Genomic DNA, 115,343 nt, shown 5'->3' with positions numbered 1-115,343 from the left:
GTAAAAATCTTTGTTGCCTTTTCCAACTCGTCGTTGTTTAAAGATCACAGGTCCACGATTGGAAGGACTGATTTTATACATTAACCACACAACAAGAAATACCGGGCTAAGCACTATCAAAGCGAGCGCCGATAACAAAATATCCAATAGCCTTTTAGTAAATCGATAAGTTCTCGATTTGACTGTTTTCTTTGTATTGATTGAAAAAATCCCCTTTTGCTAAGATCAACATCTTATGACTAAGTTAGATTATCATTTATTGACGAAGGTGACAATGTCAGCATAACATTTTGAATCAATGAAACCGTGCACGAACCAAGCGTCTTACCTCATCGACAATATGTGCCCTAGTTAACATGACACCTACCGTATAAACTATTATGCCAATAAACACTTCCACTCCAAGATGAATAAACGTCATGGATATTCTGCTACTGATGAAATTAACAATAACGAACATTACCAACCCACTGACGAAATACTTCCACTGGCCCGTAAACATTTTTCTGATTTGTAGGGAATCCCTTACCGCAAAAACTTGATAGGCAGTAACTAACGCCTCGGAAATGACTGTTGCAATGGCAGCGCCACTCGCACCAACCGCTAAAATTAAAGGTACGTTAACAATAATGTTCGCAACCGCACCAATAGTGACAGAAATCGTATAATCTCGAATCCTCTTGACTGGCATTAAATACTGCCTGCCGACTACCGTACTCCATGCTATTAATACGATAATTGGCGTTTCAAAAAAGATTAATTCTCCAACTTCATTATATTTATGACCGAAAAACCACGGCGCAAATTTCATACTTAATGCTGCTAAGCCAAACATCAACGGAACAGAAATTGCGGAAACAAAATTCATGCTTCTATATAGGCTGTTATTAACACCTCGCATGTCCCCTTGAGAAAACTTATTAGCTATATGCGGAAGCATAACAGTTCCAGTAGCTGTGACAATTGACAGAATCGTCTTTACCAGAGAATCAGAGAAGTTAAAATATCCTGCTGAAACAGTGGAGTCAAACTGCTTTAACATTGTTCTATTTACTACCGCATAGACCTGTATGGCAATATTAGGAATAAACAAGACAAATGCCGGATACAGATGCTTAATAATCCCGTTGACTGATACAGAAACGCGTTCAACTGATCCGCGCAAATATGGCCATAAGGACAGTCCTCCGAGCAATTGTGCTCCGCCTTGAATCAAAATATATTTCCACAAATCGGCTGGTGTTTTGACAACGACAAAAATCAAAATAACCGAAACGGCCTTTACCAAAGTATTTCGTAAAACAGTTTTTTTAAAATCCTCCAAGCCCATGAAATACCATGAGATGTCAATTCCTTGAGCAATGAGCCAAACAATTTGTAAAAGTTGGAAGGTAAAATACTGATGATCAAAATGTAGAAAAATAAAAAAAGCTAGCACAGAAATCGTTGTTGTACAGAGCTGCAATATTTCAATTTCCCAAAAAATCCGTGATCGTTCTTTTTTATCATCTCTGTGATAAGCGATCTCCCGATTACCATATAATGTAATACCCAAGTCACCGATTAATACAAAATACTGAATGATTGACCACGTATATGTATAAATCCCGTTTCCTTTCGGAAGCAATACCCTCGAAATGTACGGCTGCGTCAACAAGGGAATCAACGTAATCAGCAATTGATATGATGCATTATAAAACAAATTACGAATTGTTTTCATTACGACCCCTTTTTGCCATTTTTACTAAGTCAAATCGACCATTAATGTAAAGCATACCAGAAAAAAGACTCCAATTAACTGATTTATTTAATACCAGAAGCTGTTTTAATGGATGTTTAATTAACATCTCAATTGATTTATGTTACGCTTCAGGTGTTCTTTTTTGTGAACACCTGGAGGAAAGTTATGAATGATACGTTAAAAATACTGTTATTAATACAATCAGCGCAAAATGCGCAATCTTTTTCACAGCGTCGTCTTGCTGAAGTCTCGGAGTTCTCGCTAACCAAGGTTCAATCGATACTATCAAAATTAGAGTCGCTTGACAATGTTAAAAATTTGGGGTCTCGCCAAAAACCACAGTATCGTCTGACAAGCGCTGGAAAACAATCTATTCTTGACAGTCTATCCAAGCATACGCGAATACAATTACCTATGTCGCTACGGAAGAGTACTTTCACCACGGCTGTCATTTTGGCTGCTGGTCATTCAACCGCTTCAGATCAGCCTGTTGCTCTATCAAAAATTGACGAAAATACAATACTCTTACTGCGTAACATTCAAAAACTCGTAGATCGTGGAATTAAACATATCGTTATCGTTTGTGGGTACCAAAGTGAATTGATAGAAACAGCGCTTCAAGATACACCAGACGTCACCCTAGTTAAAGTTAAAGACTATGAACATGCGGGGACGATGTCTTCACTCTCACAAGCAGGCACACAAATTAACGATTCATTTTTGCTACTTGAAGGCGACCTCTTGTTCGACGATGCGATGCTAGATGTTTTGCTACAAGATACAACAGAAAATACAATTCTTGTATCCCCTCTTAGTGGATCACATGACGAAGCCTTTGTTGATTTTAATAGTCAAAATCAACTCATTCAAATTTCAAAAGATATTCGTCAAATGAACCGTTTATCCGCTGAAATGATCGGAATTAGCAAGGTATCCTTTGCCTTTTATCAACTGATGTTGTCCGCCTATATGAGAAATAAAAACCCTTGGCTTAATTATGAATACCTGATTGCACAACTCTCAAATATTACCCCAGTAAATTGTCTAGTTACAGATGATTTACATTGGATTGATATTGATACCCCTAAAGATTTAGTGAAAGCGATTCAAGATGTATTTCCATTAATCAAAGCAAATGAATCAGATAATAAAATTGATCAGGCTAAACAGACAATCGTCAACGCTCTAAATATCCCTTCGCAAAACGTTAAAAATGTTGTATACGCTGGTGGGATGACTAATACAAACTACTCTGCTGAAATCATTCAAGGTGAAAATAAAGGTTGGCGCGAATGTTTCGTTCGCATTCCTGGAAAGGGAACCAGCAAATTGATTAATCGGATGACTGAAAAACCGAATGCAGAACAAGCAAGCAAGCTCGGCTTTAACGTACCCACTCTCTTTATGGATCCTACTTCCGGCATAAAAATTACGGAAACCATTCCTGGAGCGGTCACTTTTTCTGCACGGTCCATGAGGATACCATCAAATTATCATCAAGTTGCCCGCTTACTTTATCAGGTGCATCATTCAAAGATGAACTTCAGCAACAATTTTTCGTTTGAATCCGAATGGTCACATTACGAGTCTGCAGCAAATGACTTGTCAATTAATTATTATGACTACTACTCAGATGTTAAAGAAGAAGTCAGAAAAGCTAATCAATATTTAAAAAACACTTTAGGCGTAAAAAGCCTGCCGTGTCACAACGATTTAGTGCCGGAAAATTTCATCAAGGGTATCTCAAGTAGTCGTTCAGAAGACTCCTTGTACTTAATTGACTGGGAGTATTCCGGCAACAACGATCCAGCATGGGATTTAGCAGCGCTAATTAACGAGAGTGAGCTCTCACGGGCTGAAGAAGACGACTTCTTAGCGCATTATTCAAATGTATCTGACAATTTATTACTTAAACGAAAAGTTTTAGTTTACAAAGCCTTCCAGGACGTTTTGTGGAGCACATGGTCTCTTGTCAAAACAGCGAGTGGCGTCGATTTCAGCGAATACGGAAAGAAACGCTTTGAACGCGCAAGAAAAGAACTTAGTCAGGTGCTAGCTTATGTATGATCAACGACAATATTTTCGGCAACGGTTAAATGGATTATCCGGCGGTGCATTGTGGGGATTAGACACCGTACTGATAGGTCTTATTTTAGCCCATGGACCCTTTCAATATTTTGCTGGCACAGCGCCTTTGATTGCTACGTTTCTTCATGACAGTTTTTCTGCTATGGTTTTGCTGATTTTAAATATTATTAGCAATCCTAAAAATTATTTTTTCAATTTTTTAAGAATTTTAAAAAAGAGTCCAAGTGCACATTGGGTAATGTTTGCTGCCGTTTTTGGCGGACCGGTTGGAATGACAGGTTATGCGCTGTCTATTCATTATATAGGCCCAACATACACTGCAATTATTTCTGCTATGTACCCAGCCTTTGGCGCGCTACTTAATTTTATTGTTTTCAGACAACGGCCCAATCTCTCTACCATTGTTGGATTATCCCTAGCCATCGGCGGCACAATATTTACAGGAATGAGTGCGACTATCACCACAAATATTCGCCCCATCGGATTCATCTTCGCCGCACTATGCGTAATTGGATGGGGGTCAGAATCTGTTATCTCTGCATATGGTATGAAGAATGACCTTTCGTCAGATGACGCGTTGCAGATTCGCCAACTGATTTCTGGAATCGTCTTCGCAGTCGGCATTATTCCAATAGTTCCTTCTGGTTATCATCACGTTTTTGAAATCTTTCGCTCCCCAATTATTTTTTTACTCCTTCTTACTGCTATTGCTGGTAGTTTTTCATATAAATTCTACTATGGCTCTATTAATGTATTGGGAGCCGTCCAAGCAATGGGACTTAACATTAGCTACTCAGCTTGGGCTATTGTTATTGGTATAGTGGCAGGAAACAAAGCCTCCTTGACTTCACTGTTATTAGCATCAATAATCATTTTAGGTTCCGTATTAACTGCGGATTCCAAACAACTTATTCTTCGTAAAATTCCTATTGTTGCGAGAATGATTCCTAAGGAGCACAAATAATGAACGCAATTATCATGGCGGCTGGACTAGGAAGCCGCTTTAAAGAGATGACCAAGAATCGTCCAAAATCCTTGCTTGAAATCAATGGAACACCAAACCTAGTTAGAACATTAAGGATGCTTCATGATGCAAATATCAACGATATTTACATCGTAGTCGGTTATCTGCATGAACAGTTTGAAATTCTTCAAAATCAGTATCCAGACTTAAAAGAACTCAATCTTCATTTTCTTTATAATGATCACTTCAGCGATTATAATAACGTCTATTCTTTTGCATGTGCTTCAAAGTACTTCGGCGACTCTTTTGTTATTGATGCCGATACGGTCCTTCGTGACAACGTTTTTCTCTATCATCCCCAAAAGAGCACATACTATACCATTCTCCGAACAATTCATGGTGTGGAATGGTGCCCACTAACAGATAGTAATGGAGAGGTCGTTAAAATGTCTGTTACAGATGATCACGTTCCGTCTATGTCTGGTATTTCATACTGGGACAAAGTAACCGCTCAAACGATTCTTAAAGCGTTACCTAAATTTTCGCAAACGTCACAACTTCTCGAGAAAAAAGGTTATTGGGATGATATACCAGTCGCATTACTAAACCAGATTTCCGTTACAACCCATCAGGTCAAAGATACTTCAATGTATGAAATGGACACTCAGGAAAACTATCGTACTATTCAAAAATTATTGAAGGAGCAAGTTTGATGAAAGCACGCGTTGTTTACGCAACAATCACTGGAAATAACGAGGATGTTGCCGACATTATTGTAGAAGCTTTGGAAGATTTAAACGTTGTCGTGACCGAGGAGGAAATCTCGCAGGCAAATGTTCAAGATTTAAATGACACAGACATTGTCGTGATTGTTCCGTATACTTATGACGAAGGGGCACTTCCTGAGGAAGGTATTGATTACTATGATGACCTCGCGGACATTACGTTAAATGGTAAAGTGTTTGGAGTTGCGGGGTCCGGTGATGTCTTTTATGGCGATGATTATGGTGTGGCCGTTGACCGCTTTGATTCTCGGTTAGCTGACAGCGGAGCCACCCGAGGTGCACAAAAAATCAAAATAAACCTTTCCCCTGACGCTGACGATATTAAACAGCTTGATGAATTTGCTAACGAACTTGTATCTGCTGCGCAACAGTCAACTAAATAAATTCCAAAAAAGATCCTCAGTTCACGGGCTTAACCGTCACTGAGGATCTTCTTAATTTCTGATTTTAAAATGTAAGATAACCATTAAAGCTGCCATCACCAATTTGAACCCAACGCGTGTGATAAGCTAAACCGTTGTAATTTGCTTCTGAAACAAATACCCAAGAACCGGAAACAGCTTCCACATATGCAACGTGACCATAATAACCGGCTGTTGACCAAGCAATCATACCAACTGCTGGATTATTATAGGTTACATCTGCGGCAGAATATACCCAGTCCGCAGCGTTGCCTTTACCATATGGGTTAACACCTTCAGCGGCCAGTTTCTTAGCAGCATACGCTGTACACTGTCCAGCATAATAGCCGTAATCGTTGCCCCAGTCTACATAGTTATCCTGCAATTGACCTGCACCGTTGAAATAATAAAGTTTATTGCCAATTCTTTGTCTACCGGTATTGAGATATCCACTATTACCGAGATAGTACCAGTTATAACCATCACCATACCAGCCAGTATTCATACCGCCCCAGCCGTTAAAATGGAACCAAGATCCGTTGAGCCACTGCCAACCAGTATCCATACCCCAACTAGTTAGATAGTACCAGTTACCATCAACGACCTGCCAGCCAGTTTGCAACGCACCGTTGCCACCCATGTGATACCAGCTACCATTCATCTGTTCCCAACCGGTTTGCATGCGACCGCTGTTAGCCATTAAGTACCATTGACCATCAATACTCTGCCAATTGTACAAAGTTTCACCATTAGTACGATCATTCATGTACCAACTGTTACCATCCCAAAGCCAACCACGGTGCATACCACCCCAGTTTTCGAGATAGTACCAATTATTGTTACTCCATTGCCAACCTTTGCTCATACCACCCCAATTACTGAAATAGTACCAATTATTGTCAATGTTTTGCCAATTACCGGCCATACCACCCCAGTTTTCAAGATAGTACCAGTTCCCATCCTGTTGATACCAACCGGTTTGCATTTGACCTGAGTTGTCAAAATGGTACCAGGCACCATTAATGGCCTGCCAACCCGTAACTGCATTACCATTTTGATAATAGCTCCAAGTATTACCTTGCTTCCAGCCATCACTGGCAGCGACAGAAGCAGCCACTTTTACTGTCTGCTCAGCACTGCCGCTTGCTTCCGAGTTAGAAGTGCTTGTTGTGTTATTTTGTTCGTCAGTTGTACTTGCAGAAGACTTTACTGACTCGGAATTGGCTGACGTTTCACTTTGCACCGAAGTTAGATTCTGTGACGAAACACTTTTAGAGTTCTCTAGGTTAGCACTTGTAGCACTTGTAGCACTTGTAGGCTGCTCTGAACTAGCTTCCGTTACAGAAGCGTTGTGGGAGCTCTCAGATCCAGCCGAATAAATACTTGAAGCAGCATTTTGACTGCTAGTACTATTTTGCTTTTCTTCAGAAACCGTAGAACCCTTTGCAATTGCGCTCTCAGGCACAACAGAACTACTTTCACCAGACTGGCTAGCAGCGTCATCTAACGAACTCGACTGTGTGTTATCAGAATTCTGCGAGGCTTGATTCAAAATAGACCCAGTTTTTAGAGAAACCGAGTTAGAACTCCCGTTATTTTGGGTCAGAGTTGATACACTTGCGTTGCTAACTCCACTCTGTACATCATCATTTGCATAAACAGTTTTGCTATTCATAACAGATAATGTAAGCAACGTTGAAACGGTCACCAAGCTCATTGTCGCAATGTTTTTCAGACGACTGTTATTAGTCTCTCTCTTTATCTTCAAAAATTTTATCCCCGCAATTCATTAAGAATGTTGTACGCAGAATACAACATTTTTTAAACATTTCAAAATTGTTCCATAATAGGCGAAACAGCTGTCAACGTTTAAACATCAACGTTCTAAAGCCTTTATGACTTGGCTTAACGTTTGTTTTACAGGTTTGTGACAGCACATTGCAAAAAAGGCAACACTTGTAATTTTGTTCTCAATATGAAACATAGTGTTAAATTCATTTGAAGGTCTTTCCTGTTATACTTAGAGACGATATGAACAAGCAAAGGGGTTAAATATTTTGAATCGATATAAAATGTATAAGTCTGGCAAGCTTTGGTTAGTTGCCGCAACAGCATTAGCGCTAACAATTTCTATGGGGGCTGTTGCATCAGCTGATGATGCGACTGTAACTAATAACTCATCTTCATTGAATATAAGTAAAACTATTTCGTCGTCTTCTGGTGAAGGTGATGCAAACAAACAGGCTCAATTAGACACAAGTGTGTCACAAGAAAAGACGTCAATAAGTGCATCCAGTTCAAGTGATGTTACTAAGTCAACTGAAGCTTTTACTGCACCAGTGTCTTCAATGGAATCTTCACAGAATAGCACATCGGCACAATTAGATAGTCAAACAAGTACACAAGATTCAGTACCGTCGGCTGAATCAATTTCCTCTGCCGCAAAGAAAGCAAAGACTTCTTCACCTAAGCAACAGACAAATGCTGATTCTTCCTCCGTCGTAAGTAATAAGGATGCCAGCGTAGAACAGAACTTTGCTAATTCACAGCAACCTAATGTTGCATCTATTTCTACTGATCAAAAGTCACTTGTTTCTTCATCAGTCAATAGAAAGTCCGAATCGAATTCAATTACTTCCGACTTTTCTGAAACTGTTCAGACAACAGCGGTCGAGAATAGCGACAGTCAGGAAGTGTCTTCACAGGCTAACTCCATGCTAGTGAACAATGACATCTTACCAACCATTCGTATGCAAGCGACAGTTGCTGCTTCTGTAGCGACTGCCTCTAATTATTGGCAAAATAACAATGGTGCTTGGTCTTATCAAATTGGTGGTAACAAAGCAACTGGCTGGAACTCCATCGATGATGCTTGGTACTTTTTTAACAGCGATGGCAAAATGCAAACTGGCTGGTTAAACAATAATGCCTGGTTCTATTTGCAAAACAGTGGTCGAATGCAAACTGGTTGGGGAAACATTAACAACAACTGGTACCTATTTAACAACAGTGGTCAAATGCAAACTGGCTGGCAACGTCCCGGTAATAGTTGGTACCTGCTTAGCGCATCAGGGGCTATGACAACCGGCTGGCAACTTCAAAACAATAACTGGTATCACCTAGAAAACAATGGTCAACTTGACACTGACTGGTTCTCAACCCCATCCGGATGGTATCTTGCAAATGATAGTGGTCAAATGCAAACTGGCTGGCAAGCCAAAAATGGTAAATGGTACCATTTTGATGATTCTGGCCTAATGAAAACTGGTTGGGAACCGACTGGTAATTCTTATTATCATTTGAGCGATAGTGGTGCCTTGGACACCAGCTGGTTCAATACACCCTATGGTTGGTACTTTGCAAACGGTAGCGGTGTGATGCAAACCGGCTGGCAGGTTATTAACGGCAAATGGTATGATCTCGGCGATTCCGGCTTAATGAAAACCGGCTGGGAACCGACTGGTAATTCCTACTATCATTTAAGTGACAGTGGTGCTCTAGATACCGGCTGGTTTAATACACCGTATGGCTGGTACTTTGCAAATGGTAGTGGCGTGATGCAAACTGGCTGGCAAGTCATCAACGGTAAGTGGTACGACCTCGGAGATTCTGGGTTAATGAAAACCGGCTGGGAACAAAATGGTGATAAATATTATCATCTGAACAACAGCGGTGCGTTAGACACTAATTGGTTTGCCACTCCTTACGGCTGGTACTTTGCTGATAATAGTGGCGTTATGCAAACTGGTTGGCAAAACATCAACAGCAAATGGTATCTATTAGGTTCAGACGGCTCAATGAAGACAGACTGGCAATTTGATAATAACAACTGGTATCACTTTGATCAGTCAGGTGCTATGCAAACTTGGTGGTTTGAAGCAAATAATGCTTGGTACTTCGCCAACGGTAGCGGTGTGATGCAAAAAGGTCTACTCGATTCCAATGGTCATCAGTTTTATCTAGATGACAACTCAGGTGCCATGCACACATCTTCTTGGACTTACGTAAACAACCAGCCTTATTATTTTGATGAAAATGGCTACATGGTCAAAAACAATGTCAAAAACATTAACAATTCTCTTTATGGTTTTGATAACGATGGTCACTTATTACATGGTTGGCAAACGGTTAATAACTCACCCTATTTCTTCAACGACAACGGTGCTGCTCAGATGGGTTGGATAAATTATAACGGCAATCAATATTACATGACCAACGCAGGTGTGATGAAAAACTGGTTCCAGGAAAATGGTTCTTGGTACTACGGTAACCCTAATGATGGCGCACTTCGATATGGATGGATTAATTACAATAAAGGTGTTTTCTACACCAATTCGAATGGTGTCATGCTGACTGGGATCCAGTCGATTGACGATAAACGGTACCGGTTCAATGAAGCCGGACAAATGTGGCAAGGCTGGTATCAATTAAACGGCAACTTATATGACTGGTATTACTCCGACCCAAACAGTGGTGTAATTCAGCCATCAGGTCCCGCACATATTGACGGCTTTGACTATAACTTTGGGCAAGATGGTCTGGCTATTCGTGACATGTCCCCTTACTTCGATGAATTCATTCAACAAGTCAAAAAGAGTCAAACACAGACTTCATTCATAATGAGTTTGATTACGGATGTTCATTTTCAAACAAATTCTCGTTCTTGGGAAAATCAAAATAATGGTGACCCAGACACTAGAACACAACTGACACTTTCTAATCTTGATAATCAGACTAAACTGGCGGATGCACTTAAAGTAGCATATAAAATCAGTCTTGGAGACGCAGTAAATGGGACGGCCACTTCAAAAGCGAACCAGTTTGCTGATTTGGATGAGTTTGCTTCTAAATTTATGCAGGTTCAAAATGAAACCAAAGCCTTTATGATCCCTGGAAATCATGATTTAAATCATCAAAGTGATGATAAATATAACAACACAAATGAAGGCCTAACTGCTAATGATGAGTATGAACACATTCTTAAGCCTAGCGATCAATACGGTGTGAATGATCCAAACACAACACCAGCGCTGGACACCTTAAGAAAAAATATTGAAACAGAGCACGGCAGTCGTATTTACTACGACCAGTCAAGGAAAGTTGTTTCCCTCTTCATTAACGATTTTGACGACACTAGGGCTTTAAAAGATGGTAAATTGGCTGTTGATATACAAAGTTATGGTGGCGTATCGGCTGCTCAAATTAATTGGATAGTTCAAGAACTTCAGCATGTTCCAGATGATTATCATGTCATGTTTTTTATGCACAGTTCGTTGCCGGGTGTCTTTAATGGCGAAGTAAATACGGCCCCATCTAACGATGATATGTGGGGAATCTACAATGGTACTCTTCTAAGAAGTGTTATTGAAGCATTCCAAAATGGAACACTTCAAAAACAAAAAGATGGCACTACTAAAGACGTTCCGTTACATCTTGACAGTAAACAAGACACAGCATTAAACTTTTCGCTCTCAAATCCTAATGTAACGAATTCCTACCCGTATACGGACCCGGCCTTTTATACGGTTAACCCAACCGACGTCAGCTTTTCTGGCGCGACGGGTCGTGTTGTTGCAGTTATGAACGGTCATTGGCACAAAGATAACGAAAGTACACAAAATAACGTACTGTACGTTGAGACCAATTCAGCCCTTCGTGATACCAGTAATGGTTATGGTGATCGTCCCGTCGATTCACTGCAAGAAGGTGCACAAGACTTCATCACGGTTGATATCCCTAATCACAAGATTACTTTTTCACGATTCGGTGAAGGCGATGGTAAAACACGCTTCATGACTCGCGCATACAACTTTGGTATTGGTGCAACAAACAATCCAAGCAATTAATTAACTGAATTCGCTTGTTTTATGGTGGTGTGAACATGGTGCGACATTGTTCACACCACTTTTCTTACTCAAACTATTTGGTTATAATATAGTAATCAAGCTGCAGGTTGAAACAAAACATCGTTTAAGAATTGGAAGGATACGCACATGTTCATAAAAACGTGGTGTCAAAAACACCAATCCATAATTGAATATGTCGTTTGGGGAACGTGCGCTTTCCTTATAAACCTGTCAGTCTTTACGATTTTAGATGTCTGGACGCCAATGAACTATCAAGTTGCTAACGCAATTGGCTGGTTCTTAGCAACAACCTTTGCATTTTGTACAAACAAGCTATGGGTGTTCGCAACCCATGCCTCAACACTCAAAGATCTTATGAAGGAAATGTGGTCATTTTATTTCTTTCGAGTTGTAACACTTTTGATGGACATTATCATTCTTTTCATCGGTATTAGTTTGCTAAAAGGTAATGACGTATTAGTTAAGCTCGTCGATCAATGTATAACGAATATTGCAAACTACGCATTTTCACGTTGGTATATTTTTAAAACTGTAAATTAAAAACAAGCGTTCCGTTGATTACTCATCATCGGAACGCTTGTTGTTTTTACGCCAAATTTTAGTTATCCAGTGCAGCGACTGACGGCTTTCAATAATCTTGCCACTAAAGAACTCTTGAATTGAAGCATTTAGGACTGATCCTGTTAATATAACGATGCCCGAAAAGTCTAACCACATCATAATGACAATAACAGAACCCACTGTCTTATACGTAGTGACTGACTTTGCAAAGTAGTCCACATACAACGAGAATAACTGTGATAAAGACAACCAGGCAACTGTCGAAAGTAGTGCACCAACCCAAACGTATCGCCATTTTAATCTTGCGTTTGGCAAAAAGTAGTACAGAAGTAACAATAGAACAAAAAGTAGGCTTAACGTAACTGGCCATTTCAATGAACTAACTACACTCGTAATATTGTGACTTAAATGTAGTAACGGTGTTAACTGCTTAACAACAACCTGTCCTAGAGTGAAGAACAGAATAATTATCGCCATGATTACGATAACTAAGATCATCCACATAAAGGAAAACAATCTGTTAGCAATCGCATTCTGGTTTTCACCGACGCCGTAGGCCTGATTGACCGTTCGCTGAAAAGCGGCCACCACCTGACTCGTAGACCACAAAGCAACAACCGCCCCAATTGACAGCAAACTGCCGCTTCCTCGTTGGAGAAAAGATAAAATTGCTGGTGCCAAAGTTCTATAGACATCTGCTGGGACAGCAGTCTGTAAATAATCCAAAACTGTTCGCGCATTGATACCAAAGATAGGCAATAAGTTTCCAATTACAATCACGGCAGGAAAGATTGATAATAGTGAATACCACGCCAATATTACCGCTGAGTTGCTAACTTCTGCATTGCTAAATCGGCGCATAAAAATTTTAAAGAAACGTTTCATTGTTAACCCCTGTTCACACTTTAAGTCGATTTTGCCTTATCTAATTAAACCACACTGTTCTTCAAAACAAAAAAAGCATGTCCGACGAGGGCACGCTTTAAAAACTATACTAGTCAAAATCATTTGTTTTAAAAATGTACCACTTACTAAAGAAGTAGTTCGAAACAATAACGATAACTTGATCAATAATTTTCACCAAAATATTATTGCCGTGTAGTAATGTAATCCCTACGAACAGAATGACCACTTCAAAAAGCAGTGTTAATATTCGAAAACCAAAAAAGGAAGTTATTTCCCTCATGTTTTCACGAAAACCTTTTGCATGTGATGAGAAAACCCATAGCTTATTTGTAATGTAAGCAACGAGAACTGACAGCAACCAAGCCAAAATGTTTGCCACCTGATAATTCCAATGCCACCAACTATTAGCAACTGCGAAAACAACTATGTTTACTACCGTTGTAACGCCACCAAAAAAAAGATAGGCAATCTGAGACTGATACTTTTTAAATAACTTTACTAAAGTTGCCATTTAGAGAATTCCAACTTCCTTATTTAATCAACTAATATAACAATTTACGACTTTGACAGCAACGTGTCGACCCTTCATAAGTAAAACTTAGGTATTTATTATTTTAGATGTCGTTATCGCAACCAACTAGTCATTCGTCCAACCGTGATTATCCCAATCCATTTCTTTCTTCTTCATCCCCGAGACATAAGGATTTCCTTCGACATAAAACCGAAGCTGTCGGTCGTGCCATTCCCCTTCACTGACACCAACCCGAGCAGCACTCACAATTTGCTGCGGTTGATACTGGCCACTAATGCTCAGGCTGAAGGGAGACAGACTCAGTAACATGTCATTGTACTTCAACGTGCCTATCCCCATCGCTGCTGTTAGTTTAGCCGGCCCATTTGCAATATCAACGCCTGTTCTATGACGATTTTGTTCCATCATTCTTGTACCGACAGTTGGTTCGAGCGCCCGCAGTAAAACTCCTTGTGGTGTACCCGACGGCTGACAGATAAGATTCATAAGGATTAGCCCACGCATTGTATAAAAATACAGCGTACCAGGATCTGAAAACAAGGCTGCATTAGCCTTGCTCTTTCGATGACCGAAAGCATGTGCAGCTGTATCTTGATCGCCCAAATAAGCCTCGGTCTCGACGATAACACCACCAACTACACCATCGTCCATTTTTCGCGTCAATGTGACACCCAGTAAATCCTTGGCAATTTGTTCTGTTGGCCGTCCTGAAAAGAAATCCGCTGTTAATTCTTTCATTAAATTGTTTGCTCCATTATAAAATCATTTATTCTCTAAGAAATGAAACCGTTTTTTCTTAGAATTCCGTTTTCTATTCGTTAATATGATACAACATAGGTGGGTTCAGTGTTTGTCACACTATGTCATCATTATACAAGGGGGATTTATCATGCAACGCGATGATTCACTTATTGTTTGGATTTCTGGCAGTGTTTTACCACTTATCATTTTGATTGGCCTACTGTATGGACTGATTGCTGGGCAAGTCGTCACGGGGTTGGTTGTTGGCATTATTGCCGGTCTTCTCTTGGCGGGCGTCTCATTCATTTCATTTGCAATGCTGGAGGACGTTTTTGCGCCGAAAGCATAGGATCTGCAATTATATATGTAAAAAGAGTGGTTACTGAAAAATAATATCAGTAACCACTCTTTTGCGTTTGTTAAACTAACGCCAGAAACCGTTCATCATGCCCATGTCTGAGTTATCGTGATGTTGACGATTGAACCCCTGACCACGAGGATCAAAACCATTGCGGTCATTAAATGAACGACGGCCAAAGTGGCCTGCAGGACCAGCGAATGAGCCAAATTCAGGCTCCGGTGCGTCATCCATATCTGCCAACTTATCTTTTAGCGAACCGTCAAGTTTGGCCAACAACTGTTGTAACTGTTGTGTCTCCTCATCAGTCAAACCATCGAACAAGCCTGTCAGATACTCATCCGTTGTTTGCTTGCGTTCCGCTAAACGTTTACGTCCTGTCTCAGTGAGAACGACGTGCGTAATTCGTTTGTCGTTTTCGTCAGCATGTCGTTCAATCAATCCCCCATCAGAAAGCTTACTCAGCATTTCTGATAAAGAAGATGGACGAATGTCCAGCAACTCAGCTAGTTCACTCTGTGTGACATTATCATGATCCGAGATCAGTTGTAACAATCGGCCTCGACTAAATCCATGGTGACGGCCGTGCTGTTGTCCACGAGTCGCAAACCCATACCGCTGCATCTGTTTTGTTAAATCCATAAATGTTCTAAACAATTCATCGTTTTTTTCAGTATTCATAATTTTCCTCCAAAGATTGTTAGTTAGGTACCTAACATCGGCTATTATATAGGTGCCTAAATATTTGTCAACACTTTCGATCTAATTAGGCAAACATAGACAAAAATGAAAATTTGTCCACCTCACACAAAAACTGATTAAAAAGACTGTCGCAGTTGATTTGGATTGTGCTACGCTATCACCAACACCAATTGAAAAGCGAGGTTTTATGAAATGGCAAATGAATTTCCACAAGTTGTCACCATTGCCGGTTCTGATTCCGATGGCAGTGCAGGTTTACAGGCAGACTTAAACACATTCTTCACCCGCAACGTTTACGGCATGTCCATCGTCACAGCATGTGTCGCTGGCAACTCGTATGGCATTCAGGCATCCACATCAATGCCGACCGACTTCATTAACCAACAATTTACATCCTTAGCAGATGATTTTGATTTAAAGGCCGCCAAAACAGGCATGTTGGCCGATGCCGAATTGATCAATAACGTTGTGGCCAATTACAAACGTGTCGATTTTGGACCGCTAGTCGTGGATCCCGTTATCGTCACTAAACACGGCGCAATGTTGCTAGAAACGGCTGCGTTCGAAACGTTACGCGAACAGCTAGTTCCCTTAGCAGCAGTGATTACACCAAACTTTTTTGAGGCGCAAAAGTTGGTTGATATGGTCATTGAAACAGATGAAGACATGTTAACCGCGGCTAAAAAATTGCACACGATGGGTGCTAAGAACGTCATGATCAAGGGACAACATAGTGATGCCGATCAAACAGAAGTCCGTGATCTAGTCCTTCTTGAGAATGGCGAACACTTCTGGCTCAGCGCACCTTACATTCATACAGACCGTGTTAACGGCACGGGTGACTCGTTATCTGCATGCATTACTGCCGAATTGGCTAAGGATAAATCCGTTAAGGAAGCCATTACGATTGCCAAACAATATGTTAACGTCTCGATTGCTAACCAAATTGAAGTTGGTCACAAATATGGCCCAATCAACCACTGGGCTTACATGGATTAATGTTTGAGTCCTAGCAGTCAAAAGACGAGCATCCTGAAATCTTCAATGATTTCAGAATGCTCGTCTTTTATATCATAAAAGCTTAACGAACGCGTCTTTGGCCTTTGAACTAGCCATTAATAATACAGGAAAATCCGTCTCATTCCACTCGAAGCGGGGCTCTGACCGAACAAATTCGATGATGCCAGCCTGCATCCCCTTCAGCATTAAGCTTACTAACTCTTTACTGCTGAAGTTTGGCTCGCCCATTTTTGCCACATAGGCGATGGACCGTGCTTTATCGTTCTTAAGCACCTTTTTGGCCTTACCATTGCGCTCAATTGCATCAACTAAGTAGTCCACAATCGTATCATTATCTGCCATTTTCTCATTACTCCAATAAGATAAGATAAATGTCCCCACCCAGACTCGAACTGGGAGCAGCCGCTTAGGAGGCGGCGGTTTTATCCAGTTAAACTATAGGGACAGACGAAACGATTCACCTTAATGGATGAACCGTTTTTTAGTATACACTAATTTAAAAACTGTGCGGCACCATTTCCGAATGACCAGTCAGGACTGCCATTTTCTGAGATGACCACCATTACATCGTTTGGCTCGATACCAGCACTGCTTTGAAGTTCTTTAACGAGGTCTTCATAGAATGTTCGTTTCTGCGTTTCAGTCCGGCCACCACGCATGGTGATTTGAATCATCACGAACTTGTCTGTTCTGTCGATGCCAAACCCGGTATCCTCAATTTCCATTTCTTCTGGATCATGTTGCGTCACAATTTGGTAACGATCCCTCAAAGGAACACCAAAATCTTGGACTAAGATTTTATGCTCTGAATCTAAAATGGCCTTCAATTCTGATTTACTACGGCCTCGTTGGAGGTCAACTCGTACTAATGGCATAACGTTATTTTCCTTCCTGATTCTTCAGTTGATGTTTGTGCCGCATTCCTTTGTTCTTCGAATGCTTTTTATGCGTATGTGATTTCTTCGAAGCTGCCTGTACTTTAGCCGAATCATTCTTCTTAGATGAATGATTCATAGCCTTGGCACGTTGAGGATTTGGTTTTGCCGTAGCGCTAACGGCACCGCTAGTGCTACCAGGCTTTTCACCACTACGCACTTTAGCCTTATTGCCTTGCTCAGGACGGGCTGTCTTTTTTGCAACACTACCAACAGATTCTACACGTTGTGGTCGTTCATCGACAAACGCATTATGAGCAAAGTACAGTGGCTGAAGTTGGTAATCACTTCCCCGCAACACTTGCTTTAGGCTACGAATATCATGATCATTCCCAAAGTTAATGACAAGACCACTAGCACCCATTCGCCCAGTCCGGCCAACACGGTGCGTATACGTTACCAGTGAGCCGGGCAGATCGTAATTGATGACTGCTGGCAAATTTGGAATATCCAGTCCCCTAGCTGCAACATCGGTCGTCAACAGAAACTTAACTTTGCCATTACGAAAATCACGCATCGCATCAGCACGCTGCACTTGCCGTTGCTTACCTGCTAAAGAAACCGCTGCTACATGTTCATGGCGCATTGAAGCAGCTGCCCGTTCCAATTCACCTAACTGATTGAAAAACACCAGTGCCTGAAATCCTGGAATGCGAGAAAAACGGCGTAACATCACCGCCCGTTGGTTGGCTGGTAAAGTCATCAGACCGTGCTTAACTTGTCCCTGGGTTTCATCAATATCACGCACATCAACGGTGGTCACTTCAATACCGAATTCACTGGTTAGCTGATCGAGTGCTTCTGATTTCGTTGCAGAGAAAAAACTCAGTTGAACATCGCCAGGCGCTTCACGAATAATGTCTTCCACGTCAGTCCGTGTTTCACCAGCTAACAACTCATCGGCCTCATCAATGACGATACTTGTCAGCAAGTGCGCCTTCAAACGATGATCGTCAAGTAAGTTGAGCACCCGACCAGGCGTACCAACAACGACTTCCGGATTCTTTTTCAAACGTTCAATCTGCCGTTTGACATTGGCACCACCAGTCAACGCAGCAACATTCACGCCAATAATAGCAGCCCAATCACGCATCACACGCGTTGTTTGCTGTGCCAGTTCTTGACTTGGCGCGAGGATTAGCAATTGTGTGCCATCACCAGGCAAAATCTTAGCCAATAACGGCAACGCAAAAGCAACTGTTTTACCAGAGCCGGTAGGTGCTAACCCAACAATGTTTTCACCGTTTGTGAGCGGTGCTTCAACGCCCGTTTGAATTGCAGTGGGTTGAGTATAGCCCAACTCACTAAAATGTGCTTCAAATTCTTTGTTCATCTATAATACTCGTTTCTATTTATTGTCGGCTGGAAAGACGATGCTAGCCTTGCGACGCAGGTCAAACAACACGCTGTTAACAATTTCACTCAAATGAAGCCATGTCTGATAATGACGGACATTGTCTGGATTCTTAGGATCGTTAATCACGGTCGCAAAATCTTTTGCTTCAGCGATCATCGGATTATCGTCAGGTTCTTCAGAAATCCGCTTCGTCGAACCATCAGCTGCATGGTAAATAACAGAAGTCAATTCGGCCGCATTATCCATCACAATCGTATCTTTAACGCCATAGATCTCTGATGGTAGGTACGAATTCGTATTTTTACCAATGTTCAGGGTGACGTCAAAGCCATCATAACCTAATACAGCGACTCCTTTACCATCTGCACCAGTTCGTAATGGCGTGGCGTAGTAGTGAACCCGATTAGGCTTGCCAAACCAAGTAACAGCGTCATACACAACGTAGACCCCGAGATCCTGTAGGGCACCACCACTAAATGTTGTCGTGAAGACATTTGGATCCTTGCCCGCCAGATATTCATCGTAACGTGATGAATACTTCATATAGGTCAAGGTTGCCCCACTAATAGTCTCCATGCTAGCTAACTGTTTGCGAATTGCACGGAAATTGTGTTCATGAATGTGACGTGCTGCTTCAAACACGTGAATTTCAGGATGCTTGGCTAAAGCAGCCTTCATCTGTGCAAATTCATCTGGGTTGGAAACAATCGGTTTTTCTACAATAATCTGTTTGCCCGCATCAATTGCCTTCAACGTTTGGGCAAAATGCAAACTGTTCGGTGACGCAATGTAAACAACGTCAAAATCACCATCGTTAAAAAACTTGTCTAAATCTGTGTAAACTTGACCACCGTTCTTGTCGGCAAACGTCTTACCGCTTTCTTTGTGGCGTGAGTAAACACTTGTCAGTTCATATTCTTTGCTGGCCGCAGCGGCCTCAACAAATTGCTGCGTAATCCAGTTCGTGCCAATGATTCCTAGTTTTAACATGCTATAGAACCTCCGTCGAAATGAATTTTTTAATCCGTTACCAGACGATTCAAGAAAATTTTCCATCACCTGTTAATACATCTAGTTTACCAATTTTATGACGAAGTTTCAGTAATCAAGTCAGATTGGTTGCAGGAATATTTTAATTCCGTTACGCCAATGGTTTGGATAAGGAAACAGCGTAAAATCGTGCTATATTAATACTTGTAAGTTAACTGGCAAAAGAGAGAAAGCGAGGATGCATTTGTGTCGTTAAAGCGGAATATTTTATTATTTGGCGTGTCACTGGCCGCCGGATTATCAAGCACATTTACCCGTTCAGGTAAAAAGCATACTGATAATCAATCATCATTACCAATGTTGTTTTCTGGTACCTGGAAATATTCCGACCATAACGACCATCGCATCCACAGAATTCAAATCAATCCAGATTTAACGCTGCACATCGATGGCCGTAAGGAAAATGCGACGGTTGAAAGTATTACAGCACAAGAGTTAGTCTATCTTGATGGCTTTGGCTATCATTTAAGAATTCATGCTAATGAACAACAACCTGTTTCCTTGTATGACGAGGCCGATAACGCTACCTATACATTGGTTAGCGTACATACGGCGAAACCTGCCACTACTGAAAAAACGATAGCGGAATAATAGAACTCAAAAATAGAGTCCAACTATGCATAAAGCGTAGCGGGACTCTATTTACTTTATCTAAACATAATTAATTGCCACTTACATAGTTGCCTAATGTCGGAGTGAAGTTTAACTGTGGTTGAGTCAAAATTGCGTGACCATTTCTACTAAACGCAAACTCCATATGCAAATTGACTGTCCCTTTCGGAATTTGAATACCTTCTGCCTTCAAGAACTGTGGATGTTCAAGCTGTGAGTGATCACTATCGAGGTTTACACCACCAAGTCTTTGCTGATTAGCATCTAAGAAGAGCACAGAAATAAGAATCTCATCGTCACCTGAAAGAGGGATATTACTTGAGAGCATAATTTTGCCACCAAACGAAATCACTGGCGGATTGTCTGGGTCACTGATTGGAATCGGCGTGCTTTCAATTCGATCCCACATCACTTTATTGTAGCCTGAATGCGAATATGCGGCCCCGGCACTACCACTATTCATTGAACCGGGATAAGTTGTTCGATAGAAATTGCCGACAACTGTCCAGTCTCTCAAATCGTACTTAAAATCAGAGTTCCTGATAAAGTTCGGAGTAACCTGTGTCTTGCCACCGCCAAAGTGTCGTTCAATCTGATCGTCAATCATATTCAATCGCCGATGCATGTCGTACTGCAGCTGTGACATCCCCGTCAGCTTTTCACTTGGCAAATCAGGCCATGTCTTCAAATCATTCTCATAATTTGGTTCGCCAACAGATTGCATAAACTGCTTAATGTGATTAATAACATTATCTCCACGCAATACCGTTTGACGCAGCTCACGATAACGTTTGTACACAAGGTCTTGGTTAGCCGCAAACGCCTTATATAACAGCTGATTGCCTTGGAAGTCGAATAGATTTTGATCAATCGGTTGCAATGACTTACCATCCCATTGTAATTGCCAACTCGTGTCCAAATCATATGGGACCATAGTCCAGTGCGCGCCATCGTAAGTGACGTACATCGCATTCTTAACTTCCATATCTGTGTCATCGATGACATTGGCAAAGATCCCGAAGTCAATAACCGATTCAATGTTAATATACTCATCCTGATGGGCACGGAAATCGAAAATTGAAGAATTATGGGCAAATTTCATCAGGTTTTCAAAACTAGTTTTCAATGGATCAGATAGCGCGTCAGGAAATTCCACACTGAAATCACTGTTATCAAACTTGGCGGTGTCAGCTTTAAAGGCTGTTGTGTCATTAAATTGAGCCGCTTCTACGGCCGCATGATTCTTATTGTCTTTTGACATGTTTAACAGGGTGCCGTTTTTCCCCGTGTTAAATGTATATACACCGTTAAATTTGTCATTGACCCACAAACGAATTGGGAATCCCTGAATCTCGCCAAAGTTAATCGCCTGTGCTAGTTCATCATTAACGTGCTGACGTGTCGCAGTCATATCCGCAAACAATGCGGCATTCGTAATGTTACGAGCATGCGTGATGTCCATATAATTGGCCTTTAAGTTAAAGTCGCTGTTTTCGGCCCAATCTGCTAACGGTTTAAACTTAAGCTTTGTCTTGCATGCCTCATCCTCGTATGCCTTAAACTTGTAACTCTTTTTATCCCAACGTAACGAACCATCCCCTTGCCACTTAATCTTGGCAAAGCCACTAATATCACGACCATCGTTCAATTTAAAATCAAACGACAAGTTCTTGTATACGTCGTGACTCATTCCGGTCAAATCACCGGTAAGATGTAATTCAGGTAACGTCTTTACCGACGTTGCCAACTGACTTGTATCAACTGTGTTATCCATAAGATAATCACTCCTTCATTTATTTTTTGGTACAAGTCTATTCAAACATATGTTCGCATTTTGGGAGTCCGGAGCTTTTATCATTTAAATCCCAGTTTGCTCTCGCAAAAGTCGCATGCAAGGACTCCTCCATTAGTTCAGCTAGTTCGCCAATACACCAAGCAGATAAGCGAACTCATACTCGGCTGTGCGTTTAACACGGAAGTATTGCGAACGACTATAGTATGTGTTTAGTTCTGCATAAACATCCGTTTTCTGCGATAAATAACGATAATAAATAATCCGTCGTTCCATCACCGTTAATTGATTAAACATTTGTGCATAGTGATCCCAATGGGAAGTTTCTGGCGACATTGCCGTTAAATTCACTCCCATGATCGAATACTCTTCGTTAACATTAATTCTCCGTGTTCCAGAACGTTTAATATTCTCAAGAATAAACTGCTCACTTTGTTGTTTAATTCGTTGTCGTGTCAAACTAAAATCGACATTTATTTCAATAAGTCGTTTCATTTCATCCAGCCTTTCTTACTCAATAGAATAAAATAATCGCGTTTAAATTACACAATCGGATAATTATTCAACAACATTTTAATTCAATCGGATAATTTTTACAAGATCGTTTATTTTTTAGTGTAAAATGGAAGCTAAGGAAAAGAGGATGTAACATGTCAATCTACGAACAAGTGAAAGCCCTCGCCCAGGAACGGGGACTCAGCCTCCAAACGTTGGCTATCAAGGCAGGTATGGGCATCAACAGTATTTATAGCTGGCAAAAAAAAGATCCAAGCATTTCTCGATTAACAAAAGTTGCGGAAATTCTTAATGTATCCGTTGATTCTTTAATTGGTGCTGACACGGCGGCTGCAACCAAAAAATCACAACAAGTTGATCTTAACGACGATGATGTCATCATGACCTTTGAAGGCCGCCCTATTCCACCGGAAGACCTTGCCTACATCAAACGTATTCTTGGAAGCAGTGATGATAATGCAAAATCTAATTGATCGCTTACTCGCATTTGCAAAACAACATCAAATCAACGTTATTTTATCGACCACCATGTCGCCTAATACACCGCCCGCCGCAAATCCGGCTTTGAATAAAGTCCTCATTAACTTGAACTGGCCCAATCAAAACCAGATTGCATTTCAGTTGGCACATGAGCTCGGCCATGTCTTAAATAACGACGCCGGCATTCTATACGGCTGTACGCAGGCATCACACAACAGCATTGAATTTGCGGCTAGCAAACGCGGCATTCAATTACTGATTGATTTATACTTTGCTGACATCGCTGTTAGTGATGCAAATTCTGCCCGTTTTATTCATCAGTTATGTATTCCTAGTTACCTGGTCAACTTTACTGAAACCCAAATCAGGCAACATTATGAAACGCAACTTAAACAAGTTGATTAATACAACCGTTATTGTAACTGATATCAATCGATCACTAATCTTGCTTTATTAAATTCAAAACACCACAACTCATTTTCGCTGAGTTGTGGTGTTTTTCTATCAAGCATGAACTTTATTAATTCTAATCTTGCGTCAAACCAAATTTTGCCCGTTGTTCTGGCGTTAAACGCCAAGCAAGATAGTGTTGTAACAACTTTAGATCAGCACGCAAATTTTCTGGCGTGTATTGTCGTTTGTACTGACTGCGTAAATCCGTCTCCAAAAGGTCGTACAACGAGACAAACCGCGGGCCAACTGCGACCAAACATTTCAAACGTTTCTGATCACGGGGATTTTCCGGAGTGACCCCCACTTTGATTTGAATATCAAAACTGCGGAAGGCAATAAAATCAGCACTAGCCCACCCTGCAACAACTGAGAAATCCGGCAATGCCGTTTGCGAATCGCCAAATTGACTGGTGACGGCATCAAGAATACCGGTTTGTGCCTGATCGATTGTCAAACGCGGTGCACTTTGCTTTGCATCGTCACTTTCTTTTTTACTAAAAAAAGCCATTTTATCACCCATCTTTACTCGTTGCTTAATGCATCAAACGATTGCTTACTGCCATTGTATACCATTAGAGACATAGATTGTCGTTCACCAGCCACAATTAGCGAACCATTATCGTCATAGCTGATAAATTGAACGTCCTGAGGACTACGTTTGGCTAATTTGCTATCATCAAGTGAAAACATTGTATGACTCAATTTGCCTTTTAACGCCTGATAGCCATCTGTTGACGTCCACAATAATACTGGTTGCTGATAATCCGTTCTTAATGTCGCTATCATCGCTGTCAAACGTGCCACAGTTCGTTCAATGGCCTTGGCAGACCCAAAACTAGACCCGGTGTCTGGAACAGAAATCATAATTGGCAACGTTCCCGTATCTGACCCAACCTGTTTTTCAAAATAAGTCGTTTGACTGAGCACGGGACTATTGGGGCTGTACACCATGTACACCCCAACTTTCAGTGTATTGCCACTACCGCCACTGCGACTGTAATTACCTGCAAAATCGTCATCCGTATAACGATTGCCGACCGTCGTTTTCAAGTAGACAAATTTAACACCTGTTTTGGACAAGGCCTGGAAGTCTAAAAACCCCGCATCCTGATCAATGGCGGCTCCAGTGACAGGATACTTGGCCATCATTGTCTGATGTCGTAATTGCCACCAGTGAAATACACCATAACCAGCACCGCCAATCAAGCCAACGATAATCAGCACCAATAGCCAACGCCATCGCCGCATACGTCGCTGTTTTAACCGTTGATATATTGAGGCCGACTGCCGCCGACTTCGCACAAATCCCACCACCCTCATGACAAAAGATTAAGCCCTATTCTATCACGTTTACAGGTGGGCGACATTACGAGTTGACTATGATTCATTTTTATTCTGCTATATAAATTCTATAATTACTCGCGAGTCGTTGCCATTGCGTGACGCACATCTTTTAATAAGCCTTCCCCAGACTGAGTACGCGCCCCTTGAGCACCAACCAAAGTAAACAAACTGTCCATAATCGTCAACTGGGCAATCAAAGAACTCATTGACTCACTCCGATAGTTAACTTCTTCCGCAACGGATTGGAACACAATGTTACATTTTTTTGCCAGTGACGAAGCCGGATAACTGGTGATGGCAATCATTGGCACGTGATTAGCTCGCAATTGATCCGCAATCATTAATGTGTCATGGTTACGTCCAGAGTGGGACACGATAATTGCAACATCATCCTTAGTCATCTTAACTGCCTGCATCAACTGAATGTCGACATCAGGGTGAAACTGCGGTTGAACCGTTGTCCGTAAGAACTTATGATACCCATCTAGCGCAACAATTGAAGAGCCACCAAAGCCAAAAAATGACAGAGTATGTGCATTCTTGATCAATTTAATAGCATCCGCTAAATCTTGATCTTTCAATAACGCACGGGTTGCATCCAACGCGTTATCAGCGCCCTGAAATACCTTATCGACGACAACTGACGGCGCATCATCTTCTTCAATTTCACTGAAAAAACTGTCCGTTTGTGCCGCAATGCCACCAAATCCTAGGCTAAACTCACGAAACGAGCGCCACCCAATTCGTTTGACAAACCGACTAACTGTTGCCGTCGATACTTTGACATTCTCCGCTAAATCTTGAATCGTCATTTCACTGGCGGCTGCTGGATTACCGAGAATAAATGAGGCAATCTTCTTATCAGCCCCCGTTAAGTGTTGATAGTTTGCTTTAATCGTACTTACACTAGTTCGTGCGATGATAAACACCGTCCTTTATGAAAATATTCATCCACTTTTATGTAAAAAGTTTTCTAAGAACATTATGCCGCAAACGCTTTCAGATTGCATCAACTTTCACAAATTAAGTGATCGAAACAGTTGTGAACGCTGTCAATTTCGCCTATACTAGCAGGCGTAGATTTAACTAAAAAAGTTTACAAAGGAGTTTATTCATATGGACTATATGGTCGGAATGGACATTGGTACCACGAGTACCAAAGCCGTATTATACGACTTAGACGGTAACGTCTTAGCTTACACGAACAAGCTTTACCCGTTATATCGTGACGCAACGGGGATGGCTGAAGAAGATCCAGAAGAAATTCTTGAAGCTGTTGTGAATGGTTTACAAGAAATTCTACGCAAGGCCGACCTTAAGAATGGCAAGCTTCATGGTGTTTCTTTCTCAAGTGCCAACCAAAGTTTGATTGCACTAGATAAAAACCATAAGCCACTGACGCGTGTCATCACTTGGGCTGATACCCGGGCAACAAAATACGCTGATCAGTTGAAGGCAGACGGCACCGGTAAAACCCTGTATGAGCACACAGGAACACCGATCCACCCAATGTCATTATTATGTAAATTGTTGTGGTTGAAGAATGATCACGCTGACATTTACAAGAAGGCAGCCTACTACTGTGGGATTAAAGAATACATCTTCTACCGTTTATTAAACGTTTGGCAGATGGATATTTCCGTTGCCAGTGGGACTGGGATTTTCAACATCTTCGATCTCGACTGGGATAAAGATGCTTTGGCCTTAACTGGTGTCACTACTGATCAATTGCCTAAGATCGTCGACGGCTATGCCCAATCAACAGGCATGCGCGACGAATATGCAAAAGTTATTGGCTATCCTATGGATGTTCCATTCATCCAAGGTGCCTTTGACGGTGCATTATCCAACTTGGGTGTTAATGCAATTGACGAAGGTGTCGTTGCAGTAACGATTGGTACTTCCGGTGCCGTTCGTGTCGTTACGGACCACCCTGTTATCGATCCAAAGGGTCGCGTTTTCTGTTACGCTTTGACCAAAGATCTATGGGTTGTCGGCGGACCAGTTAATAATGGTGGTGTCGTCTTCCGTTGGGCCCGGGACAATCTGTTTGATGCTGAAAAGAGTACTGCTGCCCTATTGCAAGAAGACTCTTACGACTTGTTAACAGAAATTGCCAAACGTGTACCAGCTGGCTCAGATGGTCTGTTGTTCCACCCATTCCTTGGTGGCGAACGGGCACCAATCTGGGATGCTGACGCCCGTGGTTCCTTCTTCGGTTTGACACAAATGCACACTCGGGCTCACATGATTCGCGCCGTTTTGGAAGGTATCGTTTACAACTTGTACACGGTGCTGTTGGCACTTGAAGAAGTTGTCGGTGAACCTAAGTCCATCATGGCAACTGGTGGGTTTGCCCGTTCTGAACTGTGGCGTCAAATGTTGTCCGATATCTTCGAACAACCTGTCACCATTCCAGAATCATTTGAATCTTCATGTTTAGGTGCTGCTGTCATCGGCATGAAGTCACTGGGCTTAATTGACAACTTAAGCGATGTTAAGAAATTCGTTGGTGAAACTAACACTTATCAACCAAACCCAGAAAACTTCGACGTTTACCGTAAATTAGTACCAATTTACATTCGCCTTAGCCGTCAGCTCCAAACTGAATACACCAACATTGCCAACTTCCAAAAGAAGCATGCGCAACATGGTGAAACACAAGAATAATTGTGTCAACAGAGCAACCTCATTTTGGGGTTGCTTTTTTTGATTCTTTTTGCTTTTGCACAACTAAATTTAAAAGTGTGAAAAATTTTATCGTTCAATTAATATATTAATGTCAGCATTTGCATTACCTTCTTTAAATTTATTTGAAGCGGATTTTTACCGATATTGTAAAGAAATTGCAGAAAATAAATGTAATCGCTTTCCTATTTGGCGAATATCTGGTATTGTTTTTTCAGTTCTTATTTTTTCACTTTGAAAGGAGACATTAATCATGTCTGCAGCTTTACCTTTTATAGTGTTGTTCTTGGGAATTGCCCTTTTATTAGTTCTCATTATTCGCTTTAAGATCAACACTTTCTTAGCCCTAGTTATCACTGCTGTATTGGTTGCACTTGGTCTTGGGATGCCAATGGATAAAATTGCCACGTCCATTCAAACCGGTATCGGCAGTCAGTTAGGTGAACTCTCCATCGTCTTCGGTTTTGGGGCCATGCTTGGCCGCTTAGTCGCCGATGCTGGTGGTGCTTACCGAATCGCAACGACTTTAATCAAACGCTTTGGTAAAAAACGTTTGCAACTCGCCGTTGTGTTGGCTTCCTTTATTATCGGGATTGCCCTCTTCTTCGAAGTTGGTTTAGTCCTCTTGATTCCTATCGTCTTCGCCATCGCGGTTGAAGCCGAAGTGCCAATTCTTTACTTAGGAATCTCCATGGCAACAGCATTGTCTGTTACCCACGGATTCTTACCACCTCACCCAGCCCCAGTTGCCATTTCTGCAGCTTTGCACGCCAACGTTGGTCGGGTTCTGTTATTCGGGATTATCTTAGCGATTCCAACGGTTTACATTGCTGGTCCATTATTCACTAAGTTAGCTCAACGTTACGCACCCTCTGCGTTTGAACAAAAAGGTAACCTTTCCTCACTTGGTGAAATCAAAGAATTCAAGTTGGAAGAAACTCCTAGCTTTGGTTTAGCCGTATTGACATCCCTGTTCCCAGTTATCTTCATGGCCATCACCACGCTGTACCAATTGATCTTCACCGGTGGTGAATTGCCAAAGAACCCAAGTGCAATGGACCAGTTCATTGCGTTCATTGGTAGTCCAAGTATCGCCATGATTTTGTCACTATGTTTCGCAATGTGGTCCATGGGTTGGCATCGTAACCGTGCTACCAAAGACATCATGACTTCCATGGAAAACGCCGTTAAGTCCATCGCTATGTTGCTGTTAGTTATTGGTGGTGGTGGTGCCTTCAAGCAAGTGCTGATCGACGGTGGCGTTGGTAAAGCCGTTGCCACAATGTTCCTTCACACAAACTTCAGTCCACTGTTACTTGGTTGGTTAGTTGCCGTTATCTTACGGATCGCTTTAGGTTCAGCCACGGTTGCTGCTTTAACAGCCGCTGGGATTGTTGCCCCATTGATGGCACAATCTGGTGTGGATCCTGCCCTGATGGTTATCGCCATTGGTTCTGGTTCATTGGCTGCATCTCATGTTAACGACGCTGGTTTCTGGATGTTCCGTGAATACTTCGACTTAACTGTTAAGCAAACGTTGAGTATATGGACGGTACTGGAGTCAATCATTGCCGTCTGTGGGATTATCGGGGTTATGATTCTAAACGTCATTTTCCACTAAACGCTCGATTTAAAATTTATTAGTCATTATTTCAAACGATACTCATCAAATTTGAGTGTCGTTTTTTTGCGTGAAAGAAAGATGGAATAGACATTTCGTTACGCCAGTCAGGAACGCCGTTTCATGGGACCAACTAAAGCCCCAGGACCGGTCTTGAGTTTCGATTCTGAGCCCAAGTTCGGTCTCAGAAGTCGTCCTGCATGACTAAGTGGCCCAATACCGTCCACTAAGTCATGCCTTCACGAAACTCTGTTCCTAACTGGCTTCACTAACTGTTGATGTTAAAAAAATGACTACCTAATTCAAATTAAATACTTGCGATTGAAGAATTGGTCTAAATTCATTACAAATTTTTCGTCTATTAGATGCCTCAATGTAGCTGAAGGGCGTCAGCATAGAAACCAAGTCGTGAAAATGTTGTTAATCAGGCGCTTCCTGCCGGATTTACAACATGGACGGACAACGAGACTCGGGTTCTCACGAGGCTTGTTGACGAGGTGAAAGACTCCTGGGGCTTTAGGAGGCTTAAACCGGTCCCACGATGAGCGTTTCTATGCTGACAACCGTAAGCGGCAGAAAACTACAAACCACCAGTTAAATTTCACAATGAAATAATCGTTTGATAACCCTGAAAACTATTTACATTTTTTGCCATTATCCTGTTTAAGAATGAGTTTCGGACGAGTACAATGGTTGGAGTTGGTTTTTTTACTTACCAAAAGTCTTTACATTTGAGAGGAAAGTTTTGATTATGACGCCATTTATTGTTCTAATTCTTGGTATCGCCTTGTTACTGGTATTGATTATCCAGTTCAAGCTCAACACGTTCGTTTCCTTGATTGTGACGTCGATTTTGGTGGCCCTGGGTCTTGGCATGAACCCAGCAGCCATCGCGACGTCCATCAAGAACGGGATTGGTAGCTCACTTGGTGAGTTAGCCATCGTGTTCGGGTTTGGGGCGATGATTGGTCGGCTTGTGTCCGACTCTGGTGGTTCTTACCGAATTGCCAAAACGTTGATTAACGCGTTTGGTAAAAAACGGTTGCAACTTGCAATCGTGGTTGCCTCCTTCATTATTGGGATGTCCTTATTCTTTGAAGTTGGCCTTGTCCTACTAACACCAATCGTGTTCGCTGTTGCGCTAGAAGCCGAAGTCCCATTCGTCTACTTGGGTATTTCAATGGCTGCTGCTTTGTCAGCAACGCAAGGCTTCTTGCCACCGCAACCTGCTCCAACGGCTGTCTCAACAGCTTTGGGTGCTAATACTGGTAACGTGCTGTTACTCGGTATTATCGTGGCGATTCCCTGTGTGATCATTGCCGGTCCTGTATTTACGCGGATCATGCAACGTTTGGAACCAGGCGTATTCGTTATTAAAAAAGAATTACCGGCCTTTGGTGAGGTTAAGGAATACAACTTGGATGAAACACCTAGTTTCGGCTTGGCCGCCCTTACCTCATTGTTCCCCGTTATTTTCATGGCTATTTCGACCATTTATACGATGACGGCTTTGCATGGGATTAAACCCGCTCATCCGCATGGTCTTGCTTCGATCATGATTATGCTCGGTGACCCCGTCATTGCGATGGTCATCTCGCTATTATTCGCAATCTGGTCAATGGGTTTCTCCCGTGGTCGGACAATGAAACAGATTAGTGGCACGATTGAAGATGCCATCAAGTCGATTGCCATGTTGTTAATGGTTATCGGTGGTGGTGCCGCCTTCAAGCAAGTTTTGATTGATGGTGGTGTTGGTAAAGCCGTTCAACAAATGATGTCACATTCTAGCCTATCACCGCTAATTCTGGGTTGGCTAATAGCGGTCATTCTGCGTGTTGCCCTTGGCTCTGCCACGGTTGCCGGTATGACTGCAGCGGGTTTAGTTGTTCCGTTGATGCATGCATCTGGTGCTAACCCCGCATTAATGGCATTAGCTATTGGTGCTGGTTCACTAGCTGCCTCACACGTCAACGATGCTGGTTTCTGGATGTTCTCTGAGTACTTCGATTTGACGGTTAAGCAAACGTTGAGTATTTGGACCGTGTTGGAAACCATCATTTCTGTGGTCGGTTTACTGATGGTGCTCTTACTCAGTGTGTTTGTTCACTAAATTAATTCCATTTGTTAATAACAAAAGATCCACAGTATCATGGTCATGTGACCGCGATACTGTGGATCTTTTTTTCACTCAGCTATTTAAAAATGTCTTCCGGTCAAACGTAAATTCACCATCAGATGCTTTAGAAGGCACCACCACCGGAGCCACCGCCAAAACCGCCTGAACTCCCACCAGAGAATCCGCCCGAGCCACCAGACAGGCTGGAAGCTTGCGTATTGCTGGCCGAAATTGATGACGACAAGCCATTACTAAAACCAGTATCAAAACTACTGTCAAAACCGCCGAAACCGTAATACAGTGGGAAAATCATCCCTGTCTTCATCAGCGCATCACTGCCAAACTCAACGGCTAAGGCCTGCGTGACTTTTTCAGCTAAACCAAGTGCCGCCGCATATGGTAATATTTGTTCCCAGATTACAATGTCACCAACTTTAGCCGTATCAAAGTGGCCAATATCGTTTAACATTCGTTTGAAACCCAGCAATTCATTGTGCAGTTGGTCACCTTCCAGCGTGTAACGACTGATGACACGTCGTTGCCACAGCGCACAGCCCCAGACCAAAACACTTAAACCAACTGCCACAATCCACACGCCTAACCGAATTGTTGGCAGGTTTGTCGCAATGAGAACCGCTAACGCAGATAGTGCACTCGTCACAATAGCGACGGTCAACCACCATTTTCTCAATGCGACATTATGATCGTCGTAATACTTTCTTGCCTCATCTTCTACCCGATCCTGCCACGAAATAAACCGCCCATTCAAACGCCCGCTTTGATCGCGTTGACCAAAGGTTTTTAAATCTTTCAATGAGACATATTCACCATCGCCTACTTCTGTAATCAGAAAATCGGTCAGTGGCTCAGAAATTTCCTTTTGTTTTGTAATGATGTAGGTCTTGTCTTCCGGTTTAATAGTAATTTCACCGTTGCCAGCTTCAGTCATTAAGGTTCCCGTATACGCCTTGGTCGTCGGCGCTTTGTCCGTAATTAACCGCGCCGCCACGGCTGGTGATACAGTTGGTACTTCATACCAATGATTAACTGGAATTGGAGTGGGATGCCGGTTTACTGGCCGGCGAGTGAAGTAAATCAACGAACCACCGAGCAATACAACTAGCATCACTCCCACAGCACTCAACATCCCAACATTCACTCGTTGCGACTGTTGTCGCTTACGGTTGGCTGTCGCCGCCAGGTCACGTTCATGCTTACGAGCTTGTTCTTTCATTGGCTGATTAACAATGTTAGTATTCGTGGCCGTCACTGAGGTCGGGAATAATAGGTCCGTTTCAACGAATTGATTGGCAGGAATACTAGGCACTGTGATATTAACCCTACCGGATGCCTTCTCAACCGTTGTTTTACCATTTAACGGTCCATGAACCCAAGCTTGTAAACCGTTCACAGGTTGTGTTGGCAATTTAATCGTAATGTGCACGTTATTCAGTGCCACGTCCCATCCCTGACCAATAACTTTCCAATTTAAGCGAGCGGTGTCCGCATAATTTGTGACTACGCCATGTAAACGATAACGATATGTAAACGTGGCGCTTTTATCACTGATTTTGTGAAAGACCTTAAGTTGCAAATCGTTGGAATTCAGTGTCCGCTGAAACGAATTGTCGCGCTCATCTGTCTGCTCACTCAACGTTTGCTCAGAACCACCCTGGTTTTGAACCGTCACTCGAGGCGTATCAACACCCTTCAACCCCTTTAGATCTTGTTTTACAAATACGCCATTGAAATGGCCGTCAAAGTTGTAAGTAATGCGTTGTGTAAAATCAGCATCTCCGTTCTCTAAAACATTAACGTTCGCAACGTACTTATCGATTGTATATGACCCATCGGCCATACTAGTGATTGGCAATAAAAAGACCCAACCAATTACAATCATCAAACTAAGCCACCAGTGCTTCGCTTTCATGATGCACCCTCCCGCATTGCTATTAGGCTTAGTTTACCATGAAGCCGTTATCGAATACCGATGAGATGCTTAAATTCGTGTTCGCGGTTGCTCTCGTTTATCGGTCAGTCTAATCATGATCAGGTATATTGACCGTGGAACCGAAATGATGGCTCTAGGTAGTTTTACATCGAAATCAATGACTAAAAACAGACATATTGTATTACACATTTTCATCAGTTGTAGATACCATGATGCCTTTTTAAAGGTATTCATAGCTAAAGCTCCGATAGGCAATTAAATGTCAGTTCTCTCAAAACAATACTTTACTTTTGGTAAAGTATTGTTTACCATGATTGTTGAGGTGATCACTATCGCTAGCAAACAAAATCCAGGTCTCACCATCACCAACAAGGTTTACGAATACCGCGTGTTAAATCATCTGTCTCAAATCGCTTTGGCCAAAGCAGTCGGTGTTAGTAAACAAACAATCTTGGTAATGGAAAAAGGTAATTACTCACCGACATTGAAATTAGCCTTTGAAATTGCAATTTTTTTCAAGGTGGATATTACCGACATTTTTGGTTATAAGGAGAACTAATATGCAAATTAAATCATTATCAGATATCCCAGATGCTCTGTTTTGGCCGCTGAAACAATGGGTTGAGCAAAGCAATCTTAATTTGAACATCCTTGTTGGCTTCAGTTTAATCCTGATTGTGCTAATCACACTCGGATGGTCCATCATGACTCGGAAAATCGGCAAGGTACAAGATGAACGTACTGCAAAAATCTATTTAACTGCCTCATCTATCATGCTTTCCGCTAATCTTGCTTGTGACATTATTTTCCCAACTGATTATCTCATGAACCAATTTCGAATGATTAAATACATAATTATGTTTTTGGCTGGACTTATTTACCTATTTACTAAGTATAGAAAAGAAATCCGTTAACATTGTTTAAAATGACCAACTAAAAAATTCCATATCGACGTAGAGCAAATTTGCGTCGGTATGGAATTTTTCAATTTATCTTACTTGCACTGTATTCCCTAACCGTTTCACTGTCACGCTGTCTAATATGCGTCACCAGTTTTGCCGCAATCTTATACCGATTAAACGGTGTAACCACATGAACGCCATCAAATCGATCACAGATTGCATCCGCAATTTCTTCAGCAATTTGCAGACCAACTTCATGTTCATTGCCGTCGATCTCGGCCTGAGCCATTCGATCCAGTACAGATTGAGGCAAACTCATCCCCGACACATGCTCGTTTAAGAACTCAGCATTCCGTTTGGACATTAACGGCTGAACGCCAACAAACACGGGAATCTGTAACCCACATTGTGAGAAAGCATCTGCCAATTCATTAACTCTGGCGATATCAAACACTGGCTGTGTGATGAGATAATCGGCCCCACAGTCGATTTTCCGTTTGATCCCGCGAGTTGCCAAAACACCATTGGTAATTTTAGGACTAAAGGCTGCCGCTACACAGAAATTAGGGCGGTCATCTAAGTACTTCCCGCTTGGACTAACACCAGTGTTATATTGCTTAATCAGTTTAATGAGGCCTAACGCATTAACGTCCCTGACTGAAGTAGCACCCGGAAAATCGCCTTCCCTAGCAGGATCTCCAGCAATCGCCAGAATATCGTCAATTCCCAAACTGTGTAATCCCATAATTTCAGACTGAATGCCAATTAAATTATGATCACGGGTCGTAAGGTGCACGATGGGATGAATACCGTATTCCAATTTCAACTTAGCAGCAACGGCCACATTACTCACCCGAACAGCTGCCAGTGAATTATCCGCCAGCGTAATTGCGTCCACTCCTGCATCACGTAAACGCTCCGCACCACGATAAAAGCTTGCCGTTTTAAATGTCGTCGGTGGATCCATTTCCACAAGAACGCTCTTATGACCTACGGACGGATGGAGGAAAGAATGTTCCGTTTGTGCTTCATCTGTATGTGTCAATCGATGCCCATCATCCGTTAACTTTTGGTGCTCTGCGTCAGCCACCATGGCAACGCCCCCTATTACTTTGTCGGTTCCGCTAAACTAGCGCGAACATTATCACGTGCAGCAATCATGTTCTTTAAGGCTGCCAACGTTTCTGGTTCCTGACGCGTCTTCAAACCACAGTCAGGGTTGATCCAGAATTGATGAACGTCGATAACACGCAATGCCCGCTCAATGTTTGCCTGAATTTCTTCAACAGAAGGTACCCGTGGACTGTGAATGTCGTAAACACCAAGCCCGATTTCTTTATCATAGTGTGTCTTTTCAAACGAACTGATGATTTCACCGTGACTCCGAGATGTTTCAATCGAAATCACATCCGCGTCAAGTGCACTAATCGTGCCGATGATGTCTTCAAAGTCTGAATAACACATATGCGTGTGAATCTGGGTGTCATCACGAACACCAGTCGTCGTAATCTTGAATGAGTAAACCGCTTCATCCAGGTATGGCTTCCAGTTCCGTTTCTTTAGTGGCAACCCTTCACGCAACGCAGGTTCGTCAACTTGAATAATCTTGATGCCAGCCTTTTCCAAGTTAATCACTTCTTGACGCAGCGCTAATGCGATTTGGTTTTGAACCTGGGCCTTACTAATGTCATCACGGACAAAGCTCCAGTTAATAATCGTTAATGGTGCCGTGAGCATTCCTTTAACTGGTTTGTCCGTCAAGCTTTGTGCGTAGACGCTTTCCTTAACTGTAATTGGTTTCGTGTAAGCGACGTCACCGAAAATTACTGGCGGCCGTACCCCACGTGAACCGTACGATTGAACCCAGCCATTTTGCGTCGCATAAAAACCCGTCAGTTTCTGACCAAAGTATTCAACCATGTCAGTCCGTTCAAACTCACCATGGACCAATACATCCAGTCCAAGGTCCTCTTGGATACCAATCCAACGTTTGATTTCAGACTTGATAAAGTCTTCATATTCGGCATCCGTAATATTGCCCTTCCGCCAAGCAGCTCGTTTGGAACGAACCAATTTGCTTTGCGGAAAACTGCCAATACTTGTCGTTGGCAATAACGGTAATTGCAGCTTCTTATGTTGTAGTGCAATCCGCGTTGAGAATGCGCTGTGCCGTTCAAACGTTTCGTTGGCCAAGTTGGCTTCCGCAGCACGGACTTCAGCGTTGTTCCGGTGTTCAGATTCATTTAACGCCTTGAGTGCGGCAGCATTCTTGGTGAATTCTTTTGAAACTGCCTGTTGGCCTTCATTAGCGGCCTTAGTCAAAACCGTCAATTCATGTAGCTTCTCATCAGCAAAGGCTAACCCACCTAATAACACAGGATCGATCTTCGTTTCATTCTTTGTCGTGATTGGTACATGAAGTAATGAGTTAGCAGGCTGCAACCACAAATGATTGTTGTCAACGACACCCTGCAATTTCTTAATTAAGGCCAGTTTGTCAGCAAAATTGCTTGTCCAAATATTGTGACCGTCGATAATACCAGCAGCCAATACCTTGTCGCTTGGGAAACCGTCCTTCAACACGTGCTGTAAGTTCTCATCGTTGTCGTGCACAAAATCGAGTCCGATTGCCTGAACGGGTAATTTGGTAACAGCTTCATAGGGATCAATGCTGTCAAAGTACGTTTGCAGTTCGATATTGATTGATGGTGCCGCTTGACGAAGTGCGTTTAGAGCCGTTTCGTAAGGTTTAACTTCTGCTGCCGTCGCAACCTTAACCAGCGTTGGTTCGTCCACCTGAACCCACTTAACACCGGCCTGAGCCAATTCGGTAAAGACTTGTTCGTAAAGTGGCAACAATTGTGGCAGTAATTCATCAACAGCATCTGCATCCAGGTAATCACCATTCCGTTTGCCCAGTTTTAACAACGAAATTGGACCAAGGATAACTGGCTTCCCATCGATTCCTAATTCAGTTTTGGCTTCGTTGTAGAACCGTAACCAACGATTATCCAATAATTCAAAATGAGGCTGGTCATATTCTGGCACGATATAGTGGTAATTGATGTTGAACCATTTTGTCATTTCTGACGCGACAGCATCCTTTGTCCCACGTGCGATGGCATAATACTCATCCAACGTTAATCGTTTGTGGAAGCTACCGTAGCGTTCTGGGACGATGCCAAAAGCCGCAATCGTATCCAGCACATGATCATAGTCTGAATTATCGGCAACCGGAATTAAATCCAAACCTGCTGCCTGTTCCTTTTTCAAATTGGCCAAACGCAATGCTTTCGTTTCTGTATGAAATTCCGGTTCATCAATCTTGCCTGCCCAGTAGTGTTCCAACGTCTTTTTCCATTCACGTTTTTCCCCTAACCGCGGGTAACCAAGATTGCTACTAATAACTGTCATGTATGACACTCCTTCTCGTTTAAATGCTTTTGATAATCGACAAAAAAACGGTAGCTTCATCCTACAAAAAGGACGAAGCTACCGTTCGTGGTACCACCTTAATTTTGTCACAAGCTCACACTTGTAACCTTATCCCGTACATTTTCATACGGTAGCAGGATAACGACTGCTGGTCGTTGTCACTTTGCCATTAAGGTTCAGCGGCACCGTTTAGAGGCCATTGTTCATCTTTCACCGCGTGACTTGTTCCCACCCTGCAAGCTCTCTATCTCGTTGGTTAAAGATTACTTTTCTCATCAATACGTTTTCAATGACTTGAATCTACACTCGATTTTCATTAAAGTCAAGGTGTTTTCTAATGATAACTTAATTAATGGGATATGTTCTCTATAATTCCAAAGAGATTGATTGCGTATTATTCACAGTCAACAAGATTCTAATCATCTATTATTATCGTAATGCAAATGAAAAATGGCAGTGCTCAACAAATTGTTGAACTGCCATTTTTCATTTGTCAGTATTCAATTAGTCCTTCACCAAACTGACAACACATTCAATGCTAGTTGTTTGTGGGAACTGGTCCACTGGTTGAATGTCGCCATCAACGTGATAGCCGTGATCCATGAACACTTGAATATCACGAACCAACGTCGCTGGGTTACAGCTGACGTAAACAACGCGACTCGGTTTAACAGCCGTGGCAGCTTCGATGAATTCTGGTGCCAGCCCCTTACGTGGTGGATCAACCATGATAACGTCCGCTTTCAAGCCGGCTTCTTGCCACCGTGCCATTTGGTTTTCAGCTTTGCCGACAACAAAGTCAACGTTATCGATGTGATTCAAATTAGCATTGGTCTTGGCGTCACTGATGGCCGTTTTAACCATTTCAACACCATACACATGTTTAGCATGCTTGGCCACCGCCAAAGAGATTGTGCCGATACCACAGTAAGCGTCAATGACAGTCTCTTCACCCGTTAACTGTGCCTTATCGATAGCAAATTGATACAGTTTTTCCGTTTGCTGTGGGTTAACTTGGTAGAATGAGTGAGCTGAAATTTCAAACGTCAACCCCATCAATTGGTCATGAATGACGGGACTACCGAAGTGAATTCGATCCGTGTCACCTAACAATACGTTCGTTTGTTGTGGATTAACATTTTGAATGATGCTCTTCACTTCTGGCAAAGCCTTCGTGATTTCAGCAACTAATTCATTCACCATCGACAATTTATGTGTCCGCGTAACAATGACAATCATCATTTCGTGACTGTAATAGCCTCGACGCACCATGATGGTTTTAATCACACCGGTGTTGTTAGTTTCATCATACGCGTCCAGATGGAAACGACGTAAGAGATCACGCACGACAATAATGGCTTCGTCAATTTTAGGATCCTGAATATAGAAATCCTCAATTGGCACAACCGTGTGAGAGCCACGTTTGTAAAAACCAGTTTCGATTTGACCATTGATCTCACGAACCGGCACTTGCGCCTTGTTACGATAATGATAAGGCGTCTCCATCCCCACCGTCTTGGCAACATCAATATCCAGGTGTGACTTCTTTAACAATTCAACCACTTGGTGTTGTTTGAAGGCCAATTGACCTTCGTAACTCAAGTGTTGCAGGGGCGCAATCCCAGTTTGGGTGTAAGTCACATTGACACTATCAACACGTTGCGGACTCTTTTCGATAAACTTAACGACTCGGCCGAAAGCGTATGTTTTCGCCACTTTGGTTACTGCAAATACAACTTTTTCATTAGGCAATGCGTTCGTAATAAAGATCGGAAAATCTTCTATCTTAGCGACACCCATCCCTTGATAGGTTAGGTCGATAATATCGCCTGTATACTCTTGGTTTTTAGCAACTGGTGCTTTGAATTTCATTAATTATTTCCTTTCGACTTTTGCGACGGTCACTCAACGGAATTTTTTAAACGAACAAAAACAGTCCGCTGTAAAATTTTCGAACCAAACTAGTATAGCATGCCAACTCACTTAAAAGAAGTGCAAAACAGCGGATCCACATTTAAGCGAACCCGCTGCTGAGATACATCACTATTTTTTTGTGTCGTCTGTCTGACCTTCTGGCAACTTGTCAACTTCCTCAACAAACTTCCGGGCATCTTCTTCGATGGCCCGGTCCTCACCGGTCAACTGTTCATCGGGAATCGCATCCAAATCAGCAAACATTTCAATGTGCTGTTTGTGATCAATGAACGTCATCGGCGCATCACCACCGTATTCCCCGTCCAAATTAATCATCATCCGGTCGGAGTTAAGTGGCTTAGCAATCACTTTGCTGGTCTTCTTGTAAATGACCAACGGATCATTAATGTGTCGGCCACCGTTTAAGACTAGTGTCATCAGCCGCAACAGTTGTGGCATGCTGGCCGTTTTGACAATGAGCAAACTGAATTTACCATCATCAAGCGATGCATCGGGCACAATTTGTTCGAACCCACCGATTGAATTCGTCAATCCCAATAAGAACATCGAAGCTTCACCTTCGAACTTACCATCGTCGTACTCAATCGACATTTGAATCGGTTTAATTTGCGGTAATAATTCAGCACCCTTAACCAAGTATGCAAGGTAACCAAAAATCGTCTTCATATCCGATGGCACATCGTATGTCAGTTCAGTCAACAAACCGCCACCAGCGATGTTGATAAAGTACGTTTCGCCAGCCTGACCGATATCCATCTTCACGGTTTGATTCTTAAGCACAACTTTAGCAGCGTTCAATGGCTCATCACGTGGAATCCGCAATGCCCGAGCGTAGTCATTAGTGGTACCAGCTGGAATAATCGCCATTTTAGGCCGCTTCTCAAGTCCGGCAATTCCGTTGACGACTTCGTTAATCGTCCCGTCACCACCGGCTGCCACCACTAGATCAAACCCTTCTAGGGCAGCACGATGCGCCTCATTTTTAGCTGAATCCGGCTCTGGTGTGGTCGCATACGCACTAGTCTCGTAACCGGCCTGTTCAAAGACGTTCAGTATATCGATTAAATCTCTTTTGAGTGCTTCGCGTCCTGACGTTGGGTTGTAGATGACCCGTGCGCGTTGTCCCATGTTTCATTGCCTCCACTGCAAACTGTCTTAGTCATTCCGTTTAATAATTTTAATGCTATGTACAAACCCCGTTGTAAGGTTCACAACGAGGTTTAATTTTAACCGCTTCTGATTAAAATAACAATCGTTTAACGCGCATTCAATGAAGTCATTAACAACTTGTTAACAATCTTCGGATTAGCCTGCCCGTGTGTTTGCTTCATAATCTGACCAACTAAGAAGCCAACAGCACGATCTTTACCATTCTTAAAGTCTTCAATCGATTGGGCATTAGCGTCCAACACACCATCGATAATCGGCTGCAATTGAGCTGGATCTGACAATTGAACCAGGTTATGTGCTTTGACATAATCATTTGGTTCCTCACCATCCATGATCGCCTTAAAGACCTTTTTAGCCATCTTGGATGAAATCGTACCATCCATTTGCAACTTGATCATGCCGGCCAAGTGGTCTGGCGTCAATTTCGTATCTTGCAGATCCAAATGATTATCATTCAGATAGGCGTTAACGTCCCCTTGCAGATAGTTTGACGTCAATTTAGCGTCTGCACCTTGTGCCACGGCCGCCTCAAAGAAGTCAGACATTTCCTTGGTCTGTGTCAGCACCATGGCGTCATAGTCAGTCAAACCAAGGTCATCAACATAGCGTTGGCGACGACGTTCTGGCATTTCCGGCATCGTTTCCTCGATCTGTTTGATCCAGTCATCCGCAATTTCAACGTTAGGAATATCTGGTTCTGGGAAGTAACGGTAATCATCCGCACCTTCCTTAACACGCATCAGGATGGTTTCGTTAGAAGCTTCATCGTAACGACGTGTTTCCTGTTGAATTTGACCGCCAGACAATAAAACACGTTGCTGACGTTGTTCTTCAAACTGAAGGCCCTTCTTCACATAGTTGAAGGAGTTCAAGTTTTTCAGTTCTGTCTTTGTCCCAAACTTGTCCGTTCCATAAGGGCGAATCGAAATATTGACATCGACACGCATGGAACCTTCTTCCATCTTCACGTCAGAAACACCAGTAAACTGAATTCGTTGACGCAAAGTCTCAAGGTAAGCGTAGGCTTCATCAGGTGAAGCAATGTCAGGCTTCGACACAATTTCAATCAATGGTGTCCCCTGACGGTTTAAATCGACGTAGGAATACCCATTAGGATTATGCGTGTTTTTACCCGCATCTTCCTCAATGTGCATCTCTTCGATCCCGATTTTCTTTTTCTTACCGTCCACGTCAATTTCAATCCAACCATTTTGTGCTAATGGCACATCTGATTGTGAAATTTGATAAGCCTTGGGGTTATCTGGATAGAAGTAGTTTTTCCGATCAAAGTGCGTATGCTGATTGATCTTAGCATGAAGGGCCAAAGCCGCGCGCATACCGTATTCCACTACCCCTTTGTTGGGCGTTGGTAAAACACCAGGATATCCCCAGTCAATCACATTAGTATTGGCATTAGGGTTGTCCCCAAACTCAACGGGTGACGGACTAAAAATCTTTGAATTCGTTTTAAGTTCAACGTGGACTTCTAGTCCAATCGTCGTTTGAAAATTCATTAAGCACGCCCTCCTTTGCTCATTGATGGCTTCAATTCGTGGAATGTCGTGTTCTGTTCAAACGCAAACGCTGTGTTCAAAACGCGACTTTCATCAAATGGACGGCCAATGACTTGTAAACCAACCGGTAGACCATCTACCAAGCCAGCAGGCACTGAAACGGCAGGCAGACCAGCCAAGTTAGCAGGAACCGTCAACATGTCGTTCATGTACATCGTCATCGGATCCTTAGTTTCGGCACCAATACCAAAGGCCGGTGTTGGTGCAGTTGGTCCGACAATGACATCGTAATCATCGAACACTTTCTTAAAGTCTTCAATGATTAGTGTCCGAATCTTAGCCGCTTTCATAAAGAACGCATCGAATGAACCAGCAGATAATGCAAAGGTTCCTAACATAATCCGGCGTTTAACTTCATCACCAAATCCTTCGGAACGGGTCTTAACGTACAGTTCTTCCAAATTCTTAGCATTTGGTGTGCGGTATCCATAACGAATTCCGTCAAACCGCTGTAAGTTTGAAGACGCTTCAGACGGTCCAAGAATGTAGTAAGCCTGAATTCCGTGGGTACTGTGTGGCAAACTAACTTCATCCACTGTTGCACCCAACGCTTCAAGTTTCTTAATCGCGGTCTTAATCTGATCACGAACGCCTTCGTCGATTCCTTCACCAAGGAATTCCTTAGGCACACCAATCTTTAAGCCCTTGATGTCGCCAGACAAACCAGCCACATAGTCCGGCACTTCTTTGCTGGATGAAGTGGCGTCACGTTCATCACGACCCGCAATCACATTCATCATAGCAGCGGCATCCGTCACGTTCTGGGTCATTGGACCAATTTGGTCTAATGATGACGCAAACGCAATCAATCCCCAACGGCTGACGCGGCCATACGTTGGCTTCAAACCAACGATTCCGTTGAAAGCGGCCGGTTGGCGAATTGAACCACCAGTGTCAGAACCCAGAGCAGCTAGCACATCGCCAGCCGCAACCGTAGCTGCAGAACCACCCGAAGAACCGCCGGGCACTTTAGTTGTATCCCAAGGATTATGAACAGTCCCGAAGTAAGAAGTTTCAGTTGAGCCACCCATGGCAAATTCATCCAGGTTGGTTTTCCCAATTGTAACGGCGCCAGCAGCGCGTAAACGCGTCACAACATCTGCATCATATACAGGTTTAAAGTTGTACAGGATTTTAGAAGCGGCTGTTGTCAGCAAGCCCTTAGTCGTTAAGTTATCCTTGTATGCAACCGGCACACCAGAAAAGACGTTATCCGCATCAATTCCGCTTTCATCAGCCTGTTTCGCCTGTGCCAATGCTTCATCATCGTTCACCGTCACATAAGCATTTAAGGCGTCTTCATGATCATGAATATTAGTTAGCGTTTGTTGCGTTAATTCAGTGGCAGATAAGTCTTTATTAACGAGCGCTTGATGAAGCTCAGTTAAATTATCAAACTGTTGTGTCATTAGGCGTCCTCACTTTCGTCAATAATTGCGGGCACCTTAATAAAACCATCTTCGGTTTCAGGAGCTTCGTTAATTAACGCATCTTTTTGGTGGGCGTTCACTGCAACGTCTTCACGTAAAATTGCAGTCGCGTCGGCCATGTTGGTTGTCGGCTTCACATCATCTGTGTTGACCTCGTTCAAACCATCAATCATGGTAATAATTTCGTCCAGTTGACTAGTAAACTTGCTGGCCTGTTCATCGGTCAACGAAAGTTTTGCCAGTTCGGCAACGTGCTCAACTTCAGCACGTGAAATTGGTTCTTCTGCCATGCCCATCCCTCTTTCTGTAAAAAGTTGTCACTATCTCTAACATTATACGACAAAGCGCGGTAAGTTTGTGTTCTTCTCTAAATAATCGCGACAAAAATAATGGCCTATTCAGCCCCTTAATTGTCATAATTAATTTTTTCAACAAACACATCTCGACTTGCCTACTGTCGATCTGCGCTATCCGTATGTTGTTGTTTGATGCGCCGTAAAAATGGCCGGCGCCGGCGTCCGAGAATCAGTGGCACATGCTCGACAACAACATCCGAAAATTCCAGTCCAAACCATGTTGCCGGCGTACTGGTCCAATTTTGAAGGGTCACCCGCGCTTGGATAATAAAGCGATCAAATGGTTTGACTCGTGTTTCCGGTGACAGCTCTTCTTGAATGACAACAAAGCTGAAGTCCCCAACATTGCGGCCCTTTTGCATCGTATAAGTTTGCGGTTGAGCCGGCAAATCACCGCTCTCAATTAGCTCGTGAACGATCGCGCGTAAATAGACATTTACCCGTTGTTCACGACGAAAACCAAGGTAAAGTTGAACGTTAATAACATTATTCGTACCCATCATATCGACATCATATTTAGCCGTGTACGGCTCATCTGTAACGTTAACTGTCACAAACCAATACGCTTGCGCGCGTTTCGGGCGTTTGTCCAAAATTGAATAGAGCATTTCTTTTTTAATCATATGGCCCGGCTTTACCTTAGCCATGTAAACTAAATTGGTCGCAAACGTTGGGTAGTTTTCGTCTTTGCTCAACGCAACTAACTGGTCCTTATAATCATCTAAATCCACATAGCCGGACTCAAACTCATCGCGATCACGAATTTTATTGCCGTAATACCAAATAAACATGACACACAAAATCAAACCAGCCAAAATGGCTGTCACGTAACCACCATGAACAAATTTAACCATCGATGACAGGAAGAACATGGTTTCCAAACTGCCAAAGAATAAAACCATCAACCAAGTCAACACAACGTTCACATGCCGTAACCGTAAATACTGGAACAGCAAGAGTGTCGTCATCAACATTGTCACAGTAATGGCTAACCCATACGCGGCTTCCATATGCGCAGAAGTTCTGAAAAAGAAAACTATTCCGACACAGGCAATCCACAAAATACCGTTCACGGCCGGTACGTATATTTGCCCGTGCTGAAGCGTTGGGTAATTAATCTTCAATCGTGGTAATAATTTTAACCGTACTGCTTCTGCAACTAATGTGTACGAACCGGTAATCAGCGCTTGCGATGCGATAATGGCAGCCAAGGTTGCCAGCACAATCCCGACAAAACGCCAGTCGCCTGGTAAAAGTTCAAAAAAGGGATTAAAGTCCACTGCTTGTCCCAAATTGGCCTCATGAGCGTGTTGAATCACCCAAACGCCCTGGCCAAAATAGTTAAGCATCAAACACACAAAGACATACGGCCAACTTGCATCAATGTTTGCCTTGCCAACATGACCAACATCTGAATACAGCGCTTCGGCCCCAGTAGTTGCCAAAAAGACACTCCCAAGAATAAAAATACCAACCTTATTATCTGGGCTTGTCAGCACGCTGATGGCATAGTAAGGATTTAATGCCTTTAAAATGGCCAGGTCTGGCAACAAATTCACTAAACCAACAACACCAATAAATGTAAACCAAAGGGTCATAATCGGACCGAAAGCATGCCCAATCGTTTTGGTTCCAAAGCGCTGAATCACAAATAAAATCGATAAAATTACAACGGTGATAAAAATGACGTCAGCCTGATTTTGAACGGGTTCCCAATGATGAAAAACAATCCCCTTTAGTCCTTCAATTGAGGTTGTTACTGTCACAGCTGGTGTCAACATCCCATCCGCAAGCAATGCAGCACCACCAATCAATGCCGGATAAAGTAACCACTTAGCTTGACGCCTTACCAGTGTATAAAGTGCAAAGATACCGCCTTCACCATGGTTGGTGGCATTAAGTGCAATAAGCACATACTTCACAGTTGTGAGTAACATCACTGTCCAAAAAATAAGTGAAATACTCCCAATCACTAATTCCGGCGTCGTGGCGGACAGTCCGCCATTATCGCCAAGAATCGTTTTCATAACATACAATGGCGAAGTACCAATATCTCCGTAGACGATCCCCAACGTAATAAAAATGCCTGCCCGACTGACCTTAGCTCTTGTGTTCGCATTCATCGTACAACTACCTCGACTTTTATAATCTGGAACCACCAACTCATTTTAGCTCTTTTGATCGAAAATAAAATAGCCTAGCGCAAACTTAATGATCTTTCTGTCATTTCAATACAAAAACCGCCATAACACAGGCTTTGTTCTGTGTTATGGCGGTTGGTCAATTATTCATTTTTGTTAATAGGATCCAAAAACATGTGTTGAAAATTTAGTCTGTCCCGAATCACGACTCAGGAACGACTGAACGCCATCCGTTGATTGAACCGTTATATCAATTGGGACTCCAGATGGCAAGTATTTCGGCGCTACTTGAGCCAAGTACTGGGTAAAGCTAATAATCTCTGTCTGACTATAAAATTGCGTTGTAATCGTGACATTCATACCAGCTAAATTATCGTCTTGGTATTGTGCCTGAGCGGTCACACCACTGAGGTTCGGGAAGAAGTTTTGAATCTGAGTCTTAAAGTTTTCAAAGTTGCTCTCATCATTACTGGTGCCTGACGTACTGGAGCCACCAGCAGACGGGAAGACCACGTTGCGTTGATTGATGTTCTGCCAGGAACTGATATTGTTCCCGTCATTAACACTATATGAGAAGAACGTGCCACCAACCAAACTGTCATCAGAAGCCTGCTTGTACAAAGCAATCACAATTGGCACATCTTTGCCAACGCCCTTAGTCGCACGCACGCGTTTTAATACTTCTGCTGCAATTGCACGGCCCTGAGTCGTCATTTGCTCATCGGAAATATTTGTTGAATACTGAGCACCATATTTTTCCTTGGTGTAGTAATCAACGGAATTTAAACCGATTCCGATGGTCATTCCAGACAAGGATAAATTATCGCCATCCTGCGTCATGTAGTCCTGTTCTTCAATAGTCTGTAAATACAGCGGATTCCGTTTATTTGCATCCTTTTGACCGTTATCAACAGGGTTTAATCCCGTAGGATTATCGTTTGACTTACGCTCAACCCATTTTTGAACAGTTGACGTAGACAAATACTGACCTTCCTGAAAAATATACTTACTTGGCTTAAATTCCTTCTTAGAGACATTTAATAAGCCACTTTCAAAACTCTTCAGGTTCATGGTGTTATTGTCTTGATCATTGGTGACACCACGGGCAGCACTCGTCAAATAATGTCCATCCTTGATTACCCCTTGATAATTATTGCTGTTGGTTTGACCAGTTGTTTGAACCTTCTTTTTACTGGTAGTCGGTGTTGTCGAACTACTTGATGTGCTGTCGAGGTTACCACAGGCTGCCAATAACATCATGGTAGATAACAATGCGGCCACAATACGAAACTTTTTCACCTTAATCCAAATCCTCCCTGCTGGGATCAATACAAACAGGTCAAGCTAGTCTGTACTGTTAATTATCCTCAGCCATCGTTTGTGCGAATCGATCTTCATTCCAAATCTCAATTTCCAGCTGTGTTGCCTTCGCCAACTTGCTCCCGGCATCCTCGCCGGCAATAAGTAAGTCTGTATTCTTAGAAACACTGCTAGAGACTTTGGCGCCATGAGCGGTTAACCATGCAGTCGCATCGGCACGGGTCATCTGTGTTAGCTTACCAGTTAACACTACCCGTTTGCCACCGAAGAATGGATCATCCGCAGCAGCTACTGTATCAGGGCCATCATACGTCATGTTAACGCCGGCAGCGACCAACTCATTGACTAGCTCTTGAGCAGCCTCGGTACTGAAGTATTGTGCTACCGCATCGCCGATAGTCAGCCCCATGCCATCAATCTCCGCAATGTCGTCTGCGGATGCTGTCATAACTGCTGTCATCGTCTTAAAGTGCTCTGCAACTTGCCGAGCCGCTTTAGCGCCAAGATGCCGAATACCTAGACCAAACAATAACCGCTCCAAAGAATTATTGCGGCTGTTGTCAATCGCTGTCAATAAGTTTGTAGCTGATTTATCACCAAATTTATCTAAAGTTAACAATTCATCATGCTTCAAATGGTAAAGACCAGCTACATCACTAAGCATTTCACGATTGTACAATTGAGCAACTAAAGAGGGTCCTAATCCATCGATATTCATCGCGTCACGAGAAGCAAAATGAGTCAGCCCTTCTGTGACCTGAGCTGGACACTTAGGATTGATACAACGCAGTGCAACTTCTTCGTCAATATGAACGAGGTCTTTACCACAAGATGGACATTGCGTTGGAATCGGGTAAGGCACACTATCTGCGGGCCGTTTGTCCATGATAACTTCGCCGACTTCAGGGATAATATCACCGGCCTTATGCAACGTAACGGTATCGCCGACCCGGACCCCTTTTTCGTTTAAATAATCAGGATTGTGCAACGATGCGCGGGCAACCGTTGTCCCAGCTAACTGAACGGGATCCATTACTGCCGTTGGTGTGACAATGCCCGTTCGACCGACTGTCCATTCAATATTACGCACCACAGTTTGTTGCTCATCCGGTGGGAATTTGTAGGCAATTTCCCAGCGCGGCACTTTGACAGTATTTCCCAGCTCATCTTGTTGGGAGACAGGGTTAACTTTAATGACAATACCATCAATGCCATAGCTTAACGATTCACGTTGACCCGTGTATTCGTCAATATAAGCTTTAATTTCATCCATGTTGTGGCACACACGGGAATGCGGATTGATGTTGAAACCGAGTTCCTGATAACGCTTCAGTGCTTCACTTTGGGTGGATGCACCAAGATTTTCAAAGCTTGAGGTGTAATAGATAAACGTGTCTAAATTACGATCTGCCGTCACCTTTCGATCCAATTGTCTAAGTGAACCAGCGGCCGCATTTCGTGGATTAGCAAACGGTGTTTTCCCTTCAGCTTCTTGACGTTCGTTTAGTTTTGCAAACGACGCTTTAGGCATGTAACATTCGCCCCGAACTTCAATAGACAGAGGTTCTGTCAATGTCATCGGAATTGACTTAATGGTTTTCAGATTAGCTGTGATGTCCTCGCCAATATTACCATCACCACGTGTGGAACCCTGAACAAACTTACCGTTTTCATAAACTAACGAAATCGCCAACCCATCAATTTTAAGCTCACAATTATATTCCAGTTCGTCTTGACCTAAATTTTGCTTCGTACGGGCGTCAAATTCGGCCAGTTCTTCAAGTGAGAACACGTCCCCCATCGACAGCATTGGTACCGTATGCGTCACCTTACTAAAACCAGGTAGTGTCACATCGCCAACCTGCTGTGTCGGTGAGTCAGGCGTTACGATCTCAGGAAACGCTGCTTCTAAATCCAACAATCGTTGATAATGCATATCATATGTGTGATCCTCAACCGTTGGCGCATCCTGCACATAGTACTCTTTTCGCCATGAATCCAACTGTTCACGCAGTTGTGTAGCTTCTTGATTAGCCTGTGTGGTTGTTAGTTCCGATACTGGTTGATCTGCCATGCTTTAACACTCCTCTCTCGATTTGCGTGTGCATCTAGACACAGATGCCAAACTCACTAAAACCCTTGATTAACTCTCAACTAAACAGTGAATTAAGCCTTTGTAATTGGTGCAAAAGCTGCCAGTAACCGTTTAATGCCTTGCTCTGGGAAAGCAATATCTAATTCAGCATCCTCACCCTGACCGTTAACCTTCACAACGGTGCCTTCACCCCACTTCTTATGAGTCACCTTATCGCCGGCAGCCCAACTAACTTGGTCAGCCCCCGTTCCCTGTGACCGCTCAACCTTTGTCGACTTGGTGCCAACTGGTTTGCGTTTATAAGTGGTGGACAAAGCGGATTCTGTGCGTCTATCAAACGGTGTTTTCGGCCCTCCGGCTGTTAAACTGCCGGCACTATGATTTTCACTCTGAATCAAATCCGGATTAATTTCTTCCACAAAGCGTGACGCTGGGTTATTTTGCACGCGACCATACAATAGGCGTGAAAATGCATTCGTCATGTACAATTTTTGTTTAGCACGCGTAATCCCAACATAAGCCAACCGCCGTTCTTCTTCCAATTCATCCTCATCCATGACAGAACGAGAAAGTGGGAAGATACCTTCTTCAAGTCCCATCAAAAAGACAACCGGAAATTCAAGTCCTTTGGCAGCATGTAATGTCATTAACGTGACATTTTGATCGTTTTCTTCATCGACGTCGTCCAAGTCCGAAACAAGGGCCAAATCCGCAAGAAAATCAACAAACTTGTCACCGCTACCTTCAGGTACGGGTTGATCAGCTGCTTCAACGTCAGTCGGCGCAGCGGTTGTTGGTTCATAGGAATCATCAAACTGTTTTGTAACTGACAGAAATTCCTGCAAGTTTTCAACACGGGCCTCATCCTCTAGTGAATGGGTCGCCTTAAGTGCTGGTAAATAACCAGTTTTATCTAGCAATTGTTCCGTCAAGTCCGTAACTGAAACAAATTCACGCATTTTGGTCAGTTCAGCCATCATCTGGCCAAACTCATCAAAACTGTTCCGTGCGCGGCTTGGGACATTGTTTGCCATCGTAACGTTCTGTGCTGCTTCCAGCAAACTCCAATTGTTGAAATTTGCAAATTCGCGCAATTTTTCAACTGAGCCACTGCCGAGACCACGTTTAGGTTCATTGATGATTCGTTCGAAACTCATGTCATCTTGTGGATTGACAATCAATGTTAAATAGGCCAATACATCGCGAATTTCCTTCCGGTCGTAGAATTTATGTCCACCAACCATGTTATAAGGAATATTGCTTTTAACCAACGCATCTTCAATAGTCCGCGATTGGGCATTAGTCCGGTACAGAATAGCAAAATCACCGTAGTCCCGGTGATTTTCCCGCATTTGTGTCTCGATTTGAGCCACCACAAAATGCGCTTCATCACGTTCGCTTTGTGCGCGGTAATAAGAAATCTTTTCCCCACTACCATTATCCGTCCACAAATTCTTTTTCCGACGAATAACATTATTTTCGATCACTTCATTGGCGGCGTTTAAAATGGTTTGTGTTGAACGGTAATTTTGTTCCAACATAACGGTTTGCGCCTCTGGATAATCCTTTTCAAAATCCAGAATGTTGTTCATGTTGGCGCCACGCCAACCATAAATACTCTGATCAGCATCCCCAACAACACACAAATTGTGTGACTTAGCCGCTAACATGCTGACCAACTTGTACTGGGCATTATTGGTGTCCTGATACTCATCCACATGAATGTATTCGAACCGGCGTTGATAGCCTTCCAGCACATCAGGCGCCTTATCAAATAACTCAATCGTAAGCATAATCAAATCATCAAAATCAAGCGCCTGATTGGCCTTGAGTTCACGTTGATAATCTTCGTAAACCGTTGCTGTAATTTGCTCAAACGGTGTATTCGCCGTTTTTGCATAGTCAGCTGGCGTTTGTAGATCATTTTTGGCATTTGAAATTGCGGCCAACAGTGAACGCGGATCATACTTTTTAGGATCGATATTCTGTTCTCGCAAAATTCGTTTAACCAACGTCCGTTGCTCACTAGTGTCAGTGATGGTGAATGCGCGGTTAAACCCAATTCGGTCGATGTCTCGACGCAATACTCGGACACACAGGGCATGGAATGTGGAAACCCAAACATCTTCTCCACTTTCGCCTAAAAGCTTAGCCACTCGTTCACGCATTTCGCGAGCAGCTTTATTGGTAAACGTAATCGCCAGCACATGCCACGGCTTAACGTCTTTTTCTTCGATCAAATAAGCAACACGATGTGTCAGCACTCGGGTTTTCCCTGATCCGGCACCAGCCATGATCAATAATGGCCCCTCCGTTGTCTGAACAGCTTCCTGCTGCTTGTCGTTTAGTCCTGCTAATAATGTGGTTGCGCTCACGAAAATGTGCCTTCCTCTCGTAAAAATTCAGTAGTTCAAGTATACCAAAATCGACAGCGTCACACCATCATATCGAACGTATGTTTTGAAAATAAAAACGACCACTTGCAAGATTTTCCTACTCACAAACGGTCATTCTAATCAGAAATATTTATTTATTTTTGTCCAACCGACTCGGCGCCGGCGCCACTGGCCGTGCAGGATCCCAAATCGTCGTTGCCGACAACTGATTCAAAGCATCTTGAACTGTTGAAGCTTGAATCAACACATGCCCCGCGGCAGGGGAAATCAACCGACCACTTTTATGGTAGAACACAAATTCCCAATTAGATTTGATAATCCACTGTGTGCGAATGGCATTGAGTTGTTCATCATCAAAGGATGCCAGAACCGTAGCCATGTATTGCTTCGGAATGGCCAATGGTAAGCCGGCGATTGCATGCAAATGCGCTTCAAACATCGTGATGTTAGCCGCCTTGTCAAACACTAAGCCGGACCGATCCATCGCCGGCGTTAAATCACGGAGAAAGAGGTTGCCTGTGTCCGTAATCATAAAGCTTAACTGAAACACACCATAGTAATCAACATTGTGGGCGACCGTTTGTGTAATCCGTTTAATCTCATCATTAATATCGTCCGAAATTCGTGCTGGCGCAATTGCGCGCATCAAACGTCCTTGTTGATAATTGGTTTCAACAATTGGAAACAGCCGGATCTGATCAGCCAGTTCATTTTCTTGTGGATAGCCCTTGACCACCAACACAGAAATTTCCTGAGCATTAGGAATTGTAGCCTCCAAAATATGCGGGCCATGCTGCAACATATCTGCGGCCAACGGCACATCGGCCTGTGAACGAATGGTTAACTGCTGTTCTTGTTCAATTCCCTTTTGCATTGGCTTCAACACGGCCGGATAACCGATTGAAGCTGCCGAAGCGTAAATGTCATCCAGTTCAATAATCGTGGCATATGGTGGGATATTGATGTTGAGTCCTTCAAAAAAAGCGCGTTCTAGCGATCTATCCTGCATCATCGCCAAAGTGTCAGATCCCTGTGGCACTTTTGTAAACTGGGCGATAAACGCAATCACCTCACTGGGCACATGTTCAGACTCGTAAGTGACCACATCACAATTTTCTGCAAACGCCTGTAAACGTTGCTTGTTGTCAAACGCGCCGGTGAACACTGCGTCAGCCAGACTTGCGATTTCACTGTTGGTTTCTGAGGTGTAGGCGGCCACATTGAGCCCTACACGGCGGGCTGCATTTACTAATAATGGTCCGTTTGAACTATTTCCAATAATGCCCAGCGTATCACCAGGGTATAAAACATTTCCCGTCACGGCACAGTCTCCTCTGTATCTAATTCAAATTTTTGATTATTAATGCACCTAGTGTAGGTGAACCGGCCCAGAATGACAAGTTGTTCGCCTGATAAGTGCACAATCAATTAGATTGATCAAAACGATTTAAATGATATTTTTCAATAATTGTAACTATTTTGCTAGTATATCCTGGATCCGTTGCGTACCCGTCCTTTTGCAAGGCTGCGGCGCCCGAGCGATAATCTGTAGCAGCAAGAACGTCGCTATATTTGTTTGGATTCCAATCGACGCCATTAACAAACAGCTGCGCGTGCGCTGCAAACGATGCTTGCCAGTTAGGATACGTTCTAAACCGAGCATTAACTGTTTCATAGTGGTCATTAACATACTCTAACGTGCTTAAGACAACCCCCGGTTCATCCTGTCCTGCCTTAACACCAAAATAATTATGATATTGGCTGGCTAACGTCGATTCGCCCCAATCGGATTCAAGGATTGCTTGGGCAATTTGTAAACTGGCCAGCACATGAGTCCGTTGTTGCAGTTGTTGCGCATACGGTGCTACTTGGTTAATGAATTGCCGATGCTGTTTTGCCGTCCCGTCAATCTGTGAAGATTGTCCAGCAGGCACTAACACCCGTTTGCCAACGCCACCAAACGCTAACGCGATAATCAAAATCGTCAGTGCCGTTAACAATGTGTTGAACCAACGCAAATGACCGCGATAGACAAAAAAGCCCTTTAGTGTTCGCCTAAAGCGCTTCAGTCGACGACGCCAATTAATTTTTCGTCGCTTTTTTGCCACACCAACCGTCCTTTACTCTGTTAATTGCGTTTAATTTTCATTAAATCACAAAGTTGATGGTCCGTGCTAACTTTAGCGACGTGGCTAAGAAAAAATTAATGACTTTTAGATTGTACGGCTGACAACCAACACCTACGCGGTTATTTGTCTCAATGCTAAAGTTTCAATCATTCAGTTATAGATGAAAGATAATGCCAATCCCCATCGCTAAAGCAAACGAAATTGTGATGAGAATACAATTCTTAACCGCCAATACAAAACTTTTTGATTTAACCATCACAGCGCCAAACTGTCGGTTGTTTTTGATGACGACCGGCACAATTAATAACGCTAATAATGTCAGTTTAGGTAACGTACCGACTAGCACAGCAGCAACCATGCAAACATATCCCAACGCATAGCCAATATTCCATGCCCACAACATAACGCGTTGCCCCAGCAAAACCACGATTGTCCGGCGCTCATTTAGTTTATCTTCTTCGTAATCACACAGATTGTTGGCCAACATTAAATTACCAATGGCAAACACAGCCAGTCCTGATGCCAGTAAAACGTTGCCAGCTAGGGACCATGACAATTGTCGAGCCGGCGCTAAATTAACATAAACAGCTGCCAACATGATCACATATCCCATGGTGATACCAGAAAAAAGCTCTCCAAACGGCGTATTCGAAATTGGGAGCGGTCCGCCAGCGTAAAAATAGCCAACTAGGAAGCCAATAATCCCCATCCCCAAGAAAATCCAACTACTTGAGCCCCACGTCAATTTCAGCAAGCCAAGACCGATAATCGCAGCGCCAGCAGACAAGCTCACAATAACCGTAATCGCCAGCCGAAGCGAAATGTGATAGTGACCCACGACGTTTGTTAGTTGTTTAAACGTCTTCTCGTCCTTTGCGTGCACGAAATCCTGAGTATTGTCATTGGCATTTACGGCCATGTGCATCAGCTCGATAACGATAAAAAAAAGCACACTATGCAAGAGATTAAAGGCGTGGTAGTTATACCAAACGTACAGTAGCCCTAACGTAAATGGCAACACACTGGCAACTAATGATTGAAATTCAACAAATTCAAGAAATACTTTTGGTTTCATTTTGACCCCTCAAAACATTTTAGTATGGCGCAAAGCCTTTCGTTGACAAGTTTTCATCGATTCTGTAGCATGAAAAATAGTTAGTTCGATACTTTCATTATGCCCACGTCAGGGCATGTTGCCAAGTTCATTTCACCAATTCTAACTAAACTAATTTACATAATGCGGTTTAATGACCGTTTTACACAGAGAGGATGTTCACCAACATGGTGCACGCACTTTGGCAACAATTTCCGACCATCAATAGAAAACTAAATGATCTGACACAGTACCTCGCAACAACGGTTCATTCTGGAAATGCCGAAATTGATCAACAAGTCACTGGTTTACTCACCAGTGGCGGCAAACTGTTGCGACCTGGGTTATTTTACATGTTTGCACACTTGGGGCCTGTTCAGGATGAAAAGCGACAGCAAGCAGCGGCGGCGGCCATCGAATTGTTACACGTAGCAACTTTGATTCACGATGACGTGCTAGATGATGCTGAGCTACGTCATGGTCAGCCAACTTTACAAGTTCGCCATGGCAATAAAACCGCCATCTACACAGGTGATTTCCTGTTTACCAGTTACTTCGATGAAATTTTGAAAGCCACGGATAGTCATGCTGAAATTCAGTCGGCTAATGATATTATGCGGTTTATTTTAGCCGGTGAACTCAACCAGCTCGCTTTAAACTTTGATCCGCAAACAACAGTGGCTGATTACTTAACAGAGGTCGAGGGTAAAACAGCCCGTTTGTTCGGTTTTGCGATGCAATTTGGCGTTGTCATCAGCAAGGGAACATCAAGTGAGGCCAAAGTGGCGCAGCAAATTGGGATTGCATTGGGGATGGCCTATCAAATCAGGGATGACATTTTAGATTATGTCGCTAATCCGTCAACAGCCACAAAACCGCTTCGCCATGATTTAAGGGAGGGTGTGTTCACCCTTCCCCTCATTCTCGCAAGTCAAAACGACCCTGATTGGTTTGCCCAACATCTTCAAGACCAGCAACACCTCAGTGATGGTGCTATCCAAACAATCACTCAACACGTCATCGACTTAGACGGACCGACGCGTTCGGAACAGTTGGCGCAACAATACACAGAAAAAGCACAATCACTAATTGCTACCCTGCCAGAACCACTGGCAACTGAATTGGGTGCTCTTGTCTCACAACTGTTAGTTCGGCACGCTTAAAAAATAACAAGAATGTCATAAACACCGCCTAATAACACTAAACAGTGCTATTAGGCGGTCTTTTAATAAATAAATGCTCACATTTGACTGACCTTTGTATAGCATTCATTTGTCAGGATGGGTAGAATATATTTAACTGGAATCATTGGGAGGTTACCATCATTCAAATTGCATTACGCCGCGCAGTGGCCGCCATCACCGCCATCATTTTTGGCGTTATTTTTTTCACGGCCCTAGCTCGTCAATCAGGCGACTTTGGTCAGGCCCTGTGGCTTCAACCTTCAAGTTTATTTTTCATGTCACTCACCATCGGGGTATTCATGGTCGTGATTAATATGTGGCTGGGTCGTGCATCCGCAAAAGTGGCCAATTGGGTCAGCACGGTGGTGCTTGTCATTGCTGTGGCTGTTCAGGTGTATTTAGCCTTTCACTTCGTCGGCATCGGTAATACAGACCCTGCCTTAATGCGTTTACAAGCGCTAAATTTAGCCAATGGGTCACATCATTGGTTTAGCTATTTCGCTTGGTATCCACACAATGTTAACCTAACCATTTTTCTCACCTGGATCATTGAGTTGTTTCATGTTCATTCGGCCGTCGCCACCGGTTATGTGCTGAACGTTCTTAATTTCATCTTGATCGACTTTACTTTGATCATGAGTTGGCGCTTAATTCGTCGTTATGTGGCGGCCAGTTCAGCAGCGATGTTTGCCATTCTTGCTGCCAGTTTTGCACCTTTTTACTGGTTCGCGCTCAACTTCTATGTTGATTCGGTTGCGGTTGTTATTCCGCTGATGATGGTCGTTTTTCTTAATCGTTACTTTTCACGACAACAACCGCTGTCTAAAGCCGGGTATGCTGCATTACTCGGTGTAACGTTCACAATCGGCTATTTAATCAAACCTAACCTACTAATTGTGCCAATTGCCATTCTGATTTATTGGCTATTAGCCGCTCGAATTAATCGGACATCTGTTGTCCGTGGCCTGATTGGCCTAGTTGTGTTTGCCGCAATTTGGCTAGCTGGCGTTGGCGTCAGTCATGCTGTTCAGTCACACTATGGTTACCACGTCAACCAAAGCAAAACTTTACCGACCTCCGCTTGGACAGCTATGGGATTGAATCAGGACAGTGAAGGTCGCTTCAACGAACATGACGCTCAAGCAATGAGTGGTCACGGTCGCAAAGAAAATATTAAAGCGACACACAAAATTCTTTCCGACCGGCTTCAAGATGCTGGCGTTTGGGGAATCATCAAACAAAGTTATCAAAAGACCATGACGATGTGGTCCACCGGTAACTTGGGGATGTTCCAATCACCAAATCAATTCTTCAAACAGCCAAGTTTCTATCAGGAACACAAAAACAAATTACAATTCTTACTAGTCAATTTAACGCAGATCGTTTACATCACTGTTTTAGGCGCCATGCTGATCGGATCTGTGTTTGAAATGTTATCCCCTCGTCGTAACCAAGTATTGTTCTATGAATTAATCGTCCTAGGGATTTATGGGATGCACATGTTGTTCTGGACAGTCGATGCTCATTACGCATACGTTACCTTTCCCTTCCTGTTCATGATGGCGGCCACGGGACTGCATGATATTAGCGATTTGTTGCAGCAGTTTTTCGCCCATCCAGCGTATGGTGAGCGTGGCCGGACATGGACCGGGATCGTTACTCTGCTTATTTTTGCCATCGGTTTAGGTTATGCGGATCACCACAATCGCCAGCCACTGGTCGCCACCCCTGTTGTCCAAACACAAACGGTTTCCTCACAGATGGTGTCCAACTACGCACAGCATGACGCGATTAAACTAACGCCACATCACTCGCTTTCTGAGAAGATTGTTGCCAAACGACCATTTAGTCAGTTGAATTTACCTGATGTGGCCAGTCAATCGGAAAACTTCTCGGTTGGATTGCGCATGAATCGGCAAACCGTTTACCAGTGGTCGTCATTGGATGTAGATGCTGGAACAGCAAACACGCTGCAAGATCCTGGCACTTACACATTGCGAATCACGAATCGAACCAACCAACCGTTGTACATTCCGGCTACTGCTAGTCCGTACCTGCCGTTATCAACCCACGCAATCAGTGGGCATCCCCACCGGTACCTGCTCTATCACGTATTAAATGTGTTTAATACGCCAATTATTTCTAGCAAACAATATCAACTATTATTCATTAGTTTTGCGATTCTAGCCATCATCAGCTCGCTTGGTCTCGAATACTGGCCAAACCCTGACTGGAAAGAACCTAAACTGGACTAACCAGATGTTTTAAATCCAAAAAATAACCGCCAACGATTTTCACAACTCGTTGGCGGTTATTTTAGTTTCAGCTCTTGTTTAACGCTTAATCTTCCCGCTTCAGCCACGTGTTACTATCAGGCGTTAAGTAGCGGGCGTAGTGCCGACGAAACTGCTGGCGATGCGCGTACGTGTCAAGTGGCCATTCAACGTTTGGTTGCACCTCATTAACAGCAAGTCGGTTAGCATAAACCAAATCAGCAACGCTTATCATGGAAATGAACAGTGGATTGTCGACCAATACCGATTGCCATTGATCCGTCAACAAACTCGCTGCGCGGATGGCGCGTGGGGTCTTGTTTAAGTAATCTTGCCAATCTGCATCTGTCATTGTAACTGCGGCCATGAACTTGTTCTCCTTACTCGTTAATATTTGCCACCCAACCTGGCGGCGTTTGCACACTCAATTCTTGTTGACCAACTAATACCCATACAACGCGATGATAACCGTGTGCATCAATATTTGTTTCACCCTCACCGTCCGTCAATATGACAATGAGTGACGTCGGTGTCTGCGAACGATCAGCCTTCAAATAATCGAAAACACTTTGGAAGCTTGTGCCTCCACCAACGTGGCGTGCATGTAGTTTGTCGGCAACCTGTGAGGACGATGACAATGTGATGGGATCGTGAATCGCGGCATCAAACGGAAAAATGGTGAGTACAAATTCATATGCACGCGTTAAACCAGTCAATTCATTGATAAACCGAACGGTCGTCTGCGTTGAAATCGATGCCGATTCATCAATAAAGACCGTAACAGTGACCCGTCTTCTCGCTATTTGCCCGGGCAGTGCCATGCGCTGTGGTTGACGACGATCGAATCTTGCTCGGCTATCCTGTTTGCCATGTGGCACGGTGCCGATTAATTTGCTTAATATTGCGGTCCACGGCAACTGCGCGCGTTGTTGTACAAAACTAGCTAACTTTGCCTGAACACTACTCGGTAGCTTCCCGCGTTGAGTAAGTGTGGTTCGCGCTAACGCCTGATTAATTCGTTGACGCAAATTAGCACGGGCTAGCTCATCGTTTACCGACGAACTGGCCCAGCCGTCGTGACTATCAACGAGGTGTAGTTCATTACGCTTTGGTTCGTTAAAATATTCATCTTGCTGTCGCCCCGCCCCATCTGTGTGACGAACTTGTGAGGATATTTTTTTATCTGTTATTGAGCCTTGTGATGACGACAATGTTTTACTGGTCGTGTGGTCATGATTTGTGGAATCCGCACTAACTTTGTTCAAAGCGGCTAAATAAACGGCGGAATCAGCGTTACTCGGTAATTGGCGTTGTAAACGTTGATTCAACCATCTAAGTGTCCAGGCACCCGGGATCTGTGTGGTCATCACCTGATTGATTGCAACATCAGTAGCGATATCGACGTTTTGTCCTGATTCATGTAAGTAACGCAACGGATGCTGCCACAGCAGATGCAAGGCCTCATGAACTAATAATGCCAACAACACCCCTTCATTTTGCGCTTGTTGCCAGTGACAATCATTAACGCGCAATATGAGTGTCGATTGTGACCACGCTAAGCCGAATAATGGCGCAAACGCACGCTCTTCATCCCTTAATCCTTCTGAGGGCGTCGTTACGTGTTGCCGTGGTAACTGAGCGATTAGCTGTCCGTAAACAGGTTGCTGCTGTAAAAGATGCATAATAGCCGCCTGTAAGACCTGCTCACTTTCGTTTCGGTTCGCCTTCATTTGTTGATGAAATTGTTGCAATGCTTGGTTGATGTTAATGCCACTCATGCATTAAAGGCCTGGCCGTTCATAATATTCAACACCGTTTTAGCTAGTGTCTTTGAAGCTGCGTCAGTAGCTTGTTGCAGTGCAATCAGCCAACCATTTTGCTGGCCCAACGAATTGACCACGGCAAACTGGCCGTCGACGGGAAGTTGTTGCAGCAAGCTCAGCCACCTAGCAGCGTAGATGCCCGTGGTTAACGGCATCTCAGTCAATTTTCCTGCCGCAATTAGTAACGATTGCTGTTCGCCAACCGATAAGGCAGTGAAAGCAGCATTAACTTGTTCGTCAGGAGTAGCATCCGTATCCGCATGTTTAAACAAATCAGTGACGGTGATCCCTCGAGACAAAAATTGATTAAATTTAGCCCCTACTGTTTCGCCTAAATCACCCGTGATGATGTCAAACTGAAGTGCTTGTCGAACTTCCTTAGGCGCGTCATCTAATTGCGATAAATTAGTTGACACGCGTTGCCATGACCGTGGTGTTGGGTAAACATCTTCGTCGTGTTGCAATGGCCGTAAATCATTTGGCTGCTGCGTCAAATAATCGCGCACTGGCTGAATAATATTGGGATTTCCTGTACTATCAGTTTGCTGCGCCCAGACTAACCAATCTGGTGTACTGGCACTCATCACTAGCCGGGTGGTGCGGTCTTTAATGGCATCATCACCGGCCGTGACACCGTATAGCGAATCAGCAAAACCTTGCATTTGTGAGTCCGGATTTTCAGCCAATACGAGCTTAACCTGCTGTGGTAGCACCAAATCATTAATCTGTCGTTGTAACACTAGGTTCATTAGCTCGCTTTGAACGGCCTGGGTGCCACGGTTAAATTCATCGAGGAACCAAATAATCGGCTGGTCCGGATGCTCTTCCGCATATTGAATGATGGCCACCAAGGTATGCGCATAACCATACTGAACGTCAGCTAAACGTCCATACTGGTCCGTTTGAATGAAGCTATCTGCCGTTAGTGGTGGCACTGGGATTGCTAGATCACCCTTTTCAGACAGGCTGACAACCGTCGTAAAGAGTTGCGCATTCATCTTTTGCGCAACGGCTGCCACTAAAGCCGACTTGCCAATCCCGGCCTCGCCAACAATATTTGGCACATTGCCAGCCTCAATTACAATCGGTACTGCATCCATCAATGCGTTAAATGAAAGAGCCACACAATCCCTCCTCTGCTAAAACTCATAATTTTATAAAAAGACCGCTACGTTTAGGTCATATTATACGCGATTTATTCAAAATGAATCACTATCCATTATCAGTACGCTTATTAAACGCTTGGTCGTTTGTTCTGAGTCTTAAAAACACTGCACACTAAAAACACCTTATTCCGTCATCCAGAATAAGGTGTCTTTAGCATGCAACTTATTTTCGAAACAACCGTGCATCACGATTTTTGCCATTAACAACACAATCTTAACGTACTGTTTTAAATCATGTTTTAGCGACCTTTATCAAGATCATAAAGGCTTCTAAACCGGTCACTTGTCTGATACAACTCATGCGGTTTGCCAATCATTTCAAACTGACCATGTTCAAGAAAACGAACCGAATCAACATGTGTGATCCCTTCCAAATGATGAGTGACCCAAATGATTGTTTTATCTTTCAATAAATCAAAGATTGTATTTAACAACTCATGTTCAGTGATAGGATCCAGCGAAACAGTTGGTTCGTCCAAGATAATAATCGGCGCATCCTGCAATAAAATTCTGGCAAGCGCAAAACGCTGACGCTCCCCACCAGAGAATCGCGCACCGGCTTCTTCAACGAGCGTATTGTAGCCGTTTGGCAATTTCTCAACCAACTGCTCCAGTTCAACCGCTTTAATGGCTGCTTTAACCTGATCATCGGTAGCAGAGAGATTGCCCAAACGCACGTTATTTATAATTGTTGTATTAAACAAGTATGGTTGTTGATCGAGCACACCAAACAGTTTGCCACGATCCTCTTGAAGTTTATCAATCGTGATGCCATTCAGTTTGACTGTCCCCTGAGTTGGCTGTTCATCTCCCAGCATTAACTTCAGCAACGTAGACTTTCCTGTGCCTGAAGGTCCGAGTAATGCCACTTTGTCACCACGATTAATGGTCCAATCAATGTCGGACAACACGGCCTGCTGACCATCTGCATACTTGAAATCAACGTGATCGATGGTCAGTGACTCAAAATCTTCGGCAGCAAGGTGTGTTTGAGCAACTGGCGCCACAATGTTTTGGTCCAGCTGGTTAACACGTTTGATTGAATCTTGATAAACCGGCCATTCTGAAACACCTTGGGGGATCGAAGCAAAGGCATCCGTGGCTGGGAAAATAGCCAACACAAACGCAGCAATCCAGTTCAGTGCCAGATGACTAGTCTGAAAGTAACTGCCAGCCCAATAAATCATAACGACCGCAATAACGCCAATCATTAACTGAACAACTAAATCGCGCCACCATTGAAACTTGTTGTCAGCCGTTTGCAAGTCGCGCATATCTGTCAGCGGACCCGTTTGATGATCCATAAAATCTTTTTCGCGACCAGAAATCATCCAGTCGCTGACTCCCAACACAGCATCCGTCATGGACGTATACAGGCGTTGTTGTGTTTTCTTCTGATGAAACTCGCGAGCACCGTTTAAGGCGACGGACACTAACGGCATCAAAATCACAATCACGCCCAACAACAAGGCCATCAGTGCAGCAAACGGCCAACTAAAAGTCCCCAGTGCAATTACAACGAAGAGATACAGCAACCAACCTACAATAAGTGGAAAGACCGTTCGTAAGTACAAATTCTCAATATGGGCAATATCTTCAGCTAATAGTCCAAGAATATCCCCCGTTTGATGACGTTGACGAATCGCTACCGCATCACGCTCCACAGATTGGTACAATTTCTTCCGAAAATCAGACACAATCCGGAGCACCCAATTATGACTGGTTAAACGTTCAGCATACTTAAAGGATGGTCGGGCAATCCCAAATGCCCGGACCAGAACGATAGTTGCATAAATCAACATAATATTAAAGGGGTGTTGCGCCGCACGACTGATTAGATACCCCGAGGTAAACATCAGCGCCGACCCTGTAAAAGTGGTCAAAAAGCCCAGCAGTAGTACCAGAACCAACAAGAAGCGATATTTGCGAAGGTAAGGCATTACCCATGAATCGTGTTTAAAAGTGTCAAAGAATCCATTCACAATGCATCACCTCCCATTTCACGACGAAGCGCCGTATAGGCCCCATTCTGCTTAGCCAGTGCGTCAGGCGTGCCCTGTTCCACAACTCGGCCGTGCTCAATCACCAGCAAATAATCCATTTCATTAAGCCAGTGTAAACGGTGAGTGGCAAAAAAGACTAAGTGATTAGCAAACACTGGTTTGATCGTTTCTTTGAGGCCAACTTCCGTTTCAATATCCAAATGAGCAGTTGGTTCATCAAACAATAGAATGCGGCGACTCTGATCCAAAAAGGCTCGCGCTAAAGCGATTCTTTGTGCCTGCCCGCCCGAAACACCACGGGCACCTTCACCAATTTCTGTTTGCAAACCCTCCGGCAGCGTGGCCACCCAGTCCGTCAACCCAGCGCTGGCAATCGCTTGCGAAACCGCCGCATCGTCAGCGTCTGGTGTATAAAACTTAATGTTATCCGCTAACGTCGCATGGAATAAATATGGCGCCTGAGGAATGTATAAGAATTGTCGCTGCCAAGCCTGCTGGCTGAGATGTGGTACTGTAACACCATTTATCGAAATGCGACCCGCATCTTGATTATTAGGCGTTAAAAAGCCGCCAAGTAAATTAATCAAGGTTGACTTTCCTGATCCCGAGGGTCCAATAATACCAATCTTTTGATAGCCGTTCGCTGTAAAACTAATGTCGGTTAAGGCCGTCTCATCAGGCTTGTCATAGCCAAAATTAACGTGTTCCAAACGCAATTGACTCTCGGACGTCCACGTAGCCTGCTGATCAGTCAACAAATTGCGATCCGTTGGCACTGGCGTATTCAACACTTCAAGAACGGCAGTCAACGCATTTTTACCGTTTAGCGTGGCATGATAATCATTGGCAAAGTTCCGAATTGGTAAGAAATACTCTGGTGCCAAAATAAGAATGGTTAATGCTGGGAACAATGCGATGTGACCTGCTACTAAGCCAAGTCCTAGAAAAACGGCGACAACGGCGATTGACAACGTCGTGAAAAAGTCGAGCGCAAACGTTGACAGAATGGCGATTGTTAGCGTCCCCATCACCCGCTTACGGTGGTCCTCAGACACGGCGTAAATATTGTCAGCATAGGCTTCACTCAAGCCCAATTGTTTTAATGTCGGCAACCCTCGCAATGCATCCACGAAATTATTCGATAACTGCGTATAACTGGCAAATTCACGGTTAGCCTTATCACGGGCTGCATAACCCAAGATAATCATGAATAAAATAATGACCGGAAAAATAACTAACAGGAACAGTGCTTCCTGCCACCGTAAAAAGAATAAGTAAACCAACAATACTGTCGGAATAATCATCATGTCAAAAATCTTAATAACAACCAACATCAAGTAAGTGTTGACTTGGTTCATACCATCCAGTGCCATGGTAACAACTTTCCCAGTTCCCTGTTTGGCAACAATGCTGGGACCAATGGCCACGAGTTTCTGTAGCAGCTGTTGACGTAGATCAAACACCGTTTGGTCCGCCCACGGCTGCATTACCCGATTCTTCAGCATCACTAAGATCTGTCTTAACGCAAAAAAGCCCGCAAACAATAATACGGGCCATAAAATGCGCGTTTCAGCTTCCCGATTCCATAAATCCGTCAGCGTCCGCGATAAGAACACACCTTGAAAGAGAATGCTAAACGCTTGCAGTAACACTAAACCTGCCAGAACGATTAACATCTTCGTGATGCCGGGCAAGCGAAAGATACGTCGATCAATCATTCAATCCTACACTCCTAACTTTTCCCAACATCTCGGTCAGTTTCTACAATTTTCATCGATTATTTTAGTTTGAATAAGATTACGAAAAAAGTGATGTTACTGCCGTTTCGCTGGTGAGGGACGCCGTTTCATGGGACCGGTCTCAGCCTCCGAAAACCACGGAGTCTTCTACCTCGACTTCGAGCCCCCAAACCAGGTCTCGAAGGTCGTCCCGCAATAATAAGTGGCCTTCGCCACCTATTATTGCTTTCACGAAACTCTGTCCCTCACCCGCTACACTTCACCACGGTTCCCGGTAAATAAGCAGTCGCCTCAACCGTAAACTAAACAATAAATACTTTATTCACGCCAATAACTAATTTGCCTTAATTCGTTTGTAAAAGACCCAGTAGCTCCAAATCTGGTAGGCCAAGACAAATGGCAAAATGCATAATGCAATCCATGTCATCAAGTTCAATGTGTAGGCTGAACTTGATGCGTTTTTAATCAGAATGCTGTTAGCTGCGTTGTTGGCTACCATGACGCGTGGGAACAAGCCCACGAACAGCAACATGACAACAGCCGGCAACGTCAAACCACCGCTGATGAAGGACGTTACTTCCCAATCCTTCAACGTAGCCACGTAAGCCAGAACACTCAACAATACAATGGCGGCTAAAATCAATAACGTTGAAATCGGCTTCTTCGTGAAGAAATCTGTGTAGACGTAAACCAAAATTGCAAAGACAACTTCGCCAGCAAATAGAACAGGATATAAAACCTTGCCCCATACACGCGCCCGCTCACGTAACGTTCCTTCCGTCTTCAAACGGACAAAGTTTAATCCGTGAAGGTAGCAGAGCAAGGCAACAGCAACGCCACCCACGATAGAGAACCAGTTAACGTAATCAGTAAAGTGACCGATGACATCACCCTGTGTATCGATCGGCATCCCCTTTACCATATCGGTAAAAATCATACCAAGTAAGAATGGTGCAGCAAGTGACGAAATCGTCAGTGACCACTCCCAGAACCGACGCCAGAAATCGGTGCGCATTTCATTTCGAAATTCAAATGAAACACCACGCATGATTAATGCGACCAATACCAGCAAAAACATCACGTAGAAACCGGAAAATAAGGAAGCGTACCAAGCGCCAAAGGATGCAAACATCGCACCACCAGCAGTAATCAGATAAACTTCATTTCCGTCCCAATGTGGTCCGATGGAACGGACTAACGCATTACGTTCACTCTCATTGTTTGCCAAGGTGTTCACCGACATACCAACCCCGAAGTCGAATCCTTCGAGGAAGAAGAAGATGGCGAACAGCAGGCCAATGAGCAAGAACCAAACAAATTGTAAGCTACTCATGGTTGAAGGCCCCCTTTGCGTACGGATCAACACTCTCATCCGTATCCTGTTTGTCTTCGTCATTGACGCCATAACCACTTTGCAAATCAGCATCTGGTCCAGCGACAAGAACACGGTGGCTCAGAACAATCATGACTGCGCCCATGCCCGCAAACAGTAAGAAGTAAATAATATTACTAAAGAGCAATGAGCCAACCGTAACATGCGGCGATACCGCATCAGCAATGGTTAATAATCCATAAACAACCCATGGATACCGACCCAACTCGGTGACAAACCAGCCGGCTGTGTTAGCAATGAATGGTAGCCATAGAGACAATCCTAAAATGTACAAGAACCAACGATAGCGCACAATCTGATCAGACTTCTTGCGGTTCCAATACAATCCTAAGATGGCTAACAGAGCAAAGACACCAGCAGAAACGGCCATGATCCGGAAACTGTAGAACAAAGTATGCATCGGAACAAAGTAATTCATGTTCTTGCCAAATTTCTTGTCATACTGTTTGTGCAACTGCTTGTTCAACGGATTAGCACCAGTAACGGCACCACTTGGCTTGTGATAGGACAGCATACTCAAAACATAAGGAATCTCAATGCTCCAAGTAACCTTGTGATCCTTGTTGTCCATACCTTCAACAATCGCCCATGAAGCATGGTCACCCGTCGTTTTGTACAAACCTTCAGTAGCCGCAAACTTCATTGGTTGGTTCTTAATGATGTATTGCGTTTGCTGATCCCCAACGGCAGTAACGCCGATAGCAGCAACCAAACCAACAATCAAGCTAATCTTGATACTCTTGCGCCAGAATTCGATATCCTTGCCCTTTAAGATCCGCCAAGCTGATGACCCAGCAATGACAAAGGCAGCCGTTAAAAACGCGCCAAACAGCACGTGAGGCAATTCCAGCCACAATTGTGGGTTCTTAACTACGTCGGCAAAACTGACCATAACAGCTTTAGTATTACCGTTGACTGTCTTCAATGCATATCCGACAGGATCCTGCATGAATGAGTTGGCCGCCAAGATCCAAACTGCTGATAGCATTGAACCAATGGACGTCAACCAAATAAACAGACAGTGCCAGACTGGTTTAAACCGATCCCAGGTAAACATCCACAGTCCAATGAATGTCGATTCCAGGAAGAATGCAGCCAGCGCTTCAATGGCCAGTGGTGCACCAAAAATGTCGCCCATGAAGCGTGAGTACTGTGACCAGTTCATTCCGAACTGAAATTCTTGAATGATCCCGGTCACTACCCCAACTGCGAAAGACAGTAAGAAAATTTTTCCCCAAAACTGGGTCATTTTCTTATAAATGTCCTTCTTTTGAATAACATAGTTCGTTTCCATAATGGCAACCACGAATCCTAAACCGATTGAAAACGGTACGAAGAAAAAGTGGAAGACGGTTGTCATCGCGAATTGAAAGCGAGCTAGCGAAAGAATGCTAAGACCTAATATTGACATCGCACTTCGCCCCTTTATGAAGAATAATTGCGAGTAACTTCACAAAATAAACTGAACCCGCATCTTGGTGGACTAGCCAAAACGCTGTCAGCATTATCATGTGGCGGCCAATTCAATTGTAAACAAGACATTATGTAAAAATACCATTGAATGAAACCGCTCTCTACAACAAATTATATCGACTGATAAATGAGTTTTCAAATTTAAGGACGATTTACTTTCATTTTCACATCTAATTTTCAGCATTTAAATGACGATACTGTTAAGTGACTTAACGAGCGTTTAAACTAACTTATCTTTGTTCAGTCACGTTATAATAAATTCGTGTAAGTCGCAGATTAAGAGGAGGACGGCATCGATGGAACAATTATTAGCAATAATGCCATTATCAGAAGAACAACGCTCAACAGTTAGAAACATGGGGGTAAATATTGTCACTGCAGATGACATCGCCCGTAAACAAGTGGCTCCCGACGATATCACCATTATGTACGGGTGGAATGCCGAAATCAGTCTACCCGTTTTAAAAGCACCTCACAGTCATTTGAAGTGGATTCAAACATTTTCTGCCGGTGTCGACTACTTGCCACTGTCAGAAATTGCGCAACATCACATCGTAGTGACTAACGCCAGTGGGATTCATGGTCCAGCAATTGCCCAGGCCATCTTGGGATATATCTTCTACTTCACCCGTGGTCTCTGGACGGCTGAACAACGACGGCCACAACATTTCTGGGAACAATCCGCAGACGACCTGCTAGTAGCTGACGAAACCTCGGCCATTATTTTCAGCACTGGCCACATTGCCGTCGAAACGGCACGTTTGCTACACCAGATGAATGTTCATGTCGCCGGTGTCAACCGAACTGGCCATCCAGCGGATAATTTTGACGAAACGTACGCAATCGATGACTATCAAAAAGGTTTGGCAAAAGCTGACATCATTATCAATGTGATGCCCGGAACGCCAGCCACAACCGGCTTCTTTAACCAACAATTCTTTGATCAGCTAGACCATAAGCTTTTGTTTATCAACGTTGGCCGAGGTTCTTCTGTCGTCAACGAAGCTTTACTGAATGCCATAAAACAAGGCCGTGTTAAGTACGCTGCGCTGGACGTTGTGGACCCAGAACCGTTGCCAAAGGATTCGCCGCTGTGGGCTAATGACCACATTCTGCTCACGCCGCACGTATCCGGTGTTGTTGATCACCTTGATACGCGTCTCTTCCCAATTTTGTACGACAACCTCAAAACGTTTGTCAGCACCGGATTAGTCAGTCGCAACCAAGTCGACCTATCAGCTGGTTACTAATTAAATCGTTGGTAACAAAAATGAGCTTATGTAAAAATACATAGGCTCATTTTTTGTATTCACGATTCTGATTCAGATAAAATCACTTATATAATCGTTGCCGCGCTAAACTGTGACGGTATCCATAAGTTGCATAAATCGTTAACCCTACGGCCTGCCAGATCACAAACGCAATCCACGTAAAGACCTGCAGCATCAGCATTAAGCCGATACAAAGAATGAATGACAAAATCGGCAAGTATGGGTATAACGGCACATGAAAAGCTGCCTTAACATGGGCAAAATCAGGATTGCGCCGCAGAAATACGACCCCTAACGAAACCAGCGCAAAAGCGAACAACGTCCCAATGTTAACCAACTCTGAGACTAAGCTGATGGGAATAAAAGCAGCAAATACGGCAGCAAACAAGCCAAATAGAATGGTGTTTGATACTGGCACATGTGTTTTCGGGCTCAGCTTGTGCAATCGTTGTGGTAACAGACCATCACGAGAAATCGCAAAAATCAGTCGTGTACCACCGTAAGACATGACTAGCAATACTGTCGTCATCCCCACAATTGCACCTAGTGAAATAATGCCAGACAAGTTTGTTAAGTGAAGATACTGTAAAGCGAAAGCGACGGGGTCAGCCACATTCAGTTTGGTATACTTCACGATGCCGACCAATACCGTCGCCAACGCAATGTACAAAATAGACGCAATTACCAATGACATGCTAATGCCGATGGGCATGTCGCGTTGCGGACGCTTAACTTCTTCAGCGGCTGACGACACAGCATCGAAGCCAACGTAAGCGTAAAAGGCTAGCGCTGCTCCTTTAAACACCCCGCCAACGCCGAACGGCATGAAGGGATGATAGTTTGCTGGCTTCACATAGAAAACTGCAACACCAATAAAAAGCAAGATAACCGCAATTTTCAGTACGACCATCGCCGTGTTGACACGCGCTGATTCGTGCACGCCACCTAGTAACAACACGGAAATAACCATTACAATTAAAAAAGCAATTAAATCAAAACGCCCACCTGGTACACTGGCCGTTCCTGGCGCAGCTCGCAGGAAGACTGGCAGCCGCCATCCAAACCCGGCAAGAATATTTTGAAAGTACGCTGACCAACTCGTGGCCACTGAGGAAACAGAAAACATATATTCTGATACCAATGACCAGCCTAGCACCCACGCAACCAACTCACCAAATACTGTATAAACATAGGTGTAGGCACTGCCGGCCAAAGGAATGGTTGATGAAAATTCCGAATAGCACAGCGCTGCTAAGGCACAAACAAACGCCGCCAGCACAAATGACAGCATCCCTGCTGGTCCAGCGTGAAGTGATGCGATAACTCCGGGCGTAATAAAAATTCCGGCCCCAACAATGGCGCCAACTCCCATAGTCGTGAGGTTAAAAGCCGATAACGTTTTTTCCAAACCAGATTGTTTTAAAATATCATTGCTCGTATCTTTTTTGACGAACAAATCGCGAACCTGTGCCATTGTCGGCGCCCCCTTTCATGAGTCACTGTAATAAATTCATTCGTAAATTGCAATTAGTAAAGTGTATCAATTTAAACAAGCAATGGCAAAGCTTATTCTTGTCTCTATTTTATGACATCGGCATAATAAAGGTAACCATTACAGGAGGCACTCATGGCATATATTGATGTAAGACATGAATTTAAAACCTATCAGATGGGTGAAACGACCATTGATGCCAATCACGATTTGAATTTCACCTGCGAACAAGGCCAACTTACTGTGATTCTAGGTCCAAGTGGTGCTGGCAAATCAACAGTTCTCAATATTCTTGGTGGCATGGATTCCCCAACCTCAGGTGAAGTCTTTATTGATGGTGTGGATATTGCTAGCTACACCGATCAGCAATTAACGCAATATCGCCGCGACCAAGTCGGCTTTGTGTTTCAGTTTTATAATCTTGTACCTAATCTGACGACTAAAGAAAACGTTGAATTGGCAAATTCTATTGTGCCCGATGCGCTAGATGCTGAGGCTACCCTCCAGAAGGTTGGCTTGAGCAAACGTTTGGACAATTTTCCTGCGCAGCTCTCCGGTGGTGAACAACAACGTGTCGCCATTGCTCGCGCATTAGCCAAAAATCCTAAACTCTTATTATGTGACGAACCAACAGGTGCACTGGATTTTCAAACTGGTAAACAGGTGTTACAGCTTCTACAGGACGCTTCTCGCCGTGACAATAAAACGGTCCTGATTATTACCCATAATGCAGCAATCGCCGCCATGGCCGACCGTGTCATCCACATTAACGATGCCCGCGTGCGCGAAGTAATTAACAATCCTGCTCCGAAACCAATTGCTGAGATTGAGTGGTGAGAGACGATGAAACCACTGACTAAAAACCTATTTCGTGAAATAAAGGCCTCGCGTGGCCGTTTTATCGCCATCATCTTAATCATCCTGCTAGGTAGTCTTATCTTTGTTGGCGTTCGTGCTACCGGTCCCGTATTAAATCAATCGATGACCTCAACAATTCAACGTAGCCAGTTGAGCGACGTTCAACTGCTATCTAATACTGGTTTTACAAACGATGACGTGCGCGCTGCCAACAGTGTGTCTGACGCAACTGCTGAGGCCAACAAGTTCACATACGCTACCGGTGGTTCCAACGCAGCTGCCGTTGCGCTATACGGCTATTCCACCAAGACAAACCTTAATCGCCTTGTGTTACGCACCGGCCATCTACCACAACGAGCCAACCAAATTGTGCTTGATAACAAGGCCAAGACGGATTATGACTATCGCCTCGGTCAACACTTTACCTTCAGTAAAAACAAAGTCCTCCAGCACCGGACATTTACCATTGTTGGGTTCGTCGACTCACCTCAATACATTGATAATGGTCTTCGCGGCGTCACCAATGTCGGTGATGGCACGGTCCGTTTTTTTGCAGCTGTGCCAAGTAGCCAGTTAAAAATGCCAGCTAGTCTGCTATCCGTCCGGTTCAAATCCTTACAAGGCACTGACACTTATTCAAACCATTACGTCACTGCTCGTAACCGCAAGTTGAAGCAACTCAAAACAGTTTTAAACCCACGAGCCGAACAACACAGTCGTGCACTCTATATCAATGCAACGAAACAGCTTAATGACCAATTAAATAAGCTCACAGCGGCCAAAGTCCGTTTACAAGCCGCTCAACAAGAAGTGACACAAACAAGTGGTGGCACGATGACCTCAACCCCTGAGTTAACCAATCAACTAGCATCTATTAATGCGGCTCAGAGTAAACTGACAAACGCTCGAAATAAAGTCAAGCAGCAAACGAAAACGCACTATACCTGGCAGAACCGCTCAGATTTGCCGGGGTTCTCATCGTATGGCGAATCCAGTGAGCGGATTGCGGCCATCGCTAATGTCTTTCCTGTTTTCTTCTTTTTAATCGCAGCTCTCATTACCTTTACAACCATCACACGAATGGTTGAGGAAGCGCGTGCCCAGATTGGCACTTTTAAAGCACTTGGGTACGGCAAGTGGGCCATTGCACGGAATTATCTCGCTTATGCATTAATGGCCGGCACAATTGGCGGTGTCATCGGTTCCCTACTGGGTAATGAAACAATTCCACGCTTCGTGCTGGCGTTATACAGTTCAACCATCCCCATGTCCGCCACGGTCCGTTTGGAATGGTCTTCGATTATTTTAGCTCTGTGTTTCTCCCTGATCGCCACGGTTGGTGCAGCCGGCTTTGTTGTTTGGCGTGAACTGCAAGAGGGACCTGCCGCTTTGATGTTGCCCAAGCCGCCTAAGTCTGCCAAACGGATTTTGCTTGAGCGCATTACACCACTGTGGCAACGGCTAAACTTTAATCAAAAAGTGTCCTATCGCAATTTATTCCGCTATAAAAGTCGCATGGTAATGTCAATCGTCGGTATTGCGGGCGGTTGCGCACTGATTCTATGTGGCTTTGGCATTCGCGATTCAATCACAGCCGCGGGCAACCGCCAATATCGTGATATCGTGCGTTATCAGGCTGTTATATCACTTCATGGCGCAGATGCTGACATTAGTAAGACACAGCATTTGCTACAACAAAGTGAATCCTACCAAAAGAGCACCCCCATCGCCGCTACTACCGCTAAAGTTCGCCATGGAAATGAGAGTGTCTCCTCGGTCAATGTCTTCATCCCTCAAACAACGGACTTTGCAAATTATGTCCGCCTCACGACACCAGGCGGCAGTAACATCGTGCTGCCGCAACGTGGTGCCGTATTATCACAGAAAACGGCGACTCTACTAGGAGCTCAAGTAGGCGACAGTATCAACGTAAACCTTACGTCAGCTACCAATCGGTCAATAAAGGTGGCAGCCATTACAAAGAATTACATCGGCGACTACCTTTATCTGAGCCCCGCTGCCTATCAACATGTCTGGCACAAGACCAGCAACAGCAACGCGCTTCTTGTCAAACTGAATGCACAGTCGAGCAAACAACGAAATCGCCTTGCGCACCAATTGTTACAATCTGGTGCCGTTCGTGGCACAAGTTTTGTCGCGGATCAGAGAACCACAATTGATAACATGTCCGCCACGCTGGACCCCGTGGTCGTCATTTTCATTGTGATGTCAGGGCTATTATCGTTTGTCGTGATGTATAACCTAACAAACATTAACGTTTCAGAACGAATTCGTGAGTTATCAACAGTAAAAGTTTTAGGCTTTTATGATCGAGAGGTCACGATGTACGTTGCCCGTGAAAATATTGTCCTCACGATTGTGGGTGTCATTTTAGGCTACGGCATCGGAAATGCCCTAACTTGGTATATTTTAAAGCAGGCAACGACGGCCCAGGTGATGTTTCCACTAGTCATCCATTGGTCAGGCTATATCATTGCTGCCATTCTAATGGCGCTTTTCACAGCAATCGTCATCTGGTTCACCCACCGACGTCTGAAGCGTGTGGATATGGTGTCGGCGTTGAAGGCTACGGACTGACAAGCATAACCTTGAATTTTAAAACACATTCATTCAGCTGCAAAAAAAGAACTCGCCAAAACGGTGAGTTCTTTTCTAACGTGCGAAGAATATTAACAGCATAAGATTAACAGAAACTATCCATGGCATTATATGATAAAGAATTACGTACAAAGTTACTTAATTTTGACACCCGTGGCGGACAAATTATGCTGCTCAGTTGTTAGTGAATTACTGATTTCTGAAACTGAGCTATTGTCCTTAGTAGAAACCTTTTCAATGTTCAAATGATTATTACTTAATTTGAGACCACTGATTGTCGCCTCTACATATTTGCTATCATCTGAATAACTAGTCCCTGACAGCGTATCTTCCACTTTATATAGCGCGGTAATCGTCACTTTATTACCCTCAGTTTTTGAGGCAGAGTCATCATTTACAGAGACATATGAACTCGTAGATTGATTTGAGTTGCTGGAGTACAAGCTACCAAATGAATCGTCACTAGAGTCCTGTGGTGTCGCATACATGTTTATAAAAGTACTTGTGTATTGAATGGAATCATCACTCTTGTATCGATCAGATTCTATTGAATCCGTTACGCTTTTAACTGCATCAACGTTATCAATTTTGGTTAAATCCTTCAATCCACTGACAGTGGCAGTTAAAGTATGAGATCCATGATAAGCAACGCCAGCCTTCGTAAATACCGCATTGGGCAATTTAACTTTAATTTTGTCACCGTTGCTCAATGAACCATTTTTGGCAACATGCAAATTGCTAATATCCCCATATTTGCCATTGCTACTAATAATGGTTTGACCCTTCGAATTAAAACCAACAAAAGATATTTTGAAAGACTGTAAAATTGACTCTGTTGATTCATTCTTAATACTTTTCAAACCGTGTACTCGATATTTCTTTGAAGCACTTTTAACCGGATTTGAATTGTCATGCCCTGTCGAAACAGAAAGCTTTACTTGATCACCATTAGATAAACCTTCGCTTGGAGTCACACTCACATTTGTTTCTCTGAGCCATGTACCAATCTTTGATAGTTTATCTAGATCATCTGAGTCGATATTATCAACGTTTTCTCTACTGTTTAAAATATCATTCCATGTAATTTGACCACTGACGATACGATTAGTCCAATAATCCCCAAGATTAACTTTTTTGGCATCTGCCTTAATAATTGCTTCTTCAATGGACTGATCATTATAATTTGCAACACCAGATTTATTATATCCGTTGAATGTAACATTAGCATTGCTGGATGTTAACACGTTTACTTTTCGTGTTGTTAGATAAATTGCTAAAACGCCAGCAATTAAAACAATAATTCCAGCAATCGTCCATGTTTTTCGACTAACTTTTTTTAAACGATCACTAACTTGATTTTTGGACATATTCGTCTCCTAAAACTATGTTTGTAATTTCCATTACTTTTCGTGCTGTTTATTCATCGCCTCAATGATTTGCTGGGTATTAGCTGTGACATTGCGTGAAGACTGAAATGCACTTAACGCTTCTGTTAGTTGTTGTTCCAATTCTTTACTATGATTTGCTTCAAAAAATGGCAATGAAACTTGCTTCTCAACACCCGAGCGTTCGTATGCAAACGTCGTAAGAATACCACTACCCAAAATTGCGAAACCGAGCAATATCAAGATAATTCCTGTAACTGCTGAAGACCCAATACTGGCAATACCACCCAAAGCAATCAAACCGCCTAGAAAAATACGTCCCAGCTTATATGAATTGGATGTATAAACATTTGAAATGGTATTAAGTGGTGATGTATCACGTTGTCTGCCTGCTGGCACCATCCCAAACAGTACCGTGTTAGGTATATCAACATGGAAAAAATCATTATCGACAAACATATTTCCCTTAACCCAAGGTGCAACTAAACTAACAGAAAAGCTTTTATTGGCAGTATCATTTTGATTTTCGGACATTATTTTCCCCTCATTATCTAAAAACTTAAACTAAATAAATATATTCAAACAATTTTTCATTTATCTTCGTTACGGACCATCAGACAAAATTAACCATGGCCAATCCCTTTTGTTAACCATATTTCCTCCCCCAGACACACTTAATCGCTAAAAAACAACTGTAATGGAATCCTCAATTTTCGGTTTAAAATTTGTGCTTCTTTTACCGTAAATGTGCCATTATTGTTTAATTTTCTATTCACCGTTGTCCGATTGACGCCCAATATTTCTGCAACTTCATCTTGAGTTATGTGATGTGCTTTTAAATATCCCAGTACTAACAAAGGCGGCAATTGGTCGTTTGGCTGAGAGAGTGACTGATTAATTTTTTTCATCATCTATTCTCTCCTTTTAAGGAGAGAATACATAATTTTATTAACAATTGCAAGCCTAATTAAGTGCAAATGCGACATTTGTACTAAAAACGCCTCATTAACGTTAAACTATTCATATCACATGAAAAGAAATGAGGTCTCCTATGCTACCCGAAGCAATTAAAAAGGCACGTTTGCAACGCGGAATGAGTCAAATGGATCTAGTAAGAAAAGTTGAAAATATTTATCATGTTTCTTTATCATCGAGTATGCTTTCCCGGTATGAAAACCCCAATACACCACTTCCAAATCGTATTTCGTTACCAGCACTGTTCGCGTTAACGGATTACCTAAAGATTGATTTAAACTCAATTGCAACTCAAGAAATGAATAACTGGACAAAAAATTATATAAATAAGAACTGATTCAAACTTTAACTGATCCTAGTCAGCAAAAAAAAGAACCCGCCAATTGGCAGGTTCTTTTTGTATCCAAAGTCGATAATGATAAGATTAACGCTTTGAGAATTGTGAAGCTTTACGGGCCTTTTTAAGACCGGGCTTCTTCCGTTCCTTCATCCGAGCATCACGAGTCAAAAGACCTGCGCTCTTCAGAGCTGAACGGAAATCAGGGTCAACCGTCAGTAAAGCACGGGCAATACCGTGACGAGTGGCACCGGCTTGACCGGAGAAGCCACCACCATTGACGTTAACCATAACATCGTAATTACCAGTCGTTTCTGTTGCAGCAAATGGTTGAACAACCACTTCACGCAAGTTAGCGAATGGAATGTAGTCTTCAATATCCTTACCATTCATGGTAATTTTACCAGTGCCGGGAACTAAGCGAACCCGAGCAACTGAGTTTTTCCGACGACCTGTGCCGGCGTATTGAACAGTAGCCAATGTGATTTCCCCCTTAGATTAATTTAGAAATATCCAAAACTTCTGGCTGTTGTGCAGCTTGATCATGTTGGTCACCTGCATAAACGTGAAGCTTAAGCAGTTGTTTGTGACCAAGCGTACCTGCTGGCAACATGCCCTTAACGGAAGTTTCAATCAACCGAATTGGGTTTTCATCACGAAAGTTACCTGCAGTGCGTGACTTCAAACCACCTGGATGGTTTGAGTGGTGATAGTAAATCTTGTTTGTGGCTTTCTTACCAGTCAAGCCCACTTTTGAAGCATTAAGAACAATGACAAAGTCACCCGTATCCACATTAGGGGTAAATGTTGGTTTGTTCTTGCCTCGAAGAATAGAAGCAACGACTGAACTTAAGCGTCCCAAAGGAACGTCTGTGGCGTCAACCACGTACCATTTACGGTCTACTTCACCTGGTTTTGCTAAATATGTTGTACGCACGGTATTTTCCTCCAATTTCTTGTCTGTTTGACACTCGATAAAACTTTCCGGGGCTTATCGTGGGGCAAACAATACCAAGTAATAGTGTACTGTCCTGCCCCTCATAAGTCAATTGTTATTTTCATCTGAAACGTGTTTGTCATACAGCACAGATTCTAGATACAAACCGCTAGCCGGTGCCGTTTCACGCGCTTCTTCGCGATCTTTAGCCGCCATCACTCGTGGAATGTCATTAACCGGACGACGCCCATTACCAATTTGTAACAGCAACGCTACCATAATACGAACTTGATTATAGAGAAAACCACTACCGTAAAAATCAAACACAAACTCATGATCTTCAGGACGCTCGTGAACTTGAACATCATAAATCATTCGTATATTTGACTTGGCTTGGCTGCCTGAGGCCACGAAACTGGTGAAATCATGCTCACCAATCAAATCACGGCTCGCCGTCTGCATCCTGTCGAAGTTTAACGGATATTTATAGTGTCCAGTATAGTTCCGTTTGAATGGATCGACAAACGGCGTATTGGAAACGATGTAACGATAACGTTTGCCATGCGTTGAAAAACGGGCATGAAACGTATCATCAACTTCTTCCACACTCACCACTGCCATATCAAGCGGAAACATACTATTGAGTGCTAACCGTAAATTAGGAGCCGGAATCGGCTTTGGCAAATCAAAGTGGATCACCTGCCCGTGAGCATGTACCCCAGCATCTGTTCTCCCCGATCCAAATACCTGAATGGCTGGTTGAGGATTTTTCGCAATCTGGTTTACCACTTTCGTTAAAACAGATTCAACGGTCCGCTGATGAGGCTGAACTTGAAAGCCGGCAAAATCAGTACCGTCATATTCAATAACAACTTTGTAACGTTGACTCATTACCGACCTCCCTAGTTTTCTAGAAACGCTTTTACATGTGACGCAACACGACGAGAACAATATTTAACACAAGAATGACAACAACTGCTATCGTGTCGGCGTTATGCCACTTCAATACGCGGTAACGCGTGCGGTTAGTGGCTCCTTGATAACCACGTGACTCCATGGCTGTCGCTAAATCGTCGGCTCGTCCAATAGCCCCGACAAAAAGCGGAATCAACAATGGGACAATTGCCCTCAAACGCTTGATTAAACCACCATTATTAAACTCCACTCCACGTGCACGCTGCGCATTCATAATTGTCTGAGCTTCATCCAACAACGTCGGTACAAACCGAAGCGCCACAGAGAGCATGAGAGCCGTTTGCGCCACTGGGAAGTGAATAACCCGCAATGGTCGTAAGAGCGCTTCTACGCCGTCTGCAATCGCCAATGGCGCCGTCGTCAAGGTGAGTACCGTTGCCATCGTTATAATTAACAGAAAACGTAAGAAAACTGCTGTGGAAGTTTGAATCCCCGTTGAGGTAATCATTAAAATACCCCAATGCCAGTAAATGTGCCCGCCTGGCGTAAACAATAATTGCAAAATTGCCGTAAACACAATCAACCAAATCAGTGGACCAATACCACGCACAAAATAGCTGAAACTCAGTCCTGTTAAAAAGATAACGCCGCCAATAAAGGCAAACATCAGCACATAAGTTAACCAATTTGTGGTTAAAAAGGCGATCACAATAAAATAACAAGCCAACACCAACTTAGCTCGTGGATCTAACCGATGTAACCATGAATGGCCGGGAATATAACGTCCGAGCGTAAGTTGCTCAAGCATTAACGTCCCTCCTTCGGTAACTGACCACGCAGCTGCATTGCCAGTTGTTCAGCCGTTAACGGCAACGAGTCAAATTCAAAACCACGAGTCACTAAGTGTTGCGCAAAATTAGCAGCTGTTGGTAACGCCAATTGCTGTGCTTTTACCCATTCAGGATCGGCAAAAATTTCAGCAGGTGTGCCTGCCTTAATCAAATTACTATGTGCCATCACTAGCGCCTGATCCGCATAGTCAGCAACATCATCCATTTGGTGCGTCACTAAGATAACCGTCAGTTGTTGGTCAGCTTTCAACTTAGCAAACATGGCCATCATTTCAGCTCGTCCGCGTGGGTCTAACCCGGCCGTTGGCTCATCTAAAACAAGCACGCGCGGTTGACTGGCTAAAACGCCAGCAATGGCAACGCGCCGCATCTGTCCACCAGACAACTCAAATGGTGAACGGTTTAGCAACTCATCTGGTAACCCAACGTCATGAGCCGCCTGATGTGCCAAACTCATTGCCTCTTCATTAGTGAAGCCAAAGTTAAGGGGACCAAACGCGATGTCACGCTCCACCGTTTGGTCAAACAACTGATTCTCAGGGAATTGAAATACCATCCCAACATGTTGATGAAGTGACTTTAGGTGTTTATTTGTTGTTTTAGCAGTTAACTGAAAATCATCCACTGTAACTGTGCCACTTGTGGGCTTAAGCAAACCATTCAAGTGCTGAACGAGTGTACTTTTGCCACTCCCTGTATGACCAATAATCGCAGTAAACGATTCACTAGGAACAGTGAAACTAACATCGCTTAGCCCGACTGCCTCAAACGGCGAGTTGGGCTGGTACATATAGTTTACATGGTCAAATGTGATTGCCATAACCAATCCTCCAACTCGTCGTCTGTTAAGTACTGTTTCGGGGCGATTAGTCCTTGTTTAGCCAATTGTTGACTCAATTTTGTGCTAAACGGTAAGTCTAGCCCCGTGGACTCAAGCAACTGTTCGTCACTAAAAATAGTGCGAGGTGTCCCCTCACTGATTAACTGGCCGTTATCCATGACTAGCAATCGTTGTGCTTGTGCGGCCTCACTTAAATCATGAGTGATTGATAAAATGGTCGGTGCCTGGTTAGAACGACGTAAATGTTGTAATACAGACAACACTGTCTGTCGTCCGTGAGGATCCAGCATGCTGGTTGCCTCATCCAGTACAATAATACTGGGGTTCATCGCAATGATTCCGGCTAGGGCAACCCGCTGCTTTTGCCCACCTGACAAACGGCTGGGCTCTCGTTCTGCAAATTGCCACATATCGACGGCTTCTAAAGCATCCTGAACACGTTGCTGCATTTCGGGACGCGGTATCCCCGCATTTTCCAAGCCAAAGGCCACATCATCGGCCACCGTCGCTCCGACAAACTGGTTGTCTGGGTTCTGAAACACCATACCAATGTGTTCACGAACCAGCCAAACCGACTCTGGTGACAATTTTGTTCCGGCTACAGTAACTGTTCCCGATTTAAAATCAATAAGGCCATCTAAAGCGCGAACCAACGTACTCTTACCACTGCCGTTATGGCCAACGATAGCCACCCATTCTCCGGCATTCACCTCAAAAGAAATATGATTTAATGTTGGCCGGTCTGCATCGGGATATTGATAAGATAAATCGTTTACTGAAATGATCTTTGTCACGATGTTCCCCCACTTCCTGCCATATTGGCATGGTTGTTAATTTTAAACTGGTGTTGTTCGCCGGTATGTGCGGCATGAATTAGACGCCCCATATAATTTTGATATAACTGAAAACACTGTTTATTACCGTGTTTTAAAGACAATTTAGCGACATTAGGCTCTTTAAGCAGTGCTGTATTCCAGCGGGCAATATCGGTCGCCGTCGCCGGATTATTCAATCCAAACTGATCAAGTTGATTAAAAGCGACATTAACAAGTTGCCCGTGTTCATCAACGTTGACAACAGCGAACACACAATACCCATCAACATAATGACTTTCACTCAACGTGTACGCACCAGGTTTAAATGCCTCTTTAGGCAAAACTTTGGCCGCTCGCTCACTTAGCCGACGCAAACGTGATTCATGTTCTTCGTGACGTCGTTGAGCGTTAATAGTTGTAATAGCGGTTGCCCCGAGTGCAAGCACTGCTAGTAGGACAACTACAAGACCTGTAATTAACTTTGCATGTTTCGTTTGCACTCAGTATCCACCTCATTATAAAACGAATAATACCGCACTATTTTAGCGAAAAGTAGACCAATACGCAAGCAACGCTGAAACCATTGGTAAACTCGCGTGATTAATTAATTCTATGTACAAAAAAATCACTTAGCATCACGGCACGAGTAAAATACTCATTCAAGCTAGACTGGGCGAACGCGATCGCCATCATCATAACGCTTTATACCATTGACACTAGTGATTAATTTGAATATTCAAATACTAAATATATCCGTCGATACATTTAGGGTAGCTATTCAGACTACCATTGAACAGGTAATGATTAGTCAACGAATTCCAAGATAACCATTTGCGCAGCATCGCCACGACGAGGCATAGTCTTGTACATCCGTGTGTAACCACCATTACGTTCAGCAAACTTAGGTGCTAAGTCATCAAATAACTTTTGCAATGCAGTTTGCGCTTTAACGTTGTCACCGTCTTCTTTGACATCTGCAACAACGTCACGAACGAAAGCAGCTGCTTCACGACGAGCATGCAAGTCGCCTTGCTTACCCCAAGTAATCATTTGATCTGTAGTCTTACGAACTTCCTTGGCGCGTGCTTCGGTTGTTTCGATCCGACCATTAACAATCAAACTGGTTGTTAAATCGCGTAACAAAGCTTTACGTTGTGAACTAGTACGTTGTAATTTACGGTAGCCCATGCTTGAACCCTCCTTTTGTTGATAAGTCCGACTAGTCTTCTTGTTTCAAAGAAAGACCTAAGCCAGCCAATTTTGCCTTAACTTCTTCAAGTGACTTACGACCAAGGTTACGAACCTTCATCATGTCGGCTTCAGTACGATCCGTCAACTCTTGAACCGTGTTGATACCAGCACGCTTCAAACAGTTGTATGAACGAACAGACAAGTCTAACTCTTCGATGGTCATTTCGAGCATCTTTTCCTTGTGTGTTTCTTCCTTTTCGACCATGATTTCGGCATTCTTAGCCGTATCTGTCAAATCAACAAACATTGCAAGGTGTTCAGTTAGAATCTTCGCAGCGAGACTAATTGCTTCACTAGGTGTAATTGAACCATCAGTCCAAACGTCTAATGTCAGCTTGTCATAGTCATCACGTTGACCAACACGAGTGTTTTCAACCTGGTAGTTGACACGTTCGATTGGGGTATAAATGGAATCGATTGGTAATACACCAATTGGCATATCATCCTGACGAGCTTTGTTTTCATCAGCTGAAACGTATCCACGGCCCTTGTTTGCAGTTAAGTGCATGTGGAAAGTGGCACCGTCTGCTACCGTGCAGATGTAAAGATCAGGGTTCATAACTTCAACATCAGCATCCGTTTGAATATCACCAGCAGTGACAGTCGCAGGACCCTTAACATCAATGTCCATTCCCTTTTCTTCATCGGTCGCCATCTTCAAAGAAACCTTTTTCATATTCAAGATGATTTGTGTAACATCTTCAACGACGCCCTCAACAGTTGAGAACTCGTGAAGTACACCATCGATTTGAATACTGGTGACAGCAGCACCAGGCAAAGATGAAAGCAAAATCCGACGTAACGAATTTCCTAATGTTGTTCCGTAACCACGTTCAAGTGGTTCAACGATGAACTTCCCATAGTTGTTACTTTCATCGATTTTGTGAATATTTGGCTTTTCAAATTCGATCATTCTTTTGTTTACCCCTTTCAAAACTCGTCTTGTTAATTAATGAATGTTCATCACTCCAAATAAGTGATGTCATCAATTAAACACGACGACGCTTTGGAGGACGAGATCCGTTATGCGGCACTGGTGTGACGTCACGAATTGCCGTAACTTCTAGACCAGTTGATTGCAAAGCACGGATAGCTGCTTCACGACCGGAACCTGGGCCTTTAACGGCAACTTCAACCGTCTTCATGCCATGTTCCATAGAGCCTTTAGCTGCGGCTTCAGCGGCCATTTGTGCAGCGAAAGGAGTGGATTTACGACTACCACGGAAACCAAGAGCACCAGCTGAAGACCAAGCAACAGCGTTCCCTTGAACGTCAGTAATCATAACTAAAGTGTTGTTAAACGTTGAGTGAATATGTGCAACACCTGACTCGATGTTCTTTTTCACACGACGCTTACGCGATGTTTTTCTACCTGCCATAAGAAATGCTAACCTCCTTTATCTTGAATTACTTCTTCTTACCAGCAATTGATTTAGCTGGGCCTTTACGAGTCCGTGCGTTGTTCTTAGTGTGTTGTCCACGCACTGGTAAACCACGACGGTGACGCATGCCTCGGTATGAACCAATTTCTTGTAAGTTCTTGATGTTTAAGCTAACTTCACGGCGAAGATCTCCTTCAACCTTGTAGTTATCAACAATTGCACGAATCTTATCTTCGTCTTCTGGGGCCAAGTCCCGAACACGAACGTCTTCGCTAACACCAGCTTCAGCCAAAATCTTTTGAGCTGAAGTATTACCGATTCCGAAAATGTAAGTTAAACCGATCACGATCCGTTTGTCACGTGGTAAGTCAACACCTGCAATACGAGCCATAACAATTACCTCCTTTTATATGAATTATTTACCTTGACGTTGCTTGTGCTTTGGGTTTGCTGAGCAAATCACCATAACACGGCCGTTACGTTTGATAACACGGCAGTGTTCGCACATTGGTTTAACTGATGGTCTTACTTTCATGATATTTCCTCCAGAATTATGAGGCCTTAGGTATTACTTGAAACGGTACGTAATCCGACCCTTTGTTAAGTCATAAGGTGACATTTCAACAGTTACCTTATCACCAGGTAAAATACGAATGTAATGCATCCGAATCTTACCCGACACATGAGCCAAGATTTCGTGACCGTTTTCAAGTTCTACTTTAAACATTGCATTAGGCAACGTTTCTTTAACAGTACCTTCGATTTCAATTACGTCACTAGCCAAGCAGGTTTACCTCCCTTTTAAAAAAGTATTTTATAAATACGGTGGCGTCGAACGACAGAAAAACGGCGAAAACCACCGTTTCCACCCTCTTTACAAAAACATTGCGCAAACCATACCAAGAGAGTTTATCACATTCTTAAAGGGACTGCAAACACTACACTCTAGTCATTAACTGACTGAAGCACGTCAGCAACGTCCTTGAAGACGAGGTCAATGTCCCGGTCGCCGTTAATGGTGTGCAGAACATTTTGATTCTTATAGTAATCAACCAACGGCGTGTTCATCTTGATGTTCACCGCCAAACGATTCTTAACCGTTTCAGGCTTGTCGTCGTCACGTTGATAAAAATCATGCGATCCACAAACGTCACATGTTCCTTCAACCTTGGTGGGGTTACTAATACGGTTGTAGGTTGCACCACACACACGGCAAATGTACCGTGCAGATAAGCGGTCAACCAATACCGATGGTTCAACGTCGATATTAATCACGGCGTCCAAGTGACGATCAGAGTCAGCCAACATTTTATCTAAAGCGGCCGCTTGATCTAAGTTCCGTGGATAACCATCCAACATGAAGCCGTTCGTTAAAACGTCCTGTTGGCTGAGACGGTCACGAACAATACCGTTCGTGACCTCATCGGGAACCAATTCACCCTTATCAATGTAAGCTTTAGCAGCAAGTCCCATTTCAGTCTTGTTAGCCATTGCCTCGCGGAAAATATCCCCCGTCGAAATATGCGGTACTTGATATTTTTCGTCGATCTTTTGTGCTTGCGTACCTTTACCAGCACCAGGCAAGCCCATCAGAATCAAATTGAATGCCATGATTAATCCTCCTGTTTTTCTGTTTCATGTGCTTCAAGCGCATCATCTTGGATGAAACCAACGTATTGTCGCTTCATCATTAAGCCGTCCAATTGACGAATAATGTCAATGGCAACCCCAACAACGATTAGTAATGACGTACCACCAAGACCAATGGATTCGTCTAGGCCCCAAATATCACTGGCCAACAGCGGTACTAAGGCAACTAATCCAAGGAACAGTGAACCGACAGTACTTAAACGCATGAGCAAATGAGAAACATAGCTTTGTGTGTCTTTACCAGGCCAAACACTTGGAATATAACTGCCCTGCTTTTGTAAGTTCTCTGACAATTTCTCAGGATTAACCTGAACAAAAGCGTAGAAGAACGTAAACAAGACAATTAATACAGTGTACAGAATGGCACCTTCAGTCGTTTGCATATTGAAGATACGAGACATCACTTGGTACCAGTTATCCGCACCATGACTTTTCTGGAACGCCAACAGAATTGACTGAGGCGTCGAAATCAAAGAACTGGCGAAGATAACCGGAATAACACCGGCAACGTTAACTTTCAAAGGCAGGTAACTACCAGATCCAGAAGTAGTTGCGCGACGCGTATATTGAATTGGAATCCGCCGTTCAGCTTGTTGCACCCACGTTACAGCAACGATAATTACGATAACTAGAACGAGAACAGCAACGATAAACAGAATGCCCTGCCACATTTGGCCTTTGGAGGCATCAGTGACATTTTCTTGCCATAATTGACGAACACCAACTGGGGTGCGCGCAATGATTCCGGCAAAGATGATCATTGAAACACCATTTCCTAGTCCACGCTGAGTAATCATATCACCCAGCCAAGTAGCAAACATTGTTCCAGCCGTGAGCAAAATTCCAATCATGATAAAAGTTTGTGCATTTGGCGTTTTGATCAAATGCATGGAAGCTAAGACGTTAAAACCAGCTGTGATACCGATTGATTGAACAAAGGCTAACACAATCGTTAGATAGCGTGTCGCCTGATTCAACTTACGCCGACCTACATCACCTTGTTTACTCCATTCAACAAATCGCGGCACAATATCCATTTGGAGTAATTGAACAACAATTTGAGCAGTAACAAATGGGGAAACCCCCATTGCAAACAAGGAATAGTTTGTCAAACCACCACCGGAAAAGATGTTCATTACATTAACAAGCCCGGAGCTTGCCACTGCTTGTAAAGCATGCGCATTAACTCCGGGAACGGTAATATAACAGCCTAACCGATAGACAATTAAGACAAACAAGGTAAAGAAGATCTTATTTCGGATTTCACGACTCTTAAAAGCATTCGAAATCGTCGAGATCAACTAGATCACCTCAGTCTTACCGCCGGCTGCTTCAATTGCAGCTACAGCTGCGTTTGAGAATTTGTTAGCGTGAACTGTTAACTTCTTAGTAACTTCACCGTTACCAAGAACCTTAACGCCACTCTTTTCGTTCTTCACTAAACCTGCTTCAACTAAGGTAGTTGGTGTAACATCAGCACCTTCATCAAAACTGTTTAAGGAAGCCAAGTTAACGATGGCGTATTCTTTACGGTTAATGTTAGTGAAACCGCGTTTTGGAATACGACGGTACAGAGGCATTTGACCCCCTTCAAAACCGACACGTGTCTTACTACGAGCCTTTTGACCCTTTTGACCACGACCGGAAGTTTTACCGTTCCCGGCTGATGTACCGCGACCGCGGCGCATACGTGCTTTACGAGAACCTTCGCTTGGTTGTAATTCGTTCAACTTCATTAGGTTGGCACCTCCTTACGCTAGAAATGTGATTACTTAACTTCTTCAACTGTGACTAAGTGCGCGATCTTAGCGATGGCACCGCGTGTTGCTTCGTTGTTAGGACGTACGACCGTGCTGTTAACACGACCTAATCCTAAACCATACGCAACATTACGAACCTTGGGCTTCTGGTGAACGGCACTTTTCACTAAAGTAACTTTTACTTGATTAGCCATGAGTTTCGTCCTCCTATTCAGCTAAGTGTTCTACAGACACACCACGCAAGGCAGCAACGTCTTCGGCACGCTTTAATTCCTTAAGTCCTTCAAAGGTGGCACGCACAACGTTAATCGGTGTGCTTTCACCAAGAGACTTACTTGTAACGTCGGCAACACCGGCAAGTTCCATGACGGCACGAACGGCACCACCAGCAGCAACACCAGAACCTTCAACGGCTGGCTTAAGCATAACCTTTGATCCTGAGTAAATACCCAGCACTTCGTGAGGCAATGTTGAACCAACAACAGGAACTTTAATTAAGTTCTTGTGCGCTGCTTCGACAGCCTTACGAATAGCTTCTGGAACTTCTTGAGCCTTACCAGTACCAAAGCCAACGTGACCATTGTGGTCACCAACAACAACTAAGGCAGCAAAACGAAGACGACGACCACCCTTAACAACTTTCGTAATCCGGTTGATGGAAACGACGTTATCTTCTAAATCTAACTTACTTGGGTCGATAAAAGCCATTTGGTTATTCCTCCTTCTCTAGAATTTAAGTCCGTTTTCACGAGCGGCTTCAGCCAAAGCTTCTACCCGACCATGATATAAGTAACCGCCACGATCGAAGACAACATCAGTAATCTTCTTTTCGTTAGCGCGTTTAGCAACTAGTTCACCAACAGAAGCAGCTTTTTCTGTCTTGCTAGTTCCTTTAACATCTTTATCTAGTGTTGAGGCACTTGCCAGCGTCACACCCGCTACGTCATCAATTACTTGCGCGTAGATGTTTGAATTAGAACGATAAACGTTCAAGCGTGGGCGCTGCGCAGTACCAGAAATCTTGCCACGAACGCGCGCATGGCGGCGTTGACGTGTTTTATTCTTATCTGGTTTAGAAATCACAACAATTCACCTCATATTTTATTCGCAGTGAATACGTGCACTGCGACACGATAGCGGCAAACAAAGAAGTAGACAAAAGTCTACTTACCAGTTTTACCTTCCTTACGACGAACATATTCGCCTTCGTAACGAATACCTTTACCCTTATAAGGCTCTGGTGGACGGATACCACGGATTTCAGCAGCAAAGTCACCGACTTGTTGCTTAGAAATACCTGATAAAACAACAGTAGTGTTGTCAGGAACTTCAACCGTAACACCTTTACGGCCATCAAATTCAACAGGGTTTGAGTAACCAACACTCATGATCAGCTTAGTGCCTTGCAATTGTGCACGGTACCCAACACCGACTAACTTCAATGTCTTTTTGAAACCATCTGTAACACCTTCAACCATGTTGGCGAAGTTGGCACGAGTAGTTCCGTGAACGGCCTTTGTTTTGTTGTTGTCGTCAGGACGATCAAACGAAACTTCAGTACCGTCTACTTTCATTGTGATCATGTCAGAGAACGTCCGGGTTAATTCACCTTTAGGTCCTTTAACAGTCACATCGTTACCGTTTTGCTTAACTTCTACCCCAGCGGGTAAAGTTACAACTTTATAACCAATACGACTCACGTTTTACACCTCCGATCGATTCTAAATGATTACCAAACGTAAGCGAGCACTTCGCCGCCCACGTCTTTTTGACGTGCTTCTTTATCGGTGATCACACCTTCAGACGTAGAGATGATTGCAATCCCTAAACCGTTCAAAACCTTAGGAACTGAATCGGCCTTTACGTATGAACGTAAACCAGGCTTGGAAATCCGCTTTAAGCCAGAGATGACACGTTCGCCATCCTTACCGTACTTAAGAAATACACGGATAATGCCTTGCTTGTCGTCGTCAATGTATTCAACATCGCGAATGAAACCTTCGTTTTTCAAGATTTCCGCAATGTCGTGTTTAATCTTTGATGCAGGAACTTCAACTGAATCGTGACGAACCATGTTGGCGTTACGAATCCGAGTTAAAAAGTCTGCAATCGGGTCAGTCATAGACATCGATATTTGCCTCCTTTTAGTATCGATAAAATCAATAAAACGACTTGAAAGGAATCCAAATCGAATTTACTCAGTAAAGACCGAAGTCTACCAGCTAGCTTTCTTCATGCCAGGAATTTGACCCTTGTGGGCTAATTCACGCATGCAGAGACGGCATAGATGGAACTTACGATAAACTGAGTGCGGACGTCCACAACGTTCACAACGTGTGTAAGCTTGCGTTGAAAACTTAGCTGGGCGTTGGCTTTTTACAACCATTGATTTCTTTGCCATGTTTGTGGAACCTCCTATTACTTAGTAAATGGCATCCCAAGTTGGGCAAGCAACTCGTGGGATTCCTCATCAGTGTTAGCAGTGGTTACGATAACAATATCCATACCACGAACCCGGTTAACGTTGTCGTAATTGATTTCAGGGAAGATCAGTTGTTCACGAACACCCAAGGTGTAGTTACCGCGTCCATCAAATGAACGGTTAGAAACACCATGGAAGTCACGAACACGTGGCAATGACACATTGATCAACTTGTCTAAAAAGTCATACATCCGTTCACCGCGCAAAGTTACCTTAGCACCAATGGACATTCCTTCACGAAGACGGAAACCGGCAATTGACTTCTTGGCCTTTGTAATAACTGGTTTTTGACCAGCAATAAGGGTCATTTCATTAACGGCTTCGTCCAAGTTCTTTGAGTTAGTGGTTGCATCACCAACCCCCATGTTCAGCACAATCTTGTCGATGTGTGGGGCTTGCATGCTTGAACTGTAGTTGAATTTTTCGATTAAGGAAGGCTTGATTTCCTTTTCGTATCGTTCTTTCAAACGGTTAGTCATTCTAAGATATTCCTCCTTTCCCTAAAATTAAGCGATTGTATTGCCAGTCTTCTTGGCAACGCGAACTTTTTTACCATCTTCAACTTTAAAACCAACACGCGTTGGCTTCTTTGTTGATGGGTCAATTAACATTACGTTAGATACGTGGATTGGCGCTTCAACATCAACGATTCCACCTTGTGGGTATTCGTTGTTTGGCTTCTGGTGTTTCTTCACCATGTTGATGCCTTCCACGACGACGCGGTCTGACTTGGCTAAGGTTGCCTTTACGGCACCTTCCTTACCCTTGTCCTTACCGGCGATTACGCGAACTTGATCTCCAGTTTTTAAGAACATTCTGCTGTGCACCTCCCGTTCAACTTATGCATCCAGCTTGATTACTTTGATTACAGAACTTCAGGTGCTAACGAAACGATCCGCATGAAGTTACCTTCACGAAGTTCACGCGCAACTGGTCCAAAGATACGAGTACCACGAGGGCTCTTGTCATCTGAGATAATAACAGCTGCGTTGTCGTCAAACTTAATGTATGAGCCATCAGTACGGTGCATACCGGATACAGTCCGAACGATAACAGCTTTAACAACGTCACCCTTTTTTACAACGCCACCTGGTGTTGCTTGTTTAACAGTAGCAACAATAATGTCACCAATGTTGGCTGACTTACGAGTGGAACCACCCAAGATCTTGATTGTCAAGATTTCACGGGCACCAGAGTTATCAGCGACCTTTAAACGACTTTCTTGTTGAATCACGGTTTTATCCTCCTTCCGCAGCTAATTAGAATACGTAGAAATGGTGTTACAGGATGACAGCCTTTTCAACGACATTCAATAGGCGGAAGTGCTTGGTCTTTGACAAAGGCCGAGTTTCCATAATCCGTACGATATCGCCAGTCTTGGCTTCGTTGTTGTCATCTTGCGCAACGAACTTCTTGGTGTATTTAACCCGCTTACCATAAACTGGGTGGGTCTTGTAAGTATCGATTGCGACGATAATCGTCTTGTCGTTCTTGTCAGAAACCACGTGGCCTTGGTAAACCTTACGTGCGTTACGTTCAGTCATAGGTTAAGTTCTCCTTTCGTATTCTAATTATTTGCTTTGGCTTAATTCTTGTTGACGGAGAGCCGTCTTCAACCGGGCGATGTTCTTACGAACCTGCTTTAAACGAGCGGTGTTTTCTAACTGACCAGTAGCCAATTGGAAACGTAAGTTGAACAATTCGTCCTTGTAGCCCTTTTCTTTATCAATCATTTCAGCAGTGGTTAATTTACTAATATCAGTCATTTTCATAATTATTCGCCACCTACTTCTGCTTCTGCTTCTTCTCGTGAGACGATTTTCGTCTTAACGGGCAGTTTGTGGCTAGCTAAACGTAAAGCTTCGTGCGCAACTTCAGAAGAAACGCCACCTACTTCAAACATAACCTTGCCACGCTTTACAGGAGATACCCAACCTTCAGGTGCCCCTTTCCCGTTACCCATACGAACACCAACACCTTTAGAAGTGTAGGACTTATGAGGGAAAATCTTGATCCAAACTTTACCACCACGCTTCATGTAACGGTTCATGGCAACACGAGCCGCTTCAATCTGGCGGTTAGAAACCCATGATGAAGTGATAGCTTGCAAACCGTAGTCGCCAAATGCAACTGTCTTGCCGCCCTTGGCTTCACCACGCATGTGACCGCGGAATTCCCGACGGTGCTTTACACGTTTAGGTACCAGCATGATTATTTCCCTCCTCGTTGAGTATTTGCTGACTTCTTGGCAGGAAGAACTTCACCACGGTAGATCCAAGTTTTAACGCCTAGCATACCGTAAGTAGTCCGTGCTTCGTCCCAAGAATAGTCAATGTCCGCACGCAATGTATGCAACGGAACAGTTCCTTCTGAGTAACGTTCTTTACGAGCAATGTCAGCACCGTTTAAACGGCCTGAAACCATTGCTTTGATTCCGTGTGCACCAGAACGCATAGTACGTTGGATAGCACCACGCATAGCGCGACGGAAAGCAACACGTTGCTCTAATTGCTTGGCGATTGAATCCCCAACTAAATGAGCATCCAAGTCAGGCTTCTTGATTTCAATGATGTTGATGTGTACTTGCTTGCCAGTTAAGCTGTTAAGTTCCTTACGGAGCTTTTCAACTTCTGACCCACCTTTACCGATAACCATCCCAGGCTTAGCAGTGTGAATGGATAATACCACTCGACCAGCAGCCCGTTCGATTTCAACGGTTGAAACAGATGCGTCGACAAGTCTTTGATCGATAAACTTACGGATTTTAACGTCTTCGATTAACCAAGTTGCGTAATCTTTGTCAGCATACCACTTGGCTTCCCAATCGCGGATAACTCCGACACGAAATCCGTTTGGATTTACTTTTTGACCCACGCTTGTTCCCTCCTACTTTTCAGATACGACTACTGTGATATGACTAGTCCGCTTGTTAATTGGTGATGCGGAACCTTTAGCCCGAGGACGGAACCGCTTAAGGGTTGGTCCTTCATTAGCAAATGCTTCAGATACAACTAAGTCGGCTCGATCTAAGTCGAAGTTGTTTTCAGCATTGGCAACAGCAGACTTCAATACTTTTTCTACGTCTTCGGCAGCACCGCGAGGCGTGAATTTTAAAATGGCAAATGCTTCGTTAACGCTCTTGCCGCGAATAAGGTCAACAACTAGGCGAACCTTACGAGCAGCGACACGAACAGTCTTTGCAGTTGCTTTTGCAGATGTAACTTGTTCAGCCATTGTTCAGTCCTCCTAATTATTTACTAGTAACCTTGTCGGCACCAGCGTGTCCGCGGAAAGTCCGCGTTGGAACAAATTCGCCAAGCTTGTGACCAACCATGTCATCAGAGATGAACACTGGGACATGCTTCCGTCCGTCATAAACAGCGATAGTGTATCCGATGAAGCTAGGGAAAATCGTTGAACGACGTGACCAAGTTTTGATCACTGTCTTCTTTTCAGAATCAGCTTGTGCAGCGATTTTCTTCAGCAGATGTTCATCGGCGAAAGGTCCTTTTTTAAGACTACGACCCATCGTGTGGCCTCCTCTCTTGTTAGCTATTAGCTAACGCGTTCGTGTGTTTTACAACTAATGTCGTATATGCATTGAATAAGAAAGATTACTTCTTCCGACGGTCACGCACAATAAGCTTGTTAGAACGAGCCTTGTGGTTACGAGTCTTCTTACCAGCAGTCTTCTTACCCCATGGTGACATTGGCGATGGACGGCCGACTGGGGCTTTACCTTCACCACCACCATGTGGGTGATCGTTAGGGTTCATAACTGAACCACGAACATGTGGACGTTGACCAGCATAACGCTTACGACCCGCTTTACCTAAGTTGATCAATTCGTGTTGTTCGTTACCAACCGCACCAACAGTAGCACGACCAGCAGCAAGAACCATACGAACTTCGCCAGAGGCCAAACGAACTAAGGCATACTTGCCTTCCTTACCCAACAACTGAGCAGATGCACCAGCTGAACGAGCAATTTGGCCACCTTTACCAGGCTTTAATTCAATGTTATGAATAACAGTACCAACTGGAATGTTAGTTAATGGCAACGCATTACCAACTTTGATATCTGCTTCAGGGCCTGATTCAACAACAGTGCCAACTTCTAGCCCTTTAGGTGCTAAGATGTATGACTTTGTTCCATCCTCATAAACTAGTAAAGCAATGTTAGCAGTCCGGTTTGGATCGTATTCAATAGCTTTAACAGTTGCCTTGTAATCGTCTTTAATACGCTTAAAGTCGATAATCCGGTAAGCACGCTTTGTACCACCACCACGATGACGAACAGTCATGTGGCCTTGGTTGTTACGGCCTGCACGGTGACTTTGTGATTCCAATAACGACTTTTCAGGGGTCGTTTTAGTGATTTCACTAAAGTCGGAACCGGTCATGTTACGACGACCGTTAGTGGTTGGTTTATAACTCTTAATACCCACTATACTTTCCTCCTAATTTTTCGTGCCGCGATTGGTTGTCCCTTGTGAGGAGCCGTATCATCATCGGCGCATAGATTGAAGAAGACTATTCTTCGTTAAATAACTTGATTTCCTTTGAGTCTGCACTCAAAGTAACGATTGCCTTACGACGCTTCTTAGTGTAACCACTGTAACGTCCTTGGCGCTTAAGGTGTCCCTTAACGTTCATTACGTTAAGCTTGATTACCTTAACATCGAAGATTTCTTCGATGGCGCTCTTGATTTGCGTCTTGGTTGCGCGAGTATCAACATCAAACGTATAACGCTTGTCATCGATATCAGCCATTGAAGACTCAGTCACAACTGGGCGTAAAATCACATCACGTGCTTCCATTATGCGAGCACCTCCTCTACCTGAGAAAGAGCAGATTGCGTAATCACCATCTTGTCGTTGTTAACAACATCCAAAACGTTAACGCCCTTAGCAGTCAAAACAGTGACATTAGCTAAGTTACGTGCAGACAATGCTGCGTTTTCGTTGTCATCTTCAACCACAACAAGGGTTTTTTCAGCAACTTTCAGGTTGTCTAAAACAGTGGCAAATTCAGCAGTCTTTGGTGCTTTAAAATCTAAGGCATCAACGACAACTAAGGCTTTGTCCAAGACCTTTTGTGATAAGACAGACTTCATAGCAAGTTGACGCGCTTTTTGTGGTAACTTGTAAGCGTATGAACGTGGAGTTGGTCCGAAGACAACACCACCGCCACGCCATTGTGGTGACCGGATCGACCCTTGACGAGCACGACCAGTACCCTTTTGACGCCATGGTTTCTTACCACCACCACGGACGGCACTACGGTTTTTAACCGCGTGAGTACCCTGACGCATTGAAGCACGTTGCATCAATACGGCATCGGTGATGACATTATTGTTAGGCTCGATACCAAACACAGCATCATTTAAATCAACTGTGCCTGACTTCTTACCATCTTGTTTGAATAAATCAACGCTGGTAGTCATAGCTATTAATCCTCCCTTCCCTTATATTATTTTTCACTGTGGCGGTTGTTCTTCTTTAAACCGGCCTTAACAGAACTTTTAATTGTAACAAATGACTTGTTTGCACCTGGTACATTACCCTTGATCAACAACACATTGTTGTCTAAATCCGCGCGGACAATCTTCAAGTTTTGCATGGTTACCTTATGGTTACCCATACGTCCTGGAAGTGGCTTGCCTTTGAAGACACGGTTAATGATGGCACCCATTGAACCTGGGCGACGGTGGTAACGAGACCCATGGGCCATTGGTCCACGTGATTGGCCATCCTTATGGATGTTACCTTGATACCCATGCCCTTTTGTGATTCCGGTAACGTCGACTGCTTCGCCTTCTGCGAAGACGTCTGCTTTAAGCTCGTCACCGACTTTCGTCTCTCCAAGCTCAACATTCCGAATTTCACGAACGAAGCGCTTAGGAGCCGTTTTTGCTGCTGCTACATGACCTTGCTCGGGCTTGTTAGACAAAACTTCACGTTTGTCATCGAAACCTAACTGAATTGCGTCGTAACCATCGTTTTCAACGGTCTTAACTTGCAATACTACGTTAGGTGTTACATCGATAACTGAAACAGCGACTAACTCGCCGTTTTCAGTGAAGACTTGCGTCATCCCGACCTTTTTCCCTAAGATTCCTTTAGTGGTCATGAGTACACCTCCGATATAATGTATTTTTACCGTCAAATTAATGATCGGTTTAGAACGAGGAAATCAAATTATAATTTGATTTCGATATCAACACCGCTTGGCAATTCAAGCTTGGTCAACGAATCAACTGTTTTAGCAGTTGGGTTGACAATGTCGATTAAACGCTTATGAGTCCGAATTTCGAACTGTTCACGTGATTTCTTAAACTTATGTGGTGAACGTAACACCGTGAAAAGTGTCCGTTCAGTTGGCAACGGAATTGGGCCTGAAATTTCAGCACCAGTCCGTTTTGCCGTTTCCACGATCTTGTCAGCTGACTGATCTAGGATACGGTGCTCATAAGCCTTTAAGCGAATCCGAATTTTCTTACTTGCCATATTTGTTCCCTCCTAACGTCTATTTTTTAGAAATAGGCTAGCTCCGTGAAAATTACCGCCACACCTCCGTGGCAAAGCGGCCGGGTGTGTCGCAACCTTTCACATCAATGCTCGCTTGTTGTTGCGCGGTTTAAAGGGCAAAGTTGTCCCTTGTCTCGCACAAGCACCTATCTACTATACCAACCTAAGCCCGTAATGGCAAGGTTTTATTTACGTTTGTTAATTTCGTTTTGATTACAAAACGAAATTTTCTATTTAATCTGCGCGTAAATTTTATCAAATCTACATCTTTTTATCTATAATAAACTCAATCGCGCGTACTCAAAATTGGAGGCAAACTATGACACAAATGGATTTTGGCAAACAAGCATTACTGATTATTGATTACACAAATGACTTCGTCGCTACTAAAGGTGCCCTCACAACTGGTAAACCCGGTCAAAAAATTGAAACTAATATTTTGACGCTCGCAGAACAATTTCTTCAAAACGGAGACTACGTCATTCTCCCAACCGATTTGCATGACGGTGTCGACCCTTACCATCCAGAAACCAAGCTATTCCCACCACATAACTTAAAAAGTACATGGGGGCGCGAATTGTACGGTGAGTTGGCATCATGGTATCAGTCACATAAGAACGATGACCATGTCTACTATTTCGACAAAAATCGCTATAGCGCGTTTGCCAACACTAACTTAGATAACTTTTTACGCAGCCGTCGCATCACCAATCTTCATCTTGCCGGTGTCTGCACAGATATTTGTGTATTGCACACGGCTGTCGATGCCTACAACTTGGATTACCAATTGACTATTCACAAAGACGCTGTTGCCTCTTTCGATCCCGTTGGTCACGCTTGGGCTTTGAAACACTTTGAAAACACGCTTGGTGCAATAATTGTTTAGCATTAAAAACGCGCGTACGTGATCTGTTTCTACTATATATTGTGCGAATCAATTGGCGACATTATCTGGCCCACACCGCGGAGCAGATTAGCAAGTGTTATAGTGAAGGAGAATGTCGGCCAAATATCATCAAGCTGATAATTAACCATGGAGGTTTTATTATGTCGCTTTCTGAATTAAGTACGTGTACTACTATTCTAGTTGGTAAGAATTCCAGTTACGATGGTTCAACATTGATTGCTCGTAACGAAGATACTGGCACGGCTGCCGATCCTAAGAAGTTCGTTGTCGTCAAACCTGATGATCAACCTCGCGAATACAAATCTAAGATGAGTCAGTTTACCATCACGCTACCTGACAACCCATTACGCTACACCGCTATTCCTAACGCAGTGGACAAACAAGGCATTTGGGGCGAAGCTGGTATCAACAGTGACAATGTCGCGATGAGTGCTACTGAAACTATTACCACAAACGAACGCATCTTAGGGGCAGACCCACTAACTAAAGCCGGTGTGGGCGAAGAGGATTTGCTAACTGTCACCCTCCCTTATATTCATAGCGCGCGTGAAGGTGTTGAACGTGTCGGTGAAATTTTAAAGACACATGGCACTTATGAATCAAACGGCATTATTTTCTCTGACGCAAATGAAATTTGGTATATGGAAACTGCTGGTGGTCATCACTGGGTTGCACAACGGGTCCCGGATGATGCTTACGTTGTTGCCCCTAACCAGACGGGTATTCAAGAAGTTAACTTTGCAGATTCAACTAATTTTATGTTTGCAGACGACTTACAAACCTTCGTTGAAGAGAACCACCTCAATCTCGGTGATCATTTTAACTTCCGTGAGATTTTCGGATCACATTCTCAACTTGACCATCACTACAATACGCCACGTGCTTGGTACGCACAGAGATACTTTAACCACGCAGCAACTCAGGACAAAACACCAATGAGCGACGACCTTCCGTTTATTACTCATGCTGATCATAAAGTAACGATCGAAGACATCAAGTTTGTCCTCAGCTCACATTATCAGGATACCCCCTACGATCCGTTCGCTCTGGGTGCAACTAAAGAAACAGCCCCTTTCCGACCAATTGGGATCAACCGGACGCAAGAATTGAGTGTTCTTCAAATTCGGCCAAATGTACCGGCCGAGCGCGCCGCAATCCAATGGGTGGCTTTATCTGCTAATCCATTTAACACACTGGTTCCGTTTTTCACAAATGCTAATGATACGCCAGCAAGTTACCGTAATACGACCGCCATGGTCGACAGTAAAAATGCCTATTGGGCAAATCGACTAATTGCCGTTCTAACCGCCGATCACTTTCAGGCCACGATAAGTGATGTGGAAAGTTATCAGGAGAAAACATTAAGTTACGGTCATCAACGTGTGCACGAAATTGATACAGCTAATGCGCAATTAAGTGATTCCGCATTGACGGATGCACTAACGACGGCTAACGAAAAAACTGCCGAGCATATCATGGCGCAAACATCCGAGTTACTAAGTAAAGTTCTTGGAACCGCTAGTAACCTGGTTCCCGGTACATTTACGAGAGATAACTATTAGTCGCCGCCAGAAAATTGAACTAACTAAAAAACGACACCTAGCAGATTTGCTAGATGTCGCTTTTTAATGTCAACTAAATGACAATTAGTCTTCAGGATGGCTGTTGTTACCGCCATTCTTCTTAATAATTTCTTCTTGAACTGACTTAGGAACAGCTGAGTAGTGGTCAAATGTCATCGTAAATGTCCCACGACCTTGTGTTGCTGAACGCAAGGTTGTAGCATAACCAAACATTTCAGCCAATGGAACAAATGCATGAACTTCTTGTGCATTCCCACGGGCTTCCATACCATCAACAGTACCACGACGAGCAGTTACGTGACCCATAACATCACCAAGGTTGTCTTCTGGTGCAACAATATCAACCTTCATGATTGGTTCCAAGATAACTGGGGCAGCCTTCTTAGCAGCTTCACGTAATGCCAGAGAAGCGGCGATCTTAAATGCAGCTTCTGAAGAATCGACATCATGGTAACTACCATCGTAAAGCTTAGCCTTAACGTCAACTACTGGGTAACCAGCAACCATACCATTGGCCATGGATTCTTGTAACCCTTTGTCAACTGAAGGAATGTATTCACGAGGAACAACCCCACCGACAATGGCGTCTTCGAATTCGTAACCCTTACCAGTTTCGTTAGGTGTGAATTCAATCCAAACATCACCATATTGACCTTTACCACCAGACTGACGAATGAAACGACCTTCAACCTGAGCAGACTTCGTAATCGTTTCACGGTAAGCAACCTGAGGTGCACCAACAGTAGCTTCAACCTTAAATTCACGCTTCATCCGGTCAACTAAGATATCCAGTTGGAGTTCACCCATACCAGAAATCAAAGTTTCACCAGTTTCAGAGTTGGTTTCGGCACGGAAACTAGGGTCTTCTTCAGACAGCTTTTGTAAGGCATTGTTCATCTTGTCTTGATCAGCCTTTGTCTTAGGTTCAACGGCAACCTGAATAACTGGTTCAGGGAATACCATTGATTCCAAGTGCAATGGATGATCAACATCAGTCAAAGAGTCACCGGTCGTGGTGTTCTTCAAACCGATGGCAGCAGCGATATCACCAGAAAAGACTTCTGGAATTTCGTTTTGCTGATTTGAATGCATTTGTAGCAAACGACCAACACGTTCACGTTTGTCCTTAGTAGCATTCAAAACGTATGAACCGGATTCCAAAGTCCCCGTGTAAACACGAATGAATGTCAAACGACCAACGTAAGGGTCAGTAGCAACTTTAAATGCAAGGGCAGCGAAGTCTTTGTCATCGCCGGCAATAAGGTCTTCTTCTTCATCAGTTTCTGGGTTAACCGCTGTATAAGGCTTAACATCAAGTGGTGATGGTAAGTAGTCCACAACAGCATCCATTAACATCTGAACACCTTTGTTCTTGTAAGCAGAACCTGCAAGAACTGGGAAGAATTCGTTTGCCAAAGTGGCACGACGAATACCAGCCTTTAATTCGTCTTTACTGATTTCTTCACCATTAAGGTATTTTTCCATCAGTTCGTCATCAGATTCAGCAACAGCTTCAACTAATGAGTCACGACGCTTTTGAGCTTCTGCAACATATTCCTCTGGAATATCAACAGTATCCCATTCAGTACCAAGGGCATCTTCATCGTACAAGTCAGCCTTCATTTCGATCAGGTCAATAACCCCTTCGAAATCGTCTTCAGCACCGATTGGCATCTGAACGGCATGAGCATTGGCTTGCAAACGGTCACCTAGCGAGTTAACAGAAAAGTCAAAGTCAGCACCTAACTTATCCATCTTATTAACGAACACGATACGGGGAACGTTATAAGTGGAAGCTTGACGCCAAACAGTTTCAGTCTGTGGTTCAACACCAGCCTGGGCATCAAGGACAGCAATCGCACCATCTAGCACACGCAAGGAACGTTCAACTTCCATTGTGAAGTCCACGTGTCCTGGTGTATCGATGATGTTAATACGGTGGTTTTTCCATTGCGCTGTAGTTGCGGCAGACGTAATGGTAATCCCACGTTCTTGTTCTTGAGCCATCCAGTCCATTTGTGAAGCACCATCATGGGTTTCACCAATCTTGTGAATTTTACCAGTATAGTAAAGAATCCGTTCAGTTAACGTGGTTTTACCGGCATCGATATGGGCCATGATCCCGATATTACGTGTTTTTTCGAGTGGAAATTCACGTTTGTTAGCCATTATTTTCTCCTTTAAATTAGCTTATGCAATGCTTAAATCCCAAAAATGACACCACATGTAGATGGGTGTCAAAGGGGCCACCGGCTAAATAGTCGGTTGTTTTTACCAACGGTAATGTGCGAAGGCACGGTTGGCTTCAGCCATCCGGTGAGTGTCTTCACGCTTCTTAACAGAAGCACCAGTGTTGTTGGCAGCATCCATGATTTCACGAGCTAAACGTTCAGTCATGGTATGTTCCCCACGTAACCGTGAGTATTGAACTAACCAACGTAAGCCCAAAGTACTACGACGTTCTGGACGAACTTCGATTGGCACTTGGTAGTTAGACCCACCAACACGGCGAGCCTTAACTTCCATAACAGGCATGATGTTGTTCATTGCTTCTTCAAATACTTCCAACGGTTCATTACCAGTTGTTTCTTTAATTTGATCAAAGGCATCATACAAAATCGTTGATGCAGTTCCCCGCTTACCGTCTAACATCAAGCGGTTGATTAAACGGGTAACCAGCTTTGAGTTGTAAATTGGATCAGGTAGCACTTCACGTGCAGGAATATGTCCTTTACGAGCCATCGTTTATCTTCCTTTCTTGATTAAGCCTTAGGCTTCTTAGTACCGTACTTAGAACGGCTTTGTTTCCGGTCAGTAACACCGGCAGTATCCAGAGCACCACGAATAATGTGGTAACGAACCCCAGGTAAATCCTTAACACGGCCACCACGGATAAGAACAACACTATGTTCTTGTAGGTTATGACCAATACCAGGAATATAAGCGGTAACTTCAATCAAGTTGGATAAACGCACACGGGCGTATTTCCGCAAAGCTGAGTTAGGCTTCTTTGGTGTCATAGTACCGACACGAGTTGCAACACCACGTTTTTGAGGAGCAGCGTTGTTAGTTTGTTCTTTCTTGTAACTGTTGTACCCGAAGTTTAATGCTGGGGCATCTGATTTTGACGTTTTAGACTTACGACCACTACGAACGAGTTGGTTAATCGTTGGCATCTAAATGTCCTCCTTCCGATTCTTTGTTTTAGTTTAAGTCCACACATCCAGGCGGTTCTTTTTAAGTTATAAAAAAAGAAAAACCCAAATCTGTTTTCCAGTATGATTGCTGTTTTAGCTCCAGCCGCCATGGATGGCAGACACTTTCACAAAAAAGCACCTTTAATAGAATATCATCCCCGTCCATATGCGTCAAGGTTTCAACACGAAAAAAGCTAGTTCGCTCAAAGTTTTTAGGTGATGGACGAACATCACAGATCTCTTTACGTATGTTAAGGCAAGACCAATAAAGGACGGTATTCTTATTATGCCATACATCATCTTCGGCATCAGTTTCATTTACATTACGTTTTTTGTTTCTACCATCATGTGCATCAGCACTAGGCTAGCTAATAACCGCCCCGTCATGTTCGCGCGATCACGGTGCGATCAATGTGCGAAACGCCTGCGTTGGTGGCAACTCATTCCCTGCCTTGGCTGGCTGCTTCAGTTAGGAAGATGTCCTGACTGTCATCAACCAGTCTCTTTCACCTACCCACTCGCAGAAAGTTCAGTCGGTCTGCTTGGCGCGCTCATCATCCATTCCAATCCTTTTAATGCAGCTGTCAGTCTAGTCGTTTTTAATTTGATCTTGCTGGCTTTGGCTTGTCAGGACGCTGCACACCTAGCCATCTCTACCTGGCCAATCGTGGTTTTATTAGTATTAGCGTTGATTCAACATCAATTTAGCTGGTCAAAATTACTGATGGTAACAACAATGTATTTAGCATCGCTTTATTTTATCCACCGATTTCAATTTATGGGCAATGGGGACGCTGACTGCATCGCCGTGCTATCTTTAATGTTTCCAATACAAGTGGCTATTGCCAGTATCTTGTTTGCATCATTAATCGCCTTAACTCACTTCTATCTGAGCCACCAACGCTCAAATCGACTCCCTTTTATCCCGTACCTTTTTAGTGGCCTAGTTATCGTCCAACTGTACGCTTTTATTTGATAATTGGCTCTTTAATCGGATCAAACAGACGTTTTGTAAGCGGTTGCAATAGTGACTTATTCGCGTTACTATATTCATGTAGTTAAATGTATCGATAGAGTGAGGTGATCTTTATGAGTGAAACGACATTACCGCAAGGTCAGCAAAAAGCTCTTGACGAGTTCATTAGTAATCTTGACTTGTTGAACACACTGGCCGATCAAAATCGGCAGCGCTTAATCATTTTATTAGGTGCTCATTTGAACACCGGTTTGACTGTTACTGAGTTGACCTCACACATGAGCCTTTCACAGCCAGCAGTATCACATCATCTCAAAATTTTGCGACAAGCCGGCCTCGTATCCACCACTCATGAAGGCCTTAATCATCGGTATCACCTAACCGTAAATGACGCGTTGGATCAAGTTGGTCACTTGTTAAATACGATTAGGAACAGTAATAACTCGGCTCAACAAACAAAGGAGTGAGCGAACATGGCACAACATGCATACATGATTGGTACAGGAATTGGTAACTTAGCAGCAGGAATTTACCTCATACGCGATGGTGGTTGGCACGGTGACCAAATCACCATGTACGGTCTTGAAACCCACGGCGCAAATGATGGTGATACAGTAACCGGCTACGAAAATGAGTACGGTAACCAAGCCTTGAAAAACAGTCAGGGTTACCTTGCCAAAGGTGGTCGAATGCTTAACGAAGAAACCTATGAAAACTTATGGGATCTCATGCGCTCTGTTCCGTCACTGGATCACCCTGATCAATCTGTGACTGATGAGATTTTAGACTTTGACCATGCACACCCAACTCACGATGTTGCTCGGTTGATGGATAAAGTAAACGGCATTCGTAACAAAGGCGACGAAAATGATTACCGCCACATGCAGTTTGACAACCGCGACCGCTACCTTCTGACAAAACTAATGTTGATGCCGGAAAGCAAAGAAGAACGCCTGAATGATATCGGGATTGATGAATGGTTTGCTAGTTCACCACACTTCTTCACTACTAACTTCTGGTACATGTGGCAAACAACTTTCGCATTCAAACGTCAAAGCTCAGCGATGGAACTGCGTCGCTACATGAACCGTATGATCCTTGAATTTAGTCGTATTAACACACTCGAGGGTGTTACTCGCACACCTTACAACCAGTACGAAAGTCTTATTTTGCCCATGCGCAAGTTCTTAGAAGACCATGGCGTAACTTTCATTAATAATCGCAAGGTTACGGCGCTCACCTTCAAGGACACGCCAATGCGTGATGATATTATTGTTACCGGCTTTGATTATGAAGAAGTTAATGGCGATCATCAAACCGGCCATGTGGACGTTAATGAAGATGATTTTGTCTTCGACACTAACGGTTCCATTACCGACAGTTCTTCGTTTGGAGACATGGATACCCCGCTGAAGGAAAATCACGAATATGCGCCAAGTGCAGCTTTATGGAAACAAGCTTCCGAGCACTTCTATGACCTTGGTCACCCAGATAAATTCTTTAATGACCGAGAACAAAGTGAATGGATGAGCTTCACAGTCACTAACAATGATCACAAACTACTTAATGAAATCACCAGAATCACTCAGCAACAACCCGGTAACGCATTGAATACTTGGATCGATAGTACCGGATTGATGTCAATTGTGGTTCATCATCAACCTCATTTCCACGCACAAAAGGAGAACGAGACCGTCTTCTGGGGTTACATTATGTATCCTCGACGGCATGGTGATTACGTCAATAAACCATTCATTGAAATGACTGGTCGTGAAATTCTCACCGAACTTATTGGTCACTTAAACGAAGTTGATGATGGTCGCGACAAGATTGGTGATCACATTGATGACATTATGGCATCAACAGTCAACGTCATTCCCGTTTACATGCCTTATGCCAGCGCCCTATTCAATCGCCGGGCAGTTGGTGACCGTCCACTGGTTGTACCAAAGCACAGCCACAACCTCGCCTTTATCAGTCAATTTGCTGAAATGCCATTTGATATGGTATTTACAGAACAATATTCATTCCGCTGCGCACAGCGTGCTGTGTACACGTTCTTGGGTATTCCATTGAGCAAATTGACACCGCTTCACCACTATGAAAAAGATCCGAAGGTCATGGCCCGTGCAACCAAGACAATGTTCAGATAATTAATTTCGCAACAAACAACGCAGCTCACACCTCTATGATTTAGAGGTTGCGAACTGCGTTGTTTATTCTTGTGGAGCCGTTATGTCGATCAGAAACGCCATTCCACGGGACCGGTCTCAGCCTCTCGAAAGCCGAGTGTCTTCGACCTCGACTTTGAGCCTTCATACCCCCGAAGTCTCCAAGCTCGTCCTACAATACTACGCGGGCCCAAAACGCCCACCAAGTATTGCTTTCGTGGAACTCTGTTTCTGGTCGACTTCACTCCTCTACAAAGATGCTACCCCTAATGATAATTAGTGATGCAAACGTTAATGACTTACAATTACAAACTATTCGACTAAGTGTTTGATACTTATATGCAAAGTAGACTGGCGGGCGTCAGTTTAGAGACTATGTAAAAAGGCCTGCCAGACAAATTGTCCGGCAGACCTTTTTCGCGATTCAAGAATCAGTAATTACACGGATAGCAACCAATTACTTGGTGCTTGTGTTCTTAGCATCCTCTTCACGCATTTTCTTTTCTAAGTCACTGATGGAGTAAACGCCCTCGGTACCAGTTACTTCAGCTTCTTTAGGCTGAATCTTCCGGTAATCTGGCATCCCAGTACCAGCTGGAATGATCTTCCCGATAATAACGTTTTCCTTCAACCCAACAAGTGGGTCGTTCTTTCCACGGATAGCAGCGTCGGTAAGAACCCGCGTTGTTTCCTGGAACGAAGCAGCAGACAAGAAACTGTTTGTTTCCAAAGCAGCCTTAGTAATACCTAAGATCACTGGACGACTAGTTGCAGGAATACCACCGGCAACCAGAGTCTTCGTGTTAGCATCCTTAAAGTCAGCAATGTCCATCAATGTTCCTGGCAACATATCAGTGTCACCTGGATCCATGACACGGACTTTCCGCATCATCTGACGAACCATGATTTCAATATGCTTGTCGGCAATACCAACACCTTGCATCCGGTAAACACGTTGAACTTCACGTAACAGGTAGTTTTCGGTTGACAGAACGTCACGAACCTTCAGCAATTCCTTAGGATCAATTGACCCTTCGTTCAATGCTGAACCACGGTGGATAAAGTCACCTTCAGCAACACGCATCCGCGCACGTAATGGTAACGTGTACGAACGTGTCTCGGCTTCACCCTTAACCGTAACTTCTTTCGTCCGTTCAGCTGGGTTTTCTTCGATTGAGACGATTGTCCCAGTCACTTCAGTAATCTCAGCTTTACCTTTAGGGTTCCGAGCTTCAACAATTTCCTGAACACGAGGAAGCCCTTGGGTAATATCGTCACCGGCAACACCACCAGTATGGAAGTTACGCATAGTCAATTGAGTACCAGGTTCACCGATTGATTGAGCAGCAACAGTACCAACTGCTTCACCAACTTCAACGCGGTCACCAGTGGCCATGTTACGACCGTAACAACGTTCACAAACACCATGTTTCGTGTTGCAAGTGAAGGCTGAACGAATCACAACTTCTGTTACACCAGCATCAACGATAGATTGAGCAACGTCTTCATCGATCATCTGGTTAGCCTTAACTAAGGTCTCACCAGTCTTAGGATGTTTAACTGACTTCATTGCGTAACGACCAAGAATCCGTTCGTACAAGGATTCGATCATTTCATTACCGTTAGTAATGGCATGAATCGTCAAACCACGGTCAGTACCACAGTCCTTTTCACGAATGATAACATCTTGCGCAACATCAACCAGACGACGAGTCAAGTAACCAGAGTTGGCAGTCTTCAAAGCCGTATCAGTCATACCTTTACGGGCACCATGAGTAGAAATAAACATTTCCAACACAGAGAGACCTTCACGGAAGTTTGAAACGATTGGCAATTCCATTGTTTGACCGTTAGGCGCAGCCATCAAACCACGCATCCCAGCTAACTGAGTAAAGTTTGAAATGTTACCACGGGCACCGGAATCACTCATCATAAAGATTGGGTTATTCCACTCCATGGAGTCAACCAGTTGTTCTTGAATGTCATCCTTAGCAGTGTTCCAAACGTCAATAACACGTTGGTAACGCTCGTCATCAGTAATTAAACCACGACGGAACTGTTTAGAAATCGTAGCAACTTGCTTACGTGCATCAGCAACGACGTCATTCTTCGTCTTCAATGTTGAGATATCAGCAATCCCAACCGTCAAACCAGAGTTAGTAGATTCGTAGTAACCCAAATCCTTCATCCGGTCCAACAGCAGTGAAGTAGCTGTTACCTTGTAACGCTTGTAGACTTCAGCAATGATATCAGCCAAGAAGCCTTTCTTGAATGGATCATTCAACGGTTGATTACTCAATACAGACTTCAAGTCAGTACCAGGTTCCAAGAAGAACCGGTCATCGATACCGTCTGTCAAGTTGTCACTCGTTGGTTCGTTCAAGTATGGGAATTCGTCAGGCAAGATGGCGTTAAAAATCATCTTCCCAACAGTCGTAATCAAGATGCGACTCTTTTGTTCATCAGTAAATGGCTTAGTTGGCATTGATGAAGTTTGCACACCTACACGGCTGTGTAAGTGAACATAACCATTTTGGTAGGCCACGCGGGCTTCGTTCAGATCTTTGAAGATCATGCCTTCGCCTTCACGACCAGCTTCTTCAGTAGTCAGGTAGTAGTTACCGATAACCATATCCTGAGAAGGTGTAACCACTGGACGACCATTGGCAGGTGCCAAGATGTGTCCGGCAGCCAGCATCAGCAAACGTGCTTCAGCTTGTGCTTCGTCTGACAACGGAACGTGGATGGCCATTTGGTCACCATCGAAGTCGGCGTTATAAGCTTCACACACAAGTGGGTGCACACGCATCGCTTTACCAGAAACAAGTACTGGTTCGAATGCCTGAATCCCAAGACGGTGCAAAGTAGGGGCCCGGTTCAATAGAACTGGGTGTTCCTTGATAACGTCTTCCAAAACATCGTAAACATCGTTATCCTGACGGTCGATCTTACGACGGGCATTCTTGATGTTAGAAGCAAGATCGCGCTTAACCAACTCTTTCATGATGAATGGTTTGAAGAGTTCCATGGCCATTGGCACAGGTAATCCCATTTGGTTCATCTTCAAAGTTGGGCCAACATCGATAACAGAACGGCCAGAGTAGTCAACACGTTTACCAAGTAAGTTTTGACGGAACCGTCCTTGCTTACCCTTCAACATGTGAGACAGTGACTTCAACGGACGGTTACCAGGACCGGCAACAGGACGGCCACGACGACCGTTATCAATTAACGCGTCAACGGCTTCTTGCAACATCCGTTTTTCGTTTTGCACGATGATACCAGGTGCATTCAAGTCTAACAAACGCTTCAAACGGTTGTTACGGTTGATAACACGACGGTATAAGTCGTTCAAGTCAGAAGTGGCAAAACGACCACCTTCCAATTGAACCATTGGCCGTAAGTCCGGTGGAATAACCGGAACAACGTCCATAACCATCCAGTCAGGACGGTTACCGGATTGAATGAAGGCTTCCAAGATGTCTAGACGACGAACGGCACGAGTCCGTTTTTGACCAGATGCATCCTTTAACTCTTCCTTCAATTCGCTGGCTTCTTTATCCAAGTCAACAGCTGCCAGCAACTTACGAATTGCTTCGGCACCCATTTCAGCTTGGAATTCGTTACCATATTGGGCTTTCTTTTCACGGTATTCACGTTCAGATAACAACTGCTTGCGTTCCAAAGGTGTGTTGCCTGATTCCAACACAACGTATGAAGCAAAGTAGATGATTTCTTCAAGTGCCCGTGGGCTCATGTCAAGAACCAAACCCATACGACTAGGAATACCCTTGAAGTACCAAATGTGGGTAACGGGAGCAGCTAATTCAACATGCCCCATCCGTTCACGACGAACCTTAGAACGTGTAACTTCAACACCACAACGGTCACAAACAACACCCTTGTAGCGAATCCGTTTGTACTTACCACACGCACATTCCCAGTCTTTTGTTGGTCCAAAAATCCGTTCATCGAACAAGCCGTCACGTTCAGGCTTTAATGTCCGATAATTGATGGTCTCAGGCTTCTTAACTTCACCATATGACCAGCTGCGGATTTTGTCGGGCGACGCAAGCCCAATCTGCATGCTTTCAAATTTGTTGACATCAATCAAAGGATTGACCTCCTTATTAGTTTCAATGGTGACAGTTCACACTACTCGTTTGTGGTGTTTCCTGACTCATTAGCCGGTGTTGTTGCTGGCTGTGCAGGTGCTGAAGCTGAGTTCGTGTTTGTACTAGCATCGTCTGACTTATCGTCAACTGGATGTTCAGCAGCGTACTTGCTCAATGCATCAACATTCACAACGTCATCTTCATCATCGTCCATGTCACGCAGTTCAATTTCTTGTTTGTTGCTGTCAAGAACCTTCATGTCCAACCCAAGTGCTTGTAATTCCTTAACCAACACACGGAAGGACTCAGGAACACCAGGCTTAGGAATTGGTTCGCCCTTAACAATGGCTTCATAAGTCTTAACACGGCCAACCACGTCATCTGACTTGTAGGTCAGAATTTCTTGCAACGTGTAAGCAGCACCATAAGCTTCCAAAGCCCAAACTTCCATTTCACCGAAACGCTGACCACCAAATTGCGCTTTACCACCAAGTGGCTGTTGCGTAACCAGTGAGTAAGGTCCGATAGAACGTGCGTGAATCTTGTCGTCAACCATGTGGGCCAACTTCAGATAGTGCATGACACCGACGGCAATCCGATTGTCGAATGGTTCACCAGTACGGCCATCGTACAGAACGTACTTGGCATCAGCTGGCATACCAGCTTCTTGAACGGCATCCCAGATATCCTTATCTTGCGCACCATCAAAGACAGGCGTAGCAACGTGGATACCCAGTTTGCGGGCAGCCATTCCCAAATGCAGTTCCAGCACTTGACCAATGTTCATACGGGAAGGCACACCCATTGGTGAGAGCATGATGTCAATTGGTGTCCCATCAGGCATGTAAGGCATGTCTTCTTCAGGAATAACAATTGAAACAGTCCCCTTGTTACCATGACGGCCGGACATCTTGTCACCGACCTGAATCTTACGTTTCTGGGCGATGTAGACACGAACCATCATGTTAACACCAGGTGATAATTCATCCCCGTTTTCACGAGTGAAGATCTTAACATCCTGGATAATACCGCCACCACCATGCGGAACATGGAGTGAAGTATCACGAACTTCACGGGCTTTTTCACCAAAGATAGCATGTAGCAAACGTTCTTCAGCAGATAATTCTGTCACACCCTTAGGCGTAACTTTACCAACCAAAATGTCACCATCATGAACTTCAGCACCAATTCGGATAATTCCTTGTTCATCAAGATCCTTTAAGGAATCTTCACCAACGTTAGGAATTTCACGGGTCATTTCTTCCGGTCCAAGTTTGGTATCACGTGCTTCTGATTCGTATTCTTCAATATGAATCGAAGTGTAAACATCATCCTTAACCAACCGTTCGGAAATCGCAATGGCATCTTCGAAGTTGTAACCGTTCCAAGTCATAAAGGCGATCAATGGGTTTTGCCCAAGAGCAAGTTCCCCACCTTCCATGGAAGGACCATCAGCCAAAATTTCATCGGCATCAACCTTGTCGCCAACCTTAACGATTGGACGTTGGTTGTAGTTCTTACCACCGTTTGAACGACGGAACTTCATTAACTTGTACGTGTCTAAAGTGCTGTCTTCACGACGAACGCGAATCTGCGTAGCATCAACGAATTCAACCGTTCCGGCAGCCTTACTGATTAAAGCAACACCAGAGTCATGGGCAGCCTTATATTCAATCCCAGTACCAACAAGTGGTGCATGAGGATCCAACAAAGGAACAGCCTGACGTTGCATGTTGGCACCCATCAGAGCACGGTTAGAGTCATCGTTTTCCAAGAATGGAATACATGCGGTCGCAACGGCAACTACTTGCTTAGGCGAAACGTCCATGTAGTCGACGTTGTCGATGGAAGTTTCAATGTTTTCATCTTTTGAACGAGCCAAAACTGTGTCATCAACGAACGAACCATCGTCATTCAATGGCGAGTTGGCCTGGGCAATAACAAAGTTATCTTCTTCGTCGGCAGTTAAGTAGTCGATTCGGTCAGTAACCTTGTGGTTGTCCCATGAAACACGACGATATGGTGTTTCAATAAAGCCATAACGGTTAACCTTCGCATAACTAGACAGTGAGTTGATCAACCCAATGTTTGGTCCTTCAGGCGTTTCAATTGGACACATCCGACCATAGTGGGTGTAGTGAACATCCCGGACTTCATATCCGGCACGGTCACGCGTCAAACCACCAGGTCCAAGAGCAGACAGACGACGCTTATGCGTTAATTCGCCAAGTGGGTTCGTCTGATCCATGAATTGTGACAGTTGTGAACTACCAAAGAATTCTTTGATTGAAGCAACAACTGGACGAATGTTAATTAATTGTTGTGGCGTTACTGTGGCGGAGTCCTGAATAGACATCCGTTCACGAACAACACGTTCCATCCGTGATAAACCAATCCGGAATTGGTTCTGCAGTAATTCACCCACAGAACGAATCCGGCGGTTACCCAAGTGATCGATATCATCTGTTGAACCAATACCTTCTTGCAAGTTAAAGAAGTAATTGATGGAAGCAATGATGTCGGCAGGTTGAATGGTGTGGTTCTTTAAGTCGATATGACCGTTACCAATCATGTTCACAACTTGTTCAGGATCCTTCTTAGAGAAGACCTTGATCATTTGAACATTCATTGGTTCCGTCACAACAGCTTCATCAGAGGGTGTGAACGTTACCGACTTGAAGTCTTCCTGATCCAGATATGGTGCCAACTTAGCCATAACGGTCTTGTCGATCACAGTACCCTTTTCAGCAATGATTTCACCTGAGTCAGGGTCAGCCAACGTTTCCGCTAACGTCAAACCTAACAAACGGGTGTGCAAGTCTAACTTCTTGTTTAATTTGTAACGACCAACTGGTGCAGTGTCGTAACGTTTTGGATCGAAGAAGCGCGCCGTCAACAGGCTCCGTGAAGAGTCGGCTGTCTTAGGTTCACCAGGCCGTAACCGTTCGTAAATATCCTTCAAGGATTCTTCGACACGTGAGTCATCGGAATTCTTGTGAATATCCTTTTCCAAGGTCGACATGATGCCGTCGCTATCACCCAAGATTGAGATGATCTCGTCGTCAGAGCCATAACCCAAAGCACGAACTAATTCGGTCATTGGAATCTTACGAGTCCGGTCAATCCGAACATAAGAGATTTCTTTAGCATCGGTTTCGTATTCCAACCAAGCACCACGGTTAGGAATGACAGTTGCGCCGTAAACTTCACGACCATTCTTGTCTTCGTCTTCCGTGTAGTACACACCAGGAGAACGAACCAATTGAGAAACGATAACCCGTTCAGCACCATTGATAATGAACGTCCCCTGATCAGTCATCAGTGGGAAGTCACCAAAGAACACGTCTTGACTCTTGATTTCACCAGTTTCGTGGTTGGTCAAACGTAAAGTAACGTGCAGTGGTGCAGAATAGTTGGCATCGTGTTCACGTGCTTCATCCACGGTGTACTTTGGTTCGAGTAACTGGTAGTCAACGAATTCCAATGATAAGTTTCCTTGGAAATCATCGATTGGCATGATGTCGTCGAACATGTCACGCAAGCCTTCGTCCAGGAACCATTGATAAGAGTCCGTTTGGATTTCAATCAGGTTCGGTAAATCAAGAACTTCCTTGATTCGTGCGTAACTTCTGCGGGTACGGTGTTTGCCGTATTTAACTAAATGCCCTGCCAAGTTCTTCACTCCTTCGAAATGATTTTCCAGTGAATAAGTCCTCGTTTTAGTGTTACAGTTTCATTACAAATGACCTGTAACACTGTTTTTGGGCATAAAAAAGGCAAAAGCACCATTTCTTTTAAAGTTTAAATGAAAGCTGCTTTTGCTTCTCTATAAAGGCCTTGACGGACAATAGATCGCCAAGACGATTTTTATTCACAGTGATATACCATTAATAATATACTCGGTTTTGCTAAATGTGTCAACGAGAAACGCTCAACTTTTATTTCTCTGCCACACCAAACAAAATGAGGCGTAGCAGCACTTGAATGTGCTCACGTTGACTCAAGTTTGCGCCACCCAGTTGGTGAAACTTAGCAAACAGTGGTGCCAAACTGGTGAGGTAAAAATTGGCTGCCGTTGCCGGATCAACCCCGTCACGTAAAACCACTTTATCAGACTTAAAAAAGCGCATGATGGGTTGCAAATAATCCTGTGCAAACAATCGACCAAGCTGAGCCTGATTCTCAGGACGCAGATATTGAAAGCTACCATGAATCAAGCTAAAAGCGTCACGCGGATGAATAGCGACCATTGCTGCTGACATATCCGTCAGGATTTCAAGCCCATCCCCTTTGTTAGCATCTAAAATTTGATTCATGTTTGCTGCTAACTCACCACCAACAGTTTCGATCACCTGCACAAAAATCAGTTCTTTGTCGGCAAAGTGATGGTACAGTGCCGGTTGGGTAATGCCTGCTGCTGTCGCAATGTCACGCGTGGATGTGTCCGCATAGCCTTTTATTAAAAATTGTTCGCGAGCTGCCTCCAAGATTTTTTCTCGAGTGGCAGCCAACTGCGCCTCACGACTCATATTTTCACCTCATCGAGCCGTTCGTCAACAACTACGCACGGCTTCATCTTTCCCTAATCTCCACCAGTGTGCCTGTTCTCCGCATAAAATGCAATTTTTACAGACACGTTTAGAACACAAAAACGCTTATCGAGTTTTCCAACTCGACAAACGTTTTTTTTAATGGTTCAATAACCGCCCACTAGCAATTATTAATTATCAACTCAGGCTACTTAGAACCAACTGTCGGTTTCTTGGCAGATTGTTCCTTAGTTGTAACCGTAATTTTACCAGCCTTAGCGCCAACTGTAACAGCATCATTTGTCTTTATTTGACCAGCAATCAATGCCTCACTCAGCTGATCTTCAACCTGAGTCTGTAATGCGCGTCGAATTGGACGAGCACCATACTCAGGATCAAAGCCAGCATCTGCGACGACATCAATGGCAGCTGGCGTAATTTTAACTTTAATGCCCTGTTCGGCGATTCGTGCCAACACATTGCCAGCCATAATCTTCACGATTTCGTGCAATTCTGGCTTCGTCAATGAGTGGAAGACCACTGTTTCATCAATTCGGTTCAGGAATTCTGGACGGAATGTCTGACGCAGGGCTTGTCGAATCTTGTCTGACATTGCAGCGTAGTTGTCTGTCGCGCTAGTTGCACCGAAACCAACTTCTTTATCGTCACGAACAGCTGTGGCACCCAAGTTAGATGTCATGATCAAAATCGTGTTACGGAAGTCAACCTTGCGGCCCTTAGAATCGGTTAAGAAACCATCATCAAGAACTTGTAACAACAAGTTGAAGACTTCAGTATCAGCCTTTTCAGCTTCATCCAAGAGGACAACTGAGTACGGTTTGTTACGAACTTGTTCGGTCAGTTGACCACCTTCATCATAACCAACGTAACCAGGTGCAGCA

112 protein-coding genes and 1 tRNA gene (2 of these 113 cut by a window edge) are annotated in these 115,343 nt (G+C 43.7%); 27 read left to right on the top strand and 86 right to left on the bottom strand.

Features of this window, described 5'->3' with window-relative positions:
• Together LDK34_RS07925 and LDK34_RS07920 are read right to left on the bottom strand one after the other, a co-directional pair.
• Positions 1-201, bottom strand: the 5' portion of a protein-coding gene (locus tag LDK34_RS07925; RefSeq protein WP_178943444.1) for a sugar transferase. The gene continues 444 nt to the left of window position 1, outside the view; only the first 201 of its 645 coding nucleotides appear in the window; it begins with the start codon at positions 199-201; its stop codon lies beyond the left edge, outside the window.
• Between the two features lie 94 nt (positions 202-295).
• Positions 296-1,720 carry a flippase gene (locus tag LDK34_RS07920; protein ID WP_178942216.1) on the bottom strand — a complete coding sequence of 475 codons (1,425 nt, stop codon included), beginning with the start codon at positions 1,718-1,720 and terminating at the stop codon, positions 296-298.
• Between the two features lie 186 nt (positions 1,721-1,906).
• Here LDK34_RS07920 and LDK34_RS07915 point away from each other — a divergent pair, with 186 nt between their 5' ends.
• From LDK34_RS07915 to LDK34_RS07900, 4 genes are read left to right on the top strand one after another with little or no spacing between them, the layout of a single operon-like run.
• The gene (locus LDK34_RS07915) at positions 1,907-3,808 is read left to right on the top strand and encodes an NTP transferase domain-containing protein (protein ID WP_178942215.1); all 1,902 of its coding nucleotides are present in this window, start codon (positions 1,907-1,909) and stop codon (positions 3,806-3,808) included.
• Positions 3,801-4,793: a DMT family transporter gene (locus LDK34_RS07910; protein ID WP_178942214.1), complete on the top strand. Its 993-nt coding sequence runs from the start codon at positions 3,801-3,803 to the stop codon at positions 4,791-4,793. Before LDK34_RS07915 ends, LDK34_RS07910 begins: the two co-directional genes overlap by 8 nt.
• Positions 4,793-5,506 (top strand): NTP transferase domain-containing protein, encoded by a 714-nt coding sequence (locus LDK34_RS07905; protein ID WP_178913899.1) that lies wholly within the window; start codon positions 4,793-4,795, stop codon positions 5,504-5,506. The genes LDK34_RS07910 and LDK34_RS07905 overlap by 1 nt, the downstream gene beginning before the upstream one ends.
• Positions 5,503-5,961 carry a flavodoxin gene (locus LDK34_RS07900; RefSeq protein ID WP_178942213.1) on the top strand — a complete coding sequence of 153 codons (459 nt, stop codon included), beginning with the start codon at positions 5,503-5,505 and terminating at the stop codon, positions 5,959-5,961. Before LDK34_RS07905 ends, LDK34_RS07900 begins: the two co-directional genes overlap by 4 nt.
• 64 nt (positions 5,962-6,025) lie before the next feature.
• Here LDK34_RS07900 and LDK34_RS07895 read toward each other — a convergent pair whose 3' ends face one another.
• The gene (locus tag LDK34_RS07895; RefSeq protein ID WP_236941648.1) at positions 6,026-7,747 is read right to left on the bottom strand and encodes a CHAP domain-containing protein; all 1,722 of its coding nucleotides are present in this window, start codon (positions 7,745-7,747) and stop codon (positions 6,026-6,028) included.
• A gap of 289 nt (positions 7,748-8,036) precedes the next feature.
• Between LDK34_RS07895 and LDK34_RS07890 the strand changes: the two genes are divergently transcribed.
• On the top strand, positions 8,037-11,825 hold the full coding sequence (locus LDK34_RS07890) for a KxYKxGKxW signal peptide domain-containing protein (RefSeq protein ID WP_236941647.1): 3,789 nt from the start codon (positions 8,037-8,039) through the stop codon (positions 11,823-11,825).
• Between the two features lie 147 nt (positions 11,826-11,972).
• On the top strand, positions 11,973-12,386 hold the full coding sequence (locus tag LDK34_RS07885) for a GtrA family protein (protein WP_161001114.1): 414 nt from the start codon (positions 11,973-11,975) through the stop codon (positions 12,384-12,386).
• Between the two features lie 18 nt (positions 12,387-12,404).
• On the opposite strand, the gene LDK34_RS07880 is transcribed toward LDK34_RS07885, so the two are convergent.
• From LDK34_RS07880 to LDK34_RS07870, 3 genes are all read right to left on the bottom strand, one after another.
• Positions 12,405-13,292: a YihY/virulence factor BrkB family protein gene (locus LDK34_RS07880; protein WP_178942210.1), complete on the bottom strand. Its 888-nt coding sequence runs from the start codon at positions 13,290-13,292 to the stop codon at positions 12,405-12,407.
• Positions 13,293-13,401: 109 nt separating this feature from the next.
• Positions 13,402-13,824: a GtrA family protein gene (locus LDK34_RS07875; RefSeq protein ID WP_178913893.1), complete on the bottom strand. Its 423-nt coding sequence runs from the start codon at positions 13,822-13,824 to the stop codon at positions 13,402-13,404.
• 126 nt (positions 13,825-13,950) lie between these two features.
• Positions 13,951-14,583, bottom strand: coding sequence for a DNA-3-methyladenine glycosylase (locus LDK34_RS07870; protein ID WP_178942209.1), 633 nt, complete (start codon positions 14,581-14,583; stop codon positions 13,951-13,953).
• 151 nt (positions 14,584-14,734) lie between these two features.
• On the opposite strand from LDK34_RS07870, the gene LDK34_RS07865 reads away from it, so the two are divergent.
• Positions 14,735-14,935: a hypothetical protein gene (locus tag LDK34_RS07865; RefSeq protein WP_161002937.1), complete on the top strand. Its 201-nt coding sequence runs from the start codon at positions 14,735-14,737 to the stop codon at positions 14,933-14,935.
• Positions 14,936-15,010: 75 nt separating this feature from the next.
• On the opposite strand, the gene LDK34_RS07860 is transcribed toward LDK34_RS07865, so the two are convergent.
• Positions 15,011-15,625 carry a MarR family winged helix-turn-helix transcriptional regulator gene (locus tag LDK34_RS07860; RefSeq protein ID WP_236941646.1) on the bottom strand — a complete coding sequence of 205 codons (615 nt, stop codon included), beginning with the start codon at positions 15,623-15,625 and terminating at the stop codon, positions 15,011-15,013.
• Positions 15,626-15,838: 213 nt separating this feature from the next.
• Here LDK34_RS07860 and thiD point away from each other — a divergent pair, with 213 nt between their 5' ends.
• A complete protein-coding gene (gene thiD, locus LDK34_RS07855) occupies positions 15,839-16,645 on the top strand; it encodes a bifunctional hydroxymethylpyrimidine kinase/phosphomethylpyrimidine kinase (protein ID WP_178942207.1) in 807 nt (268 codons plus the stop codon).
• 72 nt (positions 16,646-16,717) lie between these two features.
• On the opposite strand, the gene LDK34_RS07850 is transcribed toward thiD, so the two are convergent.
• The 5 genes from LDK34_RS07850 to LDK34_RS07830 all read right to left on the bottom strand — a co-directional run bounded on the left by LDK34_RS07850 (position 16,718) and on the right by LDK34_RS07830 (position 19,948).
• Positions 16,718-17,008 (bottom strand): hypothetical protein, encoded by a 291-nt coding sequence (locus LDK34_RS07850; protein ID WP_178942206.1) that lies wholly within the window; start codon positions 17,006-17,008, stop codon positions 16,718-16,720.
• Positions 17,009-17,038: 30 nt separating this feature from the next.
• A tRNA-Arg gene (locus tag LDK34_RS07845) sits at positions 17,039-17,111 on the bottom strand.
• Positions 17,112-17,157: 46 nt separating this feature from the next.
• A complete protein-coding gene (locus LDK34_RS07840; RefSeq protein ID WP_178942205.1) occupies positions 17,158-17,541 on the bottom strand; it encodes a tautomerase family protein in 384 nt (127 codons plus the stop codon).
• A gap of 4 nt (positions 17,542-17,545) precedes the next feature.
• Positions 17,546-18,934, bottom strand: a complete 1,389-nt coding sequence (locus tag LDK34_RS07835) for a DEAD/DEAH box helicase (RefSeq protein ID WP_178942204.1) — start codon at positions 18,932-18,934, stop codon at positions 17,546-17,548.
• Positions 18,935-18,949: 15 nt separating this feature from the next.
• A complete protein-coding gene (locus LDK34_RS07830; RefSeq protein WP_236941645.1) occupies positions 18,950-19,948 on the bottom strand; it encodes a Gfo/Idh/MocA family protein in 999 nt (332 codons plus the stop codon).
• A gap of 246 nt (positions 19,949-20,194) precedes the next feature.
• Between LDK34_RS07830 and LDK34_RS07825 the strand changes: the two genes are divergently transcribed.
• Positions 20,195-20,599 carry a DUF4828 domain-containing protein gene (locus LDK34_RS07825; protein WP_236941644.1) on the top strand — a complete coding sequence of 135 codons (405 nt, stop codon included), beginning with the start codon at positions 20,195-20,197 and terminating at the stop codon, positions 20,597-20,599.
• Between the two features lie 70 nt (positions 20,600-20,669).
• Here LDK34_RS07825 and LDK34_RS07820 read toward each other — a convergent pair whose 3' ends face one another.
• Positions 20,670-22,394 (bottom strand): CotH kinase family protein, encoded by a 1,725-nt coding sequence (locus LDK34_RS07820; RefSeq protein ID WP_236941643.1) that lies wholly within the window; start codon positions 22,392-22,394, stop codon positions 20,670-20,672.
• 141 nt (positions 22,395-22,535) lie between these two features.
• On the bottom strand, positions 22,536-22,907 hold the full coding sequence (locus LDK34_RS07815; RefSeq protein ID WP_236941642.1) for an ArpU family phage packaging/lysis transcriptional regulator: 372 nt from the start codon (positions 22,905-22,907) through the stop codon (positions 22,536-22,538).
• Positions 22,908-23,062: 155 nt separating this feature from the next.
• On the opposite strand from LDK34_RS07815, the gene LDK34_RS07810 reads away from it, so the two are divergent.
• Together LDK34_RS07810 and LDK34_RS07805 are read left to right on the top strand one after the other, a co-directional pair.
• Complete coding sequence (locus tag LDK34_RS07810; RefSeq protein ID WP_236941641.1) at positions 23,063-23,401, top strand: helix-turn-helix domain-containing protein; 339 nt, start codon at positions 23,063-23,065, stop codon at positions 23,399-23,401.
• Positions 23,385-23,813 (top strand): M48 family metalloprotease, encoded by a 429-nt coding sequence (locus LDK34_RS07805; protein ID WP_178942198.1) that lies wholly within the window; start codon positions 23,385-23,387, stop codon positions 23,811-23,813. Before LDK34_RS07810 ends, LDK34_RS07805 begins: the two co-directional genes overlap by 17 nt.
• Before the next feature lie 121 nt (positions 23,814-23,934).
• Here the strand turns inward: LDK34_RS07805 and LDK34_RS07800 are convergent, their stop codons facing one another.
• The 3 genes from LDK34_RS07800 to LDK34_RS07790 all read right to left on the bottom strand — a co-directional run bounded on the left by LDK34_RS07800 (position 23,935) and on the right by LDK34_RS07790 (position 26,134).
• Positions 23,935-24,369 (bottom strand): hypothetical protein, encoded by a 435-nt coding sequence (locus tag LDK34_RS07800; protein WP_161001097.1) that lies wholly within the window; start codon positions 24,367-24,369, stop codon positions 23,935-23,937.
• A gap of 14 nt (positions 24,370-24,383) precedes the next feature.
• Positions 24,384-25,163: a GH25 family lysozyme gene (locus tag LDK34_RS07795; protein ID WP_236941640.1), complete on the bottom strand. Its 780-nt coding sequence runs from the start codon at positions 25,161-25,163 to the stop codon at positions 24,384-24,386.
• Positions 25,164-25,276: 113 nt separating this feature from the next.
• Positions 25,277-26,134, bottom strand: coding sequence for a MurR/RpiR family transcriptional regulator (locus LDK34_RS07790; protein WP_347880576.1), 858 nt, complete (start codon positions 26,132-26,134; stop codon positions 25,277-25,279).
• A 187-nt stretch (positions 26,135-26,321) separates the two neighbouring features.
• Here LDK34_RS07790 and gntK point away from each other — a divergent pair, with 187 nt between their 5' ends.
• The 3 genes from gntK (at position 26,322) to LDK34_RS07775 (ending at position 31,624) form a co-directional block, all read left to right on the top strand.
• Positions 26,322-27,875, top strand: a complete 1,554-nt coding sequence (gene gntK / locus LDK34_RS07785; protein ID WP_236941639.1) for a gluconokinase — start codon at positions 26,322-26,324, stop codon at positions 27,873-27,875.
• A gap of 271 nt (positions 27,876-28,146) precedes the next feature.
• Positions 28,147-29,514 carry a gluconate:H+ symporter gene (locus tag LDK34_RS07780; protein ID WP_236941638.1) on the top strand — a complete coding sequence of 456 codons (1,368 nt, stop codon included), beginning with the start codon at positions 28,147-28,149 and terminating at the stop codon, positions 29,512-29,514.
• Between the two features lie 751 nt (positions 29,515-30,265).
• Positions 30,266-31,624: a gluconate:H+ symporter gene (locus LDK34_RS07775; protein WP_017262722.1), complete on the top strand. Its 1,359-nt coding sequence runs from the start codon at positions 30,266-30,268 to the stop codon at positions 31,622-31,624.
• Between the two features lie 130 nt (positions 31,625-31,754).
• On the opposite strand, the gene LDK34_RS07770 is transcribed toward LDK34_RS07775, so the two are convergent.
• Positions 31,755-33,560 carry a DUF2207 domain-containing protein gene (locus tag LDK34_RS07770; protein WP_236941637.1) on the bottom strand — a complete coding sequence of 602 codons (1,806 nt, stop codon included), beginning with the start codon at positions 33,558-33,560 and terminating at the stop codon, positions 31,755-31,757.
• 331 nt (positions 33,561-33,891) lie between these two features.
• Between LDK34_RS07770 and LDK34_RS07765 the strand changes: the two genes are divergently transcribed.
• Together LDK34_RS07765 and LDK34_RS07760 are read left to right on the top strand one after the other, a co-directional pair.
• Positions 33,892-34,140: a helix-turn-helix transcriptional regulator gene (locus LDK34_RS07765; RefSeq protein WP_236941652.1), complete on the top strand. Its 249-nt coding sequence runs from the start codon at positions 33,892-33,894 to the stop codon at positions 34,138-34,140.
• Between the two features lies 1 nt (position 34,141).
• On the top strand, positions 34,142-34,495 hold the full coding sequence (locus tag LDK34_RS07760; RefSeq protein ID WP_236941636.1) for a DUF2178 domain-containing protein: 354 nt from the start codon (positions 34,142-34,144) through the stop codon (positions 34,493-34,495).
• Positions 34,496-34,565: 70 nt separating this feature from the next.
• Here LDK34_RS07760 and LDK34_RS07755 read toward each other — a convergent pair whose 3' ends face one another.
• The 14 genes from LDK34_RS07755 to LDK34_RS07690 all read right to left on the bottom strand — a co-directional run bounded on the left by LDK34_RS07755 (position 34,566) and on the right by LDK34_RS07690 (position 55,539).
• Positions 34,566-35,576 (bottom strand): methylenetetrahydrofolate reductase, encoded by a 1,011-nt coding sequence (locus tag LDK34_RS07755; RefSeq protein ID WP_236941635.1) that lies wholly within the window; start codon positions 35,574-35,576, stop codon positions 34,566-34,568.
• A gap of 14 nt (positions 35,577-35,590) precedes the next feature.
• On the bottom strand, positions 35,591-37,897 hold the full coding sequence (gene metE / locus LDK34_RS07750; protein WP_236941634.1) for a 5-methyltetrahydropteroyltriglutamate--homocysteine S-methyltransferase: 2,307 nt from the start codon (positions 37,895-37,897) through the stop codon (positions 35,591-35,593).
• Between the two features lie 525 nt (positions 37,898-38,422).
• Complete coding sequence (gene rlmD / locus LDK34_RS07745) at positions 38,423-39,790, bottom strand: 23S rRNA (uracil(1939)-C(5))-methyltransferase RlmD (protein ID WP_178942188.1); 1,368 nt, start codon at positions 39,788-39,790, stop codon at positions 38,423-38,425.
• A gap of 171 nt (positions 39,791-39,961) precedes the next feature.
• Complete coding sequence (locus tag LDK34_RS07740; protein ID WP_236941633.1) at positions 39,962-40,981, bottom strand: diacylglycerol kinase; 1,020 nt, start codon at positions 40,979-40,981, stop codon at positions 39,962-39,964.
• A 128-nt stretch (positions 40,982-41,109) separates the two neighbouring features.
• The gene (gene gatB / locus LDK34_RS07735; RefSeq protein WP_161001087.1) at positions 41,110-42,537 is read right to left on the bottom strand and encodes an Asp-tRNA(Asn)/Glu-tRNA(Gln) amidotransferase subunit GatB; all 1,428 of its coding nucleotides are present in this window, start codon (positions 42,535-42,537) and stop codon (positions 41,110-41,112) included.
• The gene (gene gatA / locus LDK34_RS07730) at positions 42,537-44,006 is read right to left on the bottom strand and encodes an Asp-tRNA(Asn)/Glu-tRNA(Gln) amidotransferase subunit GatA (protein ID WP_236941632.1); all 1,470 of its coding nucleotides are present in this window, start codon (positions 44,004-44,006) and stop codon (positions 42,537-42,539) included. The genes gatB and gatA overlap by 1 nt, the downstream gene beginning before the upstream one ends.
• Positions 44,006-44,317: an Asp-tRNA(Asn)/Glu-tRNA(Gln) amidotransferase subunit GatC gene (gene gatC, locus LDK34_RS07725; RefSeq protein ID WP_161001085.1), complete on the bottom strand. Its 312-nt coding sequence runs from the start codon at positions 44,315-44,317 to the stop codon at positions 44,006-44,008. Before gatC ends, gatA begins: the two co-directional genes overlap by 1 nt.
• Positions 44,318-44,478: 161 nt before the next feature.
• On the bottom strand, positions 44,479-46,506 hold the full coding sequence (locus LDK34_RS07720; RefSeq protein WP_236941631.1) for a KUP/HAK/KT family potassium transporter: 2,028 nt from the start codon (positions 46,504-46,506) through the stop codon (positions 44,479-44,481).
• 174 nt (positions 46,507-46,680) lie between these two features.
• Positions 46,681-47,823, bottom strand: coding sequence for a CamS family sex pheromone protein (locus tag LDK34_RS07715; RefSeq protein ID WP_236941630.1), 1,143 nt, complete (start codon positions 47,821-47,823; stop codon positions 46,681-46,683).
• A gap of 58 nt (positions 47,824-47,881) precedes the next feature.
• Positions 47,882-49,918 carry an NAD-dependent DNA ligase LigA gene (gene ligA / locus LDK34_RS07710; RefSeq protein WP_236941629.1) on the bottom strand — a complete coding sequence of 679 codons (2,037 nt, stop codon included), beginning with the start codon at positions 49,916-49,918 and terminating at the stop codon, positions 47,882-47,884.
• Between the two features lie 92 nt (positions 49,919-50,010).
• Positions 50,011-52,314, bottom strand: coding sequence for a DNA helicase PcrA (gene pcrA / locus LDK34_RS07705; protein ID WP_236941628.1), 2,304 nt, complete (start codon positions 52,312-52,314; stop codon positions 50,011-50,013).
• A gap of 151 nt (positions 52,315-52,465) precedes the next feature.
• On the bottom strand, positions 52,466-53,656 hold the full coding sequence (locus LDK34_RS07700) for an ATP-grasp domain-containing protein (RefSeq protein WP_178942183.1): 1,191 nt from the start codon (positions 53,654-53,656) through the stop codon (positions 52,466-52,468).
• Between the two features lie 103 nt (positions 53,657-53,759).
• Positions 53,760-54,443, bottom strand: a complete 684-nt coding sequence (locus tag LDK34_RS07695) for a glycoside hydrolase family 73 protein (protein ID WP_225439150.1) — start codon at positions 54,441-54,443, stop codon at positions 53,760-53,762.
• Between the two features lie 175 nt (positions 54,444-54,618).
• On the bottom strand, positions 54,619-55,539 hold the full coding sequence (locus LDK34_RS07690) for a prenyltransferase (RefSeq protein WP_178942182.1): 921 nt from the start codon (positions 55,537-55,539) through the stop codon (positions 54,619-54,621).
• Positions 55,540-55,745: 206 nt separating this feature from the next.
• On the opposite strand from LDK34_RS07690, the gene LDK34_RS07685 reads away from it, so the two are divergent.
• Positions 55,746-56,720: a polyprenyl synthetase family protein gene (locus LDK34_RS07685; protein WP_236941627.1), complete on the top strand. Its 975-nt coding sequence runs from the start codon at positions 55,746-55,748 to the stop codon at positions 56,718-56,720.
• Between the two features lie 185 nt (positions 56,721-56,905).
• The gene (locus LDK34_RS07680; protein WP_236941626.1) at positions 56,906-58,996 is read left to right on the top strand and encodes a glycosyltransferase family 39 protein; all 2,091 of its coding nucleotides are present in this window, start codon (positions 56,906-56,908) and stop codon (positions 58,994-58,996) included.
• A gap of 85 nt (positions 58,997-59,081) precedes the next feature.
• On the opposite strand, the gene LDK34_RS07675 is transcribed toward LDK34_RS07680, so the two are convergent.
• The 7 genes from LDK34_RS07675 to LDK34_RS07645 form a co-directional block, all read right to left on the bottom strand.
• Positions 59,082-59,381: a hypothetical protein gene (locus LDK34_RS07675; RefSeq protein ID WP_017262701.1), complete on the bottom strand. Its 300-nt coding sequence runs from the start codon at positions 59,379-59,381 to the stop codon at positions 59,082-59,084.
• A gap of 13 nt (positions 59,382-59,394) precedes the next feature.
• The gene (locus LDK34_RS07670; protein ID WP_178942179.1) at positions 59,395-60,792 is read right to left on the bottom strand and encodes a vWA domain-containing protein; all 1,398 of its coding nucleotides are present in this window, start codon (positions 60,790-60,792) and stop codon (positions 59,395-59,397) included.
• On the bottom strand, positions 60,789-61,961 hold the full coding sequence (locus tag LDK34_RS07665) for an AAA family ATPase (protein WP_178942178.1): 1,173 nt from the start codon (positions 61,959-61,961) through the stop codon (positions 60,789-60,791). Before LDK34_RS07665 ends, LDK34_RS07670 begins: the two co-directional genes overlap by 4 nt.
• A gap of 281 nt (positions 61,962-62,242) precedes the next feature.
• Positions 62,243-63,985 carry a thiol reductant ABC exporter subunit CydC gene (gene cydC, locus LDK34_RS07660; protein ID WP_420871577.1) on the bottom strand — a complete coding sequence of 581 codons (1,743 nt, stop codon included), beginning with the start codon at positions 63,983-63,985 and terminating at the stop codon, positions 62,243-62,245.
• Positions 63,982-65,724: a thiol reductant ABC exporter subunit CydD gene (gene cydD, locus LDK34_RS07655; RefSeq protein WP_178942177.1), complete on the bottom strand. Its 1,743-nt coding sequence runs from the start codon at positions 65,722-65,724 to the stop codon at positions 63,982-63,984. The genes cydC and cydD overlap by 4 nt, the downstream gene beginning before the upstream one ends.
• 355 nt (positions 65,725-66,079) lie before the next feature.
• The gene (gene cydB / locus LDK34_RS07650; protein ID WP_178942176.1) at positions 66,080-67,078 is read right to left on the bottom strand and encodes a cytochrome d ubiquinol oxidase subunit II; all 999 of its coding nucleotides are present in this window, start codon (positions 67,076-67,078) and stop codon (positions 66,080-66,082) included.
• On the bottom strand, positions 67,071-68,549 hold the full coding sequence (locus LDK34_RS07645) for a cytochrome ubiquinol oxidase subunit I (RefSeq protein WP_178942175.1): 1,479 nt from the start codon (positions 68,547-68,549) through the stop codon (positions 67,071-67,073). The genes cydB and LDK34_RS07645 overlap by 8 nt, the downstream gene beginning before the upstream one ends.
• Before the next feature lie 358 nt (positions 68,550-68,907).
• On the opposite strand from LDK34_RS07645, the gene LDK34_RS07640 reads away from it, so the two are divergent.
• On the top strand, positions 68,908-69,861 hold the full coding sequence (locus LDK34_RS07640; protein ID WP_178942174.1) for an NAD(P)-dependent oxidoreductase: 954 nt from the start codon (positions 68,908-68,910) through the stop codon (positions 69,859-69,861).
• Between the two features lie 82 nt (positions 69,862-69,943).
• Here LDK34_RS07640 and LDK34_RS07635 read toward each other — a convergent pair whose 3' ends face one another.
• A complete protein-coding gene (locus LDK34_RS07635) occupies positions 69,944-71,356 on the bottom strand; it encodes an amino acid permease (RefSeq protein ID WP_178942173.1) in 1,413 nt (470 codons plus the stop codon).
• 153 nt (positions 71,357-71,509) lie between these two features.
• Between LDK34_RS07635 and LDK34_RS07630 the strand changes: the two genes are divergently transcribed.
• Both LDK34_RS07630 and LDK34_RS07625 read left to right on the top strand, forming a co-directional pair.
• The gene (locus LDK34_RS07630) at positions 71,510-72,211 is read left to right on the top strand and encodes an ABC transporter ATP-binding protein (RefSeq protein ID WP_178942172.1); all 702 of its coding nucleotides are present in this window, start codon (positions 71,510-71,512) and stop codon (positions 72,209-72,211) included.
• A 6-nt stretch (positions 72,212-72,217) separates the two neighbouring features.
• The gene (locus LDK34_RS07625; RefSeq protein WP_178942171.1) at positions 72,218-74,830 is read left to right on the top strand and encodes an ABC transporter permease; all 2,613 of its coding nucleotides are present in this window, start codon (positions 72,218-72,220) and stop codon (positions 74,828-74,830) included.
• 155 nt (positions 74,831-74,985) lie between these two features.
• Here LDK34_RS07625 and LDK34_RS07620 read toward each other — a convergent pair whose 3' ends face one another.
• The 3 genes from LDK34_RS07620 to LDK34_RS07610 all read right to left on the bottom strand — a co-directional run bounded on the left by LDK34_RS07620 (position 74,986) and on the right by LDK34_RS07610 (position 77,147).
• Positions 74,986-76,218, bottom strand: a complete 1,233-nt coding sequence (locus tag LDK34_RS07620) for a hypothetical protein (protein WP_236941625.1) — start codon at positions 76,216-76,218, stop codon at positions 74,986-74,988.
• 33 nt (positions 76,219-76,251) lie between these two features.
• Complete coding sequence (locus tag LDK34_RS07615) at positions 76,252-76,770, bottom strand: DUF2892 domain-containing protein (protein ID WP_178942169.1); 519 nt, start codon at positions 76,768-76,770, stop codon at positions 76,252-76,254.
• A 140-nt stretch (positions 76,771-76,910) separates the two neighbouring features.
• Complete coding sequence (locus tag LDK34_RS07610; RefSeq protein WP_236941624.1) at positions 76,911-77,147, bottom strand: helix-turn-helix transcriptional regulator; 237 nt, start codon at positions 77,145-77,147, stop codon at positions 76,911-76,913.
• A gap of 140 nt (positions 77,148-77,287) precedes the next feature.
• Here LDK34_RS07610 and LDK34_RS07605 point away from each other — a divergent pair, with 140 nt between their 5' ends.
• Positions 77,288-77,548, top strand: a complete 261-nt coding sequence (locus tag LDK34_RS07605; RefSeq protein ID WP_178942168.1) for a helix-turn-helix domain-containing protein — start codon at positions 77,288-77,290, stop codon at positions 77,546-77,548.
• 87 nt (positions 77,549-77,635) lie between these two features.
• Here the strand turns inward: LDK34_RS07605 and rpsI are convergent, their stop codons facing one another.
• From rpsI to rpsJ, 36 genes are all read right to left on the bottom strand, one after another.
• Positions 77,636-78,028, bottom strand: coding sequence for a 30S ribosomal protein S9 (gene rpsI, locus LDK34_RS07600; protein WP_017262683.1), 393 nt, complete (start codon positions 78,026-78,028; stop codon positions 77,636-77,638).
• 13 nt (positions 78,029-78,041) lie between these two features.
• On the bottom strand, positions 78,042-78,485 hold the full coding sequence (gene rplM, locus LDK34_RS07595) for a 50S ribosomal protein L13 (protein WP_178942167.1): 444 nt from the start codon (positions 78,483-78,485) through the stop codon (positions 78,042-78,044).
• 108 nt (positions 78,486-78,593) lie between these two features.
• Positions 78,594-79,376 carry a tRNA pseudouridine(38-40) synthase TruA gene (gene truA, locus LDK34_RS07590; RefSeq protein ID WP_178942166.1) on the bottom strand — a complete coding sequence of 261 codons (783 nt, stop codon included), beginning with the start codon at positions 79,374-79,376 and terminating at the stop codon, positions 78,594-78,596.
• Between the two features lie 31 nt (positions 79,377-79,407).
• Entirely contained in the window at positions 79,408-80,208 is an 801-nt protein-coding gene (locus tag LDK34_RS07585) for an energy-coupling factor transporter transmembrane component T family protein (protein WP_236941623.1), read from the bottom strand.
• Positions 80,208-81,071, bottom strand: a complete 864-nt coding sequence (locus tag LDK34_RS07580; protein ID WP_236941622.1) for an energy-coupling factor ABC transporter ATP-binding protein — start codon at positions 81,069-81,071, stop codon at positions 80,208-80,210. The genes LDK34_RS07585 and LDK34_RS07580 overlap by 1 nt, the downstream gene beginning before the upstream one ends.
• The gene (locus LDK34_RS07575) at positions 81,047-81,889 is read right to left on the bottom strand and encodes an energy-coupling factor ABC transporter ATP-binding protein (RefSeq protein WP_178943440.1); all 843 of its coding nucleotides are present in this window, start codon (positions 81,887-81,889) and stop codon (positions 81,047-81,049) included. The genes LDK34_RS07580 and LDK34_RS07575 overlap by 25 nt, the downstream gene beginning before the upstream one ends.
• Entirely contained in the window at positions 81,883-82,407 is a 525-nt protein-coding gene (locus tag LDK34_RS07570) for a hypothetical protein (protein WP_178942163.1), read from the bottom strand. The genes LDK34_RS07575 and LDK34_RS07570 overlap by 7 nt, the downstream gene beginning before the upstream one ends.
• Before the next feature lie 304 nt (positions 82,408-82,711).
• Positions 82,712-83,095 carry a 50S ribosomal protein L17 gene (gene rplQ, locus LDK34_RS07565; protein WP_017262676.1) on the bottom strand — a complete coding sequence of 128 codons (384 nt, stop codon included), beginning with the start codon at positions 83,093-83,095 and terminating at the stop codon, positions 82,712-82,714.
• A 31-nt stretch (positions 83,096-83,126) separates the two neighbouring features.
• Complete coding sequence (locus LDK34_RS07560) at positions 83,127-84,071, bottom strand: DNA-directed RNA polymerase subunit alpha (protein WP_017262675.1); 945 nt, start codon at positions 84,069-84,071, stop codon at positions 83,127-83,129.
• Between the two features lie 76 nt (positions 84,072-84,147).
• Positions 84,148-84,537: a 30S ribosomal protein S11 gene (gene rpsK, locus LDK34_RS07555; RefSeq protein WP_017262674.1), complete on the bottom strand. Its 390-nt coding sequence runs from the start codon at positions 84,535-84,537 to the stop codon at positions 84,148-84,150.
• Between the two features lie 28 nt (positions 84,538-84,565).
• On the bottom strand, positions 84,566-84,931 hold the full coding sequence (gene rpsM / locus LDK34_RS07550) for a 30S ribosomal protein S13 (protein WP_017262673.1): 366 nt from the start codon (positions 84,929-84,931) through the stop codon (positions 84,566-84,568).
• Positions 84,932-84,955: 24 nt separating this feature from the next.
• A complete protein-coding gene (gene rpmJ, locus LDK34_RS07545; RefSeq protein WP_081495882.1) occupies positions 84,956-85,075 on the bottom strand; it encodes a 50S ribosomal protein L36 in 120 nt (39 codons plus the stop codon).
• Positions 85,076-85,108: 33 nt separating this feature from the next.
• Positions 85,109-85,324, bottom strand: coding sequence for a translation initiation factor IF-1 (gene infA / locus LDK34_RS07540; RefSeq protein ID WP_017262672.1), 216 nt, complete (start codon positions 85,322-85,324; stop codon positions 85,109-85,111).
• Between the two features lie 161 nt (positions 85,325-85,485).
• Entirely contained in the window at positions 85,486-86,151 is a 666-nt protein-coding gene (locus LDK34_RS07535) for an adenylate kinase (protein ID WP_178942162.1), read from the bottom strand.
• 2 nt (positions 86,152-86,153) lie between these two features.
• Positions 86,154-87,491, bottom strand: coding sequence for a preprotein translocase subunit SecY (secY, locus tag LDK34_RS07530; protein ID WP_178942161.1), 1,338 nt, complete (start codon positions 87,489-87,491; stop codon positions 86,154-86,156).
• Positions 87,492-87,926, bottom strand: coding sequence for a 50S ribosomal protein L15 (gene rplO / locus LDK34_RS07525; protein WP_017262669.1), 435 nt, complete (start codon positions 87,924-87,926; stop codon positions 87,492-87,494).
• Positions 87,927-87,958: 32 nt separating this feature from the next.
• Positions 87,959-88,144, bottom strand: coding sequence for a 50S ribosomal protein L30 (gene rpmD, locus LDK34_RS07520; RefSeq protein WP_017262668.1), 186 nt, complete (start codon positions 88,142-88,144; stop codon positions 87,959-87,961).
• A 13-nt stretch (positions 88,145-88,157) separates the two neighbouring features.
• Positions 88,158-88,658, bottom strand: a complete 501-nt coding sequence (rpsE, locus tag LDK34_RS07515; RefSeq protein WP_017262667.1) for a 30S ribosomal protein S5 — start codon at positions 88,656-88,658, stop codon at positions 88,158-88,160.
• Between the two features lie 18 nt (positions 88,659-88,676).
• Entirely contained in the window at positions 88,677-89,033 is a 357-nt protein-coding gene (gene rplR / locus LDK34_RS07510; protein WP_017262666.1) for a 50S ribosomal protein L18, read from the bottom strand.
• An 80-nt stretch (positions 89,034-89,113) separates the two neighbouring features.
• Positions 89,114-89,650: a 50S ribosomal protein L6 gene (gene rplF, locus LDK34_RS07505; RefSeq protein ID WP_017262665.1), complete on the bottom strand. Its 537-nt coding sequence runs from the start codon at positions 89,648-89,650 to the stop codon at positions 89,114-89,116.
• Between the two features lie 29 nt (positions 89,651-89,679).
• Complete coding sequence (gene rpsH / locus LDK34_RS07500; RefSeq protein WP_017262664.1) at positions 89,680-90,078, bottom strand: 30S ribosomal protein S8; 399 nt, start codon at positions 90,076-90,078, stop codon at positions 89,680-89,682.
• A gap of 87 nt (positions 90,079-90,165) precedes the next feature.
• Complete coding sequence (locus tag LDK34_RS07495) at positions 90,166-90,351, bottom strand: type Z 30S ribosomal protein S14 (RefSeq protein WP_017262663.1); 186 nt, start codon at positions 90,349-90,351, stop codon at positions 90,166-90,168.
• A gap of 17 nt (positions 90,352-90,368) precedes the next feature.
• On the bottom strand, positions 90,369-90,911 hold the full coding sequence (gene rplE, locus LDK34_RS07490; RefSeq protein ID WP_017262662.1) for a 50S ribosomal protein L5: 543 nt from the start codon (positions 90,909-90,911) through the stop codon (positions 90,369-90,371).
• Between the two features lie 27 nt (positions 90,912-90,938).
• Positions 90,939-91,247, bottom strand: a complete 309-nt coding sequence (gene rplX, locus LDK34_RS07485) for a 50S ribosomal protein L24 (RefSeq protein ID WP_017262661.1) — start codon at positions 91,245-91,247, stop codon at positions 90,939-90,941.
• 50 nt (positions 91,248-91,297) lie between these two features.
• A complete protein-coding gene (gene rplN, locus LDK34_RS07480; protein ID WP_017262660.1) occupies positions 91,298-91,666 on the bottom strand; it encodes a 50S ribosomal protein L14 in 369 nt (122 codons plus the stop codon).
• 46 nt (positions 91,667-91,712) lie between these two features.
• A complete protein-coding gene (gene rpsQ / locus LDK34_RS07475; protein ID WP_017262659.1) occupies positions 91,713-91,976 on the bottom strand; it encodes a 30S ribosomal protein S17 in 264 nt (87 codons plus the stop codon).
• 27 nt (positions 91,977-92,003) lie between these two features.
• Entirely contained in the window at positions 92,004-92,204 is a 201-nt protein-coding gene (rpmC, locus tag LDK34_RS07470; RefSeq protein WP_017262658.1) for a 50S ribosomal protein L29, read from the bottom strand.
• A 2-nt stretch (positions 92,205-92,206) separates the two neighbouring features.
• The gene (gene rplP, locus LDK34_RS07465; protein ID WP_017262657.1) at positions 92,207-92,641 is read right to left on the bottom strand and encodes a 50S ribosomal protein L16; all 435 of its coding nucleotides are present in this window, start codon (positions 92,639-92,641) and stop codon (positions 92,207-92,209) included.
• 2 nt (positions 92,642-92,643) lie between these two features.
• Complete coding sequence (gene rpsC / locus LDK34_RS07460; protein WP_236941621.1) at positions 92,644-93,306, bottom strand: 30S ribosomal protein S3; 663 nt, start codon at positions 93,304-93,306, stop codon at positions 92,644-92,646.
• A 12-nt stretch (positions 93,307-93,318) separates the two neighbouring features.
• The gene (gene rplV, locus LDK34_RS07455) at positions 93,319-93,666 is read right to left on the bottom strand and encodes a 50S ribosomal protein L22 (RefSeq protein ID WP_017262655.1); all 348 of its coding nucleotides are present in this window, start codon (positions 93,664-93,666) and stop codon (positions 93,319-93,321) included.
• Positions 93,667-93,682: 16 nt separating this feature from the next.
• Positions 93,683-93,961 (bottom strand): 30S ribosomal protein S19, encoded by a 279-nt coding sequence (gene rpsS, locus LDK34_RS07450; RefSeq protein ID WP_017262654.1) that lies wholly within the window; start codon positions 93,959-93,961, stop codon positions 93,683-93,685.
• An 85-nt stretch (positions 93,962-94,046) separates the two neighbouring features.
• The gene (rplB, locus tag LDK34_RS07445) at positions 94,047-94,880 is read right to left on the bottom strand and encodes a 50S ribosomal protein L2 (RefSeq protein ID WP_017262653.1); all 834 of its coding nucleotides are present in this window, start codon (positions 94,878-94,880) and stop codon (positions 94,047-94,049) included.
• Between the two features lie 85 nt (positions 94,881-94,965).
• The gene (gene rplW, locus LDK34_RS07440) at positions 94,966-95,253 is read right to left on the bottom strand and encodes a 50S ribosomal protein L23 (protein ID WP_017262652.1); all 288 of its coding nucleotides are present in this window, start codon (positions 95,251-95,253) and stop codon (positions 94,966-94,968) included.
• Complete coding sequence (rplD, locus tag LDK34_RS07435; RefSeq protein ID WP_017262651.1) at positions 95,253-95,879, bottom strand: 50S ribosomal protein L4; 627 nt, start codon at positions 95,877-95,879, stop codon at positions 95,253-95,255. The genes rplW and rplD overlap by 1 nt, the downstream gene beginning before the upstream one ends.
• A 26-nt stretch (positions 95,880-95,905) precedes the next feature.
• Complete coding sequence (rplC, locus tag LDK34_RS07430; RefSeq protein WP_178942159.1) at positions 95,906-96,565, bottom strand: 50S ribosomal protein L3; 660 nt, start codon at positions 96,563-96,565, stop codon at positions 95,906-95,908.
• Between the two features lie 68 nt (positions 96,566-96,633).
• Positions 96,634-96,942 carry a 30S ribosomal protein S10 gene (rpsJ, locus tag LDK34_RS07425; protein ID WP_017262649.1) on the bottom strand — a complete coding sequence of 103 codons (309 nt, stop codon included), beginning with the start codon at positions 96,940-96,942 and terminating at the stop codon, positions 96,634-96,636.
• A gap of 340 nt (positions 96,943-97,282) precedes the next feature.
• Here rpsJ and LDK34_RS07420 point away from each other — a divergent pair, with 340 nt between their 5' ends.
• Positions 97,283-97,849 (top strand): cysteine hydrolase family protein, encoded by a 567-nt coding sequence (locus LDK34_RS07420; protein ID WP_178942158.1) that lies wholly within the window; start codon positions 97,283-97,285, stop codon positions 97,847-97,849.
• A gap of 161 nt (positions 97,850-98,010) precedes the next feature.
• Positions 98,011-99,432: a C69 family dipeptidase gene (locus LDK34_RS07415; protein ID WP_178942157.1), complete on the top strand. Its 1,422-nt coding sequence runs from the start codon at positions 98,011-98,013 to the stop codon at positions 99,430-99,432.
• Between the two features lie 84 nt (positions 99,433-99,516).
• Here LDK34_RS07415 and fusA read toward each other — a convergent pair whose 3' ends face one another.
• The 3 genes from fusA to rpsL form a co-directional block, all read right to left on the bottom strand.
• Positions 99,517-101,622: an elongation factor G gene (gene fusA, locus LDK34_RS07410; RefSeq protein WP_178942156.1), complete on the bottom strand. Its 2,106-nt coding sequence runs from the start codon at positions 101,620-101,622 to the stop codon at positions 99,517-99,519.
• 102 nt (positions 101,623-101,724) lie between these two features.
• On the bottom strand, positions 101,725-102,195 hold the full coding sequence (gene rpsG, locus LDK34_RS07405) for a 30S ribosomal protein S7 (RefSeq protein ID WP_017262645.1): 471 nt from the start codon (positions 102,193-102,195) through the stop codon (positions 101,725-101,727).
• 20 nt (positions 102,196-102,215) lie between these two features.
• Positions 102,216-102,629: a 30S ribosomal protein S12 gene (gene rpsL / locus LDK34_RS07400; RefSeq protein WP_017262644.1), complete on the bottom strand. Its 414-nt coding sequence runs from the start codon at positions 102,627-102,629 to the stop codon at positions 102,216-102,218.
• A 307-nt stretch (positions 102,630-102,936) separates the two neighbouring features.
• On the opposite strand from rpsL, the gene LDK34_RS07395 reads away from it, so the two are divergent.
• The 3 genes from LDK34_RS07395 to LDK34_RS07385 all read left to right on the top strand — a co-directional run bounded on the left by LDK34_RS07395 (position 102,937) and on the right by LDK34_RS07385 (position 105,779).
• Entirely contained in the window at positions 102,937-103,626 is a 690-nt protein-coding gene (locus LDK34_RS07395; RefSeq protein WP_178942155.1) for a prepilin peptidase, read from the top strand.
• 113 nt (positions 103,627-103,739) lie between these two features.
• Positions 103,740-104,093, top strand: coding sequence for an ArsR/SmtB family transcription factor (locus LDK34_RS07390; RefSeq protein WP_161002881.1), 354 nt, complete (start codon positions 103,740-103,742; stop codon positions 104,091-104,093).
• A gap of 6 nt (positions 104,094-104,099) precedes the next feature.
• Entirely contained in the window at positions 104,100-105,779 is a 1,680-nt protein-coding gene (locus LDK34_RS07385; RefSeq protein WP_178942154.1) for an oleate hydratase, read from the top strand.
• Positions 105,780-106,254: 475 nt separating this feature from the next.
• Here LDK34_RS07385 and rpoC read toward each other — a convergent pair whose 3' ends face one another.
• From rpoC to LDK34_RS07365, 4 genes are all read right to left on the bottom strand, one after another.
• Positions 106,255-109,911: a DNA-directed RNA polymerase subunit beta' gene (rpoC, locus tag LDK34_RS07380; RefSeq protein WP_236941620.1), complete on the bottom strand. Its 3,657-nt coding sequence runs from the start codon at positions 109,909-109,911 to the stop codon at positions 106,255-106,257.
• 41 nt (positions 109,912-109,952) lie between these two features.
• Positions 109,953-113,594 (bottom strand): DNA-directed RNA polymerase subunit beta, encoded by a 3,642-nt coding sequence (rpoB, locus tag LDK34_RS07375; protein ID WP_178942153.1) that lies wholly within the window; start codon positions 113,592-113,594, stop codon positions 109,953-109,955.
• A 256-nt stretch (positions 113,595-113,850) separates the two neighbouring features.
• Positions 113,851-114,441, bottom strand: coding sequence for a TetR/AcrR family transcriptional regulator (locus tag LDK34_RS07370; RefSeq protein ID WP_178942152.1), 591 nt, complete (start codon positions 114,439-114,441; stop codon positions 113,851-113,853).
• Positions 114,442-114,649: 208 nt separating this feature from the next.
• On the bottom strand, positions 114,650-115,343 hold the 3' portion of the coding sequence (locus tag LDK34_RS07365; RefSeq protein WP_178942151.1) for an ATP-dependent Clp protease ATP-binding subunit. It continues 1,805 nt past the right edge of the window; only the last 694 of its 2,499 coding nucleotides appear in the window; its start codon lies off the right edge, out of view — the gene reads right to left on this strand; the stop codon is at positions 114,650-114,652.

Source organism: Furfurilactobacillus milii (assembly GCF_021654115.1).
Lineage (GTDB): Bacteria > Bacillota > Bacilli > Lactobacillales > Lactobacillaceae > Furfurilactobacillus > Furfurilactobacillus milii.
Note: the sequence above shows the minus strand (reverse complement) of the source record. Positions and strands in the feature narration are given on the sequence as shown.

Excerpts from the sequence above, each read along its gene's own strand:
- LDK34_RS07635 (WP_178942173.1), bottom strand. The coding sequence starts at position 71,356 with ATGGCACAGGTTCGCGATTTGTTCGTCAAAAAAGATACGAGCAATGAT.
- LDK34_RS07495 (WP_017262663.1), bottom strand. The coding sequence starts at position 90,351 with ATGGCAAAGAAATCAATGGTTGTAAAAAGCCAACGCCCAGCTAAGTTT.
- LDK34_RS07385 (WP_178942154.1), top strand. The coding sequence starts at position 104,100 with ATGGCACAACATGCATACATGATTGGTACAGGAATTGGTAACTTAGCA.
- LDK34_RS07885 (WP_161001114.1), top strand. The coding sequence starts at position 11,973 with ATGTTCATAAAAACGTGGTGTCAAAAACACCAATCCATAATTGAATAT.
- LDK34_RS07620 (WP_236941625.1), bottom strand. The coding sequence starts at position 76,218 with ATGTCCAAAAATCAAGTTAGTGATCGTTTAAAAAAAGTTAGTCGAAAA.
- LDK34_RS07605 (WP_178942168.1), top strand. The coding sequence starts at position 77,288 with ATGCTACCCGAAGCAATTAAAAAGGCACGTTTGCAACGCGGAATGAGT.
- LDK34_RS07370 (WP_178942152.1), bottom strand. The coding sequence starts at position 114,441 with ATGAGTCGTGAGGCGCAGTTGGCTGCCACTCGAGAAAAAATCTTGGAG.
- ligA (WP_236941629.1), bottom strand. The coding sequence starts at position 49,918 with ATGGCAGATCAACCAGTATCGGAACTAACAACCACACAGGCTAATCAA.
- rpmC (WP_017262658.1), bottom strand. The coding sequence starts at position 92,204 with ATGAAAATGACTGATATTAGTAAATTAACCACTGCTGAAATGATTGAT.
- LDK34_RS07865 (WP_161002937.1), top strand. The coding sequence starts at position 14,735 with ATGCAACGCGATGATTCACTTATTGTTTGGATTTCTGGCAGTGTTTTA.
- gatB (WP_161001087.1), bottom strand. The coding sequence starts at position 42,537 with ATGAATTTTCAAACGACGATTGGACTAGAAGTCCACGTTGAACTTAAA.
- rpsM (WP_017262673.1), bottom strand. The coding sequence starts at position 84,931 with ATGGCTCGTATTGCAGGTGTTGACTTACCACGTGACAAACGGATCGTG.
- LDK34_RS07685 (WP_236941627.1), top strand. The coding sequence starts at position 55,746 with ATGGTGCACGCACTTTGGCAACAATTTCCGACCATCAATAGAAAACTA.
- rplX (WP_017262661.1), bottom strand. The coding sequence starts at position 91,247 with ATGTTCTTAAAAACTGGAGATCAAGTTCGCGTAATCGCCGGTAAGGAC.
- LDK34_RS07835 (WP_178942204.1), bottom strand. The coding sequence starts at position 18,934 with ATGAACAAAGAATTTGAAGCACATTTTAGTGAGTTGGGCTATACTCAA.
- LDK34_RS07645 (WP_178942175.1), bottom strand. The coding sequence starts at position 68,549 with ATGTCAATATTAGGTCTTAGCATTCTTTCGCTAGCTCGCTTTCAATTC.
- LDK34_RS07615 (WP_178942169.1), bottom strand. The coding sequence starts at position 76,770 with ATGTCCGAAAATCAAAATGATACTGCCAATAAAAGCTTTTCTGTTAGT.
- LDK34_RS07805 (WP_178942198.1), top strand. The coding sequence starts at position 23,385 with ATGCAAAATCTAATTGATCGCTTACTCGCATTTGCAAAACAACATCAA.
- rpmD (WP_017262668.1), bottom strand. The coding sequence starts at position 88,144 with ATGGCTAATCAAGTAAAAGTTACTTTAGTGAAAAGTGCCGTTCACCAG.
- rpsH (WP_017262664.1), bottom strand. The coding sequence starts at position 90,078 with ATGTCTATGACTGACCCGATTGCAGACTTTTTAACTCGGATTCGTAAC.
- LDK34_RS07610 (WP_236941624.1), bottom strand. The coding sequence starts at position 77,147 with ATGATGAAAAAAATTAATCAGTCACTCTCTCAGCCAAACGACCAATTG.
- LDK34_RS07535 (WP_178942162.1), bottom strand. The coding sequence starts at position 86,151 with ATGGCATTCAATTTGATTCTGATGGGCTTGCCTGGTGCTGGTAAAGGT.
- rpsJ (WP_017262649.1), bottom strand. The coding sequence starts at position 96,942 with ATGGCAAGTAAGAAAATTCGGATTCGCTTAAAGGCTTATGAGCACCGT.
- LDK34_RS07585 (WP_236941623.1), bottom strand. The coding sequence starts at position 80,208 with ATGCTTGAGCAACTTACGCTCGGACGTTATATTCCCGGCCATTCATGG.
- LDK34_RS07420 (WP_178942158.1), top strand. The coding sequence starts at position 97,283 with ATGACACAAATGGATTTTGGCAAACAAGCATTACTGATTATTGATTAC.
- LDK34_RS07690 (WP_178942182.1), bottom strand. The coding sequence starts at position 55,539 with ATGAAACCAAAAGTATTTCTTGAATTTGTTGAATTTCAATCATTAGTT.
- rpsE (WP_017262667.1), bottom strand. The coding sequence starts at position 88,658 with ATGGCTTTTATCGACCCAAGTAAGTTAGATTTAGAAGATAACGTCGTT.
- LDK34_RS07740 (WP_236941633.1), bottom strand. The coding sequence starts at position 40,981 with ATGGGACAACGCGCACGGGTCATCTACAACCCAACGTCAGGACGCGAA.
- LDK34_RS07720 (WP_236941631.1), bottom strand. The coding sequence starts at position 46,506 with ATGAATGCGAACACAAGAGCTAAGGTCAGTCGGGCAGGCATTTTTATT.
- LDK34_RS07815 (WP_236941642.1), bottom strand. The coding sequence starts at position 22,907 with ATGAAACGACTTATTGAAATAAATGTCGATTTTAGTTTGACACGACAA.
- LDK34_RS07770 (WP_236941637.1), bottom strand. The coding sequence starts at position 33,560 with ATGAAAGCGAAGCACTGGTGGCTTAGTTTGATGATTGTAATTGGTTGG.
- gatA (WP_236941632.1), bottom strand. The coding sequence starts at position 44,006 with ATGACACAACAGTTTGATAATTTAACTGAGCTTCATCAAGCGCTCGTT.
- LDK34_RS07580 (WP_236941622.1), bottom strand. The coding sequence starts at position 81,071 with ATGGCAATCACATTTGACCATGTAAACTATATGTACCAGCCCAACTCG.
- LDK34_RS07760 (WP_236941636.1), top strand. The coding sequence starts at position 34,142 with ATGCAAATTAAATCATTATCAGATATCCCAGATGCTCTGTTTTGGCCG.
- rplV (WP_017262655.1), bottom strand. The coding sequence starts at position 93,666 with ATGGCTGAACAAGTTACATCTGCAAAAGCAACTGCAAAGACTGTTCGT.
- rpsL (WP_017262644.1), bottom strand. The coding sequence starts at position 102,629 with ATGCCAACGATTAACCAACTCGTTCGTAGTGGTCGTAAGTCTAAAACG.
- rlmD (WP_178942188.1), bottom strand. The coding sequence starts at position 39,790 with ATGAAATTCAAAGCACCAGTTGCTAAAAACCAAGAGTATACAGGCGAT.
- LDK34_RS07850 (WP_178942206.1), bottom strand. The coding sequence starts at position 17,008 with ATGGCAGATAATGATACGATTGTGGACTACTTAGTTGATGCAATTGAG.
- thiD (WP_178942207.1), top strand. The coding sequence starts at position 15,839 with ATGGCAAATGAATTTCCACAAGTTGTCACCATTGCCGGTTCTGATTCC.
- LDK34_RS07870 (WP_178942209.1), bottom strand. The coding sequence starts at position 14,583 with ATGAAAGAATTAACAGCGGATTTCTTTTCAGGACGGCCAACAGAACAA.
- rpsK (WP_017262674.1), bottom strand. The coding sequence starts at position 84,537 with ATGGCAGGTAGAAAAACATCGCGTAAGCGTCGTGTGAAAAAGAACATC.
- rpsQ (WP_017262659.1), bottom strand. The coding sequence starts at position 91,976 with ATGACTGAACGTAACGCACGTAAGGTTTACCAAGGCCACGTGGTTTCT.
- rplQ (WP_017262676.1), bottom strand. The coding sequence starts at position 83,095 with ATGGGCTACCGTAAATTACAACGTACTAGTTCACAACGTAAAGCTTTG.
- gntK (WP_236941639.1), top strand. The coding sequence starts at position 26,322 with ATGGACTATATGGTCGGAATGGACATTGGTACCACGAGTACCAAAGCC.
- rplW (WP_017262652.1), bottom strand. The coding sequence starts at position 95,253 with ATGGAAGCACGTGATGTGATTTTACGCCCAGTTGTGACTGAGTCTTCA.
- rplE (WP_017262662.1), bottom strand. The coding sequence starts at position 90,911 with ATGACTAACCGTTTGAAAGAACGATACGAAAAGGAAATCAAGCCTTCC.
- LDK34_RS07820 (WP_236941643.1), bottom strand. The coding sequence starts at position 22,394 with ATGGATAACACAGTTGATACAAGTCAGTTGGCAACGTCGGTAAAGACG.
- LDK34_RS07630 (WP_178942172.1), top strand. The coding sequence starts at position 71,510 with ATGGCATATATTGATGTAAGACATGAATTTAAAACCTATCAGATGGGT.
- LDK34_RS07415 (WP_178942157.1), top strand. The coding sequence starts at position 98,011 with ATGTCGCTTTCTGAATTAAGTACGTGTACTACTATTCTAGTTGGTAAG.
- cydD (WP_178942177.1), bottom strand. The coding sequence starts at position 65,724 with ATGATTGATCGACGTATCTTTCGCTTGCCCGGCATCACGAAGATGTTA.
- LDK34_RS07395 (WP_178942155.1), top strand. The coding sequence starts at position 102,937 with ATGCCATACATCATCTTCGGCATCAGTTTCATTTACATTACGTTTTTT.
- rplC (WP_178942159.1), bottom strand. The coding sequence starts at position 96,565 with ATGACCACTAAAGGAATCTTAGGGAAAAAGGTCGGGATGACGCAAGTC.
- LDK34_RS07560 (WP_017262675.1), bottom strand. The coding sequence starts at position 84,071 with ATGATCGAATTTGAAAAGCCAAATATTCACAAAATCGATGAAAGTAAC.
- LDK34_RS07830 (WP_236941645.1), bottom strand. The coding sequence starts at position 19,948 with ATGTTAAAACTAGGAATCATTGGCACGAACTGGATTACGCAGCAATTT.
- LDK34_RS07905 (WP_178913899.1), top strand. The coding sequence starts at position 4,793 with ATGAACGCAATTATCATGGCGGCTGGACTAGGAAGCCGCTTTAAAGAG.
- LDK34_RS07800 (WP_161001097.1), bottom strand. The coding sequence starts at position 24,369 with ATGGCTTTTTTTAGTAAAAAAGAAAGTGACGATGCAAAGCAAAGTGCA.
- rplD (WP_017262651.1), bottom strand. The coding sequence starts at position 95,879 with ATGACTACCAGCGTTGATTTATTCAAACAAGATGGTAAGAAGTCAGGC.
- rpsS (WP_017262654.1), bottom strand. The coding sequence starts at position 93,961 with ATGGGTCGTAGTCTTAAAAAAGGACCTTTCGCCGATGAACATCTGCTG.
- truA (WP_178942166.1), bottom strand. The coding sequence starts at position 79,376 with ATGAGTCAACGTTACAAAGTTGTTATTGAATATGACGGTACTGATTTT.
- LDK34_RS07810 (WP_236941641.1), top strand. The coding sequence starts at position 23,063 with ATGTCAATCTACGAACAAGTGAAAGCCCTCGCCCAGGAACGGGGACTC.
- LDK34_RS07875 (WP_178913893.1), bottom strand. The coding sequence starts at position 13,824 with ATGGCAACTTTAGTAAAGTTATTTAAAAAGTATCAGTCTCAGATTGCC.
- gatC (WP_161001085.1), bottom strand. The coding sequence starts at position 44,317 with ATGGCAGAAGAACCAATTTCACGTGCTGAAGTTGAGCACGTTGCCGAA.
- rpmJ (WP_081495882.1), bottom strand. The coding sequence starts at position 85,075 with ATGAAAGTAAGACCATCAGTTAAACCAATGTGCGAACACTGCCGTGTT.
- fusA (WP_178942156.1), bottom strand. The coding sequence starts at position 101,622 with ATGGCTAACAAACGTGAATTTCCACTCGAAAAAACACGTAATATCGGG.
- LDK34_RS07840 (WP_178942205.1), bottom strand. The coding sequence starts at position 17,541 with ATGCCATTAGTACGAGTTGACCTCCAACGAGGCCGTAGTAAATCAGAA.
- LDK34_RS07625 (WP_178942171.1), top strand. The coding sequence starts at position 72,218 with ATGAAACCACTGACTAAAAACCTATTTCGTGAAATAAAGGCCTCGCGT.
- LDK34_RS07880 (WP_178942210.1), bottom strand. The coding sequence starts at position 13,292 with ATGAAACGTTTCTTTAAAATTTTTATGCGCCGATTTAGCAATGCAGAA.
- LDK34_RS07755 (WP_236941635.1), bottom strand. The coding sequence starts at position 35,576 with ATGGTGGCTGACGCAGAGCACCAAAAGTTAACGGATGATGGGCATCGA.
- LDK34_RS07765 (WP_236941652.1), top strand. The coding sequence starts at position 33,892 with ATGATTGTTGAGGTGATCACTATCGCTAGCAAACAAAATCCAGGTCTC.
- metE (WP_236941634.1), bottom strand. The coding sequence starts at position 37,897 with ATGACAGTTATTAGTAGCAATCTTGGTTACCCGCGGTTAGGGGAAAAA.
- cydB (WP_178942176.1), bottom strand. The coding sequence starts at position 67,078 with ATGAGTAGCTTACAATTTGTTTGGTTCTTGCTCATTGGCCTGCTGTTC.
- LDK34_RS07775 (WP_017262722.1), top strand. The coding sequence starts at position 30,266 with ATGACGCCATTTATTGTTCTAATTCTTGGTATCGCCTTGTTACTGGTA.
- LDK34_RS07670 (WP_178942179.1), bottom strand. The coding sequence starts at position 60,792 with ATGAGTGGCATTAACATCAACCAAGCATTGCAACAATTTCATCAACAA.
- LDK34_RS07640 (WP_178942174.1), top strand. The coding sequence starts at position 68,908 with ATGGAACAATTATTAGCAATAATGCCATTATCAGAAGAACAACGCTCA.
- LDK34_RS07915 (WP_178942215.1), top strand. The coding sequence starts at position 1,907 with ATGAATGATACGTTAAAAATACTGTTATTAATACAATCAGCGCAAAAT.
- LDK34_RS07910 (WP_178942214.1), top strand. The coding sequence starts at position 3,801 with ATGTATGATCAACGACAATATTTTCGGCAACGGTTAAATGGATTATCC.
- LDK34_RS07675 (WP_017262701.1), bottom strand. The coding sequence starts at position 59,381 with ATGGCCGCAGTTACAATGACAGATGCAGATTGGCAAGATTACTTAAAC.
- LDK34_RS07860 (WP_236941646.1), bottom strand. The coding sequence starts at position 15,625 with ATGAATACTGAAAAAAACGATGAATTGTTTAGAACATTTATGGATTTA.
- rpsG (WP_017262645.1), bottom strand. The coding sequence starts at position 102,195 with ATGGCTCGTAAAGGACATATTCCTGCACGTGAAGTGCTACCTGATCCA.
- LDK34_RS07920 (WP_178942216.1), bottom strand. The coding sequence starts at position 1,720 with ATGAAAACAATTCGTAATTTGTTTTATAATGCATCATATCAATTGCTG.
- rplP (WP_017262657.1), bottom strand. The coding sequence starts at position 92,641 with ATGCTGGTACCTAAACGTGTAAAGCACCGTCGGGAATTCCGCGGTCAC.
- rplO (WP_017262669.1), bottom strand. The coding sequence starts at position 87,926 with ATGAAGTTGAACGAATTACAACCAAGCGAAGGTTCTCGTAAAGCACGT.
- LDK34_RS07390 (WP_161002881.1), top strand. The coding sequence starts at position 103,740 with ATGAGTGAAACGACATTACCGCAAGGTCAGCAAAAAGCTCTTGACGAG.
- LDK34_RS07780 (WP_236941638.1), top strand. The coding sequence starts at position 28,147 with ATGTCTGCAGCTTTACCTTTTATAGTGTTGTTCTTGGGAATTGCCCTT.